The sequence below is a fragment of the Desulfopila inferna genome, from assembly GCF_016919005.1.
Classification (GTDB): Bacteria; Desulfobacterota; Desulfobulbia; order Desulfobulbales; family Desulfocapsaceae; genus Desulfopila_A; species Desulfopila_A inferna.
Map to the genome: position 1 here is coordinate 403700 of NZ_JAFFQE010000003.1, position 115343 is coordinate 519042.

The 115343-nt window shown below is 49.6% G+C and carries 86 protein-coding genes and 1 pseudogene (1 of these 87 cut by a window edge); 40 read left to right on the plus strand and 47 right to left on the minus strand.

The window, feature by feature from the left end:
- The first annotated feature begins 328 nt into the window (after positions 1–328).
- From JWG88_RS10045 to tatA, 7 genes are all read left to right on the plus strand, one after another.
- Complete coding sequence (locus JWG88_RS10045) at positions 329–2782, plus strand: DNA topoisomerase III (protein ID WP_205233593.1); 2454 nt, start codon at positions 329–331, stop codon at positions 2780–2782.
- 36 nt (positions 2783–2818) lie between these two features.
- Positions 2819–3196, plus strand: a complete 378-nt coding sequence (gene rsfS, locus JWG88_RS10050; protein ID WP_205233594.1) for a ribosome silencing factor — start codon at positions 2819–2821, stop codon at positions 3194–3196.
- Between the two features lie 53 nt (positions 3197–3249).
- Entirely contained in the window at positions 3250–4659 is a 1410-nt protein-coding gene (gene thrC / locus JWG88_RS10055) for a threonine synthase (RefSeq protein WP_205233595.1), read from the plus strand.
- Complete coding sequence (locus JWG88_RS10060; RefSeq protein ID WP_240194373.1) at positions 4631–5482, plus strand: purine-nucleoside phosphorylase; 852 nt, start codon at positions 4631–4633, stop codon at positions 5480–5482. The genes thrC and JWG88_RS10060 overlap by 29 nt, the downstream gene beginning before the upstream one ends.
- 138 nt (positions 5483–5620) lie before the next feature.
- Positions 5621–6946 carry an amidohydrolase family protein gene (locus JWG88_RS10065; protein WP_205233596.1) on the plus strand — a complete coding sequence of 442 codons (1326 nt, stop codon included), beginning with the start codon at positions 5621–5623 and terminating at the stop codon, positions 6944–6946.
- Positions 6947–7123: 177 nt separating this feature from the next.
- On the plus strand, positions 7124–7321 hold the full coding sequence (locus tag JWG88_RS10070; protein ID WP_205233597.1) for a twin-arginine translocase TatA/TatE family subunit: 198 nt from the start codon (positions 7124–7126) through the stop codon (positions 7319–7321).
- A gap of 37 nt (positions 7322–7358) precedes the next feature.
- Positions 7359–7601 carry a twin-arginine translocase TatA/TatE family subunit gene (tatA, locus tag JWG88_RS10075; protein WP_205233598.1) on the plus strand — a complete coding sequence of 81 codons (243 nt, stop codon included), beginning with the start codon at positions 7359–7361 and terminating at the stop codon, positions 7599–7601.
- A 54-nt stretch (positions 7602–7655) separates the two neighbouring features.
- On the opposite strand, the gene JWG88_RS10080 is transcribed toward tatA, so the two are convergent.
- Positions 7656–7799 carry a hypothetical protein gene (locus JWG88_RS10080; protein ID WP_205233599.1) on the minus strand — a complete coding sequence of 48 codons (144 nt, stop codon included), beginning with the start codon at positions 7797–7799 and terminating at the stop codon, positions 7656–7658.
- 280 nt (positions 7800–8079) lie between these two features.
- Here JWG88_RS10080 and JWG88_RS10085 point away from each other — a divergent pair, with 280 nt between their 5' ends.
- The 3 genes from JWG88_RS10085 (at position 8080) to JWG88_RS10095 (ending at position 13239) form a co-directional block, all read left to right on the plus strand.
- Positions 8080–9222, plus strand: coding sequence for a class II glutamine amidotransferase domain-containing protein (locus JWG88_RS10085; protein ID WP_205233600.1), 1143 nt, complete (start codon positions 8080–8082; stop codon positions 9220–9222).
- Entirely contained in the window at positions 9180–10820 is a 1641-nt protein-coding gene (locus JWG88_RS10090) for a glutamate synthase-related protein (RefSeq protein WP_205233601.1), read from the plus strand. Before JWG88_RS10085 ends, JWG88_RS10090 begins: the two co-directional genes overlap by 43 nt.
- A 64-nt stretch (positions 10821–10884) precedes the next feature.
- Positions 10885–13239, plus strand: coding sequence for an FAD-dependent oxidoreductase (locus JWG88_RS10095; protein ID WP_205233602.1), 2355 nt, complete (start codon positions 10885–10887; stop codon positions 13237–13239).
- Between the two features lie 111 nt (positions 13240–13350).
- Here the strand turns inward: JWG88_RS10095 and JWG88_RS10100 are convergent, their stop codons facing one another.
- Complete coding sequence (locus JWG88_RS10100; RefSeq protein ID WP_205233603.1) at positions 13351–13623, minus strand: hypothetical protein; 273 nt, start codon at positions 13621–13623, stop codon at positions 13351–13353.
- Positions 13624–14040: 417 nt separating this feature from the next.
- On the opposite strand from JWG88_RS10100, the gene JWG88_RS10105 reads away from it, so the two are divergent.
- The 3 genes from JWG88_RS10105 (at position 14041) to JWG88_RS10115 (ending at position 18503) form a co-directional block, all read left to right on the plus strand.
- Positions 14041–16122 (plus strand): metallophosphoesterase, encoded by a 2082-nt coding sequence (locus JWG88_RS10105; protein WP_205233604.1) that lies wholly within the window; start codon positions 14041–14043, stop codon positions 16120–16122.
- Positions 16123–16532: 410 nt separating this feature from the next.
- Complete coding sequence (locus JWG88_RS10110) at positions 16533–17222, plus strand: TIGR00153 family protein (protein WP_205233605.1); 690 nt, start codon at positions 16533–16535, stop codon at positions 17220–17222.
- A 15-nt stretch (positions 17223–17237) separates the two neighbouring features.
- Entirely contained in the window at positions 17238–18503 is a 1266-nt protein-coding gene (locus tag JWG88_RS10115; protein WP_205233606.1) for an inorganic phosphate transporter, read from the plus strand.
- Positions 18504–18526: 23 nt separating this feature from the next.
- On the opposite strand, the gene JWG88_RS10120 is transcribed toward JWG88_RS10115, so the two are convergent.
- From JWG88_RS10120 to fdnG, 6 genes and pseudogenes are all read right to left on the minus strand, one after another.
- Positions 18527–19297 (minus strand): formate dehydrogenase accessory protein FdhE, encoded by a 771-nt coding sequence (locus JWG88_RS10120; protein ID WP_205233607.1) that lies wholly within the window; start codon positions 19295–19297, stop codon positions 18527–18529.
- Between the two features lie 14 nt (positions 19298–19311).
- On the minus strand, positions 19312–20400 hold the full coding sequence (locus JWG88_RS10125; RefSeq protein ID WP_306793086.1) for a cytochrome-c peroxidase: 1089 nt from the start codon (positions 20398–20400) through the stop codon (positions 19312–19314).
- A pseudogene (locus tag JWG88_RS10130) lies at positions 20372–20797 on the minus strand (DsbA family protein); the annotation flags it as partial. The pseudogene JWG88_RS10130 and the gene JWG88_RS10125, both read right to left, overlap by 29 nt.
- A gap of 226 nt (positions 20798–21023) precedes the next feature.
- A complete protein-coding gene (locus tag JWG88_RS10135) occupies positions 21024–21629 on the minus strand; it encodes a formate dehydrogenase subunit gamma (protein WP_205233609.1) in 606 nt (201 codons plus the stop codon).
- A gap of 1 nt (position 21630) precedes the next feature.
- Entirely contained in the window at positions 21631–22401 is a 771-nt protein-coding gene (locus JWG88_RS10140) for a 4Fe-4S dicluster domain-containing protein (RefSeq protein WP_205233610.1), read from the minus strand.
- Positions 22402–22409: 8 nt separating this feature from the next.
- The gene (gene fdnG / locus JWG88_RS10145; RefSeq protein ID WP_205233611.1) at positions 22410–25529 is read right to left on the minus strand and encodes a formate dehydrogenase-N subunit alpha; all 3120 of its coding nucleotides are present in this window, start codon (positions 25527–25529) and stop codon (positions 22410–22412) included.
- A 773-nt stretch (positions 25530–26302) separates the two neighbouring features.
- Here fdnG and JWG88_RS10150 point away from each other — a divergent pair.
- Positions 26303–26917: a LysE family translocator gene (locus tag JWG88_RS10150; protein WP_205233612.1), complete on the plus strand. Its 615-nt coding sequence runs from the start codon at positions 26303–26305 to the stop codon at positions 26915–26917.
- Between the two features lie 7 nt (positions 26918–26924).
- Complete coding sequence (locus tag JWG88_RS10155) at positions 26925–27350, plus strand: hypothetical protein (protein ID WP_205233613.1); 426 nt, start codon at positions 26925–26927, stop codon at positions 27348–27350.
- 59 nt (positions 27351–27409) lie between these two features.
- Here the strand turns inward: JWG88_RS10155 and JWG88_RS10160 are convergent, their stop codons facing one another.
- Positions 27410–29302 (minus strand): transglycosylase domain-containing protein, encoded by a 1893-nt coding sequence (locus JWG88_RS10160; RefSeq protein WP_205233614.1) that lies wholly within the window; start codon positions 29300–29302, stop codon positions 27410–27412.
- A 165-nt stretch (positions 29303–29467) separates the two neighbouring features.
- On the opposite strand from JWG88_RS10160, the gene mutL reads away from it, so the two are divergent.
- The 3 genes from mutL to trmFO all read left to right on the plus strand — a co-directional run bounded on the left by mutL (position 29468) and on the right by trmFO (position 33376).
- Complete coding sequence (mutL, locus tag JWG88_RS10165; RefSeq protein ID WP_205233615.1) at positions 29468–31342, plus strand: DNA mismatch repair endonuclease MutL; 1875 nt, start codon at positions 29468–29470, stop codon at positions 31340–31342.
- Between the two features lie 8 nt (positions 31343–31350).
- Entirely contained in the window at positions 31351–31905 is a 555-nt protein-coding gene (locus JWG88_RS10170; protein ID WP_205233616.1) for a 3D domain-containing protein, read from the plus strand.
- A gap of 139 nt (positions 31906–32044) precedes the next feature.
- Positions 32045–33376: a methylenetetrahydrofolate--tRNA-(uracil(54)-C(5))-methyltransferase (FADH(2)-oxidizing) TrmFO gene (gene trmFO, locus JWG88_RS10175; protein ID WP_205233617.1), complete on the plus strand. Its 1332-nt coding sequence runs from the start codon at positions 32045–32047 to the stop codon at positions 33374–33376.
- A gap of 128 nt (positions 33377–33504) precedes the next feature.
- Here the strand turns inward: trmFO and JWG88_RS10180 are convergent, their stop codons facing one another.
- The 7 genes from JWG88_RS10180 to JWG88_RS10210 form a co-directional block, all read right to left on the minus strand.
- A complete protein-coding gene (locus JWG88_RS10180; protein WP_205233618.1) occupies positions 33505–35283 on the minus strand; it encodes a DnaB-like helicase C-terminal domain-containing protein in 1779 nt (592 codons plus the stop codon).
- Between the two features lie 29 nt (positions 35284–35312).
- Positions 35313–38684 carry a cyclic nucleotide-binding domain-containing protein gene (locus JWG88_RS10185; RefSeq protein WP_205233619.1) on the minus strand — a complete coding sequence of 1124 codons (3372 nt, stop codon included), beginning with the start codon at positions 38682–38684 and terminating at the stop codon, positions 35313–35315.
- 410 nt (positions 38685–39094) lie between these two features.
- On the minus strand, positions 39095–39685 hold the full coding sequence (locus JWG88_RS10190; RefSeq protein ID WP_205233620.1) for a Maf family protein: 591 nt from the start codon (positions 39683–39685) through the stop codon (positions 39095–39097).
- Between the two features lie 8 nt (positions 39686–39693).
- The gene (fabL, locus tag JWG88_RS10195; protein ID WP_205233621.1) at positions 39694–40446 is read right to left on the minus strand and encodes an enoyl-[acyl-carrier-protein] reductase FabL; all 753 of its coding nucleotides are present in this window, start codon (positions 40444–40446) and stop codon (positions 39694–39696) included.
- A 71-nt stretch (positions 40447–40517) separates the two neighbouring features.
- Positions 40518–41450, minus strand: coding sequence for a DUF362 domain-containing protein (locus JWG88_RS10200; protein WP_205233622.1), 933 nt, complete (start codon positions 41448–41450; stop codon positions 40518–40520).
- Between the two features lie 335 nt (positions 41451–41785).
- Positions 41786–42967: a phosphoglycerate dehydrogenase gene (locus JWG88_RS10205; RefSeq protein ID WP_205233623.1), complete on the minus strand. Its 1182-nt coding sequence runs from the start codon at positions 42965–42967 to the stop codon at positions 41786–41788.
- 121 nt (positions 42968–43088) lie between these two features.
- Complete coding sequence (locus JWG88_RS10210) at positions 43089–44798, minus strand: B12-binding domain-containing radical SAM protein (protein ID WP_205233624.1); 1710 nt, start codon at positions 44796–44798, stop codon at positions 43089–43091.
- Between the two features lie 397 nt (positions 44799–45195).
- On the opposite strand from JWG88_RS10210, the gene JWG88_RS10215 reads away from it, so the two are divergent.
- Both JWG88_RS10215 and JWG88_RS10220 read left to right on the plus strand, forming a co-directional pair.
- On the plus strand, positions 45196–48258 hold the full coding sequence (locus tag JWG88_RS10215; RefSeq protein WP_205233625.1) for a ChaN family lipoprotein: 3063 nt from the start codon (positions 45196–45198) through the stop codon (positions 48256–48258).
- Between the two features lie 215 nt (positions 48259–48473).
- On the plus strand, positions 48474–48863 hold the full coding sequence (locus JWG88_RS10220) for a DnaJ family domain-containing protein (RefSeq protein WP_205233626.1): 390 nt from the start codon (positions 48474–48476) through the stop codon (positions 48861–48863).
- Positions 48864–48941: 78 nt separating this feature from the next.
- On the opposite strand, the gene JWG88_RS10225 is transcribed toward JWG88_RS10220, so the two are convergent.
- The gene (locus JWG88_RS10225) at positions 48942–50243 is read right to left on the minus strand and encodes a glycosyltransferase N-terminal domain-containing protein (RefSeq protein WP_205233627.1); all 1302 of its coding nucleotides are present in this window, start codon (positions 50241–50243) and stop codon (positions 48942–48944) included.
- 339 nt (positions 50244–50582) lie between these two features.
- Between JWG88_RS10225 and JWG88_RS21925 the strand changes: the two genes are divergently transcribed.
- Positions 50583–51548: a peptidylprolyl isomerase gene (locus JWG88_RS21925; protein WP_306793087.1), complete on the plus strand. Its 966-nt coding sequence runs from the start codon at positions 50583–50585 to the stop codon at positions 51546–51548.
- Between the two features lie 179 nt (positions 51549–51727).
- Here the strand turns inward: JWG88_RS21925 and JWG88_RS10235 are convergent, their stop codons facing one another.
- The 4 genes from JWG88_RS10235 to JWG88_RS10250 all read right to left on the minus strand — a co-directional run bounded on the left by JWG88_RS10235 (position 51728) and on the right by JWG88_RS10250 (position 56237).
- Positions 51728–52303, minus strand: coding sequence for an HDIG domain-containing metalloprotein (locus tag JWG88_RS10235; RefSeq protein ID WP_205233629.1), 576 nt, complete (start codon positions 52301–52303; stop codon positions 51728–51730).
- 58 nt (positions 52304–52361) lie between these two features.
- Positions 52362–53327, minus strand: a complete 966-nt coding sequence (trpS, locus tag JWG88_RS10240) for a tryptophan--tRNA ligase (protein WP_205233630.1) — start codon at positions 53325–53327, stop codon at positions 52362–52364.
- A gap of 220 nt (positions 53328–53547) precedes the next feature.
- Positions 53548–55470: a molecular chaperone DnaK gene (gene dnaK / locus JWG88_RS10245; protein ID WP_205233631.1), complete on the minus strand. Its 1923-nt coding sequence runs from the start codon at positions 55468–55470 to the stop codon at positions 53548–53550.
- Between the two features lie 149 nt (positions 55471–55619).
- Complete coding sequence (locus JWG88_RS10250; protein ID WP_337833117.1) at positions 55620–56237, minus strand: nucleotide exchange factor GrpE; 618 nt, start codon at positions 56235–56237, stop codon at positions 55620–55622.
- Between the two features lie 500 nt (positions 56238–56737).
- Here JWG88_RS10250 and ltaE point away from each other — a divergent pair, with 500 nt between their 5' ends.
- Positions 56738–57760 carry a low-specificity L-threonine aldolase gene (ltaE, locus tag JWG88_RS10255; RefSeq protein WP_205233632.1) on the plus strand — a complete coding sequence of 341 codons (1023 nt, stop codon included), beginning with the start codon at positions 56738–56740 and terminating at the stop codon, positions 57758–57760.
- 33 nt (positions 57761–57793) lie between these two features.
- Here the strand turns inward: ltaE and JWG88_RS10260 are convergent, their stop codons facing one another.
- The 6 genes from JWG88_RS10260 to JWG88_RS10285 form a co-directional block, all read right to left on the minus strand.
- Entirely contained in the window at positions 57794–59158 is a 1365-nt protein-coding gene (locus JWG88_RS10260; RefSeq protein WP_205233633.1) for a sigma 54-interacting transcriptional regulator, read from the minus strand.
- Positions 59159–59224: 66 nt separating this feature from the next.
- On the minus strand, positions 59225–59989 hold the full coding sequence (locus tag JWG88_RS10265) for a hypothetical protein (protein WP_205233634.1): 765 nt from the start codon (positions 59987–59989) through the stop codon (positions 59225–59227).
- A gap of 146 nt (positions 59990–60135) precedes the next feature.
- Positions 60136–61140 (minus strand): cyclic nucleotide-binding domain-containing protein, encoded by a 1005-nt coding sequence (locus JWG88_RS10270; protein ID WP_205233635.1) that lies wholly within the window; start codon positions 61138–61140, stop codon positions 60136–60138.
- 418 nt (positions 61141–61558) lie between these two features.
- Entirely contained in the window at positions 61559–61882 is a 324-nt protein-coding gene (locus JWG88_RS10275; RefSeq protein WP_205233636.1) for a carboxymuconolactone decarboxylase family protein, read from the minus strand.
- Positions 61883–61913: 31 nt separating this feature from the next.
- Positions 61914–65915, minus strand: coding sequence for a translocation/assembly module TamB domain-containing protein (locus JWG88_RS10280; protein ID WP_205233637.1), 4002 nt, complete (start codon positions 65913–65915; stop codon positions 61914–61916).
- Positions 65915–67672, minus strand: coding sequence for an autotransporter assembly complex protein TamA (locus JWG88_RS10285; RefSeq protein WP_205233638.1), 1758 nt, complete (start codon positions 67670–67672; stop codon positions 65915–65917). Before JWG88_RS10285 ends, JWG88_RS10280 begins: the two co-directional genes overlap by 1 nt.
- Positions 67673–67806: 134 nt before the next feature.
- Between JWG88_RS10285 and JWG88_RS10290 the strand changes: the two genes are divergently transcribed.
- The 4 genes from JWG88_RS10290 to JWG88_RS10305 all read left to right on the plus strand — a co-directional run bounded on the left by JWG88_RS10290 (position 67807) and on the right by JWG88_RS10305 (position 72876).
- Entirely contained in the window at positions 67807–69099 is a 1293-nt protein-coding gene (locus tag JWG88_RS10290; RefSeq protein WP_205233639.1) for a class I SAM-dependent RNA methyltransferase, read from the plus strand.
- Positions 69100–69432: 333 nt separating this feature from the next.
- Positions 69433–70965 carry a lysine--tRNA ligase gene (gene lysS, locus JWG88_RS10295; protein WP_205233640.1) on the plus strand — a complete coding sequence of 511 codons (1533 nt, stop codon included), beginning with the start codon at positions 69433–69435 and terminating at the stop codon, positions 70963–70965.
- 1 nt (position 70966) lies between these two features.
- A complete protein-coding gene (locus JWG88_RS10300; protein ID WP_205233641.1) occupies positions 70967–72193 on the plus strand; it encodes a lipoprotein-releasing ABC transporter permease subunit in 1227 nt (408 codons plus the stop codon).
- The gene (locus JWG88_RS10305; RefSeq protein ID WP_205233642.1) at positions 72193–72876 is read left to right on the plus strand and encodes an ABC transporter ATP-binding protein; all 684 of its coding nucleotides are present in this window, start codon (positions 72193–72195) and stop codon (positions 72874–72876) included. The genes JWG88_RS10300 and JWG88_RS10305 overlap by 1 nt, the downstream gene beginning before the upstream one ends.
- On the opposite strand, the gene JWG88_RS10310 is transcribed toward JWG88_RS10305, so the two are convergent.
- Entirely contained in the window at positions 72860–74911 is a 2052-nt protein-coding gene (locus JWG88_RS10310) for an AsmA family protein (RefSeq protein WP_205233643.1), read from the minus strand. The genes JWG88_RS10305 and JWG88_RS10310 overlap by 17 nt on opposite strands.
- 231 nt (positions 74912–75142) lie before the next feature.
- On the minus strand, positions 75143–76117 hold the full coding sequence (locus JWG88_RS10315) for a cation diffusion facilitator family transporter (protein ID WP_205233644.1): 975 nt from the start codon (positions 76115–76117) through the stop codon (positions 75143–75145).
- Between the two features lie 311 nt (positions 76118–76428).
- On the opposite strand from JWG88_RS10315, the gene JWG88_RS10320 reads away from it, so the two are divergent.
- From JWG88_RS10320 to JWG88_RS10335, 4 genes are all read left to right on the plus strand, one after another.
- Entirely contained in the window at positions 76429–76620 is a 192-nt protein-coding gene (locus JWG88_RS10320) for a ferredoxin (RefSeq protein ID WP_205233645.1), read from the plus strand.
- Positions 76621–76936: 316 nt separating this feature from the next.
- Positions 76937–77701, plus strand: a complete 765-nt coding sequence (locus JWG88_RS10325; protein WP_205233646.1) for a porin family protein — start codon at positions 76937–76939, stop codon at positions 77699–77701.
- 264 nt (positions 77702–77965) lie between these two features.
- Positions 77966–78994: an L-threonine 3-dehydrogenase gene (gene tdh / locus JWG88_RS10330; protein WP_205233791.1), complete on the plus strand. Its 1029-nt coding sequence runs from the start codon at positions 77966–77968 to the stop codon at positions 78992–78994.
- 51 nt (positions 78995–79045) lie between these two features.
- The gene (locus JWG88_RS10335; RefSeq protein WP_205233647.1) at positions 79046–80272 is read left to right on the plus strand and encodes an aminotransferase class I/II-fold pyridoxal phosphate-dependent enzyme; all 1227 of its coding nucleotides are present in this window, start codon (positions 79046–79048) and stop codon (positions 80270–80272) included.
- Between the two features lie 333 nt (positions 80273–80605).
- On the opposite strand, the gene JWG88_RS10340 is transcribed toward JWG88_RS10335, so the two are convergent.
- The 6 genes from JWG88_RS10340 to JWG88_RS10365 form a co-directional block, all read right to left on the minus strand.
- On the minus strand, positions 80606–83218 hold the full coding sequence (locus tag JWG88_RS10340) for a sigma 54-interacting transcriptional regulator (protein ID WP_205233648.1): 2613 nt from the start codon (positions 83216–83218) through the stop codon (positions 80606–80608).
- A gap of 69 nt (positions 83219–83287) precedes the next feature.
- The gene (locus JWG88_RS10345) at positions 83288–84205 is read right to left on the minus strand and encodes a ribose-phosphate diphosphokinase (protein WP_205233649.1); all 918 of its coding nucleotides are present in this window, start codon (positions 84203–84205) and stop codon (positions 83288–83290) included.
- 50 nt (positions 84206–84255) lie between these two features.
- A complete protein-coding gene (leuB, locus tag JWG88_RS10350; RefSeq protein ID WP_205233650.1) occupies positions 84256–85329 on the minus strand; it encodes a 3-isopropylmalate dehydrogenase in 1074 nt (357 codons plus the stop codon).
- A 112-nt stretch (positions 85330–85441) separates the two neighbouring features.
- Positions 85442–86116 carry a 16S rRNA (guanine(527)-N(7))-methyltransferase RsmG gene (rsmG, locus tag JWG88_RS10355; RefSeq protein ID WP_205233651.1) on the minus strand — a complete coding sequence of 225 codons (675 nt, stop codon included), beginning with the start codon at positions 86114–86116 and terminating at the stop codon, positions 85442–85444.
- Positions 86117–86122: 6 nt separating this feature from the next.
- Entirely contained in the window at positions 86123–87433 is a 1311-nt protein-coding gene (gene hisD / locus JWG88_RS10360) for a histidinol dehydrogenase (RefSeq protein WP_205233652.1), read from the minus strand.
- Positions 87434–87566: 133 nt separating this feature from the next.
- Positions 87567–88700, minus strand: a complete 1134-nt coding sequence (locus tag JWG88_RS10365) for a beta-ketoacyl-ACP synthase III (protein ID WP_205233653.1) — start codon at positions 88698–88700, stop codon at positions 87567–87569.
- A gap of 575 nt (positions 88701–89275) precedes the next feature.
- Between JWG88_RS10365 and JWG88_RS10370 the strand changes: the two genes are divergently transcribed.
- From JWG88_RS10370 to JWG88_RS10400, 7 genes are all read left to right on the plus strand, one after another.
- Positions 89276–90349 carry a radical SAM/SPASM domain-containing protein gene (locus tag JWG88_RS10370; protein WP_205233654.1) on the plus strand — a complete coding sequence of 358 codons (1074 nt, stop codon included), beginning with the start codon at positions 89276–89278 and terminating at the stop codon, positions 90347–90349.
- 22 nt (positions 90350–90371) lie between these two features.
- Positions 90372–91391, plus strand: a complete 1020-nt coding sequence (gene hemE, locus JWG88_RS10375; RefSeq protein ID WP_205233655.1) for a uroporphyrinogen decarboxylase — start codon at positions 90372–90374, stop codon at positions 91389–91391.
- 69 nt (positions 91392–91460) lie between these two features.
- A complete protein-coding gene (locus JWG88_RS10380) occupies positions 91461–92000 on the plus strand; it encodes an HDIG domain-containing metalloprotein (protein ID WP_205233656.1) in 540 nt (179 codons plus the stop codon).
- Entirely contained in the window at positions 91997–92743 is a 747-nt protein-coding gene (locus JWG88_RS10385; RefSeq protein WP_205233657.1) for an MBL fold metallo-hydrolase, read from the plus strand. The genes JWG88_RS10380 and JWG88_RS10385 overlap by 4 nt, the downstream gene beginning before the upstream one ends.
- Positions 92744–93023: 280 nt before the next feature.
- Positions 93024–94166: a hypothetical protein gene (locus JWG88_RS10390; protein WP_205233658.1), complete on the plus strand. Its 1143-nt coding sequence runs from the start codon at positions 93024–93026 to the stop codon at positions 94164–94166.
- A 274-nt stretch (positions 94167–94440) separates the two neighbouring features.
- The gene (locus tag JWG88_RS10395) at positions 94441–97692 is read left to right on the plus strand and encodes a TonB-dependent receptor domain-containing protein (RefSeq protein ID WP_205233659.1); all 3252 of its coding nucleotides are present in this window, start codon (positions 94441–94443) and stop codon (positions 97690–97692) included.
- 138 nt (positions 97693–97830) lie between these two features.
- Positions 97831–98043 carry a hypothetical protein gene (locus JWG88_RS10400; RefSeq protein ID WP_205233660.1) on the plus strand — a complete coding sequence of 71 codons (213 nt, stop codon included), beginning with the start codon at positions 97831–97833 and terminating at the stop codon, positions 98041–98043.
- Positions 98044–98120: 77 nt separating this feature from the next.
- Here the strand turns inward: JWG88_RS10400 and JWG88_RS10405 are convergent, their stop codons facing one another.
- Positions 98121–100373: a CHASE2 domain-containing protein gene (locus tag JWG88_RS10405; RefSeq protein ID WP_205233661.1), complete on the minus strand. Its 2253-nt coding sequence runs from the start codon at positions 100371–100373 to the stop codon at positions 98121–98123.
- A gap of 13 nt (positions 100374–100386) precedes the next feature.
- Positions 100387–101946 (minus strand): sigma-54-dependent Fis family transcriptional regulator, encoded by a 1560-nt coding sequence (locus JWG88_RS10410; protein WP_205233662.1) that lies wholly within the window; start codon positions 101944–101946, stop codon positions 100387–100389.
- Positions 101947–102324: 378 nt separating this feature from the next.
- On the opposite strand from JWG88_RS10410, the gene JWG88_RS10415 reads away from it, so the two are divergent.
- Positions 102325–102507 carry a hypothetical protein gene (locus tag JWG88_RS10415; protein ID WP_205233663.1) on the plus strand — a complete coding sequence of 61 codons (183 nt, stop codon included), beginning with the start codon at positions 102325–102327 and terminating at the stop codon, positions 102505–102507.
- A gap of 395 nt (positions 102508–102902) precedes the next feature.
- On the opposite strand, the gene JWG88_RS10420 is transcribed toward JWG88_RS10415, so the two are convergent.
- The 4 genes from JWG88_RS10420 to JWG88_RS10435 form a co-directional block, all read right to left on the minus strand.
- On the minus strand, positions 102903–104519 hold the full coding sequence (locus JWG88_RS10420) for an ABC-F family ATP-binding cassette domain-containing protein (protein WP_205233664.1): 1617 nt from the start codon (positions 104517–104519) through the stop codon (positions 102903–102905).
- Between the two features lie 80 nt (positions 104520–104599).
- Positions 104600–106228, minus strand: coding sequence for an ABC-F family ATP-binding cassette domain-containing protein (locus tag JWG88_RS10425; protein ID WP_205233665.1), 1629 nt, complete (start codon positions 106226–106228; stop codon positions 104600–104602).
- Positions 106229–106531: 303 nt separating this feature from the next.
- Positions 106532–107413 (minus strand): alpha/beta fold hydrolase, encoded by an 882-nt coding sequence (locus JWG88_RS10430; RefSeq protein ID WP_353740674.1) that lies wholly within the window; start codon positions 107411–107413, stop codon positions 106532–106534.
- A 44-nt stretch (positions 107414–107457) separates the two neighbouring features.
- The gene (locus JWG88_RS10435) at positions 107458–107748 is read right to left on the minus strand and encodes a zinc ribbon domain-containing protein (RefSeq protein ID WP_205233667.1); all 291 of its coding nucleotides are present in this window, start codon (positions 107746–107748) and stop codon (positions 107458–107460) included.
- Positions 107749–108127: 379 nt separating this feature from the next.
- Between JWG88_RS10435 and JWG88_RS10440 the strand changes: the two genes are divergently transcribed.
- Entirely contained in the window at positions 108128–108640 is a 513-nt protein-coding gene (locus tag JWG88_RS10440) for a PRC-barrel domain-containing protein (RefSeq protein ID WP_205233668.1), read from the plus strand.
- 273 nt (positions 108641–108913) lie between these two features.
- Here JWG88_RS10440 and JWG88_RS10445 read toward each other — a convergent pair whose 3' ends face one another.
- The 5 genes from JWG88_RS10445 to JWG88_RS10465 form a co-directional block, all read right to left on the minus strand.
- On the minus strand, positions 108914–109402 hold the full coding sequence (locus tag JWG88_RS10445; RefSeq protein WP_205233669.1) for a universal stress protein: 489 nt from the start codon (positions 109400–109402) through the stop codon (positions 108914–108916).
- 34 nt (positions 109403–109436) lie between these two features.
- A complete protein-coding gene (locus JWG88_RS10450; RefSeq protein ID WP_205233670.1) occupies positions 109437–110429 on the minus strand; it encodes a protein kinase family protein in 993 nt (330 codons plus the stop codon).
- A 176-nt stretch (positions 110430–110605) separates the two neighbouring features.
- Positions 110606–112300, minus strand: a complete 1695-nt coding sequence (locus JWG88_RS10455; protein ID WP_205233671.1) for a potassium channel family protein — start codon at positions 112298–112300, stop codon at positions 110606–110608.
- A gap of 254 nt (positions 112301–112554) precedes the next feature.
- Positions 112555–113148: a DUF3943 domain-containing protein gene (locus JWG88_RS10460; protein ID WP_205233672.1), complete on the minus strand. Its 594-nt coding sequence runs from the start codon at positions 113146–113148 to the stop codon at positions 112555–112557.
- Positions 113149–113438: 290 nt separating this feature from the next.
- Positions 113439–113756, minus strand: coding sequence for a cupin domain-containing protein (locus JWG88_RS10465; RefSeq protein WP_205233673.1), 318 nt, complete (start codon positions 113754–113756; stop codon positions 113439–113441).
- Positions 113757–114135: 379 nt separating this feature from the next.
- Between JWG88_RS10465 and JWG88_RS10470 the strand changes: the two genes are divergently transcribed.
- Positions 114136–114453, plus strand: coding sequence for a hypothetical protein (locus JWG88_RS10470; protein ID WP_205233674.1), 318 nt, complete (start codon positions 114136–114138; stop codon positions 114451–114453).
- A gap of 110 nt (positions 114454–114563) precedes the next feature.
- On the opposite strand, the gene JWG88_RS10475 is transcribed toward JWG88_RS10470, so the two are convergent.
- On the minus strand, positions 114564–115343 hold the 3' portion of the coding sequence (locus tag JWG88_RS10475; RefSeq protein WP_205233675.1) for a family 1 encapsulin nanocompartment shell protein. 15 nt of this gene lie beyond the right edge of the window; the window shows 780 of its 795 coding nt (coding positions 16–795); its start codon lies beyond the right edge, outside the window; its stop codon occupies positions 114564–114566.

Sequence of the window (115343 nt, forward strand, 5' to 3'; positions counted from 1 at the left end):
AAGTGCTTTGGCTGTAGGGGGCGATTCACCGATTTTAATATATTTTTTGATTTTCTTGTTTGTTGTAAAGGCCTTTCGAAGTTGCGGAACCAATCCAGCTGAGCTGCATAAGTGCTTTGGCTGTAGGGGGCGATTCACGGATTTTAATATATTTTTTGATTTTCTGCTCTTAGCGGCTGTTTTTTAGGAGTAAAGCACTAAACAATTTTGAGAAATCTGACTCTGTGCATATAGGTGTCTGGAAGAATTCCAGGGGTGATTTTCGCTCCCTCGATCAATGGCCTATGCCCAGGAGGATCTTAATTCATTGCATATCTAATATTCATCTATGGCTGATAAAACTTTAATAATAGCTGAGAAACCAAGCGTAGCCGGTGACCTGGTGAAAACTCTGCCGGGTAAATTTCAAAAGACCAAGACCCATTACGAGAGTGACAAACATGTTGTGTCTTTTGCCATTGGTCATCTTGTGTCGATCTGCTACCCTGAAGAAATTGACAGTAAATACCAGAAGTGGAGTCTCAAAAATCTCCCTATCTTACCGGAAAGTTTCCCTCTAAAGGGACTGCCGGATACTAAAGGCCAACTCAACGCTCTGCAGAAGCTGATTCGCCGCAAAGACATCTCCAGGATAATCAATGCCTGTGACGCCGGTCGTGAAGGCGAGCTGATCTTTAAAAACATTGTTCGCTTCGTCTGGAATGCCTCCGTTGCCAAAAAGACCTTCAGAAGACTCTGGTTGCAGTCCATGACCAGTGATGCCATAAGAGAGGCATTCAACAACCTCCGCTCAGACGAAGAGATGACGCCCCTGGAGGATACCGCCCTGTGCCGATCCGAGTCGGACTGGCTCATAGGGATTAATGCCACCCGGGCACTAACCGGCTTCAAATCCCGCCATGGCGGTTTTTTCCTGACTCCCTGCGGGCGGGTACAGACGCCGACTCTTTCTCTGCTTGTTATGCGCGAGAGAACGCGAAAAGAGTTTAAACCCCGTTCTTACTGTAATCTGATTTCCACCTTTACTTATAACGGCAGTCAGTATATCGGCAAATGGGTTGATCCTGGCTTCTCCCCGGACCCCAGGGATTCACACCTCAAGGCAGACAGAATCTGGGAAAGTGAAAAAGCTGCCGCCATCATAGCAAAATGCGTCTCAAAAAACGCCGAGGTTTCGGAAAAAAGCAAGCAGTCATCGCAAAAATCACCTCAGCTCTACGACCTTACCTCTCTTCAGCGCGAGGCCAATGGACGATTTGGGTTCTCAGCAAAAAATACTCTCAGTATAGCCCAGGCACTTTACGAGCGCCACAAAGTGCTGACCTATCCGCGGACGGACTCGCGATACCTCCCTGAAGACTATATCGAGACGGCTCAAAAGACCACCCAGGCCCAGACCAAATGGCAATTCGGCACTTTTGCCGAAACGGCTCTGAAAAATGGCTATATCCGCAAGGACAAGAAGATTTTCAACAACAGCAAAGTGAGTGATCACCATGCCATTATCCCGACGGCCATCCTCCCCAAAAACCTCTCTGAAGCTGAACTGAAGATCTACACTATGGTGGTGCAGCGTTTTCTCGCTGTCTTTTTCCCGCCTGCAAAATTTCTGCTGACCAAAAGAATATCAGTGGTTGAGGAAGAAACCTTTGTCACTGAAGGAAAAATAATGACCGAGCCGGGCTGGAAGGCCATTTACGGTAAGGTTGAAGATGACAAAAAAGATGTGATGCTGCAACCGGTTCCCAAGGATGCCGATGTCGTCTGTGCCGAGATTGAAAAGGAAGAAAAAGAGACTAAGCCTCCTCCACGATTTAATGAAGGTACGCTTCTTTCCGCCATGGAAAACTCCGGCAAGATGGTAGAAGATGAAGAGTTGGCCGAGGCCATGAAGGAAAGAGGGCTCGGCACCCCGGCTACCAGAGCATCTATTATAGAAAAGCTTATCAAGGAAAAATATGTCATCCGGGAAGGCAAGGAGCTGGTGCCAACCGGTAAAGCCTTCGAGCTCCTCGCTCTGCTGGAGGCCATGAAAATAGATGTTCTCGCCTCACCCGAGATGACGGGTGAATGGGAGTATAAGTTAAACCGCATCTTGCGGGGTGAACTGACCAGGGAAAGCTTTATGCAGGAGATTCGCGAACTGACGCTCCATATCACTTCTCAGATAGTAAACTTCAAGGAGTCGCAGACGCAGACCGAGGCGCCGTTCAGCCCGGTAAACGGAATTCGCTTCTTTGCCTCGCCCACCGCTTACCATGCTGAAGACGATTCCCTGCATATCCGCCGGGTTCTCGGGGGCAGAGTCATGGAGGATGATGAAATCGTCGCCCTTATCAAGGGAGAAACCATCGGTCCTTTTGCAGACTTCATCTCCAAAAAAGGCAAACCCTTCAGCGCCTCCGTACGACTGAAAGACAACAAGGTTGACTTTATCTTTGCCAATTCCACCGACGATCTGGATGTCGACAGCATCACCCAGCAGGAATCTCTGGGGAAATCCCCTATTGACAATACCGATGTTTACGAAACCCCAGCCGGCTACATGTCCGAGTCGGCACTGCAGGGAGATGAAAAAAACGGGTTGAAAATCAGTAAAATAATACTCTCCCGCCAAATTACCCCGGAGATTATCTCCCAACTGCTCAATCAGGAAAAAACAGAACTTATTAAGGGATTCATCTCGAAAAAGAAACGTCCTTTTGATGCCTATCTTCTTTTGGCAAAAAATGGTAAAATCAGCTTTGAATTTCCTCCACGCAAACCACGGAAGAAAGATTAAGGATTTCAGCAACAAACTTATCAGCACACTAACAACATGAAAAAATTAAAAAAAGAGCACGACTCGAAAACCGGACTGGAACTTGCCCTCACCTGCGCAAAAATCGCCGCAGACGCCAAGGCTGAAGAACTCATTGTTCTCGATGTTCAGGGAAAATCTTCATTCACCGACTATTTTGTCATTATGAACGGTAGATCGACCCGACACGTTCAGGGAATAGCAGAGACGATCGAGGGTGAGCTTCGCTCTAAAAGAATCAAGGCATCACACGCCGAGGGATTGCAGGAAGGAAAGTGGGTACTTCTCGATTTTGATGATGTCGTCATTCATATCTTTTACTATGATCAACGGAAATTTTACGATCTTGAAGGGCTCTGGCATGACGCCGGAAGAGTGGAAATCGAGGCGCAATAACAGACTCCGAAGTCTTTCATAAGTTTACAATTATACGGTAAGAGATCTCAGCCATGCAATACTTAAGTACACGGGGCGGAATATCCCCGATCCCGTTCAGCCAGGCTGTCATGATGGGTCTGGCGTCCGACGGCGGTCTGCTGCTGCCTCGAAATATCCCCAGAATAGGTGCGGAAACGTTCAGCTCCTGGAGCGAACTTTCCTATGCCGAACTGGCATTTGAAATCATGTCCCGCTTTATTGACGACATCCCCTCAAGCAATCTGCGCGACCTGATCAACAGATCGTATGCCTCCTTTTCCTCAGAAGAGGTAACTCCACTGGTTCATCATGGAGAACTGCATATTCTTGAGCTTTTTCACGGACCGACCCTGGCGTTCAAAGACGTTGCCCTGCAGTTTCTCGGCAATCTCTTTGAGTATCTGCTGGAGAGGGACGATGGTTATCTTAATATTGTCGGTGCAACTTCCGGAGATACCGGCAGCGCAGCAATCTATGGTGTTCGCGGCAAGAAGAGGATCAAGATTTTCATCCTGCACCCCCGCAATCGCATCAGCCCGGTGCAGGAGAGGCAGATGACCACTGTCACCGACGACAATGTCTACAATATCGCCATAGAAGGCACCTTTGATGATGGCCAGGCCGTCGTCAAGGCCTTATTCAACGATCTTGAGTTTAAAAAAACACATCATCTCGGTGCCATAAACTCAATAAACTGGGCTCGAATTCTCGCCCAGGTTGTCTATTATGTCTACAGTTGTCTCCATGTAATCAGGCATGAAAACGACAAGGCCATGGATTTCTCCATTCCTACAGGGAATTTTGGTGATATTTTCGCAGGATATATTGCCAAAAACCTGCTGCCCGAGGGTACTGTGCGCAAGCTTGTTCTTGCCTCCAATGCCAATGACATATTGAGCAGGTTCGTGAACATGGGCGATTACTCCGCAGCACAAGTGCAGCAGACATCGAGTCCTTCAATGGATATTCAGGCAGCATCGAATTTTGAACGTTATCTCTATTATCTTCTCGACAAGGACCCTGAGAGAACCACGGAGGCTATGCTGGAATTCGCCGAAAAGGGCCGGCTAGACCTCAGCGGCTACTGCGATCAGATAAAAAGAGATTTCAGCGCAACTTCTGTCAGTGAAGAGGATGTCGAAGAGACGATTCGAAAATTCCATACCGATTATGGCTATCTTCTCGATCCCCACACCGCAGTCGGTGTCTATGCCGGTCTGCGGCATAAGCAGAACAATATTCCCATGATTTGTCTTGCCACCGCACACCCGGCAAAATTTGCCGAGACCGTGCGCAAGGCCGCCGGCATTGACCCGGAGCAGCCGGAAGCCATCCAGGGCCTGTTCGGCAAACAGACACGCTGTGAAATAATGGACGCCGACCGTGACAGTGTGCAGGAATATATTAGAACCAATGCTCTTCTCCAGACCGATGCAGAGTGACGATACTTACATCTCCAAAGTAGAGGATTGTGTCGCCTTTTTAAAATCAGTCCTGCCGTATGCTCCGCGCACCATCATTCAACTAGGAACCGGCCTGGGCGCTCTGGCCGATCGAGTTTCCACCGATGCGGTTATTCCCTACCATGAGATACCGCATTTTCCCACGGCAACCGTGGCGGGCCACAAAGGCAACCTCCTGCTTGGCACTCTGGGCACCCACAGGGTTGCCGTTCTCCAGGGACGTTTGCACTACTACGAAGGTTATTCCACTAAGGAAGTAGCCTTTCCGATTCGCGTTCTCTCGCTCCTGGGCGCGGAAAATCTCGTGTTTACCAACGCCGCAGGAGGCCTAAATCCGCTCTTCCGCCCGGGCTCAATAATGGTGATCCGGGATCATCTCAACTTTCTTGGAGAAAATCCCCTCAGAGGCGCCAATATCGAGGCCTGGGGCCCACGCTTTCCCGATCTTTCCGAACCATACAATCCCGGTCTTATCAGAACTGCATTGGATTGCGCCGATTCCTGCAGGCTCAGCAACGTCATCACCGGGGTATATGCCTGCATTCCCGGCCCCAGCCTGGAGACTCCCGCGGAAACGCGCTGGTTGAGGCAAAGCGGAGGAGATGCAGTCGGCATGTCCTCAATTCCTGAAGTGCTGGTTGCCAGGCACGGTGGCTTGAATGTTCTCGGGTTTTCCGCCATCTCCAACATCAACGACCCGGATAATCTTCAACCTATTCTTCTTGAAGATATTATTGCAGCGGCTGCCGAAATCGAACCGCGGCTTGAGCGCCTTATAATTGAAGTCCTCTCCAGGGTGTAGTGTTTACTCCTTACAAACAGCCCTTATGAGCAGAAAAACGAAAGATAAGTAAAAATCCGTGAACCGACCCCTACAGCCAAAGCAATTACCATAAACAGTCCAGCTCAGCTAGGTCAGGCATTTTCTTTCAGGTACTACATGATGCTAAAAAATCCCGACTACATTTTCACAGGAAAGTATCTTCTTCCCACGAATACGCAGCACAGTGTCATAAAAGATGGGGGAATCGCCGTTCAGGGTGATACCATTGCCGCGGTCGATACAGCGGCTTCACTGATGGATGCTTTTCCCCGTGTTGAAATCATTCATGAAGAACATGGACTTATCATGCCTGGATTAATCAACGGGCATACCCATGGGGCAATGTCCTGCTTTCGCGGTCTGGCCGATGACCTTCCGCTGATGACCTGGCTTGAGAAACACATCTTTCCCATCGAGGCCCAACTGACCCCGGAGATGGTCTATCAATCAACTCTGCTTTCCATTGCCGAGATGATCAGATCCGGCACCACCAGCTTTTGCGACATGTATCTTTTTTCAAAAGAGGTGGCGCGTGCCGCTGAAAATTGCGGAATCCGAGGCTGGATTGGAGAAGTCCTCTACGATTTTCCATCCCCCTGCTACGGTGAACCTGATAACGGTATCGCTTACCTTGCCGATCTTTTCGGGGAATACCGAAATAACCCGCTAATTACCGTCACCACGGATCCGCACAGTGTGTATACCTGCTCGCCCGACCTGCTCACCAGACTGGGTTCTGTAGCCACCGATTACCACAGTCTCTATGTCATCCATCTCTCTGAAAACCAGGCCGAGGTGACGACCTGTATGGAACGCTATGGTGTTACTCCTGTTGAACATCTCGAAACTCTCGGCCTGCTGGGCTCTGCGACACTGGCCTGTCATTGCGTCAAGGTCTCCGCAAGAGACATCGATATCCTCAAAAAACATGAGGTGAAGGTTGTTCATTGCGTCGAATCAAATATGAAGCTCGCTTCCGGCATCGCCCCTGTCGTCGATATGCTTGAGTGTGGCATCACTGTCTGTCTCGGCACCGATGGCGGTGCCAGCAATAATGACGTCGATATGTTCAGCGAAATGAACAGCGCCGCCAAGTTACATAAAATCGCCCGCATGGATCCAACAGTGATGAATGCCGAAGATACCTTGAAAGCGGCTACCATAAACGGAGCTCGCGCCCTCGGAGTTGAAAAGCGCATCGGTTCTCTGGAAGTGGGGAAAAAAGCAGATTTCATCGTCCTTGACCTTGACCAGCCCCACTTGACACCGCTCTACAACATCCCCTCGCATCTCACCTACGTGGCTCGCGGTGCCGATGTCATTCACTCATTCGTCAATGGCAGGCAACTGATGAAAAACAGGGATCTCCTCACCATCGATCTGGAAAAAGTCATCGCTGAAATGAACGGTATGGCAGAGAAGATTCTTGGTTTGCCAAAGTAGAAGGAACGACGCGACGATATTATCGACTTTAACAATGCGACTTATCCTTCTCTGTCAATTCAGTCAGCCTTGACTTTCTGCGCGGACTGCTCTAAAATCAAGCTCTCTGAAGACTGAACGGCTGCCGCACGGGCTGACAACCTTCTCCTGCGGCTAAATCTATTTTGAGGTACTATTATGTTTGGACTTGGAATGCCGGAACTCATAGTGATTCTGGTTATTATTGTAATAATTTTCGGTGCCGGCAAACTCCCGGAAATTGGTTCCGGTATCGGTAAAGGTATCAAGAATTTTAAGGAAGCCACAAAACAGCAGGAAGAGAAATCAGCAAAAAAAATCGATGAGGAAGATGATAAAAAAGATTCATCTGCCTGATTTTCGATTATGAAAAATTTATGCGCAGGAGGTTGAAATGTTCGGATTGGGAACCCCCGAGTTGGTGGTGATTTTGGGAATAGCCTTCCTTATTTTCGGCGGAAAAAAATTACCGGAAATCGGATCAGGCCTGGGAAAGGCAATCTCTTCCTTCAAAAAAGGTATAAGTGAGGTTGAAGATGGCGGAAAAGAAATAGTCGACGGCATCCCGGGCGTCAAGGAAGTAGCTGAAGTAAAAGAAACGATTGACCAGGTTAAAAATATCGGCAAGGTTAGTTAGATTACACAGGGGCTTGGAAGAGGTACCTCCTTTCATCCCCTAGTTACCTTTACACTATTCCCCATATCCCCCTGCTGATATCGGTGGGCCATAAAACCAGCAGACAAATTCTTCTTGTGCAGGTCCACGGCCAGCCGCACGGTAGGCTTTTTGGCCGCTGTCCTTCAAGCCTTCTCCCCTCGCTTCATTTTCAATCATTTCCGCATTCCTTAATTTCCGCAGCCTTACATTCTCAACGACACGCAACGGCGAGCTAACTATTTGTTTAATCAGCATAAATATAAGAATATTGACTTCCTGTTTTTTTCATGCTAGTAATGCAAGTTCGTCTTAAAGTAGACTTAGCACCGTAGCTTTTATTCTGTAGCTTTTATATCTGTAGTTTTTTATCATTAGGCCAGAAGTACCCCTCCGGTTTTTATTCTGCCGCAACTATGCTCTGCCCTCGGCAGTTCTTTCACTATTATCAGGAGAAAAAATGTGTCGTTTAGCCTTAAAATCCGCCAATGAACCATTTTCGCCGTATTCGGTTCTGACAGCCATGGAGGCCATGCAGGAAGGCTACGACGGCTCGGGACTTGGCCTTTTGCTGCGCGGACTGGAGTTTGAAGATTTCAAATATAACCCTAGATTTCCGATATTATCAGGCATTGCCCACTCCAAAAAGGCGGAATACCGGCTTGATGAATATATGGACGCCAACGGTTATGAACTGAAATACGATCATCGCTTTGCCATGCAGACCGGCATAATCGATTCCAATGACCGCTATCGCTATTTTCTCAGAGCCTACAGAATGCCTGAAGGTTTTAAAGAAGAATCACAGGAGGTCCGGGAAGCGGAACTGCTTCGTGCCCGCATCGCCCTTCGCCGGATCGGTGAGGAACATGGAGGGGACCTCTCGGTATTTTCCTTCTATCCCGACGTCGCCACGATCAAGGAAGTGGGCTGGCCAATGCAGATCGGCGATGCACTCCGCCTCCATGACGGCCAGATCAAATCACGTGTCTGTATGGCCCAGGGGCGGCAGAACACCAATTATGGCATTAACCTCTATGCCTGTCATCCCTTCTTTATCCAGGGCATAGCCACCATGACCAATGGTGAAAACACCGCCTTCGTCCCCATTCGTGATTGGCTGCTGGGACGAAATCTTCCCGGTTATATGGGATACCAGAGCGATTCAGAGGTTTTCGCCCATATTCTGCATTACACGCTGAAAGAGCTGAAATTGCCCCTGCAGGCCTATAAACATATAATTACCCCGCTGAGCAACAGAGAGTTGGAAAATCATCCACAGGGAGATTTCCTGCGCGGTCTCCGCAATGTCTGTAAACGATTGATCATAGATGGACCAAATGCCGTCATCGGCACCCTCGCCGATGAAACCTGCCTCCTGGTCATGGATCAGAAAAAGCTGAGGCCGGCCACGGTGGGGGGACGCCCCGGAGAATGGGCGATTGCCTCGGAGATGTGCGGCGTCGACGCTCTGGTACCGGATCGTGATCCCTTCCTCGATTTTCAGCCGATGCGCGAACATACAGTATTAATTCCACCTGATAGAAAGGAACTGACAATATGGTCTCAGCTCGATCCGTATCCGTTGCCCCAGGCAGCTTAACCTATAGCGACCTCACCTGGATTATCAGCCATCGCGAGGACAGGTGTACCCTTTGCGGGCGCTGTACCGCGGTTTGCCCGAAAGGCTCAATTTATCTGGCCCATCGCAGGCAGCGAATGCCTAAGCTCGATGTATTCGCAACTAAGCGAGAAACCGGCTACCGCACCTTTACCGGCATTCGTCAGAAAACCGATCTGGAACATGCCTGTATCGGCTGTGCCATGTGTGAAATGGTCTGCCCCAACGAGGCCATCTCGCCGATGCCGAACAGCAATGAAAACCGCACGGTCTTTTTCCGCAACCAGAAGGGCGAGCCCCATAAACGAGGGGGAAGGAGAAATGTCAGCGGCCCCACCCTGCTGGACCGCATCATGTTCGACCGCATCTCGATGCTCACCGATCCGGCACTGGATGCCGGCCGCCATGAGTTTAACATAACCACCTCCCTGGGAAGAGTACTGGCGCCGGAAGATTTTCTGGAGAGAAGCCTGAACGGGGGCTGGATTCCGCCGACCCGGGAGATCTTTCCCTTTGTTATCGGCTCGATGTCGTTCGGCGCACTCTCGCCCAATATGTGGCTTGGTCTCCTGCAGGGTGTGGCCTACTGCAATGAGGTGCTCGGCATTCCGGTGGTTATGTGCACCGGTGAGGGCGGCTGTCCTCCGTGGGTTTTGAGGAGCCCCTATCTTAAATACATCATTCTGCAGATAGCTTCCGGCTATTTCGGCTGGGATGAAATTATTCGGGCTATTCCTGAAATGCAGTGTGATCCGGCCGCTATTGAAATCAAATACGGTCAGGGTGCCAAACCCGGCGACGGCGGTCTGCTCATGTGGTTCAAGGTTTCCAAGTTGATCGCCAAACTGCGCGGAGTACCGGAGGGAGTCGACTTGCCTTCTCCTCCGGTCCACCAGACGTTGTATTCCATTGAGGAAAGTGTCATGAAAATGATGCAGAGTCTCTCCACCGCCTTTGGCCATAAAGTACCCGTCTATCCCAAAATATCCGCCTCCACCTCAGCCAAATCAGTGCTCAACAATCTGGTGCGTAATCCCTACGCCGCCGGACTGATGATCGACGGCATCGACGGTGGAACCGGCGCAGCATATGATGTTTCCATGAATGCCACCGGACACCCGATCGCCTCCAATGTCCGGGAGTGCTATCTCGATCTTGTCAAACAGGGTAAACAGAACGAAATACCTATTTTCGCAGCAGGAGGAATCGGCAAGAACGGCAATGTCACCCAGAACGGCATGGCGCTGATCATGCTGGGCGCCTCGGGAGTTCATATCGGTAAATACGTGATGCAGGCCGCCGCTGGCTGTCTTGGCAATGAGAAAGACCGCTGTAATGTCTGCAACCTCGGCATCTGCCCTAAGGGTATCACCAGCCAGAATCCCAAATTATACCGCAGGCTCGATCCCGATCTTGTTGCTCAGAGGGTTGTCGATATGTTCATGTCAATTCAGACAGAGAGCAAAAAGATCATGGCCCCACTGGGCAGATCGCAGAGCCTGCCGGTGGGGATGTCCGATGCCATCGGCATCAATGACAAGGCGGCTGCCGATCTTCTGCAAATCAAATATGTCTGTTAAACGAATGTGTTTATGAAAACCACCTCGCGGACCTCGTTTCGCCGGATGATATAAGGAGTTATCAGTGACTGCGACCGTCATTAAAGGCCTCGACACCCAGGGGCAGCGTATTAGTTCAATGGAATTTGAGAAACTTGTGCGCCAGGCTGCACAGGAGACCTCCGATCTTGTCCTGGAGTCCTATGGTCAGCATAATATCGGCATCCGTCTGGAAAAGGAGGAAGGACTCAACATACGCCTCAACGGTCCGGCCGGTCAGCGGCTCGGCTGCATGGGCATGCCTGGAACGACGATAACTTGCGAGGGTGCGGCATCCGATGATGTGGGCTTCCTCAATATCGGTGCGGAAATTATTGTCAAGGGCAATGCAACCAACGGCGTCTGCAACGCCATGGCCAACGGTAAGGTCAGTATTGGGGGGTCCATTGGAGCCCGCGGACTCACCATGACCAAGTGGAATCCTGATCATGACCGTCCGGAACTCTGGGTTCTGGGTTCAACCGGTGACTCCTTCGCGGAATTCAACTGCGGCGGCATCGCTGTTGTCTGCGGGATTGAAGCGAAAAATCCGGATAACATCCTTGGCTATCGACCATGTGTGGGGATGGTCGGCGGCATGATCTATTTTCGCGGCAAAATTGATGATTCCTTTTCCAAAACCAATGCCAGACGGCAACCGCTCGACGATGACCAGTGGCAATGGTTGAACGACAGGATCCCTTCCTTTCTCGATAAAATAGACAGGGCAGAATTGCTGACGGAACTCGGCAACCGTGAAGAATGGCAGGTTCTCGTTGCCATTTCACCTCAGGAAAGGGCCCTGATGTTTTCCGGGCCGATGCCGATGGCGCAGTTTCGCAATGAATTCTGGAACAACGCCTTCGGCGGCGGCGATCCCCTGCGCGATCTCTCTCCCGGTCTTGACAGAAGCCCCGTGGATGCCATCGTCTCCGGCGAATTGCGCAGATTCAAACCCTACTGGGCCAACTGTGAACATGCCGCCCCGTGTACATACTATTGCCCTATTCACATCCCCACGGTCGACCGCCTGCGTCTGATCCGCGAGGGCCGCATCGACGAGGCCTACGACATGGTTCTGCGTTATACGCCGCTGCCCGGTTCGGTCTGCGGAGCCATCTGTCCCAACCTCTGTATGGAAAACTGTTCCCGTCGTGGTGTCGACCAGTCCATAGAGATGCAGGTCCTGGGCCGTGCTGTCAGCAACCATAAAGCTCCGGCAGCTGCCGAACCGATCGGCAGGAAAGTGGCCGTTATCGGCGGCGGTCCCGGTGGGATGAATGCTGCATGGCAGCTTGCCCTTGGCGGGGTTGAGGTCCATATCTTTGAAAAAGACGATAAACTCGGCGGCAAACTTGCCCAGGTCGTCCCCTGGGAACGCTTATCCCAGGCAATCTGGGACGAGGAGATACACCGTTTCCTGGAGACTCCGAACCTTCATGCACATTTCGGCGTGGACATGGACAAGGAAGGTTTTACAAGATTGCGAGATGAGTTTGACTATGTCATTATCGCGGTGGGCACTCACAACCCCAGGCGGCTGCAGTTTCCCGGAAGCGACAGGGTCATTCCCGCCCTGGATTTTCTTAAATCAGCAAAAGGCGACGCGGCAACAAAGATAGGCCGGGAGGTTGTCGTTATCGGCGCGGGAAATGTCGGCTGCGATGTCGCCTGCGAAGCATATCGCCTCGGGGCTGAAAAGGTTACTCTGGTCGACATCCAGAAACCGCTGGCATTCGGCGCCGAGAAGGAGGCAGCCGAACGTCACGGAGCTCAGTTTCTCTGGCCGGTCAAAACCGCAGAGGTAACCGACCAGGGTCTTGTCACCAATGATGGTACATGCATACCGGCGCAAACGGTCATTATCTCTATTGGAGATGTCCCCGCACTTCCCTTCCTTCCCGAATCGGTGGAAACCGTAAGTGTCGGCGGGGCCACCTGGATCAAGACCGACAAAGCTCATCTTACCGCTGATCCCAAGGTTCTGGCCATCGGCGATGTAGAGCGCCCCGGGCTCGCCACCAATGCTCTTGGAGCCGGTAAGACCGCGGCGGAATTCATCATGGCACAACTCAAGGGACTGCCCTGGCAGCCTTTTACCAGGGAGGTCATTCCCCAGCAGGCCCTTACCATCACCCATTATGTTCCGGAAACAGCGGACGGCAGCGAAGAAAATCAGGCTAAACGTTGTCTTTCCTGTGCTTCCTGCCGGGATTGTCATCTCTGTGAAACTATCTGCCCGACCGGAGCTATCAGCAGAAGGGAGATCGAACCGGCGATGGCGGCGGGGGCCCTCATCAAGGCAAACTACGAATATGTCTCCGATGATGACAAATGCATCGCCTGCGGTTTTTGCGCCGATACCTGTCCCTGCGGTATCTGGACAATGAATTCCTACTGATCGGATCAGGAGGAAGGACTGCTTTTTACGACGCCATCAACATTGAGCCGGTGATGATGCCCACATCACCGGTACTCCATCGGCGGGTGTCCCCGGTGTGACATCGACATATTAGAGGCGATGGAAACGCAGAGACACTCCATAATCAGCCTGGTCTATATCTTTGGGCAGCAAATCCGCATCCATTACCATCAACGTCAATACTCTTCCTTTGACAGGATCACGTGTAGCTTTCCCGCGCCTCTCAGCCCCTGAAGGGCCCGCGATACCTCTCCTTGGCGGCCTCACGTGTAACACTCGAGCTTCCACCACTCCCTTTCTGGTGACCGGTGTTTTTTCACCTTGAGGTCCAAGAGGGGGCATTGAGCCAATGATTATTTCCATTTCAAGTTGCTCCTGCAAAGTTCGATAACCTTCACTGAACATACAATATCAACATTGATATTTCAATAATTGATGGGTTCCGCATCCAGCCAAGGATGAGCAATATACTGAAATTAAAAAATCTTATGAAAAATCAACGTGATCGAAGTTGCCGGAATAACTCTGTGATGAGCGCAGTGCCCCGGGAAGGCTCGATACACCGGGCGTAATATCTGAAACGGCGATTTGACGGTACCTGTGGTATGGCAAATCGAGTTTCACGTGTACAGCATCATAGATTGAAGTTTTTAATCGGAATTTCTATTGCATATCATGATGTTTACGGGCAAGGTAAAGAAAGTGATCGATATGCTTTAACTCAGCTGAACTGCATCCTCAACTACAACCGAGCAGGATATTCACATTCTTGAGACGCCGATGAGCAATATTCTTAAAAAACTACTTCAACCCATAGACCAGACTCAAAAAATCCGCGGGGTTCTCGTCCCTGTCGGCCTGGAGTTTCTGCAGTTAATTGTCACCGGCCCACCGGGTGCGGGCAAAACCTATTATATAAATCAAATCGGAGGATGGCCCAATGAAGGCTATCTCGATTTAACCGTAAAAAAATGGTGGAAAAACCAGAGTCTTATCTACCGTCCTCGAGAGGTTCATCTGGGGCTTCCCTTTAAGGGAGTGGCTGAGGCGCTTACTGTTTTCGACAAGGAATGGCTTGAAGCCTCACCACCCTTTATTCTGGAATGTGACCGCATTCGAATTCCGCCTGCCGGAGATTCATTTCTCACTACGGACTGGAAGCACAGATATGTGTTTGAATTTATCATCCCCGATCCCAGGACCGTCTATGAGCGCAGAAAGGAACGGCACAAGGAAGGCTATTTTCCAGTTGATGACGACCTTTCTCTACAAATGGTAATCAATCAGGCGGAAGTCTATCGTGAAGTGGCTCTGTACCTGCACCGCGCTAAAATGCAGGTGTATGTTCGAGAGGACATCAACTCCCCGCCAATGAGAATTGTTGAAAAAGGTGAAGCCGGCATCCCTTCATGGCTGCTCCCTAAGAACGAGAGAGCAGGAGTGATCGCAATTCAGGGCAGCTGGAAAAACCTCTTTCTCAAAAGAAAAGCGATCAACTGGCTAAACGTTTCCAGGGCACCGCAGGAAATCACTTCGCCAAGCAGGATCGCCCATGACGGCAAGACCTTCGAATTGCGACTTGGCAAACAACTCCTCCACTTCCATCCGGAAGTTCCTCTTGGCGTGAAAAAGAAGCATATCAAGAAAAACTGGCTGATTTTTTCACCCTTATCCTGCTGTATCAAGAACATCCTCGGATTTGCCAGGCTCTGTGTGGGAGATTCGGTGATAATAGGCAGGGAGAATACTCTCTATACCGATCTGTTCGATCTGGATAACACCGTCGCTCAACGACACATTCAGGTTACCAACAGAAATGGCGATCTTATCCTGACCCCTCTTGATCCCGACGCTAAAGTGAGCATCATGCGTTCGGATGAACAGGATAACCGTGAAAAAGTGGAGACTTACCGACATGAGGCGCTTTTATCCATCAAGCAAGTCTATGGAGGTCCCGTCAAGATTCTCGGCAAATACAAGGCGATCAGACTGTTAAATGACGTAACCAGGATAATTGCTAATGATACCTATGCGCTCAAAAACAGAAACAATAAGGCGGGAGGCATCATAGTCCTGCCGGACTTCCTGACTCCCATCATCGTTGGCGACCTGCACGCTCAGGTAGATAATCTGCTCAAAATTCTCTCGGAAAACTACCTGATCGAATGTCTCTCCGCCAACACAGCATGTCTCATAATTCTAGGAGATGCTGTGCATTCGGAAATCGTCAATGAAATGGACGACTTTGACAGTTCGATTCTGATGATGGATCTTATCCTGACTCTCAAGAAATCGTTTCCGGACAATTTTTTCTATCTGCGCGGTAATCATGACAGCTTCGCTCCTGAACTGAGTAAGAATGGTATTCCCCAAGGCGCTCTGATGCAAAAGAGACTCACCGAACTCCGCGGACCGGATTATGCTCAGGCAATGGATAATCTCTACCATACCCTGCCGTATATCGTCAAAAACAGCACCTTCGTCTCCTGCCATGCGGCACCGCCGATAAGCAAGGCCTCCCTCGAGCAGCTTATCAATATTGACGAATATCCCCAGATTATCAAAGAAATTACAACCAGCAGGGTGCAGCGTCAACACTATCTCAACGGGTATAAGAAGAAGCATGTTAAACGTTTCAGAAAAAACCTGGGATTACCAAAAGGCAGCCCGGTCATCGTCGGCCACACACCACTGGATCCCTTTGGCAGCTTCTGGAGGGACGTAAGTAATATTAAGGGACATCATATCATCTACAGCGGGCATCAGGAGGGAGCCATGGCATTGCTCATTGAAAAAAACCGGATTATCCCCTTGGCCTTTCCGGCGGAACCTCTCTGCAAACTTATCGATAAAATCCAGTAACTTGAATTTCAGACTTTGATAACCTCGCAGGAGGTCTCCATGAGTCGCTGAGAAGGCTGGATAAAAAAGTTCGATATACAACACAGGAAATCGGGCTTTTTACGAGGCTATCAACGTGCTTTATACTCTATCAGCGTTTTTCAGCTGACAGAATAGTCAATGCAACTTATATGTACCTTACAGAATTTTTATACATCTGTGAAATAGCCTCCAATGCCAAAGCACTTATCAGGCTCAGCTGGAGTTTTTTTCCAATAACAATATTGCTGCTTTTTTTGCTCAACCACACATCCGTCGGCCATTTTTTGTTTGATTTCCTCTCAGGATGTTCTACAGTCCGGCAAAACTTTGGCCGTCAAAACCGGTCGATTGACATTAGGCGGCCACAACATTTCGAGAGGTTAACGACAATGCCGTTCCGATCAACAAGTCCTCTTTCACGTTTATTACGTAAGTCTCCGTTTAAGCCGATTCAGGAACATATGCGCGCCGTGTTTGTCTGCATATGTTCATTACCACCCCTGTTTGAAGCCCTTTTTGATCAGGACCGTGAGAAGGTGCTGGAACACGCGGAACAGATCCGCAACCTGGAGACCGAAGCTGACAAGATCAAAAGCAGATTCAGACTCAATATGCCCAAGACCCTGCTTCTTCCCGTCGACAGGGAAGATCTCCTTAATTTGATTGCAGATCAGGACAGTCTGGCAGACATATGCGAAAACATCGGAAAAATACTTACCTATCGCGACATGGAGGTCCCCCACACACTCAAACCATATATTGACGAATTGTTGGAAGGCACAATAGAAGTCAGCGGTGAGGCCAGAAAGATGATCGAAGAACTCGACGAACTGGTCGAGGTTGGTTTCGGTGGCGGCCGGGAGATAGAGAAGGTAAGCAAAATTATTGCCGGGGTTCGCAAAAGCGAACACAATATCGACGGTGTGCTCAACCGGACACGTCAGGAACTGTTTGCAATAGAAAGCGAATTGAATCCCGTTGATGTCATGTTCTGGTATAAAATTATTGAACTGTTGAGCAACATATCCGATCAGGCGGAAAACATGGCGGATAGACTGTTACTCTTTCTGTCCAGATAGTACGAGGAGATCGACGTGGATATTTTGACGACTTATGGAACCATCTTAATGGCCCTTGCCATTATTTTCGGACTGTATATGACATGGGGGATCGGGGCCAATGATCTCGCCAACGCCATGGGAACCTCGGTAGGTGCCGGGGCAGTCACGGTCAAGCAGGCTATTTTCATCGCTATTGTCTTTGAATTTCTTGGGGCCGTCATCGCCGGAGGCCATGTTACCTCGACAATACGCAAAGGCATAATTGATCCCGCCGGTATCATCGATAATCCGGAAATTCTGGTTTACGGCATGCTGGCCTCTCTTCTTGCCGCCGCCTTCTGGCTGATGATCGCCTCGACAAAAGGATGGCCGGTTTCAACGACTCATTCAATCATCGGCGCATTGATAGGTTTTGCCATCGTCGGTATCGGGCCTGAGTCGGTAAAGTGGGATAAAGTCATGAAGATAGTCGCCAGCTGGATCATATCACCGGCCATAGGCGGCACCATCTCTTTCCTTCTGGTCATGAGCACCAGAAAACTCATCCTCGATACGGATAATCCGCTGAAAAATGCCAAAAGATACGCACCGTTTTATATTTTTATAGTGGGCTTTATCATATCGCTTGTCACTCTCTTCAAGGGGCTGAAGCATCTCAACATTGAACTCAGCGGTCCGGAAAGCTTTGCCTTTGCCGCTCTCATAGGGCTGCTGACCGCCGCTATCGGCTGGTATTTTGTCAGAAATATCCAAGATATTCCCAATGAAAACAGAGAATTTCATTACACCAGCGTGGAAAAGGTCTTTACCCCGATGATGCTCTTTACCGCCTGCGCCATGGCCTTTGCCCATGGTTCCAATGACGTTGCCAACGGCATCGGTCCTCTTGCCGCGGTGGTAAGCATTATCAGCTCTGGTGGAGAAGTGATGCAGAGTTCGGAATTGCCCCTGTGGATTCTTATTCTGGGCGGCAGCGGAATCGTGCTGGGCCTTGTCACCCTGGGATATCGTGTCATGCTGACAGTAGGTAAAAGAATTACCGAACTGACGCCCTCCCGCGGTTTTTGTGCTGAACTGGCGGCAGCGACAACCGTAGTGCTGGCATCCAGAACAGGTCTCCCGGTTTCGACGACGCATATCCTGGTTGGAGCGGTCCTCGGCGTCGGACTTGCCCGAGGCATAGGCGCCCTGGATTTACGCGTCATCGGCAACATCATCCTCTCCTGGCTGGTCACCCTGCCGGCCGGAGCCGTCATGGCCATGATATTCTTTTTTACTTTGAAGGGAATTTTCGGGTAATTACTGCAATGGGCAACCTAAGCTTACTCCATCTTCTTTAGGCTAATCGGGTTTGGCGCCATACGAGCATATCCCTTGCCCTGAGCGACGATATCGAGCGGGAGGCTAACCATATCCGCAAGGTCTATTGACATTTCCTTGATTATAGGGTGCTCCATGACCTTTACATAACTTTTGCACTCATCACAGGTGGAAATCCGAAAACCGGGTTCATCCTCGGAAAGAATGGTGCTGAGTTTGTCCGTATCAACACATCCGCAGTTCGGGCAGCCAATAAATTTGAATGTCCCAGTGGTCCCACAGAAGGAGCAGTGCAGGCGCCGTTGCGGCCCTTCAACAATGGATGCCAGCGCAGCCTGTGCCGAACAGAGAGGGCATCTTCCAGCTTCCCACTCCCTGCCATCAAGTTGGAAAGTCTCGCGCAGGGCCAAAAAATAGGGTCTGCTCAGCAGGAACAGGATACCGGCCAGTTCTTCTTTGTTATAAGGAAGAGAGGAAACAGTCGGAATTTTGTCGATCGGAAACTGCATAAAATCTATATCGCCCTTTTCCAATACTTTGTGAAGAGGCTCTAATTGTTCGCCTGGCAGATTGAAAATGGATACAAACAATTTAAAAACACGGCCGACGCTTTCACGGGAATATGCCTTGGCTTCTTCGGATGACACCGCTGAATCAGGTTTGGACAGAAGCTTGTCAACTTCATCCTGAAAACGCTGCCATTTGGCAAAGAGCTCAAGCGGATCCTTGAGATGAGGCCGTTGTTCAATCAATGCCTGAATATCTATAGTCATAATTCTCTTATTCCTTATGGTATTTGGGGGTAGATAAAGGTGGTAGATGCTCCGCTCAATCCTTCTTCGAGGAAAATCCGGAGCTGTTTCTTTTCAGCGGCAGTGAGTTGCAGAGGATTCAGCAGGGTATTTCCCTTGCCTCCTCCCCTGTTGAAGAATTCAATTACCTCATCCAGTGTTGCGTAGCTACCGTTGTGCATGTAGGGAGCGGTTCCGGCGATTTCTCTAAGTGTTGGCGTCCTGAATGCTTTCCAGTCTTTCTGATCTTTGGTGATGAGGTATCTGCCGGGATCTTCAGCAAGAGTCCTGTACTCCTCGAAATGATAGATTTTGGCAACAAATCGGCGTGTTGCCGCAATGCGTGGATCTTTCGAGTGTTCTGGATTTTCCTCAACATTAAGGACATGAAAACGATCATCAACGAAATTGACGCCGCTATGACACTGGGTGCACTTGCCTTTTCCTGTAAATATTTCGTACCCCTTCAGGGCTTCCGCCGACAGAGCATTTTTATCTCCGTCAAGGAATCTGTCAAGAGGAGAATCGCGCGAAATCAGGGAACGTTCAAATGACGCGATCGCCATAGCGATACGTTTCCTGGTTATATCGGCATCGCCGAAGACTGTGGAGAATTCGCCTACATATTCCGGCACCGAGCGAATTTCTTCTTCCAAGAAGTCCAGGTTTTGATTCATCTCGAAAGCCGACATCATTGGAAACAGAGCTTGCTCTTCAAGAGATGATGCCCGGCCGTCATGAAAAAGATGCTTTTGAAATCCCACACCAATGAGCGTAGGAGAGTTCCGCCAGTTCCTGGTTGTGGGATAGTTGAGCGATAGCTCAAGTTCGTCGCTGAAGCTTCTTTCCGGATCATGACATGTTGCACAGCTCATGGTCCCGTCACCGGACAAACGGCGGTCGAAGAAGAGCTTCTTGCCTAGCTCAATCTTTGCAGGGGTCTGAGGATTGTTTTTCGGAATGGGTATCTCCTTCGGTGACCCAGGATTTCCGGCAACCCCACAAAAAGGAAAGAAGATTGTAGCTAGGATAATCCAACATATGCTCTTCATAAACTTATTTTCCCGCCTGATCCAATTCCTCATCGATGATCTTGCTGAAGTATTCGAAAGGACGTTCTCCAATCACTTGCCGACCATTGATATAGAAGGTTGGAGTGTTATAAAGATCCATTGATTTGGCCAGCTTCAAGTCACGGTCAATTTCAGCTGCATGTTTTCCATTGTCAATCGAATCGGTAAATTTTTCAACATCGAGCCCAAGCTCATCTGCATAACTGATCAGGCTGGCTCGGTCGAGGTTGGGTGAGCGGGTAATTAAGATATCATGCATTTCCCAGTATTTGCCCTGGTCTCTGGCAGCAAGTGTGGCTTCAGCTGCCATTCTGGCAAAATCACGATATTTGTAGGGATAGTTTTTAATAACCAGTCGAATCTGATCTGGGTATGTCTGTATCAGTTGTTTGACGGTCGGACCGGCCGCTACACAATGTGGTCATTGAAAATCAATGAATTCAATTATTGTGAGCGGAGCATCAGCCGGTCCAAGGGATGGAGAATCGTCTATCGGAACCTCAGTCCTTTTCTCCGCAGCATGTGCTACACCAAATAGCAGCAGGATGGATATACAGATCAGTAGTTTATTCATCGTATTCTATTAAAAAAGGGGATACCGAAGTATCCCCTTAAAGTTGATTGTTTGGTCTGGATTACATCTTCCCAACCGCCTTCATCCATTTGGGATATCTCTTCTTTGCTTCACTGACCGGCAGCGTGCCGCTCACCATCAGCTTGAAGGTACCCGGATTGGCAACTGTTCCGAGATAAATATGCACCGGAACAGCTATAGCGAAGATGACGAATGCCACATTATGCACCAGATGGGAAAAGAGCATTATAGTCGTATCCTCTTTCATAAACCAGATGCCGAACCCCGAGAGAGCGATGGCAATTCCAGCTCCCACGATAGCCAGATAATAAAGCTTCTGGCCGGGATTGTATTTGCCCATTGGTGGAACAGTCACCTTGTGGGAGAGATAACCACCCGCCACCTTGAACCATCGTGCATCGTCGGCGTCGTATTCAAAAGATTCCTTCAAATAATGGCGCATGGAATACAAAAGGGAGATGCCAAAAACAACTCCTCCCCAGTTATGCACCAGCTTCATTGTAATAAATCCGCCGAAAACCGCACCGACCGATTCTAAATGGAACAGAAAAGCAAATCCCGTGAGTATCAGCAGGATGCAGCTTCCGGCGAGTATCCAGTGGTTCAGTATCTCGTCGACACTCGATTTTCTTACCATCTCTGCCATGTTACACCTCCTCGTCCTTTTCCTTGTGGGGGCCAATGGCCAGAAAGTGGATCGCCGCAGCGGCGACGACGCCAAATAGACCAATCCCTGAGAGTGGCTTCAAATAGGTATGCCAGAAGACTACGCTGCTCGGGATTGTTGGATTCTCCTTCATGCCGTAGAGTTTAGGCTCTTCCTTGAAGGCATACATCGATCCCAGGCCTTCAAGATCCTGCTCACCATAAATAGTGCCATAACCCTCATTTCTGGCTGTGGTAATCAATTCGTGCCGATCACCATATTTCAGTGCGCCGGTAGGACAGGTTTTTACACAGGAAGGCAGCATACCTGCACTGGTCCGGTCTGAGCATTGATGACATTTTGATACCTTGTTTTCTAAATCGTATCGGGGCACATCGAATGGACAGGCAGTTACGCAGAGCTTGCAGCCAATGCACTTGTCGCGGTCAAAAGCAACGGCACCGTCCTCCGTTCTGTACAATGCCCCCGGAGCAGGACAAATCTTCATGCATCCTGCGTCCTCGCAGTGCATGCATCGTCTGCTGACAAAGAGCCAACGTACGGGATTCTTATCCGAAGGCACCTCACTATACTGGATGAGGTTTAAGGCAGAACTCGCCAAATCCGGCGGGTTCTGGTACGTGCCCAGGTTTTGTGTTTGGATGCCCGGCAGTTGGTTCCAGGATTTACAGGCAACCTGACAGGCCCTGCAGCCGATGCAGGCCTCCGGAGTAACCAGAATCGCTTTGCGGTTTTTCGTAATATTTGCCATATTTCCCCCTATGCCTTGCGGACGTTGACCATGAAGGCCTTTGTCTCGGGTATCATTGTATTCGCGTCGCCCACGGTTGGTGTGAGCAAGTTAGCGTTGTCATACCCGCTGCCATCCTCGGGAAATTGCCATCCGAAATGCCAGGGAAGACCGATCTGGTGAACGGTTGTATTGGATAATTTGAATGGTTTGAATCGTTCGGAAATCATTGCCACCGCTTTTACCTCGCCACGGGCGGAGGAAACGATAACGGTCTCACCGTTGGTCAGGCCCAATTCTTTCCCCAGTTCAAAACTCATTTCAACGAAGTTCTGGGGCTGCATCTCCATTAACCAAGAACAGTGCCGGGTCATACATCCGGTCTGCCAGTGTTCCGACACCCGGTAGGTCGTTCCAACAAAAGGGAAGCGCAAGTCACAGGAGGCAAAAGCATCCATCTTGTCGCCGAAAATCTTAATGGTCGGATTGATTCGCTGCCCCGACATTGCGTTTTGCTCGACCGGACACTCCAGAGCTTCATAATGTTCTGGGAATGGACCTTCCGCAAGACCTGGACCAAATATAGAAGCAACGCCGTCGGGTTTCATGATGAAAGGCAATTTCCCGCTGGTTCCTTGTGGTGGTGCGCCTCCGTCAGGGACATCACCTTCCCAGCCCGGTTTCGCCCCATCCCATTTGAGCAGCGGTCGCTTGGGATCCCACGGTTTTCCCTGCATATCGACTGAGGCCCGATTATAAATAATCCTGCGGTTTACCGGCCACACCCATGCCCAGTCGGAATATAGACCGAGGCCGGTTGGGTCGTCTTTGCCGCGACGTGCCATCATGTTGATTTGCTTGCCATCTTTTTCAATATAAGAGTTACAGTAAAGCCAGTTGCCGCTCGAGGTCGATCCATCGGCCTGAAGGAAGGCGAAGCTTTTAACCAGCTCTCCTTTCTTGCCTACAAGCTTGGCTGGAACCGCCTTGGTATCATAAACGTCTTCGAGATAGTAGCCGTTGATCTCTTTGGCAATAGTGTGAGCATCTATGTGCTTGATCTTTCCGGATGCATCTTTTTTCCCGTATTCCCAGCTCAGGTTGACGACGGGATCGGCATAGGCACCACCTTCTTTTTCGTAAAGTCCTTTTACTCTATAAAAGAGTTCGTTGATGATCTCCGCATCAGGCATTGACTCACCAAGCGGTTCTACAGCCTTGTAACGCCACTGTCCCCATCGACCGGAATTGGTGATACTCCCCTCTTTCTCCATCGAAGAGCAGCAGGGCAGCATGAACACCTCGGTGTCTATTTCCTCGGATTTCATGCCGGGACCACGCCAGAAGGAGGCGGTCTCATTGTCGAAAAGATTGACGTTGACCAGCCACTTGAGTTTGGTCATGGCCTGCCGGGTCTTATTGCCGTTGGCTCCGGAACAGGCTGGATTCTGGCCCCAGGCAAAGAATCCCTCGAAATCACCCTTATACATCTTATCGAAAATGTTCAGCCATGAGGCATTCATTCCGACATCCAGCTTTGGCATCCAGGAATAGCCGAAATCATTCTCCTTGGTTGCCGCCTCGCCATAGACCGCTTTGAGGTAACTGGTAATGTATTTATTGCGATTTGACCACCAGTTGACACTGCCGGGTTCGGTTGCTGTGGGAGTGGTTTTTGCGTTGTAGGTCGCGAGATCGACCAGAGAGGCGTTCGGCACCGGGTTGTACCCGGGCAGGATATGGAAGAGGATGCCGTAATCCGTTGACCCCTGAACGTTGGATTCACCACGCAGGGCGTTGACACCGCCACCGGGCATACCCATGTTGCCGAGCAGGACCTGGATGATAGTCATAGTCCTGATGTTCTGCGTACCGATGGTGTGTTGGGTCCAGCCCATGGCGTAGCATTCGGTACCGACACGATCAGGTTTTCCTGTGGAAGAGTAGAGTTTGTACACCTCCAGCAGTTTGTCGATAGGTGTCCCGGTAATATTCGTTACTTTCTCCGGAGTGTAGCGATCATATTGCTTCTTTAACAGCTGGAAAACGCAGTTTGGGTCCTGAAGGGTGCGATCCTTCAAGGCGATGCCGTTCTCGTCCTTCTGGAAGGCCCAGGACGATTTGTCATACTTTTTGGTCTCCAGGTTGTAGCCGGAAAACAGACCGTCCAACTCCGCCGGACCCTTATAGTCTGGATTTACCAGAAACGAGGCGTTGGTGTAGTTGACAACATATTCTTTAAAGTAGAGGTCGTTGTCGAGGATGTACTTGATCATGCCGCCGAGAAAAGCTATATCCGTGCCGGATCGCAAGGGGGCATAAAGATCGGCTTTCGCAGCAGTCTGCGAAAAGCGTGGGTCGACACAGATCAATTTAGCACCCTTCTCCCGGGCACGCATGATCCACTTCATTGAAATGGGATGATTTGAGGCTGGGTTACCGCCCATCGCCAGGATAACATCTGAATTCTTCAGGTCAATCCAGTGGTTGGTCATTGCACCACGTCCGAACGACTCTGCCAGAGCCGCAACAGTTGCGCTGTGTCAGATACGCGCCTGGTGTTCGACGTACACCAGGCCCCATGACCGGACAAGTTTTTGTAGGATGTAACACTCCTCGTTGTCGAGAGCGGCGCTGCCGACGTGGGCGATGCCATCAGTCCGGTTAACCGTGAATTCTTTTTCGACTTCGATTACCGTGCCGTCCGGCTGGGTTTCCTTGACTTTTGCTTTGGTGACCGTTTTGAAGCTCTTATCCCGGGAATCTTTGACGAGGCGGGCGATTCTGTCCAACGCCCAGTCCCACTCCACTTCTTTCCATGCCGTTCCGCCAGGTTCACGATACATCGGTTTTTTGACACGTGTATCGTTGTTGACCAGCTGGCTCACGGAAGCGCCCTTGGAACAAAGCGTTCCCTCACTGATCGGATGATCGGGATCACCTTCTGTGTTGATGATTTTACCATTTTCAGCATAAACGATTATGCCGCACCCTACGGAACAGTACGGACAAATCGTCGTCGACTGCTTAGCATTTTTGATCCTCAATTCCTGCGCATAAGCCTTGGCAGGGTCGAGGTTCACGCCAAGCGTTGCTACCAGGACGGTGCCGCCTGACAACTTCATAAAATCTCGCCTTGATATTCCCATTTAAAACTCCTTTTTAGTTAATCACAAAGAGTGAAGCCCGGAATTGATAAACCGGACCGTATCCAATATGCAGCTGAGTCCATGTACATAACGAGGAAATCAGGGCAGCCGTCTTTGGGGCAGCCGATGAGGTTCGGTATTCCAACGGTTAAACTATAGAAGAATGCTGATGAGAAGAAAATCAGCCAATTGCTTTATTTTATGTGAGAGAATTGCTGAGGAGGGCGTAGGGAATCCGCTTACAAGAACAGTCCGGTACGAATACGGTCTGTTGAAGCTTTGAAGTTTTGAAAAGAAGGTTGGTGAGAAAAGACATTAGACTATATTTTCATGCTGTCAATATCAGATGATAAAAAATTTACTTTTTTAGCCTACCTGACATGTCCACACCTGTTGTTTCATGAAGTTACCAGGTTGCAGCATCTATATTGCTGTAGATGATCGTCGAGAAATTGGCAACGGCGTTACCGAGGCAGGGACATAAGGCCAACTGCTGGGAGTTTACTAGAATGATACAGAGAATTTAAAAATCAGAGTGACCGCTTATATCTCACCCACGACAACTTTTGTTGGACCTCACCCCAAAAAACAGTTATCATTTTCAAACATAAATTCTATGATTCCGAGTATATAAGAAACGACAGGCATAATCCGGGGAATAGATGGACTCATCACGGAAACAATATCGGTTCTGTCAGAATACTTTCTTGATGGTGCATAGAATTACGCGAAGTTGAATCATCTCGGGAATACTAAAGACAGGGAGCTGGAGAATGTTTAGTACAGAGTTTTTACTTACTTCACTGGTTGTGGTTTTAATACCGGGCCCTGGTGTCCTATATACGATTTCAACAGGTCTTTTTAGCGGTTGGCGTGCAAGCGTTGCAGCTGCATTTGGCTGCACGGCTGGTATCATCCCCCACTTAACTGCAAGTATATTGGGACTGTCTGCTATTCTTCATATGAGCTCCATCGCCTTTCAAGCTGTTAAATATGCGGGTGTTATTTATCTTATGTATCTGGCTTGGTCAATGTGGCGTGAAACAGGTTCTTTAAATATCAACTCTCCGGGCCCAATAAAAAGTCCATGGCAGATCGCTGCAAGAGGATTCCTGATTAATATTCTTAATCCAAAACTATCTATATTTTTCCTGGCCTTTTTACCGCTTTTTGTTTCACCAAACGTATCATCACCAGTGTTCCAGATGTTAATCCTCAGCGCGGCATTCATGGCAATGACGCTGGTTATTTTCATTGTATACGGACTTTCTGCCAATTATGTGCGCAAATATATTGTCAACTCCTCCAGGATTACCACTTGGTTGCAAAAATCGTTTGCAGCTATTTTTGCTGCCCTCGGGGCAAAACTGGCCGTAACGGAGCAATAGTAAGATAATGGAAAAAGCAGAAGAGAGATTGCTCAAGATCATGCAGAGAAAATTCGGTTACAGCGACGAAGAGCTGGATGTTTTTAAAAGTAATCCACGCAACTTGGATCTCATCAAGCGAAGCAAAGAATTTAATAAGACACAATTTATTCTAGAGGTCGTTGAATCGAAAGGCTGCAATAGCAATCATAAAGTCGGCGAAAAATTTTATTTTGATTTTGCAGGAAATATTCTAACGGGTTTATGCCCTCCAAAGATTTGTGGTTACTCATTAAATTCAGCAATGATGATGATTTTCACTGCAAATGAAATGCTTTACGCAGGGGTAGACCCAAACGAAATCAGGTTTAAAAGGGCAAGCTGTTTCGATGTTGGAATTGAATGTGGAGGATGGGGCCGGATTGTATTGGAATTAAGAATAGAAAAACAGTGAAAAATTCCATATTTCTCCAGGGCTCTAAAAAGCCAATCCATTTTCGCTGAAAGTTGAGTTCAGCGAACACCTCCTGTCTTCCGCATATAATCGAACCAGATCGGAGCGGCAGTTCTGCCGCCGTTCTCCCCTTTGCCAAGTCCTTCATTCTGGTCATGCCCCACCCAGATTCCAGTGATATTGTTCTCATGAAAACCGATAAACCAGGCGTCTCTGCTGTCATCCGAGGTGCCTGTTTTACCGCCGCATTCCCCGTTAAGGCCGGCTGCGCGTTTACCGGTGCCATCGGCGATAACCCGTGACAGCATACTCTTCATCTCTGCGGCGCCTCTTTTGGAGAGTATCTTCCGGGGGCTGAAATCACGTTGAAACAGCACGGTTCCGTCACCTTTTTCAATTCTGTCGATAAAGACGGGAGGTGTATACATTCCGCCGCAGATAAAAGGGGAATAAGCCGCACTCAACTCCAGCAGTGTGACATCGACCGACCCCAGGGCAATGGAGAGGTCGCCAGGCATTTCCGAGGTAATGCCCAACCTGGTGCTAAGATCATGGACAGGATTAAGGCCGACCTTCTGCAGCAAACGAACCGCCGCGGTATTATAGGAATGAGCCAGGGCATCTGCCAGGCTCACTTCACCATGATATCTGCCCGAATAATTTTTAGGAGTCCACCTTCCCCGTGCACCACCCGCAATAGATAGCGGTGCGTCAAGAATCATCGAGCCGCTGCTCCAGCCGTTTTCCAGTGCGGCGCTGAAAACGACGGGCTTAAAGGCTGAACCTGCAGGTCTTCTGGCAATGGCGGCACGATCATATGACGTGGCTGAAAAATCCGTGCCACCAAGTAGCGCCCGAACCTTGGAACTGCAGGTCTCGATGCTGACCAATGCTCCCTGCGGAACTTTTTTCTTGCCGCTATCCAGACGGGCCTGCCGGCCAAAGGAGGCCTTGACTCCGGCACGGACGGCATCGACGGCGGCTTTCTGCATTGTCGGATCGAGATATGTATGGATTATGATGCCGGTGGCCGGTAGCGAACTTTGGAGGATACGACCAACCCGTTTCTTGACTATTTCCGTATAGTATCCTGATTCCAGTGATTTATCCGCGGTGCGATTCAGCCGTAGATCCTTCTCGAAGGCTCCGCGTGCTGTCTGCGCATCTATATATCCATCGGCGGTCATTCTGTTGAGGACATAGCGCTGCCGAGCCACGGCCCGCTCAAGGTGATTGAGAGGTGAATATTTACTTGGTGCCTGGGGCAGTCCTGCAAGAACGGCAATTTCCCCAAGCGTCAGCTGATGGACGGGCTTGTCGAAATAAACCTGGGAGGCTGCCTCGACTCCATAGGCTCCGCTCCCCAGATAGATCTGGTTGAGATAAATATAGAGAATATCCTCCTTGCTCAACAACGAATCGATTCGCCAGGCCAGAATTGCCTCTTTGAATTTGCGCAGATAGGTCTTTTCCCGGGTCAGCAGGAGCGAGCGCGCCACCTGCTGAGTAATGGTTGAACCTCCCTGGGCCCGTCCTCCCCTTTTGATATTGACAAAGACCGCACGTAAGACCGAAACGAAATCGAGTCCCTTGTGTTCAAAAAACCTGCCATCCTCGGCCGCCACAAATGCCTTGGGCAGAAGCTCCGGCATACGGGACAGGGGAACAACTGTCCTGTTTTCTTTGTAAATTCTTTCAAGAACATCGCCGTGGCGATCAAGTATGAAGGTGGTCTGCAGCGGCTGGTAATGGGCGACCGAACGGATATCGGGAATCCGCAGAGCAACCATGGCGCTGAGCAAGGCCGCCAGAAAGACAGTGAGCAGGCAGCAGATGCCAAAGAGAAAGCCAATGATATGCTTTTCACCATAGGGTTTTCGGCGCACCGTTTTTCGGGTATTCTTTGCGGCTGCCGATCTATTCCTGGTTTTTGTATTTTTTTCTAATGACACTCTTCAACATTCAATGGTAGATTCTATATTGTAGACACGCTCGTACTTTCACCAGGAAAATCCACAGCTGCATGTCCATAAAATATGCGATCACAGTAAGTTACATCTTTTTATGCTCAGCATACATTACCATTAAAGACGAAACATTCAAACACTCATTTTTCTATGGCAAAAATCCGCATCCTTCCAGAACTGCTCGCCAACCGCATTGCTGCCGGAGAGGTGGTAGAGCGGCCGGCGTCGGTAGTCAAGGAACTTTTGGAAAACAGCCTTGATGCCGGAGCAGACCGTATCGAAGTTGAAATCGAAGGAGGAGGAACCCGACTGATCCGTGTGCTCGACAACGGCTCTGGCATGGATGAAGACGACGTGCTTCTCTCTTTTGAACGTCACGGGACCTCCAAGATACACGAATCCCATGACTTGGTGGCTATAAACACCCTGGGCTTTCGCGGGGAGGCTATCCCTTCGATTGCCTCGGTTTCCAAAATGACGATTACCTCCAGGACTGAGCAGAGCCCTCTCGGCACCATGGTAGTTTTTGATTACGGCCAACTGCAGAAGGTACATGAGACCGGCTGCAGCCGGGGTACCGTCATCGAGGTTCGCAATCTCTTCGCCAGGACACCGGCGCGCAAAAAGTTCCTCCGTACAGCGCGAACCGAAATCGGCCACATCGATGAAAACCTGAAGAACTATGCACTGGCCAGTCCGGCTACATCCTTCACCTTGAAAATCGACGGCCGGGAAACACTTCGGCTCGACCACGGCCATGACCTTGAGGATCGGCTCAGATCAATCTTAAACTACCGCGATCAGTTTATTCCGGTTGGCAATCCCGGGAAGAAATCGAAGGGACGTTGTCTTCATGGTTTTTTGATCCCGCCCGAACACACTTCGGCAGGATTATGCAGAATGCGTCTTTTTATCAACGGCAGGGCAATACGGGACCGGTTGATGAGTCATGCCGTTTTCGAAGGGCTGAGAGGATTTCTGCTCAAGGGCCGCTCTCCCGGGGGCTATCTTCACCTGCGGATTCCCGCCGAGGAAGTCGATGTCAATGTTCATCCGGCCAAGCATGAAGTCCGCTTTCGCAACAGCGGAGATATCCACCAGTTTATCAAACAGAGCGTTGAAGCAGCGATGAGGCTCCATCAACAGACACTCCAGGCCGCTATTTTTCCAGCCAGAAGGGCGAATCCACTCGCCCCGCTCCACCTCGACTCTAGTGATACAGCCACCAGGCAGCAACTAACTTTTTATACAGAACCGGATCCAGTAGAGCAGTCGACAGTTGAGGAGCCCTCAAGGGAAACATATCCGCACCGGCAACCGGAGCCGCGGCGGCAAAGACACTGCACCGATCTTTCAGCAACGCAGCCAATAGCGCCAGGTGCGCAAAGTCAGGTTTCTTCGCCCGGTCCGGTTGCTGATTTCTCCGAAAACAGCCGGCACATTCAAAAAACCGACATACAGGTCATCGGCCAGTACAAAAATCTCTATATCTTTTGCCAGGCCGGCGACCAGCTGCTTGTCATAGACCAGCATGCGGCTCATGAACGGCTGCTATACGAACAATTTCGCAAGCAATATATCGGCGGCAGGGTCTCCAGCCAGACCCTGATGTTTCCGGAATCGTTAGAACTCAGTCCTTCACAGTGCCTTCTTGTTGAGAACAACAAAGAAGAACTCAGCCGCATGGGTTTTGCTATTACTGAATTCGGCGGCGCCACCTATGTTATCTCTGCCGTTCCGGCGCTTGCGGGACAGTGCCGGGCCAGTGAGATATTCCTTGATGTGCTCGATAGTTGCGGAAGCAGTGGTAGCACGGATCTACGTGGCGGAAAGCTGGAGAATATCCTGGCAACCATGGCCTGTAAGGCCGCAGTCAAATCAGGAGATGGACTTTCTCCCGAGGAAATCAAGGCTCTTTTAGACAAAATGGCCGAAGCGGAACTGTTCAGTCACTGCCCCCACGGCAGACCGGTTTTAAAAAGCTTCAGCGACGCTGAAATACAAAAATGGTTTCACCGAACTTAGGCGATATTATGACAGCTGAATCTCCTCTGCGCAGATACTTCCTTCTCCTCCTCTTCCTGGGACTGGTCCTGGTGAGCAGCGGCTGTGGCAAGAAACCTGTTGCCAAGGTGCTGACCGCCACGGCCTATTGCGGCTGTTCTTCCTGCTGCAGCTGGGAACGCGGTCGCGCCAGGTACCTGCATCTGGATTTCTGGAACCGTTACGTCAGCGACGGCCCGGGAAAAGGAAGGGATTACACCGGTCACACCGCCAGCGGGACCTCCCCCAGAGAACCACAGGAAGGTCTCTTCTCCGTGGACAGCATCAAACGTCCTTATATGATCCCCGTCAGGACCGTGCTGTTTCCCTGGTACTTTTTTTCCGAGGATGGCACTATAGCAGCAGATACCAGATACTACCCCTTCGGCACCAGGATGTTTGTGCCCGGTTACGGCTGGGGCATGGTTGAGGACAGAGGCGGCGCCATAAAAGGACCTGATCGCATTGATCTCTATTTTGATTCTCATCGGGATGCACTGCGGTGGGGGAGAAAAAAAGTAAAGGTTGAAATCTATACCCCATAGTACATACTCTTTATAGTAAAAAGCCCGATCTACTCGTGGTATATCAAGCTTTCCCGAAGACGGAGTTTATGCCCTTACGGGTGCTTGTCGCAGAGTCCGTCTCGGCAACATCAATGACTTTTGACCATAGCATCCTGAAATGACATATAATAACGAAGTAATGATAATCGGAGGAGGCCTGGCAGGTTGTGAAGCTGCATGGCAGGCCGCAGGACGAGGCTGCTCGGTCACTCTCCATGAGATGAGACCGCTAAAATACAGCGCCGCCCATGAGTCTGATCTGCTGGGTGAGTTGGTCTGCAGCAATTCCCTGCGCTCCGATGATGTCACCTCCGCCGTGGGCCTCCTCAAAGAAGAGATGCGAATGCTGGGCTCCCTTATCATCGCAGCAGCGCGCAAGACCGCCGTTCCCGCCGGCAAAGCCCTGGCCGTCGACCGCCGGCTTTTTGCGGAATCGATCACGCAAGCCCTGGAGAAATCACCCCATATCAACATAATAAGAGAAGAGGTCTCTGAGCTTCCGGAGTCTCCTGTCCCCTGCATTCTGGCAACCGGTCCCCTTACCTCCGAGGCCATGGCCGAAAGCCTGAGCAAACTGACCGGCGAAAAGCGTCTGGCTTTCTACGATGCCATTGCTCCCATTGTCGAGAGCGACTCCCTCGACATGGATATCGTCTACCGCAAATCACGCTACGATGACGGCCCTGGTGATTACCTGAACTGTCCCATGGACAAAGAGCAGTATCTTCATTTCATCAATGAACTGCGCCGTGGAAAGAGCGTGCCCATGCGCGATTTCGAAGAAGTTAAATATTTCGAAGGCTGTCTTCCTGTAGAAGTGATGTGCGAGCGAGGCGAAGAAACCCTGCGTTTCGGTCCCATGAAACCTGTGGGTCTGGAAGATCCACGCACCGGCAGGGTGCCCTATGCGGTGGTTCAGCTGCGCACCGAAAACAAAGGCGGAACGCATTATAATATGGTGGGTTTTCAGACAAGACTGAACTATGGCGAACAGATGAGGATATTTCGCCTGATTCCAGGCATGGAAAAGGCCGCCTTTTCACGCCTCGGCTCTATCCACAGAAATACCTTCATCCAGGCCCCTGAACTGCTCTTACCCACACTGCAACTGCAGAAACGGCCGAATCTGCTTATCGCCGGTCAACTCTCGGGGGTTGAGGGATACATTGAATCAGCTGCTATGGGACTCATCGCCGGAATCAACAGCGCCGCAATTGCCCACGGCGAACCTCCGGCAATACCTCCGCCTGCCACAGCGCTCGGCGCCCTGCTCACCCACCTGACCAGCGCTGCACCAAAGGGAGGCTTTCAACCTTCCAATGTCAACTTTGGTCTTTTTCCACCGTTAGGGAAAAAAATGCCTAAGAAGCTTCGCGGCCAGGCACGGGCGGACCTTGCTCTTGCCGAACTGCGTAACTGGATGAGGGCTCAGGGAATCAATCAAATCTAGTAACTATTCAGAGGTAAGCGCACATCTGAAGCTCTGCTGAACAGTTACAGTACAGAGTAAACTGCCGATTTTTAATTCTTTGCCGGATAGTTACCAAATTTAAAGAAGACATTTGTGTGGCCGAAGCCTTAGCGGGGAGACAGCGGAGCTTCCTCGCGAAAGCCCCAATAGGGATAATCCAGAACATAGTTGCCGATAAGTCCAGGGCTGTGTTCACGGCTGCCGACCAGCCATAACATGTTGACCCTTTCCATCATCTCATCCTTCATATGATTCCATTTGGGCAGCAGAACCATGGCATTGTCGGCGCTGTATTCGATATCACCGGAGCCTTTGAACACGCCCATATGCGGCTCTTCGTCATAAGATCCTCCGGTCCCGCGGGATAATTCAGAAGCTACGAGAAAAGACACGTTCAACTCATCACGTATGGATTCCATCTGACGCAGCCAGGAATCTATTCCGGAGCGCATCTCGGAAAGATCCTTGAACGGAAGTTTATGCAGGCTGTCAATAACCACTACCGTGTAGTCATTGCGAGTTTCATGCCGCAAAAAATCAATATGACGGCGCATCAATTCCGGCGATACTTTACGGTCATTTATCACCCTGAAATAACCCAGGAGTTTCTCGAATTTCCGGCTTGCCTCGGAGTAGCGCTCCTTTTCCCCGGCTGCCAGGTGCCCGGGCTGCAGTCGTGATGTCTCAATTCTTGACATTCTCGAGAAGGTCCGCTGATAAATGCGTTGCCTGCCATTTTCAAAGTCGTAATAAAGTACCGGGACCCGGCGCGCTGCCATCTCAGTAGCCATCTGGATCATGAAGCAGGATTTACCAACCTTGGGACCGCCACCCAGAATATTTATGCCATGAATGCCATTGATCCTGTCATCAAGCAGATCAAAACCCGAGATCAGCGCGCTGTATTCTTCACCGGATGACTCCGCCAGAGTGGTGAAGAACCGCCTGAATTCCTTTTTCGGAGCGGCAAAAGGGGAAAACGGTTTGGAGGCGACAATCATTTCACCGAAATTTTTGGCGAAATCGGTGGAACTGTCGATCGCGAATTGAAATATGGTGTAATCCCGCGGGCAATGCAGATCCCACTTGAGAATACGTACTTTAAAGCCTATTTTCGACGCTGCCAGACGGGCTGCCGTCATCGATTCCACCGTATTCCGGGGAACAATAAAAAGAGTCTTCAGCGCCGCAAATATCTGCGGATCTATGTTCTCCAGGATCGTATTTTCAAAATAGGCCGATCCGGGAAAACCAAGCTGCTTGACAGTCAGCAGATTCTCTTCTCCCTCACAGAGAAACAAGGCGCCTCCGGCACACCGGCGTATCTCTTCGACATTGAAAAGCCCAGTGGGGCCGGCAGCAAAGGAAGTATCGCCATACCAGAAATAATCTTCATGTTTCCGGGGATTAACGCACCTGGCGGAATATACATTGCCATCCATTTGAAAATAAGGGTAAACCAGATATCTGCCGTTATAACCGATTTTCAGCTGCTGCAGAGTTGACGCTCCCAGGTTGGCATCGTCAAAATATCCGAGTTGTTCCTGCTCGAGCTTGTTGCTGAAATCATCGATCTCAGCATTAATGTTTCCGGGAGGATTCACCAGATCCTGCAGGACAGGCTCCTCCTCGATGTGGCCGGGAACCAGGGAGCTGTCTATACCTGCCAGTTCCGCGAACCATTGCGGAAAGCCGCCCTCTACACAGGCGACGGAACATCTGAAATAGCCGAAAAACAGGCTGGTTGGATTGAGGAAGACTATTATTTTCCCCTTTTTGCCTGTTGGCTCCCTTTTGCAGAAAGGGCATTCTGCTGTCAATATTGAGTTTCGGATGACGCCATCAGGCAGGTGCTCCTGATAAAATTGCGCTATAGGCGATTTCATGATGGCGTTTTGCATTTCCAGACTTCTACTCAATTTTCCGGCTCGCCTGCTTCAAGTATTCCCCTGAGTTCTTCTTCCCCGAGAGGCTTATGGAATCTGACATGAGCAGAATAGTCGTTATTCATGGAGTAGAGAGAACGCACGGTCATCAGGACTCCGTCAATATTGAGCAATTTCCCCGGGACGCTGAGGCAGGACAGTTGCAGACGTACATCCCTGCCCAACAGGATCCTGGCATTCTTTTTATTGGAAACCCTGATCAGAAAAGAGATTCCACCTCGGGAGATATCGGCACAATCGCCTCTCAGCTGCATGCCCGACCCCTTGAGATCTTTCTCGAGAATGGAGGCAAGTACACTCCCGCCGATCACGTATCGTTTATGCTCTCTGCGGCTGCTCTTCACCTTTTTCAATGGCTGCTGAACACCGCCCTCTTTTTTGGCCAGATCGTGGAGCTTTGACTCCAGTGCAGGTTGTTCATCCACCCAGTCAGAAGTATTTTTCAGAGGGAGAACAGATACTTCGGTTCTGGAAAGCGATACGGCAGTCATGGTCCAGACGGAGGCATCGAAGAAGGTATCCTGTCCGAAAATCTCCCCGCTTTCGATTACTTTGGAAAGGATCTCAGTACCCTTATCATCGTAAAACAGCTTCACTTTTCCTGAACTGATGAAATATAATGCAGGACTCATATCGCCCTGTTTTACCAGAACCTCTTCTCCAGAAAGAATCAGATGCTCCATTGAATAGTAAAGAGCATTGAACTCTTCCGTTGTCAGATTATCGTGCAGATTTGACCATACATTAAGAAAATTATTACTGATTCCCTCGCGCTTCGCTGTTTCTATGACTTCAGCCGTGCGAATGATATCGTTTAAGGCGAAAGGAGCAGTTTCTATCAACCAGTCTCTCAATGCTTCTGCCTCTGAAAAGCGTTGCAAACTCGAGGCCTTATCTATCAGGTCGACCAGAAGCTTCGCGGCTCTGTCTTCATCGCCCTCTTTAAAAAGCTTTGCTATGAGGGCCTCTTCGCTGAAATCCGTGCGAAATGTCGCTTTGTTTTTCTGCTGTTGCGGAGTTGGAGAAGGGATGCCTGCATCTTTTTCCAATGTTTCCTGGATCTGCCTTTTACTTAGCTCTCTTCTCATTGTTTTAATATGGCGCACCGACTGCCTTGTTGCCTGCCAGACCAACTCGCCTATTGTTCGCGCTTTTCCCTTGCCTTCATTTTTAAGAAATTCCTCTAATGCAACTTCAGCACTTCGGCTGGACCCTCTTCCCAGCAGGGTGACTATCTGGAGAAGCAGCGGATCCCTGTCATCATCGGAAAAATATGGCCAGTCTCCGAGAAGATCCGCAATCGTGCTGACCACCTCTTCATCGGCCATAGGAGAGAGGGCGCGGACAACCTGCTCTTTCATCGGACCCGTGGCCAGAGACAATGCCTCCAGAAGATTATCTTTTTTATCATCCCCACTCAACTGGAATATGCAGGACAGGGCCTCCTGCTGTACTCGTATATCTTCATGGTTGAGATAATCAAAAATTTTGGAAGCATCTTGTTTACTGCCGGTTTCAGAGAACAGTTTTATCAGATTGCGTTTGCCGTACCAGGGCATTGGTTCAGACAGTTTTTCAAGGAGCAGCGGCGGAAGCAGAGAACCCATGCGCCTGAGTAGATCCAATATCTTTAAGCGCTCCCCGGCATCATCGGAATCCAGAAGCGTATTGAGCAGAAACCGGGCAACAAGCGGTCCCTGCATGATCAGCCGCCTGTCGATCAGCTCATTTTTTTCCGTTACACTCCTGGCGAGCAAGGTGGGCAATGGTGCTTTCTCAACGGACAGATCCTGCAGACGGTTTACCATTGCGACCATTTCCGAACTCTTGGTCAGCTTGCCGGCACGAATGGCGAAGATGAGCTGCAGGATTTTATCGGCTTTTTTATCCTCGCCCATCTTCCAATAGTGCTTTAAAAGATTGAGCAGGATTTCAACAATATTTTCGCATACCTCATCAGCCCTGTCGGCCTCCTTCAGCCAAGCCATCAAGGGTTTGGAGAGTCTTTCCAGCCAATCCCATTTCGAGGCACTGATGAGGCTTTCACCTATGCGGCTCAGACATTCACTGAGCAGATCATGGCTACTCTGTTCACCCCGAATCAGTTCGGTGGTAATATTGGTTATGATAGTGGCAGCCGCCTTATCTTTACCCCTGGCAATAAGCGTTTCAACCGTTGCCGGCAGGTGCTCGACGACCTCCTTATTCCTCAGGCTGTTGACGTCGCCATGCAATATGCCGCTGATACCGGCCTGAATCCTTTTTTTATGCCTCTCCTTTTCTCCGGTTTCCAGAAGCTCCCTGGCTTTTTCCCGAACCAGATACTGCTGGCCCCGTCTGGAGTCAAAGAGACGTTCAACTGCCGAAGCAATGTGTTTATATTGTTCGGAGGATTTTCCGGAATTCCTGGCAACAACCTCTTCCTCTTCCCGAATCAGTCTGACAACATCATCAAAGCTGCCGGCTATCGCGGCAAGAAGCTTATCGTAGAGCCTCAGGCCAAATCCCCCTGGATAATTTTGCAGGAGGAGAAGATGAAGGGCAAAATCGTCAAAATGCCGGGCACAGACTGCCGCAAGTGATTGCGCCAAAGACTCTCTTTCCTCCTGGTCCGTAAACCTGTTGACGTTGCGAAGAATAATGGTAAAAGATGAGGGAAATGAAATCTCCCCGATTCTGTTTATCCCCTGGAGCGCATCAGCTATGCCGGCGAGAAGTATATCGGTGAGGCGCCCCGGCTCCTTGTTCAGGGTGCCAAGAGCGGAAATACGTTTCTGGCCGGCGACGGTTTCACCATCTATTTCCGTGGAAACGGACTGCATGTCCTCAGTCGTAACCCGGTCCTCTTCTACCAGACGGGTGAGAACGGCCGCAAAGACGTCCTCTCTTTCCTCCGGTAATTCAACCAAATACTCTTCCGGGAAAAGATCGTTTAAACCGAGATTTACAACAAAAGCACGTCCACCACCTTCTCTGCCCACCAGTTGCGGCGAGGTTGTAAAAAAAGTAAGGAGCTTATCGAAAGGCTCGCGGCTGATTCCTCTTTCAAGAACAAGATGATTCAGCTTGAGAAGCCTGAGCTGTTGAAAAACATCTTCACCATGCATCTTCCCCAATGTTTTCTTGCTGACCGGCAAACCACATAGTTTGGGAGCATCATCAACAAGACTGAAGCTGAGAGACCCGAATTTTCGCTGGTATTCAGTAATCAAGCTGAAGGCGTTATCAGCAGCATTGGCGACCTGAGGATACCTTGGTGGATACAGCTTGGTTGTAATGACAGCAGCGTTGAGGGTTTTCAGAACATCAAGAGCTACCTGCTGCTTATCTGCTTCTGCCATATTTCAGCTCCTGTGAGTACACTATCAGGGAGAAGACCCAGGATTACGAATCGTCTTTGTGTATCTTGAAAAACCATCGGAAAGACCTTTCTGCAAAATTTAGGTTAACGCTCAGTCCTGGCCTACCTACAATCTTGATAATCTCGTAAAAAGTCATTGCAGTTGCCGGGATGGATTCTGCTAGCACAATCTTCGAGAAAGCTCGATATACCAGACGTAGTACCTGAAACCGCGATTGACAGTGCATGCGGTACGGCAAACAGCCGTTTCAGATCCAGACAACGCAGATCGAACTTTTTACGAGTCCAGCAAACGTAATAAATAGTTACAACAATGTGTTACAAGATTTCTTCGGTCTCATTTAAACACTTTTTTCACCGAATAGAAAGTATCTTTCCACAAAAACAGGTTCATTGTGTTTCAACAATGCCATATTTATACAAAGCCTCGATTAGTTGACACAGAGGGAGGCCTACAACATTCGAGCAGGATCCCTGGAGTTCTTCGACAAAGATCGCGCCCATACCCTGAATTCCGTAGGCGCCCGCCTTATCGGTCGGCTCCCCCGTTGCGGCATAAGCGCGGGCGGTTTCTTCAGAAAAAAAAGAAAATTTTACCCGAGTCACCACCGTCTCTTCATGGAAAATATTTTTGCTGACGCAGCCAACCCCAAAAGCTGTGGCCACCTGATGCTCCCTGCCGCGCAGCAGCATAAGCGTTCTGACGGCGTTCTCGCGGCTTTGCGGTTTACCGAGAATATTCTTCTGGAGAAAAACGACAGTATCGGCAGCTATTACCCAACTCTCCGGGTACTTCTCCATTACAGCTTCGCCTTTTTCCCTGACCATTCTGGCCGCATAATCAAGAGGAACCTCTCGGTATTTCGGTGTTTCATCTATGTCAGTTGCATAAACCTTGAAATCCAGACCCAATTCCTTGAGATAGGCATGCCGCCTGGGGGAGGCCGAAGCCAGTATGATATTTTCTCTTGCTGTAAGCATCCTTTGCCCTATCCCCTTATGGCATAACCGCCGTCAACGGTTATAACCTGTCCCTGGATCATGGTAGAAAACTGACTGCAGAGAAAGAGCGCCACATCGGCGACATCGTCGGCTGTCGTCAATCTGCCCATCGGGGTGCGTCGGAGAGCTGTGGAGAGAATTTCGTCTCTATTGGGAAATTTTTTCAGTGCATCGGTATCTACAGCTCCGGCACTGACGGTATTGACGTTGATTTTTCTCGAACCAAGCTCAACGGCCAGATGCCTCACCAAAGACTCCAGTGCTGCCTTTGATGCTCCGACGGTTGTATAGTTTTCGATTGCCCGGATGGCACCCAGGCTGGAGACGGCGATAACACGGCCTCCACCCGTCATGAGCGGGGCTCCATGCTGCACAAGGGTCAACAATGCCCGGGCATTTATATCCATTGCCCAGTTCCAGTGCCTCTCAGTGAGTTCCATGGCAGGTTTCAAAACTCCGGAAGCTGCATTGCTCACCAATATATCCAGCTTGCCGAACCTATCCTCTATCATCGCGAACATGGCGGCAACATCGCTTTCTTTGGCAACATTTGCCTTGACCAGGAGGCATTCCCTGCCAAGTTTTTCAACTTCGGCTGCAGTTTCCTGGGCGTCTTTTTTATGGCGGACATAATTTACTACGATATCGACACCATGCTGAGCCAGTCGCACTGCAATAGCACGGCCGATACCCCTCGATCCTCCTGTTACCAGGGCTATTTTACCCTTTAATTGAAACATATCCACTCCTGAATTGTTTGTTGTATTCACAGGCGGAATCATCGCCGTGATATAAAGATAATTGGTTTAATTTACCGGCCCGTCACCCTGAGACAGGACCTCTTCAAGGTATTCCGGAGAAAACGAAATGGGCTGAACCGCAACGGTGAAAGCTCCTCAGGGGCACTGAAGTGCGTGTCGTAAAACGCATCGGGCGTCAACAACGGAAAGAGTATATTCTCTATATCGGCCCCTGAATCTCCTCTTTTTTTTGCCTCACACCACAGGGGACTTCTGCAGTGGTCCAATCGAAGCGCCTGCAGAAGCGCAGTATCGACAGCCACCGGGTCCGCCGAAAAGGCAACACAGCCCAATTCAAGATGATCACCATGGATAGGTCCCTGCCGGTGCATGGCGGAAATACCGTCGACAACCGTATATTGCCGGGGCAGCAAATCCTGCAAATCCAGAATGATCCTGCTGAAAAGAGTGCCGGCTCCGCCGTGACGCATATGAAGCATCGATTTGCGCACGCCCTGTACAATACCGAAAATATTTTTTAACGCCAGCGTAACATAGAGTTGGCTATGCGCTTTTAGCTTTGGCGCATTGACAAAATAATCACAGGCCAGAGGCTCTGGCGCAACCCCTATTTCCACCCCACATGCCAGCCTTCTTGTGGAAACAGAGGTAAAATCGGTAATCATAATCCCCCGCTGCCTCAATTCACCCTCGATCCCCAGTGCCCGCAGTACACTGGAGGCTTTGCCAAATGCAGGTGAATCTCCGATACCGACTTTGGCTCCTTTTTCGATGAGCCACTCACCAAGGGCCAGCAAGAATCGGGGATCCGTACAGGCAAGACCTGTACCACCGGCTGAAATGAGATTAGGTTTGATGAATACTTTTGCCGAACGTGGAGAAAAATCAGCCACTCCAAAACTGTCATCGAAAAAACATTTCAGTTTTTCGAAGTCGTAGGTCATGCACCTGCGGAGATAGACGGAGGAATGTAGCTGCTGCATGTGAGGAGTGGTCTCTATGATAAAAAGCGGAAAAGCCGGCTCTGCGGATGCGGAGTCGGCTTTTCCTGGAGAAAGGAGAGAAGAGATAAAGCAAAGTTAATAATGCACATCTCATGCCACTTTAACCCAAAACAACCAAGGAGCCCGATAACATTCACCTTCCTGGGATTAAATCTCATTTTTACCCGCACCTGATTACTGACTAAAGTACAAATTTTTGTACAATATTTTCCGGAATAATAATTACTGAAGTTATGTTATGAAGTTATATACATGCTGTTGTGAAATTTTTTTTACCGGGTGTACAAATTATACCGACTGCCACCCTGCTGAAATTATTTGAACAATATCAATCTGGTTCTGATGACATCCTGGTTTTTTTCTATTTCCTTGACCAGTTCGGCAGTCACCGGCGATTCAAGATCGATTATATTATAACCGATAGTACCGTTCGATTCATTTATATAACTGGCGATATTTATATTGAACCTACTGATAACATTTGACGCAAAGGCGATCATTCCCGGGACATCCCTGTTAATCATGATCAGCCGCGTGTGCACTTTAGCGGAAGGAGTTGATTCGAGATTAGGGAAATTAACACTGTAGCCGATATTGCCGTACTCCAGGAAATTTGAAAGTTCATTGACGGCCATGGTAGCACATTTTTCTTCGGATTCACTGGTGGAGGCTCCGAGATGAGGGGTCGTCAACACCTTAGGGTGACCAATTGATCCGGATGTGGGAAAATCGGTTATGTACCCCTGCAGACGTCCCGCATCAAGGGCATCAAGGACCGCCTTCTCGTTAACGATCGGACCTCTGGCGTAGTTAACCAGGATAGCGTCATTTTTCATCATAGCAAGGAATTCCTCGTCAACCATTCCTTCGGTGTTCGGCCCTAAAGGGAGGTGAAGGCTGACTACATCCGCATCAGCCAGCGTCTGCGCCAGCGTTCTGGTAATTTTCACCTCCGGCAGCAGAAGATGAATGTTCTCCAGCGTTGGTCTCGGATCAAATCCCTTGACGTTCATGTGTCTGTGAATGCCGCCGTTGGCAAGCCTCACTCCGATTTTTCCAAGACCCACTACTGCCAGATTCCTGCCGGCAATCTCCACCCCTTTAAACACCGCTTTCTTACTTTCAACCTGCCGGTTCACCCGGGATGGATCCCCTCCCGCCAGAGACTGACAGAAACTGATCCCTTCATAGATGTTCCTCATCCAGACTCCGATCATTGGAAATACAAGATCGACGACGGCGTTGGCATTTGCACCGGGTGTATTAAAGACACAGATCCCTTTCTCAGTCGCCTTCTCAACAGAGATATTATTTACCCCAGAACCAGCCCTGGCCACGGCCAGAAGTCCCGGATAGTCGTCGGTATCGACAGTGGAACTCCGCACCAGAATACCGTCCGGTGCTGTTTCATCAGCCGAAACCTCATATTCTTCGCCCAGGAGATCAAGCCCTTCCCGGGCAATCGCATTCATCACTTTTATCTTGTACTTTTTCACCTTTATCTCCTTTGCTGGAATGTTAGCGCCTGGGGTTGTTCATGGCTTAACCGGAAAGATGGTTAAACCTCCTGCGCAGCTTTACCACTGACAAAAGTCTACCTTGAGCAAGAAGACATGCTCAATCAGGCTTTTCGGGCAAATAAAACTGTTCTACACGGTGAAAGCGGCGCAGACCGGTCGTTCTTTCCGGAACGAAACAAAGAAAATGGCGTCCTTTGCCGGTCTCAAAGCCTTGTTCTTCAAAAAATTTTTCCGAACATTCGAGGAAGAAACCCTTTTTGAGAAGATACATCCTCTCGGCGCCGCTGCTGCCCGACAGAGAGTGATCATCAATAAAGCCAAACAGCATCTTTTTTATGGTTCTCGAGCTTTTCTGTTCAGCTACGCTAAGAGCTTCCGGCAGAAACCTGTGCCCGCAGCGTAACCAATCATAGCGTAATAATTCAAGGATATAGTCGAAGTCGTGCCGGTTTTTCAGGCAGTCAAGAAGAAGAGAGTTTAAAAATTCCTGAGTCGGGGCTCTTTGAAAAAAGCCCTGTTGCCGACACACCTCAAGCAGTCTCTGGAAAAAGGCCACGATATCGAGCTTACTGCTGCGGAAATACTCCCACAGGGAGACAAAATAGCGGTTATTGACAAATCTCTCAACGCATTCGCAAAACCAGTACAGTTTCTGCATATCCTGATGGTTGAGCCATGTGTTGGCAAACACCGAATACGGCGGCGTGGAGCTATATGTATACCCATATTCGGGTGCGGTATGACACATAGGTGTATCCGGCAGCACCTTGAGCAACCCCATCTGGATATAATGGGGTTTCATGGCAAAAACCTCTCGGAAGGAGGCTAGAAAACTTGATGGTGTATCATACGGCAGTCCCAGAATCAGATCAGCGTGCAGATGAATGGTATTCATCCGGCTTAATCGCAGAAGGTTTATGCGGGCGACTTCGATATTCATTGATCTTCGAATAGCCTTAAGTGTTGCTCCATTGGTCGACTGGATACCGATTTCGAACTGAAACTTACCGGCAGGAAGGTTCTCCAGAAAGACAAACATTTCTTCCGTGAAACGGTCCGGGCTCATTTCAAAATGAAAGACCGTATCACATTGCTGTCCAGCAAGAAATTTCCAGATGGCAAGTGTTCTGGCAGTATCATCGTTGAAGGTTCTGTCGACAAAGCGAACAACACGGGGGTTCCATCTCAGGATCTGATCCAATTCAGCCCGGACCCGCGTTAGTTCTTTATGATAAATACCTCTATGGGCGGCAGAGAGACAATACGTGCAGGAAAAGGGGCAGCCTCTGGAGGCTTCATAATAAATATGCCTGTTCTGCAGATGGTCGGTGAAATCCGAATCCACATACGGGGCGGAAAAATCCCTGCCGCGGCCTCCTGCGCCATACGACTGCTGTAATTTCCTTTCCTGCAGATCCTTATAGAAATCCGGACCGACTCTTTCGATTTCCCCGGTGACTACGAAGAGGCGCGGATGAACAATGGTCTTACCAATTACCTCCGCCTGTGGTCCGCCGACAACACAGAGATGTTGTGGATCTATCCGGAGCAGATCATCGATAAGCCGCACTACAAGATCACTGTTCCAGATTGAGGCGGAAAAAAAATAATAATCAAAGGAACCTGCACTGAGTTGCAGGAGCATCTCATAATAGGGATCATTAATGGTAAATTGCTGTATTTGTACCTCAAAATCATCACTATTGCGCAGCAGCTCGTTGCGAATATAGAAGAGTGCAAGGCACGAGTGAGTATATCGGGCGTTGAGGCCGACAAGGGAAATCCGCATAAGCGTAAGAAATGCCAATAATTGACGGCAGAAAGAACTGAATTAACCGCAACCATTTATGGACGACTGCTAATTCTCTGCTGTGCCGCTTTTTTTCAGTGCCCCTGCACAAGGGTACCAGTGGAGTTTGCTAATCAAGTTAGCAAGTTTAACACAAAGTATTATAATTATCTATCAGACAAGTAAGTCTCGTAAAAAGCCCCCATTCCCGTGATGCCTGCCCAGGAGGCCGACCGAGAATGCCCTTTTCGCCCATATCTTTATTAAACTCGAAAAAATTATCCTCAAAATATTAATTATATGTCTCCGGTAATTTTTTCGAATTCGCCTCGATCTGAATGAAAATGCCTATTCTCGGAAAACCTCTGGGGCGCTCCGAATTATCGGCTAAAAAATATCCAGCAGGATTTTTCTGATGAATTTTATACGAATAGTCGTACATGCGCTGCTCATCTTGTTGGTTTCCTTCCTTCATGGAGCTGTTATGGCCAACGAGACCTCACCCATACCGCGCTACGAGCTTGCCGTCTCCTTCAACATTGCCAGGAATCTGCTCTACGGAACAGCCCATATCACCATCCCTCCCGAGGAGGGACTAACCGTCTTTCTTGACGGGATCGACACAACGGCGATACAGGTAGAAATACAGGTTGAAAAACGTGCGGCAACACCCGGAAGCATTTCAGTAAAAGAGCTTTCTCAGATAACCATTCCACCGGACAAAGATCAACAGGAACTCTATATTTCCTATGAAAAGGAGGTCGTGCAGGAGGGCGAGAACAGTATAGTTGCCGAAGGCATATCACTGCTGCACGATTGGTATCCTTTTCCTTCCAGAGACGTTCTGTTCTCGCTGAGCGCTGAAGTTCCACAAGGATTTACCGCCTTCGCGGAAAGCGATCGTCTCCCGAATGCCGCAGATCAGACTGCCCGCTTCGCTTTTTCAAATCCTCTGCGCTCTCTGCATTTCATTGCCGCTCCCTTCATCATCGACAGCCTGGCGGTTCGTGAAGGACTACAGGTCTACACCTACTTCCTGCCGCAAGACCGGGAGCTTGCCCCGGAATATCTCGAGGCTGCACGGCAATATATCAACCGCTACGAAGAACTTGTCGGCCCCTACCCTTACAACCATTTCGCCATTGTCGAGAACATGCATCCGACAGGCTATGGAATGCCCACCTTCACCCTGCTCGGTAAAAGCGTGATTCGGCTGCCATTCATCAAATATACTTCACTGGGTCATGAAATTCTGCATTCCTGGTTTGGTAATTCCATTGAAATTGACACCGGGACTGGAAATTGGGGTGAGGGTTTGACAACTTACCTCGCCGATTGGCTCTACAGGGAAAAAAAAACTGAAGGAGCAATTAGCCGGAAAGAGAATTTTTTAAAATATAACAGCTATGTGAAAGAGGAATCAGCAATCCCCCTCAGGGCATTTACCTCGGCAAGCCATAACCAGCCGATGGCCGAATCCGTTCGCGCCTCTGGATACATTCGCGGTGCCATGGTATTCCATGAATTGCGAAAATATTTAGGCGATGAGGATTTTTTCCTGGGGATCAAACTGTTCTACTCCCGCTATAAAGGTAAACCTGCGGGCTGGTCGGATATACAAGCAGTTTTTGAGACCGTATCAGGCTTCACACTCGAGTCTTTTTTCGAGCAACGACTCAACCGCGCCTACATACCGGACCTGGAGGTTGAAAATATATCAGTGGATGCAACGGCCGAGGGAACAGCTCTCAGCTTCTCTCTCCTGCAGAAAACAGAAGCGCCCTTTGAATTCAGTATAGCCATCGATGTCATAACCTCAGCCGGCCGGCAAACCTTTACACGGCGAATCTCCCTGGCCACGGAAGAAATACGGCTCCGCCTTTCCTCTTCCCCATTTGAAGTCATTATCGACCCACGCTATGATCTGCTGCGCCGTCTCGATGAGAGCGAAAGGGTGGCAATTCTTTCCAATTTTCTTGGCCCGAGAAAAGCAATAGTTGTCGTTTCCGGGGATGAAAATATGCGATTCTCAGCGTTTATCGACTTTTTTGCAGAGCAAAACTGGGAAGTGCGACATGCGGATAAGCTCAGCAGTGCAGAACTCAGTGACAGCAACCTCATTCTTCCTGGCAAAGAGAACCCGATCGCTCTCTCGCTCTTCGGCCCCCTGAATCATGCACCAACGGGCCTGACCCTGGAGAACAGGATTCACCCGCTCAACAAGAGTAAATCCATTCTATTGCTCTCCTCGGGCAATGCGGAGCAACTGCAAAAAGCCCTGGCCAAGCTGCCCCATTACGGTAAATACTCCTATCTGCAGTTTCGTAATGGCCTTATCACCGACAAACGTTTTTCTCCTGGTACCATGGGCCTTCAAGTGCCCATTGCGGCTCAGCCTGTCGCGGTTCCTGCGGACAGGACACTGAGCCTGGAGGAAGTTATCAAGGCGATGCAGAACTCCCGGGTCATCTATATTGGTGAAACCCATACGGCAATGGCTGATCATCAGCTGCAACATCTCATTATCGAAGGCCTTTATCGCAACAATCCCGATATTGCCATTGGTCTGGAAATGTTCCCCCAAAGTAGCCAGAAGGCGCTTGATCAATATGTTTCCACCGACAGCACCATGAGCGAACAGGATTTTCTCAAACGCTCAGGGTACTTCAGGGTATGGAAATTCGACTATCGCTACTACAAGCCCATCATTGATTTTGCCAAAAAACAGGCGATACCGCTGCTTGGACTGAACATTGACACCAGTATTGTCAGCTCGATTTTCAAGGAGGGCTCGGTGCAATCTCTGAGTGAGGAAGAAAAGGCGCTCCTCCCTGAAGAACGCGACCTGAGCCTGCCGGGGTACTACCAGCGACTGCAGTCAATTCACGGTCTTCATATGACTGGAGGACACGGACAGGGCGGCCTGAGCGGTTTTATCCAGGCTCAGGCCGTTTGGGACGAAGGGATGGCCGAAAACATTGCAGTATATCTTAGGAACAATCCTGAAAAACAGCTGATTGTCCTGGCAGGAACACAGCATGCCAGAAAGGACAACGGCATACCTCCAAGAGTGAAGAGGCGGCTCGATTCTATCGAACAAAGTGTTCTGGTGACGGAGAGCAGCGCTTCTATTGATACCCCCCTAGTTGCCGATTTCTATTTTTTCATGCCGGAAATATCTTTGCCGCCAGCCGGGAAAATAGGTATTTCACTTGAAGAAAAGGAGCAAAACGGCGATACTTTCCTGGAAATAACAGCACTGGATTCCAAGAGCAAGGCCCAGGATTCAGGACTACTGAAAGGTGACAGACTGATAGCCGTCAACAGCTACCCGGTAGAAACCATGGAGGATGTCCGGATTGCCATGTTGGGATTGAAGCCTGGTGATTCCACTGCCATTTCCATCAGAAGGGTGGAGCAATCAGAGCAGGATATCCATGAATTCGAGGTTGAACTCTATCGTCCTGACATGAAATAAGGTCAGCCTTAACACAGGATCAGTTGCATAGTTCAACTATTCAGCAAGAAGCCTAAAACCGGCAGTTTGCCCTGAACTGTAACTGTTCAGCAGCGCTCCAGATGTGCATAAGCAGCCCGGAAGACTATAGTTTGCCTATGTTTTTCGGGCTGATCGTGTGCAGATGGGGTGCTGCTGAATAGTTACCATAATTTTATATCTGGAGAAAGTCAGTCATGGAATCATTGGCACGAATAGCTGAACAGAGAATTCTTGAAGCAATGAAGACACGAAAGCTGACTTCTGAAAAGTGGAAAAACAAGCCATTGCCGCTGGATGATGACCGCCACGTTCCCGATGATCTCAAGATGGCTTACAAGATATTGAAAAACAGCGGATACCTGCCGCCGGAGATCGAGGAAAAGAAGGAAGTACAGCGCCTTGAAGAACTTATAGCCGCGACGGAAGATGAACATGAGAGGCTGCGGCAGATGAAAAAACTCAATGTTCTTCTTATGAAAATAGATGCGAAAAGATCAAAACCTTCCAATATTGCCCAGCAGGATGATTATTACCGCAGGGTTGTCGAGCGGGTCACCATTAATACCAAACCTCGGAAGGAATAGCAAAAGACACATCAATTTTCGCTCACCTGCACTTTGGGCCGGTGACAAAAATTGTCAAGCAACGACAGAAGGATAAAGCTAATAATGCTGGTGTTTTTTCTCAGCTTTTCCGGCAAGAAGAAAATGCACCTGCCGCCGTGCACTTCCCTGCTGAGCTCGGGCAATTCTGCCTGCCTGCAGACAGGCGGTTTGATAGTCCTCAAGATGATTGCGGTAATACCGGATCCTGCTGTTGAGTTCGGCTATGGTAGGCACCATAAAGCCACACGAGCCGGCATCCAGTAAGTCAGCGGCATCATGAAAATCATCAATATGCGGTCCATAAAAAACCGCCTTGTTCCATACCGCCGCTTCCATGAGGTTATGCCCTCCTTTCTTGACCAGGCTGCCGCCGCAAAACACAAAATGGGCCACGCTGTAGATCGATGCCAGTTCACCAAGGGTATCGACAAGCAGTATGTGCTCCCCGCGTAGCTCTCCGCGGCTTTTTATGCTGCTGAAAAGCTGATATTTGATATTTCTTGAGTGCAGCTCTTTTTCAATCTCGGGAATACGCTCCACATGTCTGGGTGCAATGATAAAAAGGGTGGAGCGTTCTTTTGCAAATTCGCTGTACAGATCGAGCAGCAATCTCTCTTCACCGGTATGGGTAGAGCCTGCCACCAGCACCTCTTCATCCGTTATTTTAAGTAGTTCGCTGTACTTTTTTTCCACCTCGTTGAAATCAGGCGGAAGGAAAAAATCATATTTAACATTCCCCTCTACCGAGATGGATCGAGGATCTGCACCAAGAGAGATGTATCTCGATCTATCCCTTGCTGAGATAACCGCCATCCTGTCAAAACGCTGTAAAACCCGGCCGACCAGCCACCTCATTCTCTGATACTTTCTGTGTGATTTCTCAGATATCCTCCCATTAACCATGTATAATTTCACCTTGCGGCGCGCAAGAGAGTCAAGAAGCACAGGCCACAACTCGGTTTCAATGCAGATATAGATATCCGGCTGTATTCTTCGGATCGCTCTTGCGGTTATAAAAGGAACATCAAGAGGAGCCAGATAGCAGGGAATTGATGCATCGAGTTGACTTAGAGCTATTCTCCTGCCATGAACCGTCATTGTCGTCAGAATGATTCTGATATCCGGCAACTGCTTTTCCAACTCCGCTATGATCGGTTTGGCTGCCCTGACTTCTCCCACCGATGCGGCATGCATCCAGACTGTGGTGCCCGGAGAACTCTTTTCAACGGGAACAGGGTAATATCCGAAGCGCTGAGGCAATCCCCGGCGATGCTTACCAGTGATCATAACCAGCAGCAGCAGAAAGGGTAAGCTGAGGTAAAAGAGCAGAGCTACAATAAAACGATATAGAGTGAACACACTTAATCTCACGAACAATTTTAGTAACTATTCAGGATAATCTACTGGTTTTTTAGGCTTTTTGCTGAATAGTTACCAATTTCAAAACCCAGCCTGACTGGATGGTCTTGTCTAAAAGAGGCCGATTCACGCATTAAAATATCCGTTTTCTTATGCCTTGGATCCCGCTATCACTTAATTTCTTTTAACGAGAGCACCTCTGGTAATCTCCAGCCAAATGGTTACAATACCAGGGAACTATTTACCAGCTAAACCTTTGCAAAGGAAGGAATCATGTATAAAGTACATGCTTTATTGACTCTCAGCCTATCATTGCTAATTCTACTTGGAGATCCACAAATGGCAGATGCACAACTAAAAGATGGAATGTACGCTAAATTTGACACCTCAAAAGGTGAGATTATAACGATGCTCGAGTTTGAAAAAACCCCCCTTACCGTGGCAAATTTTGTCGGTCTTGCAGAAGGCACCAAGGAACTCGGAGCAGGCCCGGGCACCAGCGGGCATAAATTTTATGACGGCCTTACCTTTCATCGGGTCATTCCTGACTTTATGGTCCAGGCAGGCTGTCCTCTGGGGACGGGAACAGGCGGACCGGGCTATACATTCCCCGATGAAATCGATCCCAGCCTGAAGCATACCGGACCGGGGATCCTGTCCATGGCTAATGCCGGCCCCGGCACCAACGGCAGCCAGTTTTTCATCACCCACGTCGCTACCCCATGGCTTGATGGCAAGCATACCGTTTTTGGTCACGTGGTTGCGGGCCAGGATGTCGTCAACGCCATTGAAGGCGGCGATATAATCAACAGCATCAGCATAATCCGCAAGGGAGACAAGGCCGAACAATTTCAAAGCGACCAGGCTGCATTCGACTTCCTGCTCGATTCCATGGATAAACGTGCCAGGGACAAGGAGCTTGAAGCTCAGGAAGAGGCCCGCAATCAGATCAGCAAACGTTGGCCCGATGCCGTAGCCACACCTTCCGGGTTGCAATATGTCGTGGTTGAGCCTGGTTCAGGTGACGCAACTCCTAAAAAAGGAGATTCGATAAAAGCTCATTATACCGGTAAATTACTGGATGGCACAAAGTTCGATTCGTCTTACGACCGCGGCCAGCCCATAGAGTTTCCAGTAGGTGCCGGCAGAGTTATCAAAGGATGGGACGAGGCTTTCCTGACCATGCAGAAGGGAGAAAAACGAACCCTGATAATTCCTTCGCACCTGGGCTACGGGCCCTCCGGTCGGGGACCTATTCCACCGAATGCCACCATGGTATTTGATGTAGAGTTAGTGGATTTCTAACCTGGGAGGCCGTCCGAGAAAGGCATTCTCGGACAACTACCCAGGAGTGTGTCGGAGAATTGCAATTTTTCTCAGATCAGGTAAGTGAAGACTCCGAGAAAGTGCCTTCTCCGACAGGCTCCAAGCTGATGTTTTTGGGGGAAAGAACAGAGGGGGAGGCTTTATGGCTTCCTCCTTTTTTACAACCCAAGTTCCCCTGCGATTCCCTGCATCGCCGTAAGGCTTAATGCACAAAAATCGGCGAGAGGAATTCCCGCCTTTTCACATTCTCTGATAATATCCCGGTCGGCACCGCGGGCAAAGGCCTTTTCCTTGATTCGCTTTCTCACCGATTTCGCTTTAACCGAAGAGAGTTTTTTGTCGGGATAAACCAGAGCCGTGGCAATAATCAGACCGGTGATGGTTTCGCCTGCAGCCAGGGCGTGATGAAAGCGGCTGGTCCGCTGTTCTCCCGGATGGGCCTGAGGATTGTGCAGGCGTATTGCCTCGATAATCTCCCCATCGACACCTTTTCCCCGTAAAATTTCCGCCGTCTCCCTGGTATGAACCGCAAGATCGGGCTGGGTCTCCGCATCGAGATCATGGAGCAGCCCGGCGAGCCCCCATTTGTCCGGATCCTCACCCAATTCTGCAGCCATAGCCTGTAGAACAGCCTCGGCGGCAAGGCAATGCTTGACCAGATTTTCATTGCCGATCCGGCTTTTGACCAAGGCCAGCGCCTCTTCTCTGGACATACCAAATTGCTCATACGACATACTTTTCTTCCTCCAGAACACTTTTCGATTCACAAATCTTCCAGTGGGTTAAACGTCATCAATACTTCAGCCCGACTCTGTCCCGGACAAGATCAAGCGTGGGGGCTGCTTTTTCCCGGGCTTTGACACCGCCTCTGGCGAGAATTTCCCGCAGCATTTGCGGATCGGTCATATATTCCTTTTTCTTCTGTCTGGCTTGACCAAAAAAGTCATTCAGCAGATCAAGCAGTTCAAGCTTAATATAGCCATAAGCCGCACCGCCGTTCACGTAGAGACTATGCACTTCCCGCACTCTCTCAGGAGTGGCAAAAAGTTTGAAAATATTAAAGAGATTGCACTTCTCGGGATCCTTGGGCTCTTCCACGGGCGTTGCATCGGTTTCGATAGCCATCACCCGTTTTTTCAGAGGCTTGCCTTCCAGGAAGATGGGGATGGTATTGCCGTAGGATTTTGACATCTTCTGGCCGTCCAGACCGGGAACCACCGCGGTTTCCTGGGATATTGCCGGTTCAGGTATGACGAAGGTCTCACCGTATTCATTATTGAATTTCTGAGCCAGATCGCGCGCCACTTCGAGATGCTGTTTCTGGTCCCGGCCTACTGGAACCTGCTCCGCCTGATAGAGGAGAATATCTGCAGCCATAAGGACAGGATAAGCAAACAGGGCGTGGTTGGAAGCTATTCCTTTGGCTACCTTGTCCTTATAGGAATGACAGCGCTCCAGCAATCCCATGGGCGTCAAAGTTGACAGAACCCAGCTCAACTCACAGACCTCCGGCACATCGGATTGCACCCAGAAGGTACATTTTTCGGGATCAAGTCCCAAGGCCAGGAAATCAGCAGCAGCCTCAAGTGTACCCTTAGAGAGTCTCTCCCTGTCGTGCACGGATGTCATTGCATGGAGATCGACAATAAACACATAGAGTTCGGAGTTTTCCATATGGGAAATCATCGACTTCATCATACCGAAATAGTTGCCGATGTGGAGTTGACCGGATGGTTGAATTCCAGATAAAATTTTCATAAGCCTGACATTGGTTAAATGGATAACCTGATTACCCCTAATCCTCTGCTCCGGCCTGGACCAGAAAATGAGTTACAGGTAAGTTACAGGTAATCAGAATAGATTAATATAATATGTAATTTTTTCCAGGGGGCTACCATACCGCATAAACACAAAAAAAGGGAGTGTGAAAATTCATTTTCACACTCCCTTGGGTAACGCGGTTAAGAAAGACTTACATCTATTTCACTTCTTCAAAGTCGGCATCGACGACATCGTCATCATCCTTCTTGCCTTTTCCACCGGCTCCACCTGCAGCTCCACCTCCTGAAGGACCTTGATCCTCGGGGCTCTCTTTTGAAGCCTTGGCATACATGAGCTCGGCCAGTTTATGAGAAGCTGTGCTCAATGATTCCATTGCCGCCTTGATTTTATCAGTGTCACCGGATTCCAGAACACTTTTAACATTTTCAATCTCTTTCTCAACATTTGAACGGGTCTCATCATCCACTTTATCGCCCAGATCCTTCAAACTCTTCTGGGTGGCATGCACAAGAGCATCCGCCTGATTGCGCGTCTCGACAAGCTCTTTACGCTTCTTGTCTTCATCGGCATGCAACTCGGCATCCCTGGTCATCTTCTCGATCTCTTCCTCCGTCAGTCCTGAAGATGCTGTAATCTTGATGGATTGTTCCTTGTTGGTGCCAAGATCCTTGGCGGATACATTCAAGATGCCGTTGGCATCGAGATCAAAAGTCACCTCAATCTGTGGAACTCCACGCGGGGCAGGAGGAATGTCGGCCAGTTCAAATCGACCGATGGTCTTGTTGTTTTCGGCCATCTCCCTCTCACCCTGGAGGACATGGATGGAAACCGCCGGCTGATTATCTGCGGCAGTAGAGAACACCTGGCTCTTTTTGGTTGGTACAGTGGTATTCTTCTCAATCAGTTTAGTGGTGACGCCGCCCAAGGTCTCGATCCCCAGAGAGAGAGGAGTTACATCAAGAAGAAGCACATCCTTTACATCACCCTGGAGAACGCCGCCCTGGATAGCCGCACCGATGGCAACCACCTCATCCGGATTAACTCCACGATTGGGCTCCTTGCCAAAAATCTCAGCGACCTTTGCCTGTACCATCGGCATCCTGGTCATACCACCAACCAGAATTACCTCGTCCACCTCGGAGGCAGAAAGTCCTGCATCCTTTAAAGCGGTGCGGCAGGGCTGAACGGTACGCTCGACCAGATCCTCTACCAGGCTTTCAAGCTTGGCACGGCTCAATTTTATATTGAGGTGTTTAGGTCCGGTGGCATCGGCAGTAATAAACGGCAGATTGATATCGGTTTCCTTGGTGGTGGAGAGTTCCATCTTGGCCTTCTCTGCCTCTTCCTTCAAGCGCTGCAGTGCCATTTTGTCGGTGCGCAGATCAATACCCTGCTGGCGTTTGAATTCGTCGGCCAGCCAGTTCACGATACGCATATCGAAGTCTTCACCGCCGAGGAAGGTATCACCATGAGTTGATTTCACCTCGAACACACCATCACCGATTTCCAGGATGGATACATCGAAGGTACCACCGCCGAGATCGAAGACTGCTATCTTTTCCTCACCCTTCTTGTCCAGGCCGTAAGCCAGCGAGGCAGCTGTCGGCTCGTTGATGATTCGCTGAACATTCAGTCCGGCGATTTTTCCGGCATCTTTGGTAGCCTGACGCTGTGAATCATTAAAATAGGCAGGTACGGTCACTACCGCATCGGTTACCTCTTCGCCAAGGTATTCCTCGGCTGTCTGCTTCATCTTTCCCAGAACCATCGCGGAAATCTCAGCAGGCCGGTAAACTTTTTTATCCACCTCGACTGAAACACTTCCATTTGTCCCTTCAACAATTTTGAAAGGGCTTACCTCAATGGATTTTTTTACTTCGGCATCGACAAATTTTCGACCAATAAGGCGTTTGATAGCATACAGTGTACGCTCAGGGTTAGTTACCGCCTGCCGTTTGGCGACCTGCCCAACCATTCGCTCTCCCTTATCCGAGAAAGCTACAATAGATGGAGTTGTTCTATTGCCTTCAGTGTTGGCGATCACCTTAGGGTCGCCACCTTCCATGATAGCCACGCATGAATTTGTGGTCCCAAGATCAATTCCTATAATTTTGCCCATGTCATTCCTCTCCTTATATCTTATAATCGGATTTTCCGAACTCCATCCAACTCAGTAGCGTTTCAATTGTGCGGCAATGTGTTAAAAGTTGTCATCTTCATGAATTTGTCAAGCCCCCGCATTTCCTTACCGGGGAGCGACAAGCAATCTCAACTCTCTGCTTTCCCGGAGGAAACGGTCACCTTTGCCGCACGCAACAGACGATCCTTGTAGAAATATCCCTTTTCAAACTCAGTGACCACGTGATTGGCAGGAATAGTATCGCTCGGCTCCATGGTCAACGCTTCTTCTTTGTTGGGATCAAAGGGTTCACCGACGCTTTTGATTGGCTCTACTTCAAATTTCCTCAAGGTTGCATGAACGCTTTTTAAAGTCAGCTCGACGCCTTCCAGTAATCCGGCAAGTTTTGTTTCAGCGTCGGCATCTTCAGCAACACCCTGACTGACAGCTCGCTCGAGGTTGTCTACAACGGGAAGAAACTCACGAAAAATATGCTCTCCGGCATACTTCATCGTTGTGGCGCGCTCTCTCTCACTGCGTTTTTTGTAATTTTCAAAGTCGGCGGCCAGCCGCAGAAGTTTATCGGTAAGGTCTGCAACCTCTTCCTGGGCCGCGGCAAACTGTTCTTCAAGACGCTTCTCTGCATCCCCGGAGGCTTCAGCGCCTCCATTTGTGACCGTTTCTTCACCCTCTGCAGGAGTTTTTGGCGAATTTTCCGCTCCCATCTCCTCTTCGGGAATATTCTCATTTTGCTCTTTTTTGCTCACTTACTCCTCCCAGACACAACTCAACTTGTTGATTAAATCGTAAAAGTCCACCAGATTTATCGATTAAACGTTCCCAGGCCCTGATATGTGCTGCAGAACGGCGGACAGGCCCTTTTACGACGCCATCAATCTTGATAACCTGAAAAAACCACAAAGTCTCAACATCCTATGAATACTTCTCTTTTGCTTTTTTAAACTTGTGCGAACAATAAGTAGCCCAATTTTCATTGTCAAGAAAAGCACCCATAAAAAACCTGCCTCTTCTTCGTCGGCCGCCGCTGCTTTCGCCCCGGTCTTGGTGTGCCCAATGGCTCTGTACCCGAAATGCTTTTCCTTGTACTCACTCAATGAGGTATCCATGATGATTTTGCAAAATTACGAGAGTATCATTTTTTTCAATATTGCAAAATTTTCAGTTTGCTATAAAAACATGGGGAGCATAAATGCTTGCTACACTCCGAGTGCGAGCATTCTATACCAACTCTCTATATGGAACTGCAATGAAAACACTGGATATGAGAAGCGACACGGTAACACGCCCTACTCCCGAAATGTCTGCGGCCATGTACGATGCCGCGGTGGGTGATGATGTTTACGGTGAAGATCCCACTACCAACAGACTGGAGAAGCTTGCTGCTGAAATAGTTGGAAAAGAAGCTGCGCTTTTCTGTCCATCGGGGACCCAATCAAATCTCACAGCTCTGCTGACACACTGCCGCAGAGGAGATGAATATATCGTCGGCCAGCAGGCCCACACCTATAAGTATGAAGGTGGAGGAGCAGCGGTTCTCGGGAGCATTCAACCACAGCCTTTGCCATTTCTTGAAAACGGCTGTCTCGATCTCGAAGAGGTGGAGAAGAATATCAAGGATGATGATTTCCATTTTGCCCGCACCCGCCTCCTCTGTCTGGAAAACACCCAGGGAGGACTGGCGCTGCCGCTTGATTACCTGGATGACTGCAATGCTTTTGCGGCACAACACGGGCTCCGTCTTCATCTTGACGGAGCACGTCTTTTCAATGCCGCCCGGAAATGGGATGTTCCCGCCGAACGGATTGCTCAATGCTTTGATTCCGTCTCCATATGTCTCTCCAAGGGGCTTGGAGCTCCCGTGGGCTCGCTGCTCTGCGGCGACCGAAGTTTTATCGACGAAGCCAGGAGGTGGCGTAAGGTTTTAGGCGGCGGGATGCGGCAATCGGGCTACATGGCCGCCGCAGGTATTTATGCTCTTGAAAATAATATTTTCCGACTCAGTGAAGATCAGCACAATGCCGAAGCACTGGCAAGGGGTTTGAGCGGTATTGACGAGCTTGATGTTCGATATCATGATACCCAGACCAATATGGTTTTTATTACCCTGCCGGAGAATTCTCTTGCCGGACTCCATGTATACCTCAGGCAGCGGGGAATCATCATTGCCCGGGGCACACAGGTCAGGCTGGTCACTCATCTGGAAATCGACAGAAAGGATATCGACTTCATAGTCTCGACCTTCAGCGAATATTACTCCAAAGCGCATTGAGAAGTGACCTGTTAACCTTAAGGAATTTCAGTCTCAGGACTCATCATATTTCTGCAGTTTATTCTGCAGGGTTTTACGGCTGATACCAAGCCGCCGGGCAGCTTCGCTTTTATTCCCCTCAGTCTCCTCCAGGGTCTGCAGGATGATCATTTTTTCCGCTTCATAAAGGGAGGTGGGCAGTTCGCTCTCCAGGGGAGGCCCGTTGCCGTTGTCCCTATATTTCTGAATAGAGAGCGGCAGGCTTTTCTCGGTGAGTTGATCACCGCGCATGAGGATCACTCCGCGTTCGATGGCGTTTTCCAGCTCCCGGACATTGCCGGGCCAGGGATACTTGCGGAGAAGCTTCAGACACTCCGGGGTTATCATGTCGACAGTGCGTCTGTTTTTCTGGGCAAATTTCTCAACGAAATGTTCAACCAGAGCAGGAATATCCTCTTCTCTCTCCCGCAGAGGCGGAACAGTGAGCATTACCACATTGAGCCGGTAATACAGATCTTCACGAAAAGCGCCGGCAGCAACCTCTTCTTCAAGATTGCGGTTGGTGGCGGCGATTACCCGCACATCAACGGTAATTGTTTCTTCACCGCCAATCCGCTGCAGTTCCTGTTCCTGAAGAACTCGGAGGAGCTTCACCTGCATCGCCTGGCTGGTCTCTCCGATTTCATCGAGGAAGAGAGTGCCGCCGTCGGCCTGCACGAATTTGCCTTCCCTGCGCCTGTCCGCCCCGGAAAATGCCCCCTTCTCGTGGCCGAAGAGCTCTGATTCCAACAGGGTTTCCACCAGAGCGGCGCAATTTACTTTGACAAAAGGACCGCTGCTGCGGGTGCTGTTGACATGAAGCGACTCCGCCACCAGCTCCTTGCCTGTTCCAGACTCGCCCGCAATGAGGACGGTTGCTTCGGTAGGGGCAACATAGCCTATCATTTCGAGAAGTTCCTTCATCGGAGCGGAGGAGCCGATAATATCGGTCTCCAGCTGCTTTTCATTCGTGGTGTTTCCCTGTTTCCTGCTCTCCACCTGCTGGTGGTCCAGGGCTCGCTCCAGGGCCAGCCGCAGTCTGTCAAAATCAAGTGGTTTAGTCAGGTAGTCATGAGCACCGTGCTGAATCGCTTCAACCGCATCATTTACCGAGGAGTAGGCTGTCATGATGATCACCGGCAGTTCCGGTCGCAGCTCCTGGATTCGCGAAAAGGCCTCCCTGCCGTCCATCTTTGCCATACGTACATCCATGAGCACGGCATCATATATATTATGGCGGACAGCTTCCACGGCTGTGCTGCCGTCATCGGCTTCGACACACTTCCAGCCCCACTCCTTGAACATAGAGCAGAGCATGAAGCGATGGACCTGCTCATCATCAACAACGAGTATCGTTACCTGACTTCTCTTTTTGACCACTGCCAACACCTCAACAATCACTTAAAAGGTGGCCTCGCCACTATGATTTCTTCTCAGCCTATCCGCTTAGATCAACAAAATAACGACAACAACACAGGAAGGAAACAGAAAACTGAAGAGGACATCACTTCTTTCTAATTCCCTGTGCACTTTCAGCTTTATAACAAGATAGGCAAGAAAAAACAGAACAATAAAGACCATTGCCGGCAGAAACAGCCCGGTAATCTGAGCAGTGACGAGGCCTGTAAAAAGGGCAAAAGCCGAAACCGGTAAATAGAGAAACCGCTCCTGCGCCTGCCTCACGCCCGGCAACAGGTTGTCCGTCTTATTCAAGCGCAGCAAAGAGGCGGAAAGCAGCGCCACCAACACCCAGTCCGTGACACCAAAAAGAGGCAGTGGAACATCATAACCGGGGATACCCGCCTTGACCACGATGAAATCTACAAAGGGGGGGGGACCTATCATTCCCTGTTCATAGTAGGCTGATATATCTTCAATCATCCCCTTGGTCGGCCCCTTGATGACACTCATCAGGTCCGCAGTTGCCGCAGTAAGACAGACCGGTACCAATTCTCCTGTTCTTTTGATCGCAGACGAGAGAACAGTACCCGCAATCCCGGCTGCGAAGAGCAGATTGGCTGTCGACAGCCCGGCAATCAACACCGCGGCATAATCATATATTCGTGCATAGCCATAGATAAGCAAAAAAAGAAACAGAGCAACAGCACTATATTTAAATACTTCCGCCCGATCATTTAGCAAAACAAACTTTATGATTCGATAGGTTAGAGAAGAGGCGAGCAGGAGATACATCGCCACAAAGAGAAACAAGATGAGATTCTGCTGGAATGAACTGATGCCCTCAGGCACCGGAAAATAATAAAACACCACTGTTGGTAAAACCCAGCAGAGGTAAAAGGGGGCTATCACTTTTGGCCGGCTGTAAGATCTAACTCGGGCGGGGAAAGAGAAAAGCATTACCGTCCAGTTTTCCCTCTCTTTTTGGAGAGTATCTCCCCAAGAGTGGCTTTTTTCAGGGACTTATCGAACATTATATGAATACAGTAATCGTTATGCATGAAAAATGTGACTTTAACGACTTTCCCGACCATCTCAAATTCCACGGGACTGTCATTCACTTCAAAAGTAACCTGAAGGAGCAGGTGCCGCGCCAGCAGAGCCCTTGCCGTGGCCTTTTTGGACAGTTTGATCTCGAAGGCACAGCCTTCTACGGAAATATCCGTTAGCATACCGCGAAAATAGGTCTCTGTTTTATTCCCCTCTTTGTCAAGCAGCGATCCCTTCAGAGGACCGCTCAAGGGATAGCGTGGTTTGTTTCTTTTCTCCATTGATTTCCAGCGGGAAATATCTTCAAGGCTGCCGTGTTTTATACAAAAGTCGATTATTTTTTCATAGAGTCCGGGTAACTCTTCATGCCAACTGTCTGTTGCCGAATTCTCCAGACAGTACAGCACGACTTCGGTATGACTGACCGCAGTTGCCGAACACAGTGAAATTGAGGTAAAACTGTATTCGCCAAGAATGTTGCCTTTGCCAAGCTGGGCGAGGACGGTATTTTTCCCTTTACGGGGAAAGATGATGGTCACCTTGCCCTGATCTATGAAGAACAGGCGGGTATTATAAGCTCCATGGGAGAGGATGATTTTTTTTGGCGGAACCACCACCCTCTTCATGGAATAAAACAGGCCGTTTTTCTCCTCCTGCGTCAGGGTTGAATAAAGGCTGTCCCAGATCGCCAAATGATCCTTATCGATACCTGCAGCCTTTTCCTGTTCGATTATTTCCGCCGATTTTATAATTTCAGTCAATGCTGTAGCGTCTGTTTCCAGCAGTTTCTCCCGCAAGGCTTCGGCGCTCTTGAAATCCCTTGATTTTGCAGCAGCCTCGATTTCATCGAACAATTTTTTAATAAGGATACCCTTATCTTCGCTATCGGAAGAATTCGCTGTAGAAGGGACCATTTCCTTACTTCCTCCAATACTGGTTTAAAGAAAAAAGATAACACCCATTTTGGAAAATGGGTTACATCAAGAATAATTCCTGCCAACTGGTACTATTTTTCTGCATGACATCGTTCATAAGTCTAACATCTTTATCAACCAAAATTCTATAACTATTTATTTTTTCAACTATTCACTCCAAATACAACTTCTCTTGCCGCTAAAAACATCTCACCGGAATCACATGATTTATAGCTCAGCTGGGCTGGATAAAAGCCTTGGCTATAGCGGTAATTCACGGATTTATTACAGAACTTAAGCAGTTTTTCTAGAGTGGGACATTAAATCAATTACGACTTGTGCCGAAATGGCGTTTCTGGGGAAATTTCCGGATATATTGGCCTCCGTTCACTTTGCTTCTAAACCACCCCGGTGCGGATTATTTTTCTATAATATCCCTGCTCCAGGATATAGCCGCCATTGCACTGGGAAAACCGATAGTAGAGATAAGGGCAAGATTCGCGTGATAAATCTCTTCAACAGAGACTCCTGCCGCCAGGGCTCTACGTGTATGGGAATGCACGGCTCCCTCGGAACCTATTGCACCCGCAGCTGCCAGTTGAAGGAGCTGCAGCGTTTTTTCGTCGAGCGGACCTGCACTGCGTATCTCGGTTCCCAATTTTTCATGAGCCTCAAAAACAGCAGGGTATTGTTTCACCAATTCATTAAAGTGCTTGCTCGGTACTCTGTGTTCCGTAGTCATACTGTCCTCCTGTCTAAAGGATTACCCGCATTCATTTCTCAATCGAATAGAGAATATCGCCGCTGCTGGATTCCGCCGAACTCCGCGTTTCAATCGAAAAATTCTTACCTAAATCATATCTTACCTTAAACTCCCCCGAAGAATCAAAGAAGTTATGATCATAGCCGACAAAGAGATCGTCGGTGAGGTTTTTCCCAACCACAATTGACATATCCTGAGAGCCTGTGCTGCCATCCAGATAGACCTCATCCACGGGTACATATTTGCCCAGGGTGTTGGTGATGGTGTTGACGCCTCGTATCCCCAAGGCCGTTGCAGCCGCACCGATCAGGCTCTGATCATTGTCAGTGGAGGCATACATGGCTCTGCCCACCAGCAAATATGCCAGGATATTGCTCTCTTCCATTGCCGGATCGGAAAAAAGCTGAAACTCCGGATCGTTGGCCGTTCCACCGACCATTACCCCGACAACCATCTCTTCAACTTTTCGATGGGCACGAAAATCGAGACCCGGATTGTCCACGGATTCCCCTGAAAACAATAACCTGCCGCGGGTTATGTCAAGTTCGACACTATAGAAGGCAAATTGTCCATCTTCTACCTCCAGCTCTCCAAAAGCCGACAATATTCTTCCCGGAACATCCACCAGTTCAATGGTTCCGGCAAGACGGCTTTGTAAACCATAGGCGTCAATCCGTACATCGTCTCCGAGGGAGATTGTCAGATCAGTAGAAAAAGGTGAACGTATCTGTTGTTCCTCCTCGGTTTTATCGACAATTACGACATCTTCCGATGGAGTCACCTCTCCCTTACTTCCTTCGAGAGTAATGCGGCCGTAAGGAATATTCACATCTCCAGAGAGGGTATTTCCTCCTTCACCTAAATTAAGCTGTATATCCGGCGATGCCCGGATGACATACTCATCGGTTGCCATTACCTCAAAATCGGTTCCGCTGAAATGACTGGTCAATTTCCAGCCCTGTTCCGGTGCAAAGCTCACCCTGCCTTCACCCTGCATCACTCCCGGTCCCGATTGAGCGGTAAGAAGAAACTCTGCATTTCCCCAGGCACTGGAGCCCTCCACCGAAACCTCCTCCAGGGTGATCCCCATATCCGCAACCTGGATCACTCCCTGATCCAGGTCGATATTTCCCTGCACTTTGGGGTCTTCAAAAGTTCCGTTAAAATCAAGCTTCCCCTGCAGGCTGCCCGTCGGTATTATACGTGAGTTGCTCAACAGAGTAATGAAGGAGAGGTCGGCAAAATGAAACTCAAGCTCGCCATCCAGCGGTGTTGTGGCCAGGACGGCAAGATCGAATCCATGAATATTAAGGTATCCCTCAAGTATCCCGCTTTCTTCAAAATCAGAGCTCAGGGCAATACTCAGGGAGTCCTCTGTCATCTGCGCATCGATACGGTTATCTGAAAAAATATACGTCAAGCCGTCATCCCGGCCATCAGCCGCCAGGAGGAGTTCGGGAACCGACACAGTTCCTTCCAGGCGTGATATTCTGCCCCCATGGCCTTCTGCAAGGATATCCGCCAGCATCTCTCCCTGCACGGGGAAGCCGGTTATGCCGAAATCATTAAGCAGAGCCAAAGGCAAACCATCCGTAACCGCCTGTACAGACCATATCTCTTCCCGGACCGAGCCGTTCAAGCAGAAACCAGCCTGGTCCGCCTGGAGACAGAAGTCCTCCACCCCGCTTTTCTCCTTGCCGATTTCGACCAGGGCGTTTTTATCCAGAGACCAGTCGCCGTAATCCGCCATGGTAAACCGCGCGCTCTCCAGAATGCCTTTCCAGGAAGAATCATAGCTGCCGCTGCCCTGCAGCCGACCATTGCCCAAACCTGTCATAGCCCGTATTTCAAAGGTATGGTCCGCTGTTGTTCCCGCGGCCTGCAAGGATGCTTCAGAAATCTCCAGCTCATTATTTTTGATTGCATCTCCCTGTATATCAACTTCGATCTCACCATTTTCATGAAGATCAACGGACACATAACTCTTCAGGGCTGCGAAAGAAAAAGTATCCATTTGGCCATCCCGGGCAGTCAACTCAAACTGCAGCTGCGGCGCTTCCCGGGTTCCCGAAAGTTTTCCGGAAAATCCAAGCCGCCCCTGGAGGTCAGCCATAAATGTCTGGAAATCAGGTACTTCTGCTGAAAAATGAAGATCGTATCCCTCTCTTGAAATAGTCCCATCCGCAACCGCAAAAGCATCGCCATATCTAAGGTCAAGCCCCCTGACCACAATTGATTCGCCTTGTATTTCCATACTGCCAGTACCGTTGAGAGGAAGCCCTTTCAATACTCCTGAAAGATTTTCGATTTCAAACCGATGCGAAGACGGCTGGGAGAGATCACCATGACCTGCAATTTGTGCATTGATTTTGCCAGGCCATTGTTCAAGGAAATATCCCGGATCAATATCGCGGAGTTCGGCTTTTGCCCGCCACTGATTGTCCAGCAGCCCACCCTGAAGGCACATCAGCGCTGCGTCATGAGAAAGGCAGAGCCCGTCAAGCGTGATTTTCCCCGGTCCCATGGCCAGGTGCGCCTGATCGACCAGCCTGATCCTGCCCTCTTGCGGATGCATGACGTCGAAGGTCCTAATCACTCCTTCCCAGATATTTTCCTGCAGGGATCCTTCCGCTGCGAGAGAAAGCGAAATGGCATCCTGAAGCAGATGCAGCTCTATATGGTGAGTGTCTAGATTACCGGCGATATCAAGTGATACCTCTTCCAGACGTTGATCCTGCCGCCCCACTCCCTTCAGCTGAGCCGATGCGTCGATCATACTCTCCCCTGCAGCCTCTGCGGAGATGTCTGCCGTGATATCCGCCTTGAGCGCGGCCACGCTGAAATCATCTACGGCAATGTTTTTCCCTAGCAGATCTGCCGCTATCCGGGGACGGGAGAGATCCCCGGTAATCTCTCCCTTGAGCTGCGCCGCCCCGGCTCCCTCGGAAAAAAAGGCAGCCATATCAGGCACCGTGAGGTTGTAAGCCAGTTGATACTCACTGTCGATTAACCCGGCCACCTCGAGCCGGGATGCACCGCTTACCACCGCTAATTCGGATATATCCAGGGTACTGCCGTCGATATGAGCATTGCCGGAAATGTGCAGGGGATATGATTTCAACCGGCCTTCGATGGTGCTGATATCAATATCAGCGGTAAAAAGCCCATCGGAGAATGCACCATCCGCTATCACCTTTCCATCGAGCATTCCGGGAAGATCCGGCAGCATCACGGCAGGATCGAGATCTTTTGCCTGCAGTTCCGCGTGGAACTCGACCCCGTCTTTTACGCTGAACCGGCTGACAAGATCTGCCTGAAAAGGTGCATCGAGGATAATCTGCAAATTGCCGTTTTCCAGGGTGTCCGTTACAGCGAATTTCCCATGCAATTCCGGGACATCCCCAATTGTATAGCGATACTCGCCCTTCAGATTCACCGGCCAGGCACCATTCGGTGAAATTGTGCCGCTAAGATGCAGATCAAGAAATTCGTTGCGCAAGTGGAGTAGGTTCAACTGCAGACTCTTTTTACCGGCGATGACCTCGAGGTCGATTCTATCGATTGCCATCGCCGTTTCCTGGCCGCTCTCAATCAGGATATCCGTCGCTTCGAGCTTGTCTATTTCTACGGACAATGGCATTTCAAGCTCCGGCAGCGACAATCTCTCCTCATCATCCTCCACCTCCCCCTCTTTTGCGGAACCGCGAAAATGCAGGTCATCAAGAAACAGGGAATTGAGGTGCGCCTCTCCATGGATGAGCTTCGTCGGATCCCAGGCAACTTTGATGAGTCGAAGGTCGAAACTTTGTGTGGCCGAGGTATAGGACAGACCTTGAGCGGCAAAGCTGCCACCCAGTCTTCCCTCTGCTTTTTCTACCTTAACCTGGCCCCCTGTCAATTTTTCGAGGCTGAAAACCACAAGACGCAAGCCGCTCTCGCTAAAGAGCAGGAAGACGAGCAGTATCAGCGGAGAAACAGTAACCACAAGGGCGGCTATCACCAGTTTCTTCATTACAGATCGCCTCCGAGGGTTAAATGCAGCCGCACGGGATTGCCCTCCTTGGAAAGGGCAGATGCCACATCAAGACGTATCTGGCCGAAGGGCAGTCTATATCTCAACCCCATACCGGCCCCTTCACCGAGATCTTCATCAAAATTGTTTATTCCCTTTCCTACATCAAAAAATGCGGCAATACTCCAGTTCTGATAGACGGTTTTTTCCACTTCAATTGAACCGAACACCAGATACTTGCCCCCGGTAACTGTACCAGAATCATCCGTGGAACCGAGTTCATTATAGTCATACCCCCTGACACTCTGATCGCCACCGGCATAGAACCTCAGAGAAGGCGGCAGGTCATCTACTGTATCCACCAGGGTACTGCCAAGGGCAAATCTGCCGATCAGTCTCACGCTTTCAATAGGGGTGGTGATTAATTTACCGGAAACAAGGCCCTGCAGAAATGATGCATCTGCAAGAATTTCTTCAGCGGCACCCTTAAGGTTGACGGCGAATAATGCGCCGTTGCCGGTGTGAAGAAGATCGTCTCCATATACCACTGACCAGCTTGCATTAGGTATCGGGAAAAAGCTGTTTTCAGTAATATCCCCAACCTGGTATTTTTCACTTTGCACATCGAGACCAATGCCGTATTTAACCCATCCACCTTTGTGATCATAGCTGAGACCACCCTTAAATACTCTGGTCTCGGTATCCTCCCAGTCTTTTTCGTTATACATGGCACCAAACAGCATCTTGTCGGTTTGTGGATCATTCACCGGAATACCGTAGATAAAATCGAGGCGGCTCTCCCTCTCCGCCAGCTGTATTTCGCTGATCACATTATGACCATGCCGGTTGAATAAACGGTTATCCCAGCCGGCCTTAATCCGCGGGCCATGATCGGTGGCATAGCCTAGACCGAAGCTGTAACGGTTAAAATATTCCGGCTCAGACAGGCTCACATAAACAGGAATGTACAATCCATCCGCTTTCTCAATGTCGCCCCTGACGATGACCTGACCGAAGTAGTTGGTCTGGTACAGATTCTGCTGCAGCTGGATAAGCTTGCTGCGCGAAAAGGGCTCTCCCTTTTGATAGTTAATAAACTTTGCCAGGAAGTCGGGATCAAGCAGTTCCTGATTAAAGATGGTTCCACCGAAAAGATAGCGGGACCCGGTTTTGATATTCAGGTGAATTTCCGCATCTCTGGCTGCCCTGTTGACCAATATTTGACTTCTGCTGTACTCCGCCCTGACATAACCATATGCAAAAAGCTGTTGAAGCAGATTTTTCTTGCCTTGTTGATAAAGGGTATGGTTGAGTGTATCCCCTTTTTCCAGGGGAAAATCACCAGCAATATTCTTGACTTCCTCGGCAAGCTCAGCTCCAGCGGTATCCACCAGAACCGAAACCAAAGAGATCCTTACCGGTTCACCCGGATTGATCGTGTAAACGGCTTGCCAGCCACTATCCCGGCGCAGCAACTCCGCTTCTATTTCCGGTGAATAGTATCCAAAAGGCTCAAGGGCACGGCCTATCTCCTCATCAGCTGTACGGTGCAGCCTCTCAACCTGCCATCGGCTCAGATCTTTTTCGCCTCTTTTCGAATAAATGGAGAGGGAGGCCAGGACATTATCATAGAGTATGCCGTCAATACCCTGTATAGTGACATCGATAAAGTCATCAGCGGCCTGAAGAGGCAGCGGTACCAGAAGGAGAAACACAAGGAAAAGTCTTGATATTGTCATCCATTTAGATTTTTTCATCAGCGCATCCACAATTCCGGGTGTGTTTTTCCTGCACGTCTTTTTCAGATCTGCAACGAGGTAGATCAAGCTCGGGTCCAACATCTTTGATGTGCCTGCATCCCAGTCAGAACCGAAAAGTATAACACCTGCATATGAATCACAACACAATAATAGTAGAAAAGATGGTAAATGGCGGCTACGGGCTGGCGCGTCTTACAAAAGGCAGCATCATTCTGCTGCAGAATAGCTTGCCGGGCGAAAAGATCTATTTGGGCACAATCGAAAAGAGAAAAAACACCCACTTCGGCGAAGTGGAAAAGATTTTAAGTCCACATCCGCAACGAATCGATCCTCCCTGTCCCTACTACCACAGATGCGGGGGATGTGACCTGCAGCATTGCAGTTATGAAGGCCAGCTGGATATCAAGACACAAATTATAAAGGAAATGTTTCAGGGTCTTTCTTCTTCAGTTTCTCCCCCTCTGCCGTCTCCACTGCAGTTTGGTTACAGGCAGAGGATCCGTCTGCAGGTCGACAAGGGAAAGATCGGTTTTTTCAAATTTCGCTCCAGTGAAATCATCCCCATCAAAGCCTGCCTCATCGCCCATCCTGCAATCAATCGCATTCTCGAAATTCTTCTGGAACGCAAAGAGTTTCAAACGCTTTGCCGCAACAGTTGTCAGGTGGAACTGCATTTTAATCCTGCAGATGAAACTATATCTCTTTTATTATATTACCAGAGAAAACCAAGGCCAAATGATTTTGCAACGGCTCGAGAACTTACGGCACGGGTAGACGGCCTTGAGGGTTTATTTTTTAAAGGTGATTCCTTCGCCCTGGTCGGTCTGGAGAATGACAAGGGCCGGATATTATCTCAGCGCATTCCGGCAAACGGTTATGCCGCTTTCACTCTGAGCTGGGAGATCGGCGGCTTCTGTCAGGTTAACCTTCTCCAGAACTGCAATCTCATCGATTATGTGCAGCGGGTTTTTCTTTCAAGTGAAAGTCATACAGTTCTTGATCTTTTTTGCGGCATGGGCAATTTCTCAATTCCTCTGGCCCAATCCGCGCAATCACTTGTCGGCGTAGAAGGCCAGGGATCTTCCATCCGTTGCGCCGAGTCCAACAGCAAGGCTGCTGGGCTTACTAATACATGCTTCATAAAAGGTGCTATCCACGATGTCTGCCGCCGGCTGCTCAAGGAAGGCCGGAAATTTGAGACAACCATCGTAGATCCGCCGCGCCAGGGGCTGCCGCACCTGGCCACTGACCTGGCCTCCCTGAGTACACGATCGATCATATATATCTCCTGCGATCCTGCAACTTTAGTAAGAGATATTAAAGACTTACTAAAACACAACTTTCACCTTGTCTCCGTCCAGCCTGTCGATATGTTCCCTCAGACGCATCACATTGAAACCATAGCGGTTCTTGAAAAGAATTGACACAGACGCCGATACCCGGTAAACGGACGTGCATGGGATTTTCGGAAAAAAGCGGCGTTGGTGTCTCCTTATCCACCTGCCAAGGGTCGATATATACACCAGGGTTTAGGGAGATGCTGCATCACAAAATCATTACTTGCAAAATGGTGCGCACATCCTATTATTGACAGATGCTGAAGAAAGGCATTTATCCGATTCCACACCGATGAAACCAATACAGCCAGACTGCGCTGCGATAAAACGACATCCCTGCTCCCTCTTTACCGAGGCGGCATTCGCCGCAAAAACGCGTATCGATGCCATCAACACATTAACCTCTTACACATATATACCATGAGCAAAGAAGGACAGTTTTTAAAACAACGACGAGAAAAAGCCGAAGCCCTGGCTGAAATGGGGGTAAAGCTCTACAGCAACACCTTCAGCCCGGCCAACACGATCAGTGAAATCCTGCCCAAGAGCGAAGAACTTTCCCTGGAAGCTTCCGATGAAACCAGGTTTACCTACTCCATCGCGGGACGCATCCTTTCCATGCGTAAATTCGGTAAAGCCGCCTTTTGTCATATAGTTGACAGCTCCGGCAGAATGCAGGTCTATATCAAGAAAGAAACCCTTGGAGACGAAGTTTTCGCCACCTTCAAAAAGTGGGATATCGGCGATATTGTCGGCATTGAAGGCAAACTCTTCAAAACCAAGACCGGAGAACCCTCCATCGCCGCGGAAAAACTGGTGATGATCTCCAAGTCACTGCGGCCGCTCCCGGAAAAATGGCATGGGCTCACCGACGTTGAAACCAGGTACCGCCAGCGTTATATCGATCTCATCGTCACTCCGGAAGTCAAGGAAACCTTCCGCAAACGGGTTGACATCATCAGACATATCCGCGATTTCCTCAATGCCAGAGGCTATATGGAAGTGGAGACACCGATGATGCAACCGGTCCCCGGCGGCGCTACGGCCAAGCCGTTCAAGACCTATCATAATGCTCTGGAGATGGATCTCTATCTTCGTATCGCTCCGGAACTGTATCTTAAGAGGCTGCTGGTCGGCGGGTTTAACAAGGTTTTTGAAATAAACAGAAATTTCAGGAATGAAGGACTTTCGACACGCCATAATCCCGAATTCACCATGCTTGAGTTTTATCAGGCTTATGCCACCTACCATGATATGATGGATCTGACCGAAGAGATGGTCTCCTGGCTCTGCCAGGAGGTTAACGGTACTCTGGAAATCGAATATCAGGGAATGCCGGTCAATCTGGCACCACCGTGGAACAGGCTGACCATGGATGAGGCCCTTGTCGAGATAGGCGGTGTTGCCCCGGAAATCCTGGAGAATGAACAGGCCGTTTTCGCATTGGCCAAGGAAAAGGGCATCGAGCTTGACGGCAAAGCCGGTATAGGCAAAGCGAAAACCGAACTTTTCGAGCTGCTGGTCGAGGACAAGTTAATCGACCCTACTTTCATTACCTCCTATCCCACCGAGGTTTCCCCGCTTGCCCGAAAAAATGAGGAAAATCCTGAAGTCACCGATAGATTCGAGCTGTTCATTACCGGCCGTGAACTGGCCAATGCCTTCAGTGAACTCAATGATCCCACTGACCAGCGTCAACGTTTTACCAAACAGATTGATGATCGTGGCACCGATGAAGAGATTCATCCTGTCCTTGACGAGGACTATCTGCGTGCACTCGAATACGGCATGCCTTCAGCTGCCGGCGAAGGCATAGGCATCGACAGACTGGTGATGTTGCTCACCGATTCATCGTCAATTCGGGATGTCATATTTTTTCCGCATCTCAAGCCGGAGAGCACCTCACAGGAGACCGGAAAGTCCGGTACTGCAAAATCTCAGCCGGCTTCCTGATATGTACGAATGGTTTATTAGTCTCAGGTATCTCCGAGCCAAGCATAAGCACGGCTTTATCTCCCTGATCTCCTTTATTTCGGTGGCAGGCATTACCGTCGGGGTCATCGCGCTCATTGTGGTCCTGGCCGTCTATTCAGGTTTCACCGAAGGATTACGTGATCAGATTCTCGGCATAAATTCCCATATTGTCGTGCAGCAGCCGGGAGGTTCGATGCGAAACTATGAACTGGTACGGGATCAGATTCTGGCGGTGGAGGATGTTGAAGGAGCCACTCCGTATCTCTATGCCCAGACTCTGCTCAGCAGTTCTTCCGGCGGCAATGGCGTGGTCTTGAGAGGTATCGATCCGCCGACTGCGGAAAACGTGATCAGCCTGTCCGAGCAGATGATCGAAGGATCCATCGACAATCTGCTCAATAAAAATGACGATAATATTCCCAATATCATCCTCGGTAAGAATCTGGCTCAGGATCTGCGGGTCCATATAGGCGGCAAGGTGCGACTGATCTCGCCTTCCGGGCCTCTGACTCCCATGGGGATTATTCCCAAGATAAAAACATGCAGGGTTTCGGGAATATTTGAATCGGGTATGTTTGAATATGACTCATCCCTGGCCTATATGGCCGTGGGAGACGTGCAGCAGTTTCTTGAAAGCGGAGACATCGTCCATGGCATAGAGGTGCTGATCGACAGGAAGAAAATAAACAAGGCAGATGAAGTCGCCGCTGCCATTGTTGCGGCCCTCGGCCCCGGCTTTATCGCTAAGGACTGGATGTCGATGAACCAAAATCTCTTTGCCGCCTTTAAGCTGGAAAAGATCGGCATGTTTATTTGCCTCACTCTGATAATTCTCGTGGCAGCCCTCAATATTATCAGTGCCCTTATCATGGTGGTAATGGAAAAGGGAAAAGACATCGCCATCCTCAAATCGATGGGTGCGACCTCCGCCTCGATCATGCGGATATTCTTTCTTCAGGGGGCCATTATCGCCCTCACCGGCACCACCCTCGGGGTTTTGGGAGGGCTGGGCCTCTGCGAATTGCTGTCCCGCTATAAGTTCATCGAACTGCCTTCCAATGTGTATCCCATGACCACCTTGCCGATTAAGGTTCTGCCTGGTGATATTGTCATTGTCGCCGTCAGCGCAGTACTTATTACCTTGCTGGCCACTCTCTACCCTTCATGGAAAGCCTCACAGGTTCAACCGGCGGAGGTACTTTCGTAATGGCCCTCTTTCAGGCGAAACAGGTAGCGAAAAACTACGATGACGGCACCAAAAAAATAGAAGTGCTGAAAGGCATCGATTTTGCCATATCTCCAGGGGAAATGGCCGCAATCATCGGTGCATCAGGGTCTGGAAAAACCACGCTGCTGCAGGTATGCGGCACCCTTGCCGCACCGGATTCGGGTGATCTCCTTTTTGAAGACAGCAGTCTGCTGAAGAAAAACCGGCGTGAGCTAGCTGAGTTCCGCAATGCCAAGCTTGGTTTCATCTTTCAGTTCCATCATCTGCTGCCGGAGTTTACCGCAGTGGAAAATGTAATGATGCCGGCGCTGATCTCCGGCTTGAGAAAAAATGACATTTACGATAAGGCGGTCACTCTGCTGCGCCGGGTTGAGCTCGACCACCGCATCGATCACAAAATCAACAACCTCTCCGGCGGCGAACAGCAGCGCACCGCCCTGGCCCGCGCCCTGATAATGCAGCCAAAGCTGTTATTGGCCGATGAGCCTACCGGAAATCTCGACAGCCGCTCCGGCGAAATTGTCTTCGACCTGTTGCATGAGCTTTGCCGTGAGCGCTCCCTGGCGATGATCATGGTTACGCACAATATGGATCTTGCCGGCAAGATGGACAGCGTTCATACCCTCCGCGACGGCGCTTTATTGCCTACTTCTTCTTCCTGAGGCCAAACCCTTCCAGTAAACTTTTCCCTGATTCTTCAAGGGACTTGATCTTTTCCTTTGCCGCTTCGGGATCTCTTATGGCCTCCTCAATGGTTTCACGATCGGCAATCTCACTGAGGTCAATACTGTAACGGGGTTCGGCAAAGGTGCCTTCAATGCGGAGCGGTACCGGCAGTCCCGATCGTTCGGCGACATCTCCCTGCCCTTTCAATGTTCCCACTATCTTGGGCTTCACCCTCATATCCAGTGTTTCTTTTACCAAATCTGCACTGCCGACCGCCTGGACCCGCAGCAGCGGTGAAAGTAAAGATGCATCCTGCGTTTTAAAAACCCCATTCTCTAGGATGAAAGGGACGCGCAATTCAGCAAAATCGGTACGCGGCTTCTCCTTTGGTTTTTGATAGCCTGTTCCTGCGGCAAGAGTTCTGGCAATCTCGGCAATATCAATACCGACCAGAGCGCCATCAACAAACTCCAGGTTACCTGAGCCGTTGAGGCTTTTCTTTATCTCCGAACCGTCACCGGCGAACTGTACATCTACGACGGCTCCCATTGTTCCCTCAAGAACATCCTTTTGCAAAATATCCTGCAACAGGGGACCGACCACTATATTTTCGGCCTTCAAATCAACTTTGCCCTGCGGGCTATCCTGTTCGACATTGAGGCTGCCGATAACTTCGATAATTCCCTGGTAGGTATCCATGCGGCTATCCATATCAAATTTGCCGTCACGACCAATTATCTTCAGGGAAATATTTTCCACTCTCGCTCCATGGGCCGTCAATTCGCCGATATTGGCCTGCCCGTCCAGCACAAGCTGTCGTAAGGGCTGGTAATCGAAGTCGGCAGGCTGGGTGGGCGGGGCGTCCTCTCCGGCAGTTTGAGCAGGAACTTCCTGCTGTGCCGATGTTTGCGGAGCCGCGGTGCCTGCATCCATTTCCGCTTCTTCCTGTTTTTCCGGAGGCGGCAGGTATCTGTCTATATTTATAGTATCAAGGCCCAACTGCAAGGATATATCAGGTTTGGCCATATCCTTAACAATGGCGTTGATCTGCAAGCTGGATTCATCAAGTGTCATTACACTATCTTTTACACTGATGCGGGAGGGGTTCCCCTGTACATGGAGATCGAAGGCCATATTATCGAATACTGCAGGATCTGCGGTTTGCACAGGCAGTTGCATGTTCAGTGATTCAAGGAGGCGGCGTGGAGAAAAGTCTCCAGCCTGAAGTTGCAGGTTAAATTTCGGCTCTGTTGCCGGATTTTCCAACTCACCTTTGAGAGCGACAGTGAGTTCCTCCATCGCATTGACGGTGAGATCGAGCAAGATGGTTCCTCGTCCCGGCTCTTTTCCTATCGGTCCTACGGAACCTGCAACGTTGAGCGGTTTGCCTTCGAGGTCAGCCTGAAAAAAGATATCAACGGGCTTTTCGAGCGACACATTATCAAGACGGAGGGTTATATCAGTAAGTTCACGACGCAGGTCTTGGGCCTCATCCACAAAAAGGACACGGCCACCGCTTACCGTCACTTGTTCGACATCGAGAGAGCTCACCGAAAAACCCGAAACGGCGCCATCCTGTTCTTGAACCTTCTCTTCTTTCTTCTCCTGGCCGGCAGCAGGCTTCTCTGTTTTCTTCTTCATCTCCCAGTTCACACTTCCGTCGGCCAACCGGACAAGCTTCAGTTCTGGATCCTTGATGACAAAAGTATCAATTTCAATGTTTCTTGAAAGAAGCGGTAAAAGCTTTACCCTGGCCTCGAAAGAACCTACCTTGATGAAATTTCCGCCGCCATACTCTTCCGGGTTGGCCATACTGGCCTCGTTGAAGGATAAACCAAACCAGGGGAAAATCGAAATATCAACATCATTGCCAAGCTTAAACTCCCTTCCCGCAGCCTCAGTTACTCTCTGCTCTATCTTCGGCAGATATTTTTGAACATCTATAAATCTCGGTATTACCAATACTGCTGCCAGCAGCAGGACGAGGATTCCTACTGCCAGTGCCGACAACCAGATAAAAACTTTTTTCATAACAAAGCTCCAATTTGATCTAACCCAGCTAAGCTGGATATATGGTTTGGCTGCAGAGGCCAATTTATTGATTTAAATAGATATTTTACCATTGTTTTCTGCGCCCCTCAGGAGGGTTCTGAACCGAGTGGAAGTTTTTCAAGAGAGGCATTAAACAGCCTGCTATAAGGAAATTACGTACGGACAGCTGTAATGCGTCTCATTGAGAATGATCTATTCACCTGAAGATACTTACACATCTACCTGAAAAGGATGATAGTGAATATGCACACGTCTCAGGAATTCGACTTCTTCCAGCAGCCGTTCTTCCACGGCCGTGGCAATTGCGTCACCTTCTGCTACCCGAAGGTCCCCATGAACCCCTATAGTCAAGTTCATCACCAGATAAGGTCCGAAGCGATGGGCATGAACCTCCTCTACTTCCAGAACGCCTTCCTGCTTCATCAGAATGTCCCCGACCTTGACCGCCAGGGCTTTGCCCGGAACTGTATCCATAAGATCGGCTGTCGAAGAGCGTAGAATATCTATTCCGGTAATCAGAATTATAATCGAAACTATAGCTCCGGCCAATGGGTCGACCCATGGATAGCCCATTCTGCCGAAATAGATACCCGCTGCAGCTGCCGCCGACGCAAAAATATCATTTCTGTGATCATAACCAAGGGCGATAACCGCACTGTTCCGGGTTTTTCTGCCGATTCTTCCGGTCCAGCCGGCAATCCATATTTTGACGACAATTGTGCCAAGGGCAACCCATAATGCTATAATGGCTGCTCCGGTAAATTCTCCCTTGCCGGTAATCAGTTCATATACGCCGTTGATGGAATTCCAGAAAATGGCGATGGCAGTGGAAATCACAAAGGCACCGACCACTACGGCGGCAATGGTTTCCATCTGGTCATGCCCATAAGGGTGCTCATGATCCGCCGGTTTGCTGGAAATTCTCATGCAGATGCTCATGACCACCCCGTAGGCCACATCTGAAGTGGAGTTGATGCCATCAGCCAGGAGCGCCGGGCTGTTTCCGAAAATACCGATGAAGGTCTTGGCTACTGCCAGAATGGTATTGACTCCCAGACCGGCATTAATCGCAAGACTTCCCTGCTTTTTTCTTTTCTCACTCTCCCTATCGTTCATGTCTGGTGATATACTGCCTGCAGCATTGCTCTTTCCGAAAGCCAACTCTTTCCTTTGTAGGATATTCATTTCGTCATAATAATCATTAATAAAGTTGACGGCTTAGTAAAAATCTTTTTTTCTCCTGTAATTGTGACTAATACAGTGCTTCGGAAAATATTGAAATGCGGTAGATTTCCGCAAAGAACACGACAAGGATGGCAGTGGTAAATTCGGTCAAAATATTCAACCTCATACTCCGCCGTACCTTCAATCTCGCGACCCCCGGCAGGTATCAAAAGAAGTAGCGGGGTTGTACAAATAAGCACCAGTGATTAAAATCTTTTGTCGGATATAAAATCCGGGGAAGATCCCCTTAATTCAACAATGGAGACTCGAATATGGCGAAAAAACTATGGATCGATGAAGATGAATGCATCGGCTGTGAGAGCTGTGTTGAAGTATGTCCGGAGGCCTTTGTGTTCGACGACGATGCCGCCAAAGCCTACGTCAAGGATGGGGCTACCGGCGAAGAGGATTGTGCAGAGGAGGCCGTGGCATCCTGTCCTGCCGAATGCATCTATCTTGAATAATCGCAGATATCGGGTGACGCGTATTTGAGCGGGCACCCGTATTTTTCAGAACAGAAGGGTGCCGCGCCCTTCTGTTCCGCCACGAGGATTCCTCTTTCTTAACCACGGCCTGATGACCCGACCTGATGCCGTTAAAAAAACCTGAATCCCCTAGTCAGCTGTGGGTCTAAAAATCACTTCCAATTATGGTTTTCCCTCCGGGGAACCTCATCAAAAATTTTGCGACGTCATCTTGACAGAGGCCAAATCGGGAAGTACTCTGGATTATTAATAATATATTCGCTTGTTTTTCTAGAATCCAAACCGGAGGTATCCTATGGCCCGTGGACTAAGTATTGTTCTTGCAGCTGTATTTCTCAGCATCTTCTCTTCAGCCGCTTCAGCGGATGAAGCGCTTTCCATCAAAGTCGGCTATATGATGCTCAGCCCCGGCGGAGATCTGGCGGCAGAGGTCAACGGGCTCGGAACAAGGGTCGATCTTGAAAGCGATCTCGATCTGGATGACAGTGATAATATTATGGCTGAAGTTGCTCTGGCTTTAGGAGATTTCAAACTGACCGCAGGATACATGCCCCTCTCTTTTGAAGGCAATTCCATCCTCAGCAGATCCGTTCTTTTCGATGGCCGGCTTTACCCGGTCGGGTCATCGATAGAGAGCAGTGTAGACCTGGATATCCTTGATGTTGGCCTGACCTGGTACTTTATCAACATGGACGACACCCCAGCCCGCCTTCAACTGGGACTTGAACTGGCCGCAAAAATCACCGCTGCCGAAGCTTCACTTGTCGATCGGCGCAGAGGAATCACGGAATCAGCCGATACCACAGTGCCCATACCTACTTTGGGTTTACGTGGACGAATAGCACTTTCCGACTTGATAGGCATCAACGGCAGAGTCGGTTATCTTGGCTACAGCGACAATCACTTCATGGACGCAGATATTCAGCTGGAGTTTTCTCCGTTGCCGTTGTTCGGCGTCTTCGCCGGCTACCGGTATCTGGATATCTCTATTGATGAGTCCGATGTTTATGTGGATGCTGATTTTTCAGGCTTCTATGGCGGCGCCTTGCTCAGATTTTAATTCAACCGTTTTTGCCGATTAAACGGGTTTGTCATGACCCGGCCAATACAGCCGGGTCGATCTTCACAGGCATTTTTTCTAATGCCATCTGCTATACCCTTGCCGCCAAAGATGCTACAATTGATGGACTCGCTGAAAGCATCCTTACTGGCTTAAACTCCGGCTCGATCCACTTGAGGCCGTCGAAGATAGGGTTTTGCGACGCTATCACGACAGGAACATGAGAAACCACTCTTGAAATACGAGAGGTTACCGATGCAAACCATGAAGGCTCTGGTCAAATCAAAGGCGGAAGAGGGACTCCGGCTGGAAGAGGTACCCCGCCCCACACCGAACAGGACTGATGTTCTTATCAAAATCCTCAGGACAGCAATCTGTGGTACCGATATGCACATCTACAACTGGGACGATTGGGCAAGCAAAACAATACCCGTGCCCATGCATATCGGTCATGAGTTTGTCGGGGTGGTGCAGGAAGTCGGCAGTGATGTCATCGATTTTTCCGCCGGTGATCTGGTTTCAGGCGAGGGTCATCTGGTCTGCGGCAGATGCCGCAACTGTCTTGCCGGCAGAAGACATCTCTGCAATTCCACTAAAGGCATCGGCGTTGACAGGTCCGGTGCCTTTGCCGAATACCTTCTCCTGCCGGTTACCAATGTCTGGTATTGCGACCCTGATATCCCCCTGGATGTTCTTGCATGCTTCGATCCTCTAGGAAATGCAGTTCATACAGCACTCTCCTTTGATGTTCTCGGCGAAGATGTGCTTATAACCGGCGCCGGTCCCATCGGCTGCATGGCAGCGGCCGTGGCCAGACATGCCGGCGCCAGGCATATAGTTGTCACCGATGTCAATCCCTACCGTCTGCGGCTTGCTGAAAAAATGGGTGCCACTCTCGTCATAGACGTTACCTGCGAGAACCTTGCCGCCGCTCAGGAAAAGCTCTGCATGAAGGAAGGATTTGATGTGGCTATGGAAATGTCGGGGAATCCGGCGGCATTCAGCTCGATTCTTGAAAATATCTGCCACGGCGGAAAAATCGCCCTTCTCGGCATCATGGACAAGAGCTCACCCGTCGACTGGAACAAGGTGATCTTCAATGGGCTTACCATCAAAGGAATCTACGGCAGGCAGATGTTTGAAACCTGGTACAAGATGACTTCTCTTATCCAGTCAGGGCTCGATATAACGCCATTGATAACCCATAAATTTCATTATACCGATTTTGAAAAAGGCTTTCAGGCCGTTAAATCAGGAGAATCCGGCAAAGTTGTCCTCACATGGGACGACTGAAACAAGGAATCTTTCGTTTAACAACCGAACCGAAGCATCGGAGGAAATACAATGTCAACAGACAGGCTTGATGCCGCGCTGGAACTGGAACTGGAAAAACTTCAGCTTGAAGGCCGGGCAAAACCACGGGAACGGGTGATACGCGGCTATATACCTCCACGGGAAAAATCCGGCCCCAGATATCTGCTGGAAGGCAGTACCAGAGAATTTTTGCGGATGAACTCCAATTCCTATCTTTCCCTGTCTCATCATCCCAAATTGATCTCGGCTGCCGATCGGGCGACCCACGAATTCGGAGTTGGCCCCGGAGCAGTACGATTCATCGATGGCACATACAGCTATCATGCTGATCTGGAAAAGAGAATAGCAGCCTTCACCGATAAGACGGCGGCCAAAATTTTCAATTCCGCCTACACCGCAAACTGCGGTCTGGCGCTCTCTATCAGCAGCCCGAAAACATACTGGATCGGTGATCAGCTCAATCATAATTCAATCATCAGGGCCATGCGAATTGCCGGAGTTGCCCGCAGCAACAAAGGTATTTTCAAACATAATGACATGGATGATCTGCACCGATGTCTTGAAGAAGTCGACAGTGAGATAGAGAGGGTGGTGATCATTTTCGACGGCGTATACTCCATGCGCGGAGACACGGCTCCCATCGATCAGATCAACGCTATTGCCGCACAATATCACTCCCGCTTCAAGGACGGTGTGATTACAGTCGTCGATGATTCCCACGGCATCGGCGCTTACGGCAGAACAGGCAGAGGCACATCGGAATACTGCAAGGCCCAAGCGGATGTCATTGTGGGTACTTTCGGCAAAGCCTTCGGAGTAAATGGCGGATTCATCGCCGCAACCAAAAAGATCACCGAAGCGGTCAGACAGAAGGCGGACACGTATATCTATACAAATCCCCTGTCGGTTGCCGATTGTGCCGCAGCTACCGCTGCTCTCGATATTTGTGACGGCGAAGAAGGAAGAGCTCTGCTTAAAAACCTCCTTGCACGGCAGGACCAGTTCAGGAGCGGCCTCAAAGACCGCGGTAAAGAAACCATCGATGGTCCTCACCCGGTAATACCGATGTTGGTGCGGGATACTGCGAAGACACACGATGTGGTCAACAAGCTTTACGAGAGAGGCATTCTGGTTGTCGGTCTGACTTTTCCCGTGGTGCCGCATGGCGATGAGAGCATTCGCTTCCAGATCAACGCCGCTCATAAAGAGGATGATATCGCATTTGCCCTCGGGGCACTGGACGACATCTCAGCCTAATTCATAATTCCTTTGATCCCTTTGATCAATCATGGATCAGGAACAGTATATCTCCTCTCCTCAGATTACCGAAAGTAGTCTTGCCCATGGACATGATCGTAACTCGGATTACATAAAAGTAATCACGTTGTAATTAGAACTGAAACAGCGGATAGAGAAATAAATCTATTGCCAATATATGCCAGTATTTACAATAACTTGGTTGAATATTTAAAATCTTTCAGAAATTGGCATTGAGGTTGCATTGCACGTTACAACCCTTAAACCACCCCCCCCAACCGGGTGAGAGTGACACATGTGTCACTCTTGCCTGGTTTCTTTTTTTCTCCACGACTAAATCAGGTATAGTGACAATCCACCTAAAAAAACCATAAAACTGTAAGGCAGAACCAGAGCTTCCGAGGAAAAAGCCCTGCTTCCCTTGAAGTGCGCCATGATCCGGTAAATCGCATAAAAAGAGGCGAGCATGCCTCCCGATACCGTAATGGTCTGCAACACCACTGTTGAATCCTCACTTAAAATTCTCTGAGGTATATACCTCGCTTCAACCCCGAGCAGTTCAAGCAAATTTGGCCATATCCTCCAGGCATCCTGCATAAACAGATCAAAATGCACCGCCAGATAGCAGCCCAGTATCAATGGAATGAAGCCATAACCAAGCATGGGTTTGAGAGAATTCTCTTCGACTTCGGCATATCTGGCGACAAGAGAAACCATTATCAGATAGCCAATCTGGAACAGACAGATCAGTCCGAAAAAGAAAAAGCTCTTGAGAAGATACGGCGGCAGGCCTGACAACAGAGGCAACGATTCTGTGGTGAGCCGCTGCACCAGAACCGAGAATTCTTCATGCAGTGCAAAGGGGAAAAATATGGCCCCCAGTGAAACGACCAGGAAGGAATCGGCCCTCCTCGGGGTATCCAGATCCCACAACTCTTCAGGGGTCAGGCGCAGATTGAGATGTATAGAGCTATTATCACAGCTTTTTATGCACTCGGCGCACATGATGCAGTCCCTGTTGTTGTCAACCAGAAAAGGATGTCTGAACATTGGGCAGCCCCCCTGGCCCTCATCACCGCGAAAGCAGACATGCTCACGGCATCTGTTAAGGCAAAGATGCCTGTTGGCCCGCAGCTCAAGAACGGCAGGCATGGCAAAGATAGCGTTGATAGCGCCTAGCGGGCATATATACCTGCACCAGACTCTCCGTTTGTAAAAAATGGAAAAGATGAAAGACCCGGCTGAGACGGCAACAATTACCGATGCTGTCAGCATCGGATTGCTATAGGCATCCCAGACAAGTTCCACCCACAAAACCAGGATACACAGCAGAGCCATGATCCATCCCGAATATTTTTTGATGAATTGTGGCGTCGCCCTGTCCGGCTTGACTATTGCCTGGATAAGCTTGCCTGGAACGGCCAGCGTGCATACAGAACACCAGGTCCGGGCAAGGAAGAAGAATGAAAAGAACAGCAGCGGCCAGCCTATTGCCCAGCTCATGGTGATGCCGATATTCCTGCCTGCCTCTGCCGGGCCGAGAAAAAGTGCAGCCACTGTCGCCAGAAGCACCATTCCCACCACAAATCGAGGTACAATTGGAAATATATTGCTTTTGAGAAAGTTTTTGACGCCGGGTATTCTGAGAAGATTGAACTCCCATTTTCCTTCAGTCTTGGGAAGCCCTAAAATAATCTGCCCGGAAAGAATGGTATCGCTCCGGGACAGCATGACGGCTCTCTGAATAACGCTCTGTAGTTCGGGAAGATTGCCGGGCCAGTCATAATTCATCAACAGCCCCATGGTGTCAGGAGAAATCGACAGAATATTTTTACCATATTCCCTGTTGTAGCGTGTGAGAAAATGATCGATGAGGCGAGGCAGGTCTCGTTTCTGTTCACACAGTGACGGGACACGGTAGTGCTGTTTCTTTAGTTCGGCAAACAAAGCCGGTAAAAATTCATCGGCACTTTCGAGCTTGGCCGGCATGCTGTCGCAGACAAGGATAAGACGGACCTGAAAAGGAACTTCTTCGTTGCTTCCTGTTCTTTTGAACGAGCGGCTGGTTAAGGACTGGAAAATTTTTTGCTGCACGGGGAAGCTGAGAAGCTCAGGATGGAGCAGGACTACGGTCCCCCCTGAAAACTGTTCAAAAATACCGGATTGTCTGACCTGGGCGAAAGGAAAGGTATCCTGCGGAGTTCCAAAAAGCTTCTCCGGAACCAGCTCCTCACTAAAATCTCGCAATTCCAGCTCGACATAGGGACCATCGGCATATTCAGACTGCTGATGGATCTGTTTGGCAAGAAATTTTTTGCCGGTTCCCTTTTCACCCGACAGCAGAACCGGAGCCAGATTGCTGGAGAATTTCCCGGCGATGGCCTGAGTGCGTCGGGCGGCACTGGATGGCCGCGCTTCACCATCGAGCTGTTGTCCGGAATTGCCGGTAATGAGCAGAAAGTCCTGGAACTGTTCATCCCGTACAAACTTTTTATCAGCCCTTACGGCGGTCTCGGCCTGATCCTGAAAAGAAACCCGCAGACGCTCGGCCAAGGCAAGATTCATCTGCTGGTAGATGGTCCGATCACTTAACAACGCCTGCTCGAAGAGCAGTTTGTCAAAGCAGATGAGGGCAATTTCCCCTACAGCTTCAGCTCCCAGAGAATGGGGTTTTCCGGTGAGCAGTGAGGTCTCTCCGAAATGACCGCCCGGCCCGATTCTACCAACCACCGACTTGGTCCCATCCTTGTGGGTTAAAACCAGTTCGACTTCTCCTATGCCGACCACATAAAAATCCGTCCCCTGATCTCCCTGCTCATAGATCGCCTGCTCACCGCCGAGATACCGTACCGTCGAGATTTCTGCAGCGGCCAGTAACTGGCTGGGCCCAAGCTTTTTAAACAGCATCGAGGACCCAAGAATTCGTGCAACCGTTTGCTTTTTCATACTACTTCGAAAATTACTCCGACCTCCAGTCGCAAAGCCTGCTCCAGCCTCCCGGGGTTGACATTGATTTTATAATTTGAGGTGCCTGCCGAGAACCTCGGCAATAAGAGGGGCAACAGAGTAAATATCAAACAGATCATCACTCATGCGCCCGGGATAGGTATCGGAACCGATAACCTTTGAAATAGGGCTGTTCATAAATTTTTTTCGCGCCTGCCCCGACATCACCAGATGGGTGGCCAGGACAGCCACATCATTTGCTCCGGCTTCCATACATCGCTCCGCGGTCTGTAGAATAGTACCTCCGGTACGGATCATATCGTCGCAGATGATAACGTTTTTCCCTTTAACCACACTTGAAACCTGGCTGACAATTGTTTTATCCCTGTCATACCGGTCCTTGTCCGCTGCCGTATGGGGGCAATCCAGCCTACTGGCAAGACGGGCCACCCTTTTGGAGAAGCCATAGTCGGGAGAGACCAGCACATAGTTTTGCAGGCCGCTCTGGCGAATTTTTTTTACAACAAGGCTATCCGTCCAGATATGGTTTGTACTGATCTCTCCTCCATGAGCATGAAGCACTGCTTCCGAATGCAAATCGATAAAGGCGACGTAATCCGGTCGAGCCCTGAAAATCTGGCGGGTCCGTGTTATCCCTTTGGGAATTTCATTGGTTCCCGGCTTTACTCTCTCCATTGTCGAATAGCCAAGGTAAGGGATGACCACGTTTATACTTGAGGCGTTGAAGTAAATGCCTCCCTGGATGAGATCGATGAGTTCCTGATGCGCATTACTGCTCTGGGTGGCGCCGATGAGTATCAAATTTCTGCCGGCAAGACTACACGGGAAGGCATGATGCTGCTCCCCGTCGGCAAAGCGCTGGCGGATCATTTCACTAAACGGTATCCCCAGTGCATCTGCAACCTTTCGTCCCAGGTCGGTGGAGGCCTGATTGGCTATCAGTATGGGCTCATCCTGTTCGGTCATGTCTTCTTTTCCGGATCTGAGGTTGACAAATCAGAATGGAGAAACACCTGCTATAAGGACGCAAGGATAGCATCGCCCATGGCAGCGGTGTTCACCGCTTTGCTCTTGTCGCGGGCTATATCAATGGTATGAATACCCTGCTCCAGGGTTTTCTCCACAGCTGCATCGATGGCTGCGGCCGCTTCATCGAGATTAAAGCTGTAGCGCAGCATCATGGCGGCTGAAAGAATTTGAGCGATGGGGTTGGCAATGCCTTTACCGGCAATATCAGGCGCCGAACCGCCCGCAGGTTCATAAAGGCCGAATTTGTCGAGATTCAGCGAAGCAGAGGCCAGCAAGCCCATGGATCCAGTAAGCATGGCCGATTCATCGGAGATGATATCGCCGAACATGTTGCCGCAAAGCATAACATCGAACTGGTGCGGATCCTTGACCAACTGCATTGTGGCGTTGTCGACATAGATATGATTGAGCTCTACATCCGGATATTCCCTGGCCACCTCCATGACGACTTCCCGCCAGAGCACCATGGTGGTCAAAACATTGGCCTTGTCCACCGAAGTGACCTTGTTTTTTCTGATCCGGGCGGCATCAAAAGCCATTTTGGCAATCCTGCGCACTTCGGCGCGCGTGTATGCCATGGTATCGAAAGCCCGTTCCTGCTCACCTTCACCTTCCCTGCCTTTGGGAGTACCGAAATAGATCCCGGAAGTCAGCTCACGGACGCAAAGGATATCGAAACCATCCCCGACGATGTCCGCTCGAAGTGGGCAGGCCGCGGTCAGTGATTTAAATACCTTGGCAGGCCGAAGATTACAAAAGAGATCAAAATGTTTACGCAGAGGAAGCAGGGCCGCCCTTTCAGGCTGTTGTTCCGGCGGCAGGTTTTCCCACTTGGGGCCGCCGACCGAACCAAAAAGAATGGCATCGCTGTTTTCACACAGTTCAAGTGTGGCTGGCGGCAGGGCTTTACCATGATTATCTATGGCAACGCCGCCGACATCGGCAAAATCATAGTGTAGGGTAAAATCGAATTTCGCTGCCGCGGCATCAAGAACCTTGATAGCCTCGGCCATGACTTCAGGGCCGATGCCATCTCCGGCAAGTACTGCTATTTTTTTCATGTTCCACCTCTATATGATCAAATCGTATTACGTGAATTGCTACGTGCTTCTTAATTTTGTATGCAGGGAGATAATCGCTATATTTACTCAATTCCCAGCAATATGACCAGTGCTATTGCAAAATATCCTTCCGAAATGAGAGGACCGCCCGGCTTGCACCACTGAAAGGAAGGGTAAATTCATTGACCTGCGAAAGAATGATTCCGAAGCGATGCAGAACAGCGGAGGCCCGGTCCAACTCTTCCCGCCACTTTGGCCCTTTCATGCAGAGAATCTCGGTATTTTCTCCGGTAATCCCGGCAACCATCTCTATAAATCCTCCTATCTCGGCCACCGCACGGCTGGATATGTGAGAGCAGCTCAAGCGCTGCGGATCGACATCTTCAAGCCGATCGGCCAGCACTTCGACATTTTCCAGGCGCAGCGTGCGGATAATATGACGCAGAAAGGAGACGCGCTTCAATCGGGGTTCTACCAGAACAAGGCGGAGATCGGGCAGTGCCGCTTTACAGGCCAGACCGGGAAACCCGGCCCCGCTGCCGACATCGATGAGAGAACTCCCATCCCGGCTCAGATACGGCAGAAGAATGAGAGAGTCCAGAAAATGGTTTTCAACGATGTGATGCGCATCCTGTTTTTTGGCTATCAGATTTATTTTTTTATTCCAGCGCAGAAGTTCCCCAGCATATTGCTCCAGCTTCTGCAATGCATCATCGTCAATGTTCAGTTGCAGAAGGCTGCTACCCTGCTGCAGCAGAGATTGGATATCTTCGGGCTGTCCCTTCACAATGGTCTACTTTTTGGCGACCCGCCGTGCTACCGAAGCGGCATGGGCGGTCAGACCTTCAAGGCCGGCGAGCATCTGAATATGATCGCTATCCTCAATCAAAGCGGCCTTTGAGTAGGATATTACCGAACTTTTTTTGAGAAAGGTTTCCACTCCGAGTGCCGAGGCGAATCGCGCTGTTCCCATGGTCGGCAGAACATGATTCGGGCCTGCCAGATAATCTCCGGCAGCCTCAGGAGTGTAGTTCCCCAGAAAAATAGCCCCGGCATGACGGATATACGGAATCTGCGACCAGGGATCCGCAATCATCAGTTCCAGATGTTCGATGGCGATATCATTAGCCAGCTCGATCGCCTCTTCAAGATCGGCGGCAATTAAAATAACGCCATGGTCATTGAGGGCCCGGCGCGCGATATCCTGCCGCGACAACTGGGCCAGCTGCCGCTCCAGCTCAGCCGGAATTCGGGAAGCCAGCTCTTCGCTGGTGGTTATCAATATCGCCAGCGCCTGAACGTCGTGCTCCGCCTGGGCCAGCATATCGGCGGCAATAAAAACCGCATCGGCCTGGCCGTCGGCAACGATAAGCACTTCCGAAGGACCGGCGATCATGTCGATGCGGACCATTCCGGAAACTAGTCGCTTGGCCTCGGTCACATACTGATTGCCGGGCCCGACAATCACATCCACCCGGGGGATGGTGGCGGTACCGTATGCCAGTGCCGCAATCGCCCAGGCGGAACCTATCTTGTAAATCTCGGTAATGCCCACTTCCTGTGCAGCCACCAGGAGATGAGGATCGATCTCTCCTTCGGCGTTGGGAGGGGTCACCATAATCCGGTTGCCGACCCCGGCGATAGCTGCGGGGATACCATTCATCAATACGGATGAGACCAGCGGAGTAGACCCACCCTGCCCGCCTGGAACATACAGTCCTGCAGAATCAACCGGCCGCACCAGCCGACCGACAATAGTGCCGTCTTCGCGGGTCTGTATCCAGGAATCCTCCATCTCGCGCTGGTGGAAATTTTCGATTCTCTCTATCGCTCTGGAAAGAGTCTCCAGAAAAAGTTCATCCACCTGTTCGTAAGAATTCCTGAGCTCCTCTGTGGAGACCTGCAGATTGTCGATCTGCATTTGAGGAGCATCAAAACGACGACAGTATTCAACGACAGCCTCATCTCCTCTTGTCTTCACTGCCTTCAGAATGTCCTCGACTGTAGCCTGGCAGCCTGTATCGGCATCCTGAAAGCGATCCAGCAGACCGGCAATCTTATGTTTTCCTTCCGGTGAACCTGTTTGTATCGGAGTGATAGCCATTGTCTTATCCGTTATTCATTTCTAGTTGTGTATCTTATTGTAAAACAAGAAGATCATCCTGGTATTCTCGAAGATAATACTCCGATACCTAAACCGCAATACTCTACGCCGCGAAAAGCATGCAGCGGCGGAATCACTTTTTCTCCACGGTGATCCGGCGTACGATGACATTCCCAACTGAATACCCGGCGCCGAAGGAGCAAATGATACCGAGATCCTGGTCCTTGAGATCTTCATGGTACTTATGGTAGCAGATGATCGAACCTGCAGAGGCAGTATTGGCATAGGTGTCGAGTATGGTGGGGGTAAGATCTTCCGAGATTTCGCGGCCCAGCAGTTTCCGGCATATCAGCTGATTCATGTTAAGATTGGCCTGATGGAGCCAGACACGTCTCAGATCATCGGGGGCAATACCATGCTCGGCAAGGTGGGATCGGATAAACTCGGTAGCCATGGGGACAACTTCCTTGAACACCTTCCTGCCCTCCTGCCTGAAAAGCTTTGCCGCCTCGGGCTTCTCCCGCATGGTACGATTGAGAAAGCCGAAACCGTTGTAGATATTAGTCGAGTAGGTTGTGGAAAGTTTGGTTCCCACTACTTCGAAAACGTTGGCGGCGCTGCAGCAGTCTTCCCGTTCAAGCAGTACGGCTGTACAGACATCTCCGAAGATGAAATGACTGTCGCGATCACGAAAATTGAGATGGGCTGAGCAGATCTCCGGATTAATAACCAGAATAGCCCTGGCATTTCCCCTGAAGATTGAATCTACAGCCGTTTGGATGGCAAAGGTGGCTGAGGAGCAGGCGATGTTCATGTCAAAGGCAAAACCCTCTATCCCCAGAGCCTCCTGCACCTCAACTGCAATTGCAGGATAGGGCCTTTCCATATTGGAGCAGGAGACAATGACGGCATCGATGTCGGCGGCATTTTTAGAGGCTTGTTCCATGGCCTGACGGGCTGCAGCAACACTCATGTCGCATTGAATGGAGCTCTGATCGCGCCCCCTCTCCGGCAAGCTCGGGCACATACGCTCCGGGTCCAGAATACCGTCACGATCGATCACATAGCGGCTCTTGATACCAGATGCTTTTTCTATAAATTCGACACTGGACTGTTGCAGCGGCTCACACACGCCCGCGGCAATATCGGCATCATGCTCTGCATTGAAGTTGTGCACATATGTGTTAAAGGAGTCGACCAACTCCTTGTTGGAAATACATAATGGAGGTGTATACACTCCAGACCCGCTGATCACGATTCTTGCCATGATTTTCTCTTTTTTTTTATTCGCAGAAAAACAATCGAAGGCTTTCCTCCCCAAGCGAAATGGCCCATCCGTGCCCGCACTATACAGGCAGATGGCCTGCAGCTCAACCTCAAGATGCAGTGGAGATCAATTTTATACTTTGATGGACTCGTAAAAAAGCTCTATCTGCGTCGTTGTAGTGTTTTTGGCAAGCCTGCAAACTCTTCGGCTTTGCCGATTTCTCATAATATCTGCGTAACTATTCAGCAAGAAGCTTAAAACAGGCAGTTTGCCCTGAACTGTACCTGTTGAGCAGTGCTTCAAGTAAGCCCTCTGACGGGCATAAACATCGACTCCGGAGTGCGCTGATCGTGTGCAGATGGGGTGCTGCTGAATAGTTACACATCTGCCTACAAACATGTCCGCGGAAGTAAAGGCAAAAAGATTGGGCAGCTCATTTTAACTTCCTAATTTTCGGAGAAAACTATATAGTTAATGCCATGGAGTACTCCGCAACCGATTGATTTCAATTCTGAAGTGCATTATGGTCTAATCCTGCATTAAGAATCAACCACGTAATTGTCTGGAGATACGAAATGGAATTTGAACCGAAATGGATTGCCTGGGAAATCACCCGGCGCTGTAATCTCAGCTGTGTGCACTGCCGGTCATCCTCAGATCCGGAGGTAGCCTCTCACCCTGATTTCACCTATGAACAGGCGGTCCGGGTGCTCGATGATATAGCCTCATATGCCAGTCCGGTTGTGGTTTTATCCGGCGGCGAACCGTTGCTTCGCCCGGATGTCTTCGATATCGCCCGCTACGGCACCGGTAAAGGGCTGCGCATGTGTCTGGCAACCAACGGCACCCTGGTAACAGAAGAAACCTGCAAAAACATACTGGACGCTGATATCAAAATGGTATCGCTCAGTCTCGATGGCGCCACAGCGGCAACGCATGACAATTTCCGCAATCAGCAGGGAGCTTTCGCCGGCACCATGGAAGCGATCCGGCTTTTCAATGAAAAAAACATTCCGTTCCTGGTCAACTCCTCGTTCACCCTGCGCAACCGCCACGAGCTAGCCGACATCTACAAGCTGGTCAAAGGGCTCGGCGCCACGGCCTGGTATATGTTCATGATAGTTCCCACCGGCCGCGGTGAAGATATCATGGAGGAACTCATCCCTGATGATATATACGAAGAGATTCTCGACTGGCACTATGAGGTGGAAAAACAGGAGAACGACCTGTTGATGCGTCCGACCTGCGCTCCTCATTATTACCGGCTGGTTCGGGAAAAGGCCCGGGAAGAAGGCAATACCTTCAAACGCAGGAATCTGAAGTTCTCCACCGGCGGGTCAAAGGGATGTCTTGCCGGTCAGCTCATTTGTCTGATCGATGTTGACGGCGAGGTACTGCCATGCTCCTACTTTCCCAAGTCCGCCGGCAATATCTTTGAGCTGGGACTCAAGGAGATATGGGAAAATTCGCAACTGTTTTTGAGTCTGCGGGATTTTAAATCCTATAAGGATAATTGCGGCCAGTGCGAATACGTCAACGTTTGCGGAGGCTGCAGAGCAAGGGCCTATGCCGTCAGTGGAGATTATCTGGCTCAGGAACCCTACTGCAGTTATATTCCTGTAAAATTACGCCATAAAGAGCGCCTTTAAACCTCAACACCATCAAAGACCAATGAACGATACCTTTCTTAAAGCATGCCGCGGCGAAAAAACCGACTACACACCCATCTGGATGATGCGCCAGGCAGGCCGCTACCTTCCGGAATACCAGAAAGTGAGAGGTAAGGTCACTTTTCTTGAGCTCTGCAAAAATCCGGAACTCTGTGTTGAAGTCACTCTGCAACCCATAGATATTCTGAATATGGATGCGGCAATCATGTTTTCCGACATCCTTATTCCCATGGAAGCCATGGGAGCACCGCTTGAGTTCCATGAGGGAAAAGGACCGGTTTTTCCTGAGTCAATACGCAGCAAAGCCGATCTTGACCGGCTCATCGTTGCCGATCCTTATGAAAAAACAGGATTCGTAATGGAGACCATCAAGCTGCTGCGCAGGGAACTCAAGGTGCCGCTGATCGGTTTTGCCGGGGCACCGTTCACCTGCGCCACTTACCTGATAGAAGGCGGTTCTTCCAAGTTTTTCTGGGAGACCAAAAAAATGATGTTTACCAACCCCGCACTCTTCCATGAGGTTATGGAAAAGATAACCCAGACAACAACCAGGTACATGCTGGCCCAGGCTGAGGCGGGAGCGCAGGCCCTGCAGCTTTTCGACTCCTGGGCAGGAATTCTGGCACCCTGTGATTTTGAAGAGTTTGCCTTACCCTATGCTACCAGAATAATTGCTGATCTCAAGAAGACAGGTGTACCTCTGATCTATTTCGCCAACAATGGGGCGACCCTGCTCGATCTTTCGGTGACCACGGACGCGGATGTTATCGGTCTCGACTGGCGCATCAATATTGGTGAGGCCATCAGGAAGGTCGGCAAAAAAGCCGTGCAGGGCAATCTCGATCCAATAGCTCTGCTTCTCCCCAGAGATGAATTGCGCCGTAGAATCCAGCAGCTGCTGAAAGGTGCGGAGGGCGCTTTTGGCCATATATTTAATCTGGGCCACGGCATCCACCAATTCACTCCCCCCGACCAGGCCAGATATGCCGTGGAATATGTTCATGAACTCAGCGCCCGGTAAACGGAGGGAATAATGCAAAACTCTTCTCCCTCAATCCCGGAATGCCTCAAGTTGATGGAGGAGCACGCTATGCTGTCGAACATTCGCGATCATTCCATGGTGGTGGCTCGTGTCTCGGAAACAGTGCTCTCCAAAATCGCTAATCACAGTGGCTGTAAAAATATACCGGAACGGGAGCTTGTCATTGCAGGGGCACTCTTGCACGATATTGCCAAAACTCCCTGCCTGCACGGCAATTGTGATCACGCTCTGGCAGGTGGGGAGATCTGTGAACGTCTCGACTTCCCCGCAGTCGCCGAAATTGTCAGAGAGCATGTCCGCCTTTCACATTTTGCCGGAAAAAGATATAAAAAAGGTTTTTTCGAGGCCAAGGAGATTATCTACTATTCCGACAAACGAGTAGTGCATGACCAGATAGTCAGTCTGGTGGAAAGGCTTGATTATATCCTGGAGCGATACGGCAACAATGATCCCATCCGGCACAGGATTATTCGCGAGAACTTCAGCCAATGCCAGGATCTTGAAGTCTGGCTGTGCCGGGCCGCGGGTTGCAGTTCCTCAGAACTGCTGAAGGATATCAATATCCTTTCCTATTCCTCCGAGCAATGAAGATCACCTTTCTCGGTACGGGAGAAGCCTGCGACATCTCCCGCCGCAACACTTCGCTTCTTATCGAGGATGGGGAGCAACACCACCTACTGGATTGCGGCTTCAGCAGCGCCCATGGTTATTTCGGCCATGAACCTGATACCCCTCTGACCACAATATGGATCTCTCATTTTCATGGGGATCATTTTTTTGGCGTTCCTCAGCTCCTGGTATACATGTACATGCAAAAAAGAGAGGAACAACTGACCATTCTCAGCGGTATTGACTGCAAAGACAAAATCTATTCAGCATTGGATCTGGCCTATCCCGGACTTTCGGACAAGCTTCGCTTTCCTCTCCGCTTTCTTCAGGTGAGGCCCGAAGAACCGCTAACATGTAATAATCTTTCATGGGAATCCGCAGCTGTCAACCATTCGCAGCCGGCCTTTGCGGTACGAATTACCTCTTGCGGGCATTCGCTTTATTACAGCGGAGACGGTAAGCCGACCGCGGAAGCGGTCAAATTAATACAGGGATGCGATCTGGTGGTCCATGAAGCCTTTTCGCTCATCCCCGGCAAACCAACACATTCATCCGCTGAGGAGTGCCTGCTTCTTGCCGAGCGACTCTCAATTCCCCGACTTGCCCTTCTCCATATAAACCGCAAAGATCGCCGACAGCTCAGAGATATGGCAACTCCGCTCCAGCCGCCCGCTGCCACCAGATTGATCATTGCTGAAGACGATGAGCAGCTTATCCTTTAGCTCCCGGCAAGGCTATGCGATCAGACGGCAGGCCGGTCATTTTATTAAATCGGCGATGCTTCACCACGGCCTTCATAGTTAAACCTCTGACGTACGTTGTCGTTCTGCCCAAACCTGTTTTTTGGTGATGCCGGGAGATTTTTCATATTCGATGACTACATTTTTAGTTAAGGCTCATTGTGCGCGCCATCAGCCGTCTCCTATAGACCAGGATCCATAGAGGCGGAACACACGACAGTTACCTCGAAATTATGACCAAATTCTCTCTGGAGCTATTTTGATGGAACAGGAGCAAAATCTACCCTTTATCGAAAAGGTAATGGACCGGTTTGCCGAAGAGACCGGGCTGCAGGGGACCCGCCCGCCACAGCGTTACCTGTGGACCGATGCCTTTGCTGTCTGCAACTATCTGGAACTGCAGAGGCGCACCGGCAAAGATGAGTATGGTGCAAGAGCCCTCCGTCTGGTCGACCAGGTTCATAAGGTGCTGGGACGTCACCGCGAGGATGATCCCCGGAATGGATGGATCAGCGGTCTCGCTGAAGCTGAAGGCGAAAAACATCCTACCCGCGGTGGTCTGAGAATCGGTAAAGAGTTACCGGAAAGACTTGCCGATGAAGGCGAAGACAGTTCACTGGAGTGGGAACGTGATGGCCAGTACTTTCACTATCTCACCAAATGGATGCAGGCCCTGCATCGCGTTTCCCTCCAAATGAAAGAACCTCTCTACGACGCCTGGGCACTCGAAATGGCTGAAGTGGCGCATGATGCCTTTACCTATGAACCGCCATTCGGCGAGACAAAACGAATGTACTGGAAGATGAGCATCGATTTGTCGAGACCGCTGGTTACAAGTATGGGCCAGCATGATCCGATAGACGGCTACCTGAGCTACCTGGAATTACAGGTGGGAGCTCCTGCTGCGCTAAAGAAGGAAATCGCCGATCTGGAGGCGATGTGCAGGCATATGAACTGGATAACCGATGATCCTTTGGGCATTGGCGGTATTTTGGCTGACGCCCTGTTTCTGATCAAGCTTACCGCCTCGGGCAAACCAGTCCTCCCCGGTCTGACGGAAGATCTGCTTAAGGCCGCGGCACAAGGCCTGACTCACTATTCTGCCCAGAATCCGCTACGCCTACCGGTGGAGTTCAGACTGGCATTCCGGGAACTTGGTTTGGCAATCGGCCTGCGGGCTGTAGGAAGGATCAACACATATCTTTCAGAATTCGAAAAATTCCCAAAAAACTCATTCGTCCAGTTGCTCGATGAACTATCCGGTTACCAATCACTTCGAGATACAGCTGAAGAATGCTGGCTCGCCCCTGAAAACCGCGAAACCTATACCTGGGAATCCCATAATAACATCAATTACATAATGCTCTGCACCGCCCTTTCCCCGGGAGGTTTTTTTGGCGACTGAGAGTGCTGCCGTCGAAGACGGCCGGCGCAAACCAGTTCCTGACCTTATATATCAGTATTCCATATATCGCTGCCGGTCATCTCCATCCGGTAAGAGTTTCAAGACCATCAACATTTCTCCTGGCCGCACCGACAATCGGCCTGATAATATTTTAGAAAAAATGCTGGCTAAAGCACCAAATAAATGATAGGTTGTACCAACAATCTCATTTATAGCTAATTGTTTTTCATGTTTTTCCGACCCGATCAGTTCCTGCATCCATGTTGGAGAATAAATGAATTCAACTGCAATTTTCTCATTTATTAATGGACTTGTCTTCATTTTTTGCCTGCAGCTTTCTCCCGGGTACGCTGAGGCTGCTGAGGAGTGCCGGCAGCCGATAGCCACCATTGTTTCCATTCAAGGCGGTGCACAGATTAAGCGAGACGGGCAGCCGGAATGGCATGCGGCGGATATGGATGCGCAATTTTGTCCCGGCGACATGCTGAGAATCGGCGCAGATGGACGAGCGGCCGTTGTCATGGCTAACGAATCGGTTCTCCGAATTAACCGGAACAGCACCATCATTTTTTATAACCCTGAACCAGGCAGCTTTTCAATTCTCGAACTTCTTCGAGGCGCCCTGCACATTTTCAGCCATCGTCCTCACTCTCTTAAAATCATCACACCTTATGTCAACGGGGTGGTTGAAGGTACGGAGTTCCTTGTGCTTGCAGATCCCGACAGCTCCTCGATTACCGTTTTCTCCGGAGTTGTGACAGCCATCAATCAGGAGGGGCAATTACAACTCACCAGCGGCCAGAGCGCCATTGCCCGAAAGGGCAAGGAGCCGACGTCCAGAGCCGTTGTCCGGCCTTTTGACGCAGTGGAGTGGACACTTTATTATCCAGCCGTTATCGAACCTTCTGCCGAATCCACACAGAGAAAAACCGTCTACCAGGCTTCTGCTAGCCTCTCAATCGGCCAGGTTGAAGATGCCCGAAAAATTCTTGATACGATTCTTCAGGAGGATCCGGGAAACAGTGAGGCTCTTGCACTCTTATCGATTATAGAAACAGTTCGCAATAACAGGGAAGCCGCCCTTGGCTTAGCATACCGGGCAATTGAGATCGCCCCGCATTCCGCTGCCGCCGGCCTGGCGCTTTCCTATGCCCACCAGGCCTCTTTCAATATTCCAGCTGCCCTTCAGGTGCTTGAGCAGGTCGTCCGGTACAATCCTGAAAATGGACTGGTCAAGGCCCGCCTGGCCGAACTTCTTCTCTCGGTCGGCCAATTTCAAAAAGGCAGGGAAACAGCGGCAGAGGCTGCTTCTCTTACTCCTTCTTCCGGTCTCGCTCAGACGGTTCTCGGCTTTGCCCATCTCAGCCGCACGGAAATCAAAGAGGCTCGAGCTGCGTTTTCCAAAGCCATAGAAATTAATCCTGCACTTCCCCTGGCCCGGCTTGGTCTGGGTCTTGCCGACATACGATCCGGTGAGCTTGAAGAGGGCCGAGCCGAGATAGAAATTGCAGCGGCTCTTGATCCAGGCAACTCCTTGATACGCAGCTATCTTGGAAAAGCATATTTTGAAGAGAAGCGTAACAGCAATTCCCAAAGGCAATTACAGATCGCCAGGGAGCTCGATCCGGCTGATCCGACGCCCTGGCTCTATGATGCGATTCGGAAACAGACCGTTAATCGTCCGGCCGAGGCATTATACGATATACAGCAATCTATCGCCCGTAATGATAACCGGGCCGTCTATCGTTCACGTCTGCTGCTCGATGACGACCTCGCCTCACGCAGTGCCGGACTGGGAAGGATTTTTACGGACCTGGGTTTTCCGCAACTGGCGCGGATCGAAGGATGGAAATCAGTCCACTCCGACCCTTCCAATTATTCTGCCCATAGATTTCTTGCCGACACCTACAGCACACTGCCGCGGCACGAAATCGCCAGAGTCAGCGAACTACTGCAGGCCCAGCTTCTCCAGCCCATCAATATCACTCCGGTACAGCCGCAGCTGGCGGAGAGTGAATTGTTCGTTGTGGAAGATACCGGCCCCTCGATGGCCTCCGCCAATGAATTCAATCCCCTTTTCTTAAGAGATAGAGTGGCCTTGCGCACCAGCGGCGTGATCGGCAGCAATGATATTTTTGGGGATGAAATAGTGGTATCCGGGATCGAAGGACGTTTTTCCTATAGCCTGGGGCAATTCCATTACCAGACGGATGGCGTGCGGAAAAATAATGACCAGGAACATGATATATATAATGCATTTTTCCAGGGTAAAATCTCACCAAAAACCAGCCTGATGTCTGAAATCCGCTACAAAGAGCTGGACTATGGTGACCTGGCATTCAAATTCGACCCCACCGACTTCAGCAGCACACATCGCCAATCGGATACCACCAAGAGTGTACGGCTCGGTATACGCCATGACCTGCAGCCCTACTCAACATTGCTGGGGACAGCAATTGCAAGCTCTGACGACAATAATTTTTCAACCGGTTCCGAGGGATATTTCTCTTCTCTCGACATTACCAATGAAGCTGACAACAAGATGGCCGAGATACAGCATATTTACCAGGGTTCAGGCTGGGATCTAAAAAGCGGGGCAGGCTATCTAGCGGCAGATGAAGAGGAAACTATCCATATTACTTTTCCCTTCGAGGGTATATTCGCGGAGGAATTGACCACGGAGCATGTCAATGCTTACAGCTATGCCCGCATCGATCTGCCCCGGAACATACAGGCGACCGTCGGTCTCAGCGGAGATGTGCTGGAGAGCCCGGTCAAAGACCGTAGCGAAATCAATCCGAAATTCGGACTGACCTGGCAGCCGGTGAAATCTACCCTGGTGCGGGCTGCTGCTTTCAGAAACGTCACCCGCAGGATGATCTACGCCCAGACCATAGAACCCACTTTCGTCGCCGGCTTCAACCAGTTATTCGACGATACAGAGGCTTCCACTGCCCAGACCTATGGCGCCGGCATCGACCACACCTTCGCACCCGGCTGGTATGGCGGTCTTCAGTTCTTCCACCGCGACCTGGAGGTGCCTTACCTGGATACCACCATTCTCCCCCCTGAGCAAAAAGAAGACGACTGGCAGGAAGATATCGGTTCAGCCTATCTGTACTGGGTTCCCGCCGACATGGTAAGCCTCGGTCTGGAATATTTCTACGAGGACTATTCGCATGACAATGATGAAGGAGTCAAGGGCATAAGGGATCTCAGGACGCATCGACTCACCCCTAAAATACGTTTCTTCCACCCCTCGGGAATAACCGCAGGTCTCCAGGCCAGCTATATAGACCAGGAGGGTCAATTCGGCACAAGGGATACCGGATTTGCTGCCGATGATGATCAATTCTGGGTAATCGATCTCTCTTTGGGATATCGCCTGCCCAGACGCCACGGCATGTTTACGGTGGAGATCAAAAACCTTTTCGATGAGCAGTTCAAATTTGTCAATACGGATCCGGCAAACCCGGAGTTTCTTGCTGAACTGCAGGTTATAGCTGGGTTAACATTTGCTTTCTAGCGCTCCCCGGCAATTTCCTGCACAGTGTGGCGGAAGAAAAAACGAAGTCGGCAAGGCAAAAGACAAGCAGAATAGGCTTGTGGAATTTGCCAGGACACTGGTGTGCTCAACACTACAAAACACTAAGGAGGGGAAAAAATGAAATTTCAAATTGAGATTCCTGATGACGGAAAAATTAAGGTTTGCGACACAAAGGGAAGAGAAATAAACCAGATGGAACCGACACAAGCTCAGGATGTAGATATAAACAATCTGCAGAATGTTCGCAGAGCGGGAACTTTGAATATGACGTTTCTCAAGACAAACTCCGGATATATCATTATTGGCGGCCGCATGTACTATATTCCGTAAAACAGGCAGTACGACCAAAGAATCATCGAGTATCTGCCTCTCGTTCATAAAAAACAACGGGAGGAAAGATACAGGTATTATTTGCCGACCCGGATAACCGCCTGCAGATCGGCGGAAGGGGGCGCAAGAAGATATCTTTCACAGAGCTGTTTATAGAACAAGGAGGGACCGTCTCCAGCCTGCAGAGTGAGGCAATAATTGAACAACACCAGTGCCTTTTCCCATTCACCGGCACGAAAAAGGCTCAATGCCTCGGGAAAGGCCTTCTGATGGAGACGGTTCCAGCCCACGGAATAATGCTTTGCCATGAGCAGTTCATAGATGTTGACCGGTCTGGTCTTGCCGCCGAGGAGAAATACTCCGATTTCACGATAACTTAGCCCGGCAACACCGTAAAGAGCTTCCTCCGATGCAAGTATCCGCGTACCAAGGTACTTATTGAGCCCTTCAATTCTCGAGGCGGTATTGACGATATCTCCAATCGGTGCATATTCGTAGTGATCCTCTGCGCCTATGTTATCCAGCAACAAATAGCCTGCATGAATCCCGATACGGGTTGGCAGTGATTTCCCCCGGTGTTTGCTGTTGAATCTCTCTACCGCCTTGGCAATCTGTAAAGAAGCTTGACAGGCCTTCTGGTTCCGGATTACTTCCTGATCGACGGAAGGCCAGAGTGCGAGCATGGAGTCGCCGATTACATTGCAGACCAAACCTTCCTGCTTCTTCACTTCCCTGAATAAATACTGATAATACTCCTTCATGTGTGAACTCAGCTCCTCCGGAGTCAGACACTCGGAAAGCCTGGTATAATGCTGAGCATCGGTGATAACACAAACGCCGTACACTTTCGTGTCACCTGTTTCAATGAAGGAGAGATCTCTGGAAAGTTCATCAACCACGTTACCCGGAAGATAGAAACCAAGGGCCTCATGAATATTGCGGCGCTCCCGACGGCTCGCCAGGTAATTGGTGAGCGTCGCCAGCAGAAAAGAGGTAAAGGGCAGAACGGTAAGCGGCATGATAAGCGGAATCCAGGTACCATTGAGAGCAAAGACTGTGAAGGCGCTGAAGAGATATACAGTAATGCTGGCCGCCAGCAGAATTGCCGCAAACAGGGGCGGCAACAGAAAACTGATCAGACAGAGGAATACTGCGAAACCGCTCAACAATCCAAATGACCTGCCATTCGAAAGAGGCTGTATTGCGCGGTTTTCAGCGATATTGCCATATACGGTCGCAGCCAGTTCAACGCCACTGAGATCAAGCCCGTCGGCCCTGGAGAAAACCGTGTAAAAACCATCTTTCTGGTTTGACCAATTCGATGCGGCGGCACCGACGAAAACAACTTTGCCCCTGATCTTCTCTTGCAGGGAACCTGCTGTATCTTCTTGCGAAGACAGGATATCGCCATAAGACAAGGTCTCGAGGGTTAAGGGAGGGCCATAGAAGTCAATAAAGGCACTGCTGTCTCCGCCATACATGTTGATCAGCGCCACCAGATCCTTGTCGGACCCGGTATAGCGCTTCGATCCGGCAGCGCCTTCAACCTCGGCCAGTAGGTCGTGACGAAGCCAGTCATTCCGGAGAAAAATTCCTCTTATTTCCCTCATAGTTTCGACCAGGCCCAAGGTGGCTATAGCCTCGATCGCTGAGTCGGGAAGGTCTTTGACAACGGTTGGAGCTTTACGGCGAAGCAGGGTAAAAAGCTGGTCATAACGGCTGAGAGTCGCCGCCTGAAAGACAGCTACAGGCAGCGTGGGTATGTCGCCGCACGACTCTTTGAACCTCCACGCCTGCCCTACCCGGACCGGAATCTTCGGCAAGGGAAACGGAGCAAGAGCGAGTGCGGCCCCGGCCAGGGGTTCAACCGGTGGAACCAGCAGCTCTATTTCCACACCGCCTGTTAATAAGGAATTTCCTCCGACAGCCAGAGGTGACGCATGTCGCAATTCCTCTACCAGGATGACATTGCCTGCCCGTCGAATCGCCTCGGCAAAAGCCGGATCATGGCTCCTGTCCTGATTGTCGGAGAAGTAAATATCGAAAACGATGACCGTAGCTCCATACTGGGTGAGCTTCTCCACCAAAACTGCATGCACCGAGCGGGGCCATTTGCTGAAATCGCCGGATACGCCGGCTGTGCCGCTGAAGCCGTTGTTAACATTGACGATCACTGCCTTGCCAGGATGAGGGCGCGGACCTCTCATCTTAAACAGCAAGCCCAGGCCATACTCCTCTTCAATATTCCGGCCATAGGGAGTGCTGAACAAATAAATGCCAGCGATTGCCAGCAGAAGACCCGTAATAAGTGCTCTTCCAAGCCGATGCATACACGATAAGTTGCTACCTTATTTGAATATTATAGGCTGCAATTTTATTCACCAGGCCCTGTCTCGACAGCCCCAGGGCTTTAGCCGCTTTACTTTGATTGCCGCCCAGTGATTCCAGCGCTTCACCGATCATCCTCTTTTCAGTGCGGCGGACCATTTCTTTCAGGGTACCGACCCCACCTCCTTCCCCATTGGTGATGGCGTAGGCGTTCTGCTGCTGCCGTAATTTTTCAGAAAGAAAATTACAGGAAATTTTTTTCCCGCTCCCTGCCATTGCCAGAGCACGCTCCATCTCGTTTTCAAGCTCCCGGACATTTCCCGGCCAATCGTATTGCATGAGCAGATCCAGGGCATGCGGAGTGAGCAGGGGGATCTGTCTGTAATTTTTTGCGGCATACTTTTCGAGAAAATGAGTGGCAAGGGCAAGGATGTCCTCCTTTCTCTGCCGCAATGGGGGTGGGGTAATCTGGAATATATTTATACGGTAGAAGAGATCTTCGCGGAATTGCCCCTTGCGCACCTCCTCGCTGAGATCCCTATTGGTAGAGACAATAATCCTGACATTAACCCTCACGCTGTGATTGCCGCCGACCGGGCGAAACGTTCCCTCCTGAAGAACCCTGAGCAGTTTAGCCTGCAGCAGAGGAGGCATTTCGCCAATTTCATCAAGAAAGACAGTACCACCGTCGGCAAATTCGAAAAGTCCTTTTTTGTTTGAGCTTGCCCCGGTAAATGCCCCACGGACATGGCCGAAAAGTTCACTCTCCAATAGATTTTCAGAGAGGGTGCTGCAGTTTTCGGCTACGAATGGCTTATTCTTCAAAGGACCGTTATAGTGAAGGACTTTGGCAACCAGCTCCTTACCGGTTCCGGTTTCCCCCTGAATAAGGACAGTGGTGGTAGTATCGATCACTTTTCCCATTAATTCAAACATTCGCTGCATCGCAGGACTTGAACCGATAATTTCCCCGAATCCGGCGTTGTTCCGAACCTGATCGAGAAGGAGTCGTTTTTCGCGTTCCAGCATATGCACATGATCTTTGAGTTCACCATATAACCTGGCGTTTTCAAGAGAGACGGCAATCGTCTCTGAAAGAATTTCAAGGATTTTTTTATCCCTTTTAGTGAAAGGGCAGCACTTCTTGTTAAGAGCATACAAGACCCCGAGAAAACCTTTACGGGTTCTAAGCGGAACACAGATCATTGATTCAGTGGTGAAGTTCTCTTCCCTGTTGAGACCATCATAGAATCGGTGATCATGCGAGACATCATTAATAACGGCAGCCTGATTATTGCTCATAGCCCATCCGGCCACACCAACATTATCCGGAAATCGCAGAAACCGATCACAGGACTCCCCCCTGCCCCTGCCCGGCTCGATGGTGTGGATGAAATAAAACTCCTTATTGGCCGGGTCATGCAGGGCTATAGAAGCGCCCTCTATATCAATAACCATTCTGATTTTCTGGAAAACGGCGATGAGCATATCATCCATATCACGTATGGTATGAAATGAAGTGATAACCTCGCAGAACAGCGAGAGTTCTTTTTCAGAAAGGGAGAATCCATCCATCTGAACCACCTCCGTGAACTGAAGGTTGTTAGGCGATAAGGCTTGGATTAACAGTCAAACAACAATTTAGGTATAAATAAAGTGTATACAAAAGAGGTGAAAATGTCCACAAAGTGGACAAATTTAAACTTTTAATGTCGCCTTACAACAGGGCAAGAACATAACGTATCATAATATTTTATGTATTAATTCATTTTCTTAAGTCGATTCCTAACCTCTCCATTATAATACTCGTAATTCCGGCATTCCTTTCGCATGTACATTTGTGAGTATCAGATGGACCGGGTCTTCATGAAAGTTGCCTCGGCCGATACAAAGGAGGGGGCTGCATTTTGCAGGGTTCTGTAGTGAAAATATCAGTTCAGGGGGGGTATTAAAATGTTTGGATTGACAGATGTAATCGTGAGTTTGTGGTTTCTTCCCATGGCCTTATTCATTATTCTTCCTCTGGTGATGCTTTGCGGCTGGCTGGTATTCAAAACAGTCGCGCCCCGGAAGCTCAAGCACACCGCCCCGATAATGAAACAAGAAAGCCAGGAAGAATCAATACCAGGTGTTTAACCCAGCTGAGTCTGGATGAGAACCTTTGGATTATTTTCTTGCAAAAAACAAGAAAAATATCTGTCAGGTACTAACATGTCCAATCAAAGACCTTCCTCGCACCTCCTTGAAGGTCATTAGAAAGGCGGCTCTTGCAGCAAGGTACGAGGAAGAGATTAAGGAGGAAATCACCCGTAATGACAGTGATCAAGCCATGCTATCGGGAATTACAGGGGATTAGAGCTCACTTTCGGCAGATTCAAAAAAACATCAACGTACGGGACGAAAAAAAATCTGCGGTTCTGCAGATTCTGCCGAGCAAGACAAAAAGCGAAGGCTCTCCAGCAGGCCAACGCCAGAACAAGGCAGATGGGCCAAAGCAGCCGGATCTGAAGGAAGCAGCTTCGTAGCCGGTATCAATCTCTATACAGCTCACGCAGTTGCTGGACGCCGGAATCAACCAGGTAGTCATCATAGGGCATCATTTTATCGAGCACGCCTCCCGGCAGGATTTCTATGATCCTGTTGGCCACAGTGGCCATAAGTGCATGGTCATGGGAGGAAAACAATATAATTTCAGGAAATTCCCGCATGCCATTATTGAGGGCGGTGATGGATTCCAGGTCCAGATGGTTGGTCGGTTCATCGAAAATCAACGCATTGGCATCGCTCAACATCATTTTTGCCAGCAGGCAACGTACCTTTTCCCCACCTGAGAGTACGCTGGTTTTTTTCAGCGCCTCCTCTCCCGAAAAAAGCATCTTTCCCAAGAACCCTCTGGCAAAGCTTTCTCCTTCAGTGGGAGGGGTGTATTCGCCCAGCCAATCGACCAGCGTGGCATTTGATTGAAAAAAGGAGCTGTTTTCCTTGGGAAAGTAGGAAGTCGTCATGGTGAGCCCCCACCGGAAGGTACCGCTGTCCGGCTCGAGTTCGCCGGCCAGGATCTGAAACAGGGTGGTAATGGCCATGCTGTTGGTGCCGACGAAGCCGATCTTTTCGCCCTTATTTACCTCCAGCGAGAAATTATCCAGCACCCTGGTGCCGTCGATATCTTTGCTGATGCCGTCAATTTCGAGGATAACATCACCGCAGGGGCGGCCTGCCTTAAAGTGGATAAACGGATATTTTCGTGATGAAACGGGCAAGTCGCCCATCTCGAGTTTATCGAGAAGCTTTTTTCGTGATGTTGCCTGTCTCGCCTTGGAGGCATTGGAGGAAAAACGGGCGATAAATTCCTTCAGATCCTTGGCCTTGGCATCCGCCTTGCGGCCCGCATCCTGACGCTGAATCTTGAGCAGTTCACTCGCCTGATACCAGAAATCATAATTGCCGACATAGATCCGGATCTGTCCATAATCTATATCCGCCATATGAGTACAGACCTGATTGAGGAAGTAGCGGTCATGCGAAACGATTATAACCGTATTACGGAAACGCTCCAGAAAGCCTTCGAGCCAGATAATCGACTTCCTGTCCAGGTTATTGGTAGGCTCATCGAGGAGCAGAATATCAGGATTGCCGAACAAGGCCTGGGCCAGCAATACCCGCACCTTTTCTCCGCCTTCGAGCTCTTTCATCTTCTTATCGCGCAGCTCTTCGCCAATACCAAGCCCACTGAGCAGCACGGCGGCCTCGGACTCGATCTCATAGCCGTTCATCTCGGCAAATTCGGCCTCGAGTTCACCGCTGCGAATACCGTCTTCTTCGCTGAATTCGGTCTTGGCGTAGAGTGCCTCACGCTCAGCCATGACTTCATGCAAACGTGAATGAGCCATGAGCACTGTTTCGGCCACCGTCATTTCATCGAAGGCAAACTGATCCTGATTGAGGACGGCGATACGCTGCCCGGCCCCGACAAAGACCTCACCGCTGTCCGCTTCGAGCTGACCCGCCAGGATTTTCAGAAAGGTCGACTTACCGGCCCCGTTGGCACCTATCAGTCCATAGCAGTTTCCGGGTGTGAATTTGATGTTAACATCTTTGAAAATGACGCGTTTGCCATAAGATAAAGCAATATTTGAAGCATGTATCATAAATATCCCAATAAAAAATGCCGATCCGGGTGGATATTCCCGGCGGCAGTGGAAAAGAGGAGCCGAATCGGCGTCTCCGGTTAATTTAAATTGGTGCTTGTCCCGCGAAGGTAGTAATCGTAATCACCTTCATAAATATGCATCGCACCATGATCTATTTCAAACACCCGATTGATCAGGGAACGCAGAAAATGACGGTCATGACATACCAGCAGGACTGTACCTTCGAAATTCCGCAAGGCTTCCAGCAGCACCTCCCTCGAGAGAATATCGAGGTGGTTGGTCGGCTCGTCGAGCACCAGAAAGTTAAGAGGCCGGGCCAGCAGCTTGGCAAGCACCACCCTGCTCTTCTCGCCGCCGGAGAGGTTGGCAATGCGTTTGTCGACATCATCCCCCTGGAAGAGAAAGGCGGCAAGGAGGTTGCGGATGGTTCCGATATTCTCAAGCGGCAGGACTTCGCGAACTGCATCGAATACTGTATGCTCGGGATTAAGAATGTCCATGGCATGCTGGCTGAAATATCCCAGGGCCACCCCTGTTCCCAAGACTGCTTCACCCTCCGTAGGTTCTGCCTGATCGGCTATGATTTTCAGCAGAGTCGATTTGCCGGCACCGTTAACGCCGACCAGGGCGATTTTTTCCAGCCGTCTGATCGTCCCCGAAAGCCCGCTGAATACGTGTTTGATTTCGCCGTCGACCGTCTGCCATTGTTTCCCGAGGTTGCGCAGATGCAGGACATCATCGCCGCTGCGAGGCGGTATGGGAAATTTGAACTTCATCATTTTCTGTTCGGGCGGCAGCTCGATTCGCTCGATTTTTTCCAGCTTCTTGATGCGGGACTGTACCTGGGCTGCATGTGAGACTCTGGCGGCGAATCTGGCGATAAATTCCTCTTCCTTGGCCAGCATCTCCTGCTGGCGGCGGTAGCTTGCCGACAGCTGTTCCCGGCGAATCTCGCGCTCCCGCAGGTAAAAATCGTAATCACCGTTATAGGTTGTGGCTTGACCATTGGCGATTTCAATGATCCGGGAAACCATTCGGTTCATAAAATCCCGGTCATGGCAGGTCATCAGCAGAGCCCCTTTGTAGTCGTTGCTCAGCCATTCTTCAAGCCAGAGAATAGATTCGATATCGAGATGATTAGTGGGCTCGTCGAGCAGCAGGACATCTGGATTTACCGTCAGGATCCGGGCCAGCGCGATCCGCATTTTCCAGCCGCCGCTGAAGGTTTCCACCGGCAAAGAGAATTCTTCTTCCGCAAAACCGAGGCCGCTGAGCACCGCCTTGGCCCTGGAGTCGAGATCGTAACCGCCGCGATGCTCAAAAATCTCGGTGATGGTGCCGTAACGCTCCAGCAGCTCGGCCAGGGCATCATCATCAAGAGGCAGGCTCATCTGCGCCTCCATCTCGCGCATATGCTGTCCGAGCTCGACAATCTCTCCTGCAGCGGACATAACTTCCTCAAGCACCGAACACCCCGTCATCTCAGCGACATCTTGAGAAAAATAACCGATAACGGTGTTTTTGGAACAGGCTATCTCTCCCTTGTCTGCTATTTCTTCGCCGGTAATCAGGCGGAAAACCGTGGTTTTGCCGGCGCCGTTCGGACCGACGAGCCCGATGCGTGTCCGTGGCAGGATCTGCAGGGACGCGTTCCTGAAGAGGATCTGGGCACCGTATTGTTTATAAATTCCATTCAAATGTATCATGATACCAGCAGCTTTATCACTCAAAAACAATATCTTCATTTGCTGCAAGCAACAATTATGAAGGCACTTTTCCTGTTCTTCCGTCAGGAAAAAATGGTGCCGAGGGTACCATAGGGAACTAGGGTATGCAAGGATATTCGTCAAACATTATCTTGCCGGATCTGTGTGAAAATAGCTGCTTTGGAAGGACAATGAAGGGCTGCAACGCTATAACCTCTGTGAAAGTCTGATCATTACTTCCGAGGACATAACCAGGAGAACAGCAACATTGAAAATGATCCTGATTACTTATTGCCAGTCGCGTTAATAAAAGGACAGCACGGCTTCTGCAAAATCATTTGGATTTTCCTGCGGCACATTGTGTCCTGCCGATGGCAGTATTCTACGCTCATATGTATTTGTAAAAAACTGCCCGTGGTTTGCAGAGGCTTCAACGGCTATGACGCCGTCGGCTTCGCCGTGGAGCACAATTGCGGGCACCGGGATTTGTGGCTGATGTGTTAATTGCCGCTCCGTCTTTTCCAGCGCCGGATCTCCGTCCGCCAATCCGAAACGGTGCCGGTAGGAATGAATGACCACTTCGACAAAATCGGGATTGTGGAATGAGTCAGCCGTTTGTTGATATACATTTTCACTGAAATGCCAGTGCGGAGACCAGAGCCGCCAGAGCAGTCGGCAGAATTCATAGCGGTTCCGCTCAAGTCCTGCACGTCCGCGTTCACCATGAAAATAATACTGGTACCAGTATCGATACTCATTTTCCGGGGGCTCGGGATGCACGGAATCCGGTATATTATGGATATTGTAACCGCAACACGATACCAGTCCCTTGACCCGCTCGGGTCGTAGAGCGGCGACTATACAGGCTGCCCGGCCGCCCCAGTCATAGCCTGCCAGTGTAGCCTGTCCGATCGACAGCACATCCATCAACGCAAGCAGGTCATGAGCAAGGGCCGCCTGCTGTCCTGAACGCGGTGTGTCTTTATTTACAAAGCGTGTTTGGCCGAAGCCACGCAGATACGGAGTGATGACACGGCAACCTTGGGAAACCAAAAGAGGCACCACCGCATCATATGCATGAATATCATAAGGAAAACCATGGAGAAGTAATACCGGCTTCCCTTTCGGATCGCCTTCTTCCCGATAAGCGATGTTCAGCACTCCCGCCTGTATATGCTTCATTATAATGCTCCATAATTAAGATATGGCGCGCCCTGTCGAAGCTACTGCTATCGGTGGAGCCGCCAAAGGCGGAATCGATTGATCACATTCCAGAGGAATCCTGCACAAACAATGAGTAAAGGAATTATGGAGGGACTCTGCTGATCTATGCCGATAAAACCCACGATTCCCCAGATAAGCCCAAGTGCGATCAGCCCCATCGATAAAATCGACTGCAGCTGTATTTTTCCTTCCGGCCTTGTTAGAGTTTTTTGCCTGAGAGGATAGCCGCATTGAGGGCAAGACAAAGCCAGATCCGAGACTTCCCTGTTGCATTCCCTGCATTTAATGAGTGCCATATATTTTTCTCTCCTTGAGCTGTCGGATTTTCATTTAACATTAGCAGCCCGAACCTCCATTATCTGTTTACTCTCCAGACACCAGGCTGAGCGTAATCACACCATTATACTCTAATCGCCCAAATGATCATAATCTGTAATTCCGAAATCCCGGAAATATCCAGCGCTACAGGCATCCACTCCCCTCCTTTATGGCAAGAGAATAAGACATGAAATCAAATCATTGACCTTTTCCAATTAGACGCTTACTGGCATGGTAATTGCTATTTAAAGCGTAAGAGTTATAATCAGGCACAAAGCGGATGGTCTCCTGTTCCGCTTTAGAGTAGGACAGGAGAACGGTAACGTACAAGCAACTCATCCATCAAGGAGGAAAACCATGAAAACGTTAACAACCGCCTTTGTCACAATTGTGGCAGCGCTGGTATTAGTAGGTCAACCCTATGCAGCCGACGATAAAATGACCTCCGATGCAACTCAGCAGGCAGGCGCAGTCCAGGCACTGTCTGTCGAGGATCTTAAGGACATGGAGGTCGTCTCGCAAAATGGAGAAGAGATTGGTACAATCAGAGACGTCAAGATCGATATACAGTCAGGTAGAATACAATATGTCACTGTTTCCCGGGGAGGTGGTTTTCTTGGTTTTGGAGGCCGAACCTTCGCCGCCCCACTCGCGGTATTTCAGATAGACGATCAACAGGCTATTCTCATGGTTGATGAGAGCAGGCTTGAGAACGCTCCCAGACAGGCAGATGTTTCGGATGAAAACTTCGAAAGCGAACTGCAAAGCCATTATGGTCTGGCTCCGGCGTGGCGCCAGGATACTCAAACCGAGACCGACTCCGACACCACACAATCGACAGAACCGGATCAAGGTGAGGCCGCTCCCTGAACCAATATGGATTCCCAGGACAATTATAGATCCTTGTAAATTCATAGAGAAGGGAAAAAAGGACGGATTATTATGATCCGTTCCATTGAAATCGGCGGTGTCTCTTTAAAAGGCACTGCCGTAATCTTTCATTTCTGCCCAAAAAGGGTGCTGTTGGCGCACCCTTTTTTTTTTTGGGGGGGGGTAGAGCGACGGATGATGATCTCCTATAAATCACCGAAGCCGCCAAGATGGACGAAGATCGATTCCCATAATCCTGATGCACTACCACCACTATTCAATAACCATAACGGCACAATTTTCTGCGCGGTGAAGTATTTTACTGGAAGTGGAGCCGAAGATGAATTCCTCATTGTGAGTAATCCCTCTCCTGCCGACCACCACCATGTTGCATTGCAACCGCACCTGTTCCTCCAGAATCGCATCGGCGATGGAGCGGCACCAGCGTACACAAAGCCTGGTTTGAAGACGGTGTTCATCAAAACCGGCATCAAGGAAAATTTCCCGGTAACCGGCGAGAGCCTTTTCCATGAATTGACGCCTCTCGTCAAGCCACTTGGCTCTTTCCTCTGCGGTGGCAAAATAATCCTCGGAAGGCTCCGGGATGATGGAAAGAATCGTGACAAAGAGTCTTTTATCCTCTCCAAAGAAATTCGCCAGATACGAAACAGCCCTTTTTGAATTCTCGGACTCATCCACCGCGGCCAGAATATGCCTTTCGGCCTTCCGAAAGTCCTTCTCCTCAGACGTCTGTTTGCTCATAAACTTCCTCCACCCTTCTCGGAATGTTTTTCTTTTACGACTTCCCGGTGATTACAGCCACATCACTTTTGGCTGTCTTCAGATCATCCAGCATCTGTCCGGTATTTTCATAAAATATTGAGGCTCCCCATGAAAAATGCAGCAGTACGCGGTTCAATGATTCCGGAATATAAGGAAATATTTTTTTAAGGTTGGCCACCCTGTTTTTGAACGAAATATTTAGATCCTCTCCCCATAGAGTATCAAAGAGGTTGCGCCGGGTTGCATAGAGTTCGGGAACCAGCACGTCCCCTTTGCCGACAAGGAAGATGAGGATATTGCCCAGCCCCTGCAGATCCAAGCCGAACATTGACTCGCCATGCCTGTAGTTATAGTCAAAATCAATCCAACGGTAGGTCTGCCGCTGTCTGTCCCAGAGGATATGATCACGGCGGATATCACCATGTTTTTCCTCATTATCATGGAGAAATTTTATGGCCTCTGCCATTTCGATATAGGTGTCCAAAACCCCTGGAAAATAATTATAGAAATAATCTTCATGGTTATCGCCGTAATCGACGATTATCTTGTCAATGCGGTTCCCCTGGATGTAATCGAGAATACGAATGACATTTCCGGCACTATCCCGGACCCAGCTGCCATGCATAAAATTCTCATGATCCGCCACAAGATCGAGAATGCGTGCTTCCTTTATTGGGCTCCTGAAACACTCGATGGTAACTCCACCGACTGTGGTCTCAAATCGTTCATGAAAAACGAGTTTCAGAATTTTGGTTGATCCATCCGCTATATCGACGGCGCGCCGGACCCAGTATTTGGGCTCATCGTCGAGGCCGAAACGCCCTTCTCTTTCATACCCTTTAACCCAGAAATGTCTCCCTTCGAGAGTAATTACATCATCATAGCAGACATCGAAAAACTCGCTGGTATCCTGGATGATTTTAAAGCTGTGCGGAACACGGTGAGAACCGAAGCGATTGCCGAGAAGCTCACGCATGGAATTATCAGAAAAGGTATCTGCGGACATTTTTCAATTTCCTCCCATACCTCTAACAGTAGATCTTTTTAGATATTTCTCAATATGTCTTCTTCTCTTTGTTAGTGCTGCGACCAGATCTAGGATCCGGAAAAACAGATACAGAATCTCGTGGAAAAAGCTCGATATACCAGGCGTATTCTCGAGCTTTTTAGATTCTAAAAAAACTATAAGCTCATGAAGAGCTCTTCATTTTCCGCTGTGCCGATGGCATACATCTCGTCATTTTCCTGAAGAGTGGTATCCGGCTCGGGACTGACAAGGAGACGGTCGCCCCGCCGTATTGCGATGATGCTGCTCCCCGCTTTTTCGCGAATACCGCTGTTTAAGATTGTTTTTCCCAAGAAGCGCTTTCCGGCCTTTCTGTTAAAAACGACAGGACCTTCTGTGAAGAGAGAAATCTCGTCCGGTTTGAAGTGCTGAAAGATCTTTCCAGCCCCGAGCGAGGCAAAAGACATTACCTGATCGGCACCGGCCATGTGCAGTTTGGTGACATTGCGCTCCAGTATGGATCTGCTGATTATCTGGATGTCATTGCGCAGCTGACGGCAATAAAAGGTAAGGTAGATGTTCATCTCATCGCTGTGTGTCGTCACGATCACCGACTTGGCGGTTTCGAGTCCAGCTGTTTTCAAGGTATTCAAATCAGCCGCATCACCGATTATGATATTTCGGTTTACCGATTTCTTGGCCAGGGTCGACCTTTTTTCAATCATGTTATAACTGATATTATGACTGGTCAGAATTTCGGCAGCCGTCTGCCCGACGCGGCCTCCCCCTAGAATAAGGACCTGTGCCTCATCCGGTTCCTGGGTGTAATTTACCGTGAACAGTTCGTCAAAGGCGTTAAGCTGCTGATTTGTACCGGCAAGCATCAGGATTGCCTTATCGGTGATGATAGTCTGCGGGGTGGAGACCTTGAATTTCCCTTTTTCCAAGATGCCGATAACGGTCACTCCGGTCAGTTGCCTGATACGCATTTCCGCCAGGGTTTTTCCTGCCATTCCGGAGTCCCTGGCCGGCATTTCAGAGATAATGAGTTCGCCAAACCGACCGATGACATTGGTCGTCCTGCCCAATCCCAGTGTCCTTTTAGCCAGGGATTCGCCCAGCATCCTGGTGAACTGGAAGACACTGGTGTTGCCGGAAAATTGGAGGATGTCAATCGAATGTTCCTGGTCGGCACTGGTAATAATCGGTACCTCTTCGTTAACCTCCCGTATAGTAAAACAGAAATTCGTGCTGGTCAGGTCATCATTGGTCACCACCACCAACGCTGCCGTATCAATCCTCAGGCGCTCCCAGGTCTTGGGCATATCCGCTCCTCCGACAACCACCTTAAAGCCCTGATCAAGGAGTTCGTTTGCCTGCTGCAGATCCGACGTGACGATAACATAAGGAATGTTCTGTCTGATTAGTCTTTCAATAAGGCGGGTGGTAATCGGATCGACACTGGTAATAATGACATGGTCCCTGATATCATCCGGCAATTCCCGTGGAGTTCTGGCTTTTTGCTGGGCTTCCAGCCATGGGGTATAAAAAAACTGGATGAAAACGAATGGAAGCAAAATCAGCAGCAAAACTACGCCGGAAAAAAGCACCAGCATGGAAAAGAGCCGTCCCAGATCCGTATGGAAGGTAATATCGCCAAATCCCAGGGTGGACATCACGGTCAGCGTCCAGTAGAGCCCGCTTATCCAGCTATATTCGCGACCTTCATACATCATCAAAACATGGAAGATTACCGTATAAAAGCAGATGATAAAAATCAGGAATCCGAAAAATTTCCACAAGGTGGAAAAATTCCGTCTGGTGGTTTCGTGGTGGAAGAAAAAAAGCAGTTGAGCCGGCAGGGTTTTCATGGCTTCATGATTTGCAAAGATTGTATATAAAGATAAAGAATTAACGGTACTGCGCTATAAAGCAGGGTGGTTGGCGAAACTGAAGTTAAAGAATACGCGGCAGCCACACAGGCTCCTGTTACCCGTGGGAATCACCTGCTGGATATTATATTTCTTACCCAGCAGATTGCTCACCCGACGGTTCGAGATGAAGAGAAACTACCACTTTTGCGAATCTTCATCAATAGATGGTCAAGAAAATGGTGTATTTGCTTTTACAGAGCAAACTTTACTCCGAAGACAGGCACCGTTTCTCTCCCATTCCTGGTTAAGCTGAAATCAAGGTATTCGAGGGTAGTCCATATGGGATCAATCCAAAAATTGCTTCTGCCTTTCTCTTTATTGCTTTGTTTCAACTGGTAGCGGAGTTCACCGATAAGCCAGCCGACACCGGTGGTAACCAGAAGGTCCTGCGTTGAAGGATGAACCACCCAGGACTCAATGAGGTATTCCCAGGTGATCGACGCCCCCATACTGAAAGCGATCGAGCCCGGAACACCAAAATTCCCCTCTCTTGCCCGCAAATAGGTCTCGGATCCCATGAGCGGATGGAGTACATAATTGGTAAAGAATTTATCATCATCCTTCTTGGGTGTGGGATTTCTGAAGGCTTCCTCGAAACTCGAAGAACTCACCGAATTGTCTGCCAGATCGAAGGTGTAGATCGTGGCAAATTCAACTGCCATCAACAGGGCGGTGTACTTCACCGGTGTGGCCACATCGATTTCTTTCGATTCGACTGAAGAGAAAGAAAAGAGGATAATAAATATGGAGAGCATGTTACCGGTAAGTTGTCTCAAGAGTATCATACCAGAAGATCCTTTTCTGCTAACCTTTGCAAAAGGTCATTAAAGTTGGAGAGATGGACTCTGTGATAAGCCAGACATCGAAAAAGCTGATATATATATCAGGCGTAGTATCTGAAACTGTGCCGGATGAGCTTTTACACGTCCATCTTACTAAAAAATGATGTCCTGAAGTACTTGAATCTGTTCACTGATATGCATGTCTTTTGCTGCAGAAAGATATCCAGACACGGGTACACACCTACGAAGAGTATATTATCATTATTTTACTTTTTCCAGAGTTCGCCTGGCGTTTATTCAGTGACCTGTTTTGCAGATACATCCAGGATCCTGGCCGGTTCATCGAAGGTTTTCCAGCCGTGGCGCTCGCCTGAAGGGATAAAATAACAGTCGTTCTTCTTAAGCAATTGACGGTCCTTGCCTATGAACATTTCCAGCCGACCTTCCAGAACAACACCGCATTGATCAAAATGATGACTGTGACCGCTGTCCTCTTCTCCGGCCGCGATATGCATGCAAGCCATTATCAGATCATCTCCTATTTCGGCCTTGCTCAGGACTCCCGGACGAAATTCTTCCAACTGCGAACCCAATAAATACCAAAAAGCCATATTCCCTCCTTACTTATTCTGATTTGCTGAGAATACTGCTGCGCCCTCCAGCTAACAATGCTCTTTGCATTTATTCAACAACAAAAAAGAACGGTTCAGCTAGTCCACTTTACTGTAAAAAATGATGATGGCAAACAGCTTCAGGCCGTTGAAAACCACTCATTATTGCAAATGTTCAACCCAACGTGCATTAATCTGTGCAAAAATGAGGACCAGTGAGAAAATATTGTTCTGTAATCTCAAAGACATCTAGTTCAAAAATCCGTATTCCGCACAAAATCAGAGACATACCTCCATGGCATGTAAATTGCTATTGTCGCTAAGAAATTTTGAAGGAGTCAATACTCAAAACATGTTCATCCCAAAAGGAGAAAGTACTATGAAAAAAATTATTGCAGTATGCTTTTTGGCAGGTTGTGTAACATTCGCTTCCAACGGTTTTGCAACTTCGGATGCCCAAAAACCTCTGCCCGAAACACAGCAGAAAGCTGAGCAGACCAAGGAATTGGTTTACACAGGAATCGTCAAAAAACATAAAGATGGAGCCGCTCTAATTACACCGGAGAAGGTTTATCCTTTGCTTGGCGGAGATTTTGTCACGATTATCGGCCAGGAAGTCAGGATAACCGGCAGTATCGTCAAAGAAGATGATGTAGAAAAATTAGTTGTTTCTTCATTACAGACAAAACAGCAGTAATTAATCCATTGACTCCTATCAAAATATATATCCACGGGCAGCTGTTTTCAGCTGTCCGGTTTCATTCAGCCACCAGCTGATCGAGTTGAAGTTGGGAAGTCAGCAGAAACTCATATAAAGCTGACGACAGCACGGTCATCCAGGACTCTGAAAGTAAATGACTCCGTGAAAAACAATTGTACGGTTTTGGTATCATGCTGCTCATAGCCGATAGCGATATCCTGCCCGATTGTCATTTCAAAATCACCTCCTCGTGCAGAAACCACATAACCGTTATCGATAAAAGGACTTCTGATTATTGCCCCTCCCAGCAGCCTTTCAATCTGTTTTTTCAGAGGGTATCCTTTATATATACCTGAAATATTCTGCCATTTCTCATTGCTGACAACCAGGGTGTAGGGGCCTTCAACAGAGGCATTGCCCAACATGGTCATTGCCCTGGAAATTACCTGCAGAAGCTCTTCGGTGTTGTCAGGATAATTAAGCGAATCATGGGCGCTGCCGTCGATCAGCCCTTTAATCGAAGCTTTATCAAAACCTTTATAAATAGTTGTTTCTTCAAATCTCGACATCTTCTGTGCAGCCTCCTCCAGATTATCAAGATTTATATCTTTTGCTCCACGCTCAAGATTGTCCAGTTCCCAGATATCCAGGAGAAAAGGGACCCGCAGTTCCACCAGGGGCATCACCTGATGAATACCGCACTTGATTCCATCTTCCTCTCCATTTTCGGGGATATCTAATTTTCCTAACGGTACCGATGCATAATCAATACCCTTGGGGCCTGCGACATCAACAAATCTCCTGGCGGAAAGCAAGGAACTAAATATTTTTTTTGCCTCTTCATTAATTTCTTCCCAGGCTTTTTTAGTTAACGGAGCCAGATCTTT

What these genes read in the sequence shown, in the direction of transcription:
- JWG88_RS10190 (WP_205233620.1), bottom strand. Translation starts at nt 39,685, where the DNA reads ATGCTTACAGCAAGAGAAAATATCATACTGGCTTCGGCCTCCCCCAGG.
- hemE (WP_205233655.1), top strand. Translation starts at nt 90,372, where the DNA reads ATGAACGATACCTTTCTTAAAGCATGCCGCGGCGAAAAAACCGACTAC.
- JWG88_RS10140 (WP_205233610.1), bottom strand. Translation starts at nt 22,401, where the DNA reads ATGGCAAATATTACGAAAAACCGCAAAGCGATTCTGGTTACTCCGGAG.
- JWG88_RS10365 (WP_205233653.1), bottom strand. Translation starts at nt 88,700, where the DNA reads ATGGCAAGAATCGTGATCAGCGGGTCTGGAGTGTATACACCTCCATTA.
- JWG88_RS10445 (WP_205233669.1), bottom strand. Translation starts at nt 109,402, where the DNA reads ATGAGCAAACAGACGTCTGAGGAGAAGGACTTTCGGAAGGCCGAAAGG.
- JWG88_RS10340 (WP_205233648.1), bottom strand. Translation starts at nt 83,218, where the DNA reads ATGAAAAAGCAAACGGTTGCACGAATTCTTGGGTCCTCGATGCTGTTT.
- JWG88_RS10120 (WP_205233607.1), bottom strand. Translation starts at nt 19,297, where the DNA reads ATGACTATAGATATTCAGGCATTGATTGAACAACGGCCTCATCTCAAG.
- tatA (WP_205233598.1), top strand. Translation starts at nt 7,359, where the DNA reads ATGTTCGGATTGGGAACCCCCGAGTTGGTGGTGATTTTGGGAATAGCC.
- JWG88_RS10045 (WP_205233593.1), top strand. Translation starts at nt 329, where the DNA reads ATGGCTGATAAAACTTTAATAATAGCTGAGAAACCAAGCGTAGCCGGT.
- JWG88_RS10385 (WP_205233657.1), top strand. Translation starts at nt 91,997, where the DNA reads ATGAAGATCACCTTTCTCGGTACGGGAGAAGCCTGCGACATCTCCCGC.
- trmFO (WP_205233617.1), top strand. Translation starts at nt 32,045, where the DNA reads ATGACATATAATAACGAAGTAATGATAATCGGAGGAGGCCTGGCAGGT.
- JWG88_RS10215 (WP_205233625.1), top strand. Translation starts at nt 45,196, where the DNA reads ATGAATTTTATACGAATAGTCGTACATGCGCTGCTCATCTTGTTGGTT.
- JWG88_RS10420 (WP_205233664.1), bottom strand. Translation starts at nt 104,519, where the DNA reads ATGATACATGCTTCAAATATTGCTTTATCTTATGGCAAACGCGTCATT.
- JWG88_RS10125 (WP_306793086.1), bottom strand. Translation starts at nt 20,400, where the DNA reads ATGAGGAATTGGATCAGGCGGGAAAATAAGTTTATGAAGAGCATATGT.
- JWG88_RS10065 (WP_205233596.1), top strand. Translation starts at nt 5,621, where the DNA reads ATGATGCTAAAAAATCCCGACTACATTTTCACAGGAAAGTATCTTCTT.
- dnaK (WP_205233631.1), bottom strand. Translation starts at nt 55,470, where the DNA reads ATGGGCAAAATTATAGGAATTGATCTTGGGACCACAAATTCATGCGTG.
- JWG88_RS10070 (WP_205233597.1), top strand. Translation starts at nt 7,124, where the DNA reads ATGTTTGGACTTGGAATGCCGGAACTCATAGTGATTCTGGTTATTATT.
- JWG88_RS10455 (WP_205233671.1), bottom strand. Translation starts at nt 112,300, where the DNA reads ATGAAAACCCTGCCGGCTCAACTGCTTTTTTTCTTCCACCACGAAACC.
- JWG88_RS10180 (WP_205233618.1), bottom strand. Translation starts at nt 35,283, where the DNA reads ATGAAATCGCCTATAGCGCAATTTTATCAGGAGCACCTGCCTGATGGC.
- JWG88_RS21925 (WP_306793087.1), top strand. Translation starts at nt 50,583, where the DNA reads ATGGCAGATGCACAACTAAAAGATGGAATGTACGCTAAATTTGACACC.
- JWG88_RS10110 (WP_205233605.1), top strand. Translation starts at nt 16,533, where the DNA reads ATGCCGTTCCGATCAACAAGTCCTCTTTCACGTTTATTACGTAAGTCT.
- JWG88_RS10325 (WP_205233646.1), top strand. Translation starts at nt 76,937, where the DNA reads ATGGCCCGTGGACTAAGTATTGTTCTTGCAGCTGTATTTCTCAGCATC.
- JWG88_RS10450 (WP_205233670.1), bottom strand. Translation starts at nt 110,429, where the DNA reads ATGTCCGCAGATACCTTTTCTGATAATTCCATGCGTGAGCTTCTCGGC.
- JWG88_RS10470 (WP_205233674.1), top strand. Translation starts at nt 114,136, where the DNA reads ATGAAAAAAATTATTGCAGTATGCTTTTTGGCAGGTTGTGTAACATTC.
- fabL (WP_205233621.1), bottom strand. Translation starts at nt 40,446, where the DNA reads ATGTTTCAATTAAAGGGTAAAATAGCCCTGGTAACAGGAGGATCGAGG.
- JWG88_RS10200 (WP_205233622.1), bottom strand. Translation starts at nt 41,450, where the DNA reads ATGCAGCAGCTACATTCCTCCGTCTATCTCCGCAGGTGCATGACCTAC.
- JWG88_RS10370 (WP_205233654.1), top strand. Translation starts at nt 89,276, where the DNA reads ATGGAATTTGAACCGAAATGGATTGCCTGGGAAATCACCCGGCGCTGT.
- JWG88_RS10465 (WP_205233673.1), bottom strand. Translation starts at nt 113,756, where the DNA reads ATGGCTTTTTGGTATTTATTGGGTTCGCAGTTGGAAGAATTTCGTCCG.
- mutL (WP_205233615.1), top strand. Translation starts at nt 29,468, where the DNA reads ATGGCAAAAATCCGCATCCTTCCAGAACTGCTCGCCAACCGCATTGCT.
- JWG88_RS10060 (WP_240194373.1), top strand. Translation starts at nt 4,631, where the DNA reads ATGCTCTTCTCCAGACCGATGCAGAGTGACGATACTTACATCTCCAAA.
- leuB (WP_205233650.1), bottom strand. Translation starts at nt 85,329, where the DNA reads ATGAAAAAAATAGCAGTACTTGCCGGAGATGGCATCGGCCCTGAAGTC.
- JWG88_RS10320 (WP_205233645.1), top strand. Translation starts at nt 76,429, where the DNA reads ATGGCGAAAAAACTATGGATCGATGAAGATGAATGCATCGGCTGTGAG.
- JWG88_RS10080 (WP_205233599.1), bottom strand. Translation starts at nt 7,799, where the DNA reads ATGATTGAAAATGAAGCGAGGGGAGAAGGCTTGAAGGACAGCGGCCAA.
- hisD (WP_205233652.1), bottom strand. Translation starts at nt 87,433, where the DNA reads ATGGCTATCACTCCGATACAAACAGGTTCACCGGAAGGAAAACATAAG.
- lysS (WP_205233640.1), top strand. Translation starts at nt 69,433, where the DNA reads ATGAGCAAAGAAGGACAGTTTTTAAAACAACGACGAGAAAAAGCCGAA.
- JWG88_RS10460 (WP_205233672.1), bottom strand. Translation starts at nt 113,148, where the DNA reads ATGATACTCTTGAGACAACTTACCGGTAACATGCTCTCCATATTTATT.
- JWG88_RS10305 (WP_205233642.1), top strand. Translation starts at nt 72,193, where the DNA reads ATGGCCCTCTTTCAGGCGAAACAGGTAGCGAAAAACTACGATGACGGC.
- JWG88_RS10410 (WP_205233662.1), bottom strand. Translation starts at nt 101,946, where the DNA reads ATGGATGGATTCTCCCTTTCTGAAAAAGAACTCTCGCTGTTCTGCGAG.
- JWG88_RS10170 (WP_205233616.1), top strand. Translation starts at nt 31,351, where the DNA reads ATGACAGCTGAATCTCCTCTGCGCAGATACTTCCTTCTCCTCCTCTTC.
- JWG88_RS10435 (WP_205233667.1), bottom strand. Translation starts at nt 107,748, where the DNA reads ATGGCACTCATTAAATGCAGGGAATGCAACAGGGAAGTCTCGGATCTG.
- JWG88_RS10235 (WP_205233629.1), bottom strand. Translation starts at nt 52,303, where the DNA reads ATGTCGTATGAGCAATTTGGTATGTCCAGAGAAGAGGCGCTGGCCTTG.
- JWG88_RS10135 (WP_205233609.1), bottom strand. Translation starts at nt 21,629, where the DNA reads ATGGCAGAGATGGTAAGAAAATCGAGTGTCGACGAGATACTGAACCAC.
- JWG88_RS10335 (WP_205233647.1), top strand. Translation starts at nt 79,046, where the DNA reads ATGTCAACAGACAGGCTTGATGCCGCGCTGGAACTGGAACTGGAAAAA.
- thrC (WP_205233595.1), top strand. Translation starts at nt 3,250, where the DNA reads ATGCAATACTTAAGTACACGGGGCGGAATATCCCCGATCCCGTTCAGC.
- rsfS (WP_205233594.1), top strand. Translation starts at nt 2,819, where the DNA reads ATGAAAAAATTAAAAAAAGAGCACGACTCGAAAACCGGACTGGAACTT.
- JWG88_RS10315 (WP_205233644.1), bottom strand. Translation starts at nt 76,117, where the DNA reads ATGAATATCCTACAAAGGAAAGAGTTGGCTTTCGGAAAGAGCAATGCT.
- JWG88_RS10105 (WP_205233604.1), top strand. Translation starts at nt 14,041, where the DNA reads ATGAGCAATATTCTTAAAAAACTACTTCAACCCATAGACCAGACTCAA.
- JWG88_RS10270 (WP_205233635.1), bottom strand. Translation starts at nt 61,140, where the DNA reads ATGGTCCCTTCTACAGCGAATTCTTCCGATAGCGAAGATAAGGGTATC.
- JWG88_RS10395 (WP_205233659.1), top strand. Translation starts at nt 94,441, where the DNA reads ATGAATTCAACTGCAATTTTCTCATTTATTAATGGACTTGTCTTCATT.
- tdh (WP_205233791.1), top strand. Translation starts at nt 77,966, where the DNA reads ATGAAGGCTCTGGTCAAATCAAAGGCGGAAGAGGGACTCCGGCTGGAA.
- ltaE (WP_205233632.1), top strand. Translation starts at nt 56,738, where the DNA reads ATGAAAACACTGGATATGAGAAGCGACACGGTAACACGCCCTACTCCC.
- JWG88_RS10290 (WP_205233639.1), top strand. Translation starts at nt 67,807, where the DNA reads ATGAATCACAACACAATAATAGTAGAAAAGATGGTAAATGGCGGCTAC.
- JWG88_RS10100 (WP_205233603.1), bottom strand. Translation starts at nt 13,623, where the DNA reads ATGGAAATAATCATTGGCTCAATGCCCCCTCTTGGACCTCAAGGTGAA.
- JWG88_RS10400 (WP_205233660.1), top strand. Translation starts at nt 97,831, where the DNA reads ATGAAATTTCAAATTGAGATTCCTGATGACGGAAAAATTAAGGTTTGC.
- JWG88_RS10425 (WP_205233665.1), bottom strand. Translation starts at nt 106,228, where the DNA reads ATGATACATTTGAATGGAATTTATAAACAATACGGTGCCCAGATCCTC.
- JWG88_RS10150 (WP_205233612.1), top strand. Translation starts at nt 26,303, where the DNA reads ATGTTTAGTACAGAGTTTTTACTTACTTCACTGGTTGTGGTTTTAATA.
- JWG88_RS10380 (WP_205233656.1), top strand. Translation starts at nt 91,461, where the DNA reads ATGCTGTCGAACATTCGCGATCATTCCATGGTGGTGGCTCGTGTCTCG.
- JWG88_RS10345 (WP_205233649.1), bottom strand. Translation starts at nt 84,205, where the DNA reads ATGACCGAACAGGATGAGCCCATACTGATAGCCAATCAGGCCTCCACC.
- JWG88_RS10300 (WP_205233641.1), top strand. Translation starts at nt 70,967, where the DNA reads ATGTACGAATGGTTTATTAGTCTCAGGTATCTCCGAGCCAAGCATAAG.
- JWG88_RS10220 (WP_205233626.1), top strand. Translation starts at nt 48,474, where the DNA reads ATGGAATCATTGGCACGAATAGCTGAACAGAGAATTCTTGAAGCAATG.
- JWG88_RS10185 (WP_205233619.1), bottom strand. Translation starts at nt 38,684, where the DNA reads ATGGCAGAAGCAGATAAGCAGCAGGTAGCTCTTGATGTTCTGAAAACC.
- JWG88_RS10390 (WP_205233658.1), top strand. Translation starts at nt 93,024, where the DNA reads ATGGAACAGGAGCAAAATCTACCCTTTATCGAAAAGGTAATGGACCGG.
- JWG88_RS10405 (WP_205233661.1), bottom strand. Translation starts at nt 100,373, where the DNA reads ATGCATCGGCTTGGAAGAGCACTTATTACGGGTCTTCTGCTGGCAATC.
- JWG88_RS10085 (WP_205233600.1), top strand. Translation starts at nt 8,080, where the DNA reads ATGTGTCGTTTAGCCTTAAAATCCGCCAATGAACCATTTTCGCCGTAT.
- JWG88_RS10440 (WP_205233668.1), top strand. Translation starts at nt 108,128, where the DNA reads ATGAAAACGTTAACAACCGCCTTTGTCACAATTGTGGCAGCGCTGGTA.
- JWG88_RS10415 (WP_205233663.1), top strand. Translation starts at nt 102,325, where the DNA reads ATGTTTGGATTGACAGATGTAATCGTGAGTTTGTGGTTTCTTCCCATG.
- JWG88_RS10285 (WP_205233638.1), bottom strand. Translation starts at nt 67,672, where the DNA reads ATGAAAAAATCTAAATGGATGACAATATCAAGACTTTTCCTTGTGTTT.
- JWG88_RS10310 (WP_205233643.1), bottom strand. Translation starts at nt 74,911, where the DNA reads ATGAAAAAAGTTTTTATCTGGTTGTCGGCACTGGCAGTAGGAATCCTC.
- JWG88_RS10090 (WP_205233601.1), top strand. Translation starts at nt 9,180, where the DNA reads ATGGTCTCAGCTCGATCCGTATCCGTTGCCCCAGGCAGCTTAACCTAT.
- JWG88_RS10275 (WP_205233636.1), bottom strand. Translation starts at nt 61,882, where the DNA reads ATGACTACGGAACACAGAGTACCGAGCAAGCACTTTAATGAATTGGTG.
- JWG88_RS10280 (WP_205233637.1), bottom strand. Translation starts at nt 65,915, where the DNA reads ATGAAGAAACTGGTGATAGCCGCCCTTGTGGTTACTGTTTCTCCGCTG.
- trpS (WP_205233630.1), bottom strand. Translation starts at nt 53,327, where the DNA reads ATGAAAATTTTATCTGGAATTCAACCATCCGGTCAACTCCACATCGGC.
- JWG88_RS10155 (WP_205233613.1), top strand. Translation starts at nt 26,925, where the DNA reads ATGGAAAAAGCAGAAGAGAGATTGCTCAAGATCATGCAGAGAAAATTC.